Source organism: Caballeronia telluris, from assembly GCF_001544495.1.
Lineage (GTDB): Bacteria > Pseudomonadota > Gammaproteobacteria > Burkholderiales > Burkholderiaceae > Caballeronia > Caballeronia telluris.
Map to the genome: position 1 here is coordinate 565,279 of NZ_FCNZ02000001.1, position 98,813 is coordinate 664,091.

A 98,813-nucleotide genomic window follows, 5' to 3' on the forward strand; every position below is an offset into this window, starting at 1 on the left:
GGGCTTCACGCCCGTGCCGACGATCACGACATCGGCCGCGATGTGCTCGCCATCGTCGAGCACGACCGTCTGCACGGCGCCATCGCCCTCGAATGCGGCGACGTTTCGCTCCATGCGAAACGAAACGCCATTGTGCTCGTGCAGTTGTTTGAACATGACGCCGATCCGCTCGCCGAACTGCTTTGCGAACGGCACCTTTTGCGGCGCCACGACAATCGTCTCGATGTTGCGCTTGCGCAGGCACGAAGCCGCTTCGAGCCCGATGAAACTCGCACCGACGATCACGGCGCGCCTGCAATGCTTTAATGCGTCGACGATGCCGCTCGCATCGTCGCGGTTGCGCAGGAGGTGGATGTTCGCGAGCTTCGCGCCGGGCACGTCGAGCGGTTGTGGCGTGCCGCCGGTGCAGACGAGCGCGGCATCGTAATCGACGGCCGTGCCGTTCGCCAATTGCGCGCGCCGCTTCGATGCATCGAGCGCGACCACGTCGGATTCGACACGCTCGATCCGTTGCGCGGAGAAAAGCGCGGGGTCGAAGAGAGGAGGGACGTCGCCGGGCGGCATATCGCCGGCCAGAACGAATTTCGACAGCGCGGTCCGGTCATACGGCACTGACGCATCGGTTCCCGCGAGCACGATGCGTCCATCAAATCCGGCCTCGCGCAGCGTCACACAGGCAGCGGCGCCCGCGGCTCCCGCGCCCGCCACCAACATCGTGGCGGTTCCGCCTGCCGGCGCGCGCGCGTCCGGTTCGAGCGGCTCTGGCGATACGTACACGTCGCCGTCTTCGATCGTGGACGCATAGCGCGTCAGTCCATGCAGCGCAGGCGGTTCGACGAGCGACCCGTCGCTGATCTCGAACGTCCCCTTGTGCCACGGACAAACAATCCGTCCATGACAAAGCGCGCCCTTTTCGAGCGGCGCGCCCGCATGCGGACAATCGGCCGTGTACGCATGAACGGCATCGCCATCGCGCACCAGCAGGATCGGCGTCTCGCCGATCTTCACGCGCGTGCCGCGTTGCAGCGGCAAGTCGGCGAGGCGCGCGACCTTTTCCATCGACGACTGCATTGGCGTTCTCCCGCGTATCGCGTGTGGATCACATGAGCACGCCGTAGCAATTCGCGGACCGCGACCTCGACGGCGTTACATGGCTTCGGTCACCGCGCGCAGGAACTGCTTCGTGCGCTCGTGCTGCGGCGCGGAGAAGAACTGCTGCGGCGGCGCCTGCTCGACGATCTTCCCTTGCGAGAAGAAGCACACGCGGTCGGCGAATTCCTTCGCGAAGCCCATCTGGTGCGTGACCATCAGCATCGTCAGGTTGTGCTCGTGGCCGAGCTTGCGGATCACGTTGAGCACTTCGCCGCACAGTTCGGGATCGAGCGCGGACGTCACTTCGTCGAACAGCATCACCTTCGGGCGCATCGCGAGCGCACGCGCGATCGCCACGCGCTGCTGCTGTCCGCCCGACAGTTGCGACGGATAGTGATTGCATTTGTCCGCGAGGCCGACCATCGAGAGCAGTTCGCGGCCGCGCTCGGTCGCTTCCTTCTTCGACATGCCGAGCACGCTCAAAGGCGCTTCGATCGTGTTTTGCAGCGCGCTCATGTGCGGAAAGAGATTGAAGCTCTGGAACACCATGCCGATCTTGCTGCGCACCTGACGCACGTGGCGGTCGGATGCCGGCACGAGCGCGCCGTTCTTGATCTGGTGCGTGAGCGGCTCGCCCTCGACTTCGATCACGCCATCGGTCAGCGGATCGAGCGTCATCAATACGCGCAGCAGCGTGGACTTGCCCGAGCCGCTCGGCCCGATGATCGCGACCTTCTCGTTGCGCGCGACGTCGAGGTCGAGTGCGTCGAGCACGGTCAGCGATCCATAGCGCTTCGTCACGCCCCGGAAGCGGACCATCGGGGCGGTGGCGGCTGCGTCGGCGGCTGCGCCGAGCGCAGGGTCGAGATCTCGTTTCATCTGCTTCTCCTGGAGTTCCATCAGCGGGCACCGCCGGGCCGGGTCTGGCTTACGCGATCGATACGGACTTGCTGGTTGAAGATCATGGCAGCCTCACGCGTCGTTCGAGGTGGCGCACGCCCGAGGCGAACGTCACGCTGATCAAAAGAAAGAACAGGCCGGTCATCGTGATCGGTTCGAGATAGCGGAACGTCTCGGAGCCGATGTTCTTCGCCTGCTGCATCAGTTCGACGACCGTGATCGCGGAGAGCACCGGCGTGTCCTTGAACATCGCGACGAGGTAGTTGCCGAGCGCGGGAATGATCGGACGGATTGCTTGCGGCAGGATCACGCCGCCATACGTGCGCCACGGCGAGAGCGACAGCGCGCAGGCCGCTTCCCACTGGCCGCGCGCGACGCCGTTGAGTCCCGCGCGATACACCTCGGACACGTAGCACGCATAGTGCACCGCAATGCCGATGGTGCCCGCCATCAGCGCGGACATCGTGATGCCGTAGAGCGGCGCGACATAGAAGAGCACGTAGACCTGAATCAGAAGCGGCGTGCTGCGGACGAATTCGACGAAGAAGGCGGTCGGCTTCGATACCGCCTGAATCTCGCTGCGGCGCAGGATCGCGAGCACGAGGCCGAGCACGAGCGCGATCGCAAAGCCGACGAGCGTGATGCCGATGGTGTACATCGAGGCGCGCAACAGAGCCGGCAGGATGTGCAGCGCATAGTTCATGTCGAAGAAATGGGTCATGGCGCGGTCCTCGGCGTGCGGCGGGCGATGTGGCTGCTGAAGCGCCGTTCGAAGTGCCGCATCACGAGCGAGATGACCTGTGCGAGCACGAAGTAGATGACGAGCGTGAGCGCGAAGATCTCGGCCGTCTTGAACGTCGATTCGTCGAGCTGGCGCGCGCGGAACGTGAGGTCCGAGAGCGTGATGAGCGAGACGAGCGACGTGCCCTTGAGCAGTTCGATCATCAGGTTGGTCGCGGGCGGCAGTGCATTGATCATCGCCTGAGGCAGCACGATGCGGCGCATGCGGGTCGCCGCCGGCATGTTGAGCGCGATGGCGGCTTCATACTGTCCGCCCGGCACCGAGCGCAGCGCGCCGCGCAGGATTTCGGAGCCATACGCGCCGTAGTGCAGCCCGAGGCCGACGATAGCCACGGTGAACGGCGTCAGTTCCAGATTGAACGGCGGCAGCGGCAGCACGAAGAAAAACCAGAAGAGCTGCACGAGCAGCGATGTGCCGCGAAAGACTTCGACATAGGCATTGCCCAGCCATCGCACGGGTCGCCACGGCGCGGTGCGCAGCACGGCCGCAACGCCTGCCATCACGATCGCGAGCAAGATGCTGTAGAACGCGATTTCGATGGTGACGAGGGTGCCCTTCATCAGCAGGGGCATGAGTTCTTGCATGACGCTACCTCGCTTGAACTGTCGGGCGCGTGACGGGATAGCCGGTGCGCCCTGAATCACCCGAAGCGGCGTAACGGTACGCCGCTTCACTTCACATCAGCCGCCGCACAACTCGGCGGTGGTCTTCTTCGGCAGGTTGCTCTTGTCGAAGCCGAAGGGCGCGACCGTCTTCAGATGGTCTTCGGTGCCGAGCCAGGCATGCAACTGCTTGTTCACTGCGTCGCGCAGGTCCGTGTCGTCGGGACGGAAGGCCAGGGCGCCGTAGCCGGTGTGCTTCGGATCGTCCTTGAAGTCGGCGATGGCTTCCAGTTGCGGGCCGCCCTTCGTGGCGAGACCCTTCATCGTCAGCGCGGTGCCGACGGCAGCATCGGCGCGGCGCGCGCGCACGGCTTGCAGTTGCGCGGTCGTGTCGGGCACCTGGAGGATCTGGTCGTCCTTGATGCCGGCCTCGCGCGAATAGCCCAGTTCGGCCGTGCCGGCCATCACAGCAAGTTTCGTGTCCGGTGCCTTCGCGACGTCGCCGTAGCTCTTCAGACCTTTCGGATTGCCCTTCAGCACGAGCAGCGTGTCGGGAATCTCGTACTGCGGATCGGCGAATGCCACTTGCTTGCAGCGCTCGGGCGTCACATACATGCCGGCCGCGATCACGTCGAAGCGGCCTGCGCGCAGGCCGGGAATCAGCGCACCCCATTCGGTCAGCACGGCATCCACTTTCTTCACGCCGAGCTTCGCGAAGATCTTCTTGGCAATCTCCGGCGACTCGCCCGTCACGGTGCCATCGGGCGTCGTGTAGGCGAACGGGTTTTCATTCGCGTAACCGATGCGCACCTCGCCCGTGCGCTGGATGCGCTGCAAGGTGGTTTCCGCGCTCGCGACCGGCGCATATGCGGCCAGCCCCGCGGCTGCCACGACACACAGCGCCCCCAGCATTCCAGACACTCGCTTGATTTGCATGTTGATCCCGTTCGGTGGTTCGTTGTTCAGCGTGGTGGGTTGCGCCGCACAATCTTCCGGCGCCCTGGACGGATGCTCGCTAACCCTTAGTCGACCTTGACTGACAAGGCCTTGCGGGTGTTGCGTAACACAGCCATGAACGCAGCATACAAAGCCATATATTTGTTCCGATTGCTCTAGGACAATTATTTTCCTACCGTGTTTTAGGCCACTATGGAGGCACGGAAAGAGGGCATCGAAGGAGCAAAAGTGAACGACCGATGGCGCGAGGCGGTGCAAACCGTGCAAGGCGCGCAGTCCAAATACAAGCGCCTGGTGAAGGCGATAGCGAACGACATCGAGAACGCGGCACTCGCTTCCGGCGCGCGCTTGCCGCCGCAGCGCGATGTCGCGGCGGACCTCGGCATCAGCGTGCAGACGGTCACGAACGCCTACAAGGAACTGGAGCGGCAAGGCCTGATCCGCTGTGAGGTGGGACGCGGCAGCTTCGTCGCGGAACGCGTCACCGAGACCATGTCGAACTACATGCTCGATACGGCCGAGCGCTCCGTCGTCGATTTCTCGATTGCGCGCATCGTTCATACCGCCGAGCACGACGCGATGTGGCGCAAGGTCTGCGCGACGCTCGCAACCGTCGACGACCAGCCGTGGATACGCGCCTTCCGGCCCATTGCGGGCTTCGAGCATCATCGCCAGGCGGGTGTCGAATGGCTCGCGTCGCTCAACATGCCGGCGAACGTCGAGACCCTGCTCGTGACGAACGGCGCGGCGCACGGCATCTTTCTCGCGCTCGCTTCCATCGTCGGGCCGGGCGATACCGTGCTGTGCGAAAGCCTCACGGATCACGGCGTGATCGGCTCGGCGAACGTGCTGGGATTTACGCTGAAGGGGCTCGAGATCGACGAGCACGGCATCCGCCCCGAGCACTTCGAGGAGATGTGCGACAGCGAGCGCGTCTCCGCGCTCGTCTGCACGCCGACGCTGAACAACCCGACTGTCGCGATGATGCCCGATTCGCGGCGCCGCGCGATCGCCCGCATTGCCGAGCGCTACGGCGTCTACGTGATCGAGGACGATGTCTACGGCGCGCTGCCCGCGAAAGCGCAGACGCCCATCGCGAGCCTGATCCCGGAGCGCGCGTTCTACTGCACGAGCATGACGAAGTCGGTGTTGAGCGGCTTGCGCACCGGCTACCTGACGATGCCGCCGCGCCTCGCGTTGCGCGCCGAAAGCGTGCTGCGCGTGAGCAGCTGGATGGCGACCTCGCCGATCGCGGAAGTGGCGACGCGCTGGATCTTCGACGGCACCGCGCAACGCCTCGTCGAGATCCAGCGCGAGCGGCTCGCCAAGCGCCAGGCCATCGTGCGCGAAGCGCTTGGCGCCTACGTGCTCGGCAGTCATCCGCACGCGCTTTCCGTCTGGCTGCGCGTGCCCGACTACTGGCAGGCCGAGCGCATCACGCGCGAGCTCCGCAATCGCGACATCGCGGTGACTTCGCCCGATCCGTTCCTCGTGCGCGGCGCCGAGCGTCCTAACGCGGTGCGCCTGTGCGTAGGCGCCGAAGTGACCGACGCGACCTTTCGCAACGCCATCGACACGATCCGCGCCGTGTTCGAGCAATACCCGCATGTGCACGACTTCAACTGAAATGATCTAGGACATTCCAAATCGATTTTTTAGGACATTAGACTCGGTTGCACTAGAACTCAACGCAGCCGCGCTCACATGTCCGCCATCTCGCTTGCCGATGTCTATCGCGCGCGTCAACGCATCGAAGGGCGCGTCTGCCGCACGCCGCTCGTTCAATCGCCGGCGCTCTCGCGAATTGCCGGCGTGCCGGTTCATCTCAAGCTCGAAACCGTGCAGCCGACCGGCAGCTTCAAACTGCGCGGCGCGACCAATGCGCTTGCGCAACTCGTCGAAGAAGGCGCGACGCGCGTCGTGACTGCATCGACGGGCAATCACGGACGCGCCGTCGCTCACGCGGCGCGCGCGCTCGGCATGGAAGCGGCGGTGTGCATGTCGTCGCTCGTGCCGAAGAACAAGGTCGATGCGGTGGCGGCGCTCGGCGCGCGCGTCGTGATCGCCGGCAAGAGCCAGGACGATGCGCAGATCGAGGCGCTTCGTCTCGTGCGCGAGGAAGGCTTCGCGTTCGTGCCGCCCTTCGACGATGCGCGCGTCATCGCCGGGCAGGCCACCATCGGCCTCGAGATCCTCGAAGCGCTGCCCGATGTCGCGACGATCCTCGTGCCGCTGTCGGGCGGCGGACTCTTCAGCGGCGTCGCGTTCGCGGCGAAGCACATCAATCGCGATGTGCAGACGATCGGCGTGACGATGGAGCGCGGCGCCGCAATGCACGCGAGCCTCGCGGCGGGCAAGCCGGTGCTCGTCGACGAACTGGAGACACTGGCCGATTCGCTCGGCGGCGGCATCGGTCTCGACAACCGGCACACGTTCGCAATGACGCGCGAACTGATCGATCGCGTCGTGCTGCTCGACGAAGCGTCGATTGCGCGCGGCATCGTGCATGCCTATCGCGAGGAGCGGCTCGTCGTCGAAGGCGCGGCGGCGGTGGGCATGTCGGCGGTGCTCGACGGCGCGCTGCACGACGCGCGCGGACCGCTCGTGATCGTCGTCAGCGGCTGCAACATCGACATCGAAACGCATCGCCGCATCATTGGAGCCTCGTGACATGGCCGACATATCCCTTCTCGGCGAAGCGCAACTGCGCGCGCTGGTGCCGCTCGATCTCGCCGCCATCGACCAGGTCGAGGCCGCGTTCCGCTCGCTTGCGACCGAAGCCGTCGCGATGCCGCCGATCCTTCGTCTCGACATTCCCGAGCACGCGGGCGAGGTCGATGTGAAGACCGCTTATCTGCCGCGCTTCGACAGTTTCGCGATCAAGGTGAGCCCGGGCTTCTTCAACAATCCGTCGCTCGGGTTGCCGAGCCTGAACGGGCTGATGCTCGTGCTCTCGGCGCGTACCGGACTGACCGAAGCCGTATTGCTCGACAACGGCTATCTCACCGCGGTGCGCACCGCCGCAGCGGGCGCGGTGGCCGCGCGCTGGCTCGCGAAGCAAACGGCGACGCGTGTCGCGATCATCGGCGCGGGCGAGCAGGCGCGACTGCAACTGAACGCGCTGATGCTCGTGCGCAAGATCGAGCACGTGAGCGTCTGGGCGCGCGATCCGCAACGCGCGGCGCGCTTTGCTGAAGAGACACGCGTGCCGTGCGAAGTCGCCGACAGCGTGCATCAGGCGCTCAGGCACGCCGACATCGCCATCACCACGACGCCGAGCCGCGAGCCGCTGATCCACGCGCGCGACCTGCATCCGGGATTGCACATCACCGCGATGGGTTCGGACGCGGAGCACAAGAACGAACTCGCACCCGACGTCTTCGCGGCCGCGCGCTATATCTGCGACCGCGTGCAGCAGACGCGCGTGCTCGGCGAACTGCATCACGCGATCGAAGCTGGCGCCGTCGCGGCGGACCGCGCGTTTGCTGAACTCGGGCAAGTGATCGCAGGACAGATGCCGGGCCGCACGGACGACGCGGACATCACCATTTGCGACCTGACCGGCACGGGCGCGCAGGACACGGCCATCGCCGCGCTCGCGATTGCGCGCGCGAAGGCGGCGGGCGCAGGCACCACTTTCACCAACGACGTGACGCTCTGAAGAGGGGACGATGTCAGACACAACGCAACAGGAACGACCGAACGTGCGCCTCGCGTTCGAGCGCAGCGAGTACGAGGCGCGCATCGCGAAGACGCGGCGTGCGATGCAGAAGGCCGGCGTCGATCTCATGATCATGACCGACCCGACCAACATGGCGTGGCTCACCGGCTACGACGGCTGGTCGTTCTACGTGCATCAGTGCGTGCTGCTCTCGATGGAAGGCGAGCCCGTGTGGTTCGGCCGCGGCCAGGACGCGAACGGCGCGAAGCGCACCGTGTTCATGCAGCACGACAATATCGTCGGCTACCCCGATCATTACGTGCAGTCGTCCGTGCGCCATCCGATGGACTATCTGTCGAAGGAAGTGATCGCGGCGCGCGGCTGGGACACGTGCCGGATCGGCGTGGAGATGGACAACTATTACTTCAGCGCGAAGGCGTATGCGTCGCTGACGCAGCACGTGCCGAAGGCGCAGTTCGTCGATGCGACCGCGCTCGTCAACTGGCAGCGCGCGGTGAAGTCGCCGCGCGAGATCGAGTACATGCGCGTGGCGGCGCGCATCGTCGAGAAGATGCACGCGCGCATTCTCGACAAGGTCGAGCCGGGCATGAAGAAGAGCGATCTCGTCGCGGAAATCTACGCGGCGGGCATCACCGGCGTCGAAGGCTACGGCGGCGACTATCCGGCCATCGTGCCTTTGTTGCCGACCGGCTCGGACGCAGCCGCGCCGCATCTCACGTGGGACGATTCGCCGTTCACCGCGAACGCCGGCACGTTCTTCGAGATCGCCGGATGCTTTAAGCGCTATCACTGCCCGCAGTCGCGCACCGTGTATCTCGGCCGCCCGCCACGGCATTTCATCGAAGCGGAGAAGGCGGTTGTCGAGGGCATCGAAGCGGGGCTCGCCGCAGCGAAGCCGGGCAATCTCTGCGAGGACATCGCCCACGCGTTCTTCGCGGTGTTGCGCAAGTCGGGCATCGAGAAGGACAGCCGCTGCGGCTATCCGATCGGCGCGAGTTATCCGCCGGACTGGGGCGAGCGCACGATGAGCCTGCGTCCCGGGGACAAGACCGTCCTCGAACCCGGCATGACGTTTCACTTCATGCCGGGGCTGTGGCTCGACGATTGGGGCCTCGAAATCACGGAGAGCATCCTGATTACGGATACCGGCGTCGAGACCTTCTGCAACACGCCTCGCAAACTGTTCGTGAAGGAGTAGCGAATGCGCGCGTCCCCGATCCAGCCGACGGTCGATTTTTCCGCCGACGGCGAGCAGCACGGCTTTCTCAAGCTGCCGTATTCACGCGACGACTCCGCGTGGGGCGCGGTGATGATTCCGGTCACCGTCGTGAAGCGCGGCGACGGGCCGACCGTGCTGCTCACGGGCGGCAATCACGGCGACGAGTACGAAGGTCCGATCGCGCTGTCGAAGCTCGCCTCGACGCTCAAGGCCGGCGACATCAACGGCCGCGTGATCATCGTGCCGTTCATGAACTTCCCGGCGTTCAAGGCGGGCACGCGCACGTCGCCGATCGATGCGGGCAACCTGAACCGCAGCTTCCCGGGCAAGCCCGACGGCACCGTGACCGAGAAGATCGCGGACTACTTCCAGCGTCATCTGCTGCCGCTTGCCGACTACGTGCTCGACATCCACGCAGGCGGCAGGACGCTCGACTTCGTGCCGTTCGCGGCGATCCACCTGCTGCCGGATTCGACGCAGCAGGCGCGTTGCGAAGCCGCGATGCGCGCGTTCGGCGCGCCGTATTCGATGCGCATGCTCGAACTCGACAGCGTCGGTCTCTTCGACAGCGCGGTGGAAGAAGCGGGCAAGGTGTTCGTGTCGACGGAACTGGGCGGCGGCGGGTCCGCGACGGCGGCGAGCGTGGCGATCGCCGAGCGGGGCGTGTACGGCTTGCTCGCGCATGCGGGCGTGTTGTCGAAGGAAACCTTCGACAACGGCGAAAAGGCGCGCACCACGATGCTGCTCGACATGCCCGACGGCTCCTGCTACACGACGAGCGAGCATAGCGGCCTGCTCGAAATGTGCCGTGATTTAGGGGACATCGTGCAGCAAGACGACGTGCTCGCGCGCGTCTACGATGCGACGCGCACCGGCACCGCGCCCGTCGAATACCGCGCGAAGCGTGGCGGCCTGCTGGCGGCGCGCCACTTCCCGGGGCTCGTGCAGATCGGCGATACGGTGGCCGTCGTCGCGGATATCGTCGAGCGCAACATTCCGGTGGCGATCTAAGTTGCTCAAACTCGACCGCTATGACCTCGCCATCTTGCGCATCCTCGCGCGGGATGGCCGCATCACGAAGTCGAAGCTCGCCGAAGAGGTGAACCTCTCGATCTCGCCCGCCTGGGAGCGCGTGAAGAAGCTCGAAGAGAGCGGCGTGATTCGCGGCTATCGCGCGGAGATCGACTGGGCGGCGGCGTTCAGGGGCAGCCGCATCGTCGTGGAAGTGACGCTCGCGCGGCATACCGCGCAGGACATGCGGCGCTTCGAAGCGCGCGTGACCGAGGCGCCGGAAGTCGCGCAGTGCTATGCGACGGGCGGCGGCGTGGACTACGTGCTGCACGTCGTATCGCGCGATATCGACCACTATCAGCGCTTCATCGACTCGCTGCTCGTCGACGAACTCGGCATCGAGAAGTACTTCACCTACATCGTGACGAAGGTCGTGAAGAGCATGCCGGACGACGTGCCCGACTGGACCTGAAGAACAGAAAAAACCGCAAGCAAAGCGCTCTACAACCAAAAATTCGCAGCACGCCGACGCCTTACATTGGATGCATACCAGGACAAACAGGAGCCGTTCATGATGCTGGGTCATCCCATCCTCTTCAAGTCGCTTTGCTATGTCGATGGCCGCTGGGTCCATAGCGAGAGCGCCGCGAGCGTCGCCGTGCAGAATCCCGCCGACCAGAGCGTGATCGGTCATGTGCCGATGCTCGATGCATCGCAGATCAAAGCCGCCGTCGATGCCGCGCACCGCGCGTTCGAAACGTGGCGCTGGGTGCCGCAGCAAGAGCGCAGCGCGGTGCTGCTGCGCTGGCACGAACTGATCCTGCGTCATCAGCACGACCTCGCGGGCATTCTTTCGCTCGAACAAGGCAAGCCGCTTGCCGAAGCGCGCGGCGAGATCGCGTATGCGGCGAGCTTCGTCGAGTGGTTCGCGAACGAAGCGAAGCGTCTGACCGGCCGCACGATTCCGAGCCATATCGAAGGCGCGCATCTCGGCACGATGATGGAGCCGGTCGGCGTCGCGGCGTTGATCACGCCGTGGAATTTCCCCGTCGCGATGATCACGCGCAAGGCAGCGGCGGCCATTGCAGCAGGCTGCACGACGGTCATCAAGCCCGCGCACGAGACGCCCTTTTCGGCCCTCGCGCTCGCGCAACTCGCGGAAGAGGCGGGCTTTCCGGCGGGCGTCTTCAACGTCGTCCTGGGCGAGCCGCAGATGGCGATGGACACGCTCGTGCGCGATACCCGCGTGCGCGCCGTGAGCTTCACGGGATCGACGCGCGTAGGCGGGCTCGTGGCGCGCGCGGCGGCGGAATCGGGCATCAAGAAGCTCGCGCTCGAACTCGGCGGCAACGCGCCGTTCATCGTGACCGAAGACGCGGATCTCGACCAGGCGGTGCGGATCGCCGTGGGCGCGAAGTTCCAGACCTCGGGCCAGGACTGCTGCGCGGCCAATCGCATCTTCGTTGCAGCGCCGCTGTACGAGCGCTTCGTCGCGCAATACAGCGAGGCGGTGACGCGCCTGAAAGTAGGGCCGGCGTTCGAGGCCCAGGTCGATGTCGGTCCGCTCATGCATCAGGCGGCGTTCGATGCGACCGTCGCGCGCGTCGAAGACGCCCGGGCGAAGGGCGCGCGCATCACCGCGGGCGGCAAGCCGCATGCATTGGGCGGATGGTTTTTCGAACCTACCGTGGTAGCCGATGCCCAACCGGGCATGCGCATCTACGACGAGGAAAACTTCGCGCCGACCTCGGCCATCTCGTCGTTCCAAACGCTCGATGAAGTCGTGGCGCTCGCGAACGACACCGAATACGGCCTCGCCGCTTACGTGTGCGCACAGCGCATCGACACGATTTTTCAGCTGGTGAGACGGCTCGACTTCGCGATGGTCTCGGTGAACGGCGTGAAGTTCACCGGCGCGCCGATCCCCTTCGGCGGCATGAAGGCGTCGGGCCTCGGCCGCGAGGGCGGCGCGGAAGGCTTCGAGCCGTTCGTCGAAACCAAGTATTTCTGCCTCGGCAATCTCGGCCTGCCGCTTTGCACGGCCGTTGCCTGACTGAACCGGACCAACAAGGAGAAGCACATGACCCAACTCGACCAACTCTTCAACGAAGACCGCGCGCACTTCATGCATCCGTCCACGCACGCCCACGATCACGCGAGTGGCGCGCTGCCGGGCAAGATCGTGACGGGCGCGAAGGGCATCCGCATCGAGGATCATCAGGGCAAGACTTACATCGACGCGTTCGCGGGCCTCTATTGCGTGAACATCGGTTATGGCCGCACCGAAGTCGCGGACGCGATCTACGAGCAGGCGAAGAAGCTCGCGTACTACCACACCTACGTGGGCCACTCGACCGACACGATCATCGAACTGTCGTCGCGGATCATCGGCTGGGCGCCGGAAGGCATGAAGAAGGTCTACTACGGCATGTCGGGGTCGGACGCGAACGAAACGCAGATCAAGATCGTCTGGTACTACAACAACGTGCTCGGGCGTCCGAACAAGAAGAAGATCATCTCGCGCCAGCGCGGCTATCACGGCTCGGGCATCGTGACGGGCAGTCTGACCGGCCTGCCGAGCTTCCACCAGCACTTCGACCTGCCGCTCGATCGCATCAAGCACACGGTGTGTCCGCACTGGTATCGTCAGGCGCCGGCTGGCATGAGCGAGGCGCAATTCACCGCGTATTGCGTCGACGAGCTGGAGAAGATGATCGCGCGCGAAGGGGCGGACACCATCGCCGCGTTCATCGCCGAGCCGGTGATGGGCACGGGCGGCATCATCGCGCCGCCTGATGGCTACTGGCCCGCGATCCAGGACGTGCTCAGGAAGCACGACATCCTGCTGATCTCCGATGAAGTTGTCTGCGGCTTCGGGCGTCTCGGCTCGAAGATGGGCGCGCAGCACTACGGCATCAAGCCGGACCTGATCACCGTCGCCAAGGGCCTGACGAGCGCGTATGCGCCGCTGTCGGGCGTGATCGTCGGCGAGCGCGTGTGGGACGTGATCGACAAGGGTTCGCAGGAATACGGTGCGATGGGTCACGGATGGACCTATTCGGGTCATCCGATCTGCGCCGCGGCGGCGCTCGCGAACCTGGACATCCTGGAGCGCGAGAACCTTACGCAGAATGCGGCCGAGGTCGGCGGTTATCTGCAGGCGCAGTTGCACGCCGCGTTCGACAGCCATCCGCTCGTCGGTGAAGTGCGCGGCGCGGGCATGCTGGCGGCCCTCGAATTCATGGCCGACAAGGAAGGCCGCAAGCCCTTCGATGCCGCGCTGAAGGTGGGGCCGAAGGTGTCGGCGGCGGCGCTCGAACGCGGCGTGATCGCGCGGGCGATGCCGCACGGCGACATCCTCGGCTTCGCGCCGCCGCTCGTCACGACGCGCGCGGAAGTCGACGAGATCGTCGGCGTCGTGAAGCAGGCGGTCGATGAGGTGGCGAATCAGGTGATCGGAACGGCCGCCGCGCATTGAGGCGATAGCGGCAAGTCGTAGCGCAAAAGCCCGCGTGCGAGCGCGGGCTTTTGTGCGTTTCAACGGGTACGCGCGTTGCTCTTCGTTCATGACACTGACGAAGGAGAACGAGATGGCGACCACCGAACGCAACGAAACCAGCCGCGACGACGGCACCGACAAGCCGCTCGGCGATCCGGGCAGCGGCGCGAGCGGAGGCGGCTCGATAGGCAACCTGCCGGGGCCGGGTTCGGCGACGGGAGGCGACCCGAAGCAAGGCGTGCGCAAGCCGAATGCAGGGGAAATGGAACCGGAGTCGAGGCGTCTCGACCAGCATCCGCATCAGACGGCGGAAGTGCCGTATGGCTCGGGTGACAGGCCGGAACCGGCGGGGGCGGGCGGGCTGGATGCGCAGAACGCGGATCTGAAGAACCCGAACGCGGACTAAAAGAAGTTGAAATAAAAACGCGGCCGCGTGAGCGGCCGCATCGGACTTAACGCGTGGCGATGTACATCGTGATTTCAAAGCCAAAGCGCATGTCGGTGAAACTCGGAGTTTCCCACTTCATAAAGCCTCCTTTTGCAATGGCCGGCCATGCCGATGCGTGACCGTTGCGCGACCGTTGACTGCAATTCGTGCCGCAAGCGCCGTGCCAAGCCGCGCGTCCGTTTTATCCGACGCTAGCCCCATCCTAAACCTTCTTCGCAGGTTGCATCACTGGGAAAATCGTTACCGTGGTTTACAAGGACCGCGTAGATTGTTCAGACCGTTGCGTCATTCGACTCGGTTCGCTTCGCGCAGGACCGCCGACGCACTATCGAAATTGCGGTCGCTCATGCGATTGAGCACCGCCATCGCTTCGCCGTCCGCACCATTGCTTTTCGCCAGCGCGAGCAGCTTTTCCTTGCCCATCGGGTAGTCGGCGCCCTTCAGCGCACTCGTGATGTCTTCCGCGCGCGGTTCGTCGGGATGACGATGGTTCTGGGCGTGAGCGGGATGCTGGGACATGTCCTTCTCCTTTGCTCGAGTCATGTGAGTTGGCGGGAACTGCATCGTTCGTTGCAGCAACGCATGTACCCGCTGCATCGCCGTGTCGGGCGCGCTTGATGCTTGCACCAAGCACATCGACTCAACCAACCACGCGAGGAACGCACCATGACGATCAACGCCGACCGCATTTCCGACACCGAAATCAAAGTCGATCAGACGATCTACACGTTCGAATCGAAGGACGTCGCCGATGCGTTCCAGCAATGCCTCGGCCCCGATAGCGTCGATGCATGCAAGGCGCATCATCCGCCGATCGCGACGCGCGCCGCGCACGTCGACAGCGGGCCCGCCGAAGGCGAGCCCGGCAGCATCATCTCCCCGTCGCTCGGCGGGATGCCCTGAAAAACGGCGTCGGCACGCTCGTGTAGCCGCGGGCGAGCCGGCCGGCCGCTGGCGAGCGCATGAGCGCGTCGAGTGGCATCGGCTTGTCGAAGAAGTAACCCTGGGCCTGCGCCGCGCCCATGTCGCGCAGCACGGCGAGCGTCTCCACGTCTTCGACGCCTTCGGCGACGAGCGTCAGGTCGAGCGATTCCGCCATGCGCACGATCGCGCGGACGATCGCCCGGCTGCGCGCGCTCGCGGTGAGTTCGAGAATGAACGACTTGTCGATCTTGAGGCCGCTGAAGCGGTACTGATGCACGTAACTGAGCGACGAGAAGCCCGCGCCGAAGTCGTCGAGCACGACCGACATGCCGTTGTCCGCGAGTTGCTGCATCGTGCGCCGCGCGAGATCGGGCTCGGCGACGAGCGCGCCTTCGGTCAGTTCCAGACACACGCGCGACGGCGCGACGCCATGACGGCGCAATAACGCGAGCACGTCGTCGGCGAAATCGGCGCGCGTCATGCTGTAGCTCGAACAGTTCACATGCACGGGCGGCCAGTTCGCGAATTGCGGGTCCGAGAGAATCACCGCGACGCGCGTCAGCATGTAAAGATCGAGCCGCCCGATCAGCCGCAGGCCTTCGACAGCCGGCAAAAACTCGCACGGCCCGACGACGCGTCCGTCCGCCTGACGCCAGCGGATCAGCGCCTCCAGCGCGACGACTTCGCCGCTCCTCACATCGACGATAGGCTGGAAGTAGGGCAGCAGTTCGTCGTCGCGCTTGAGCGCATTGCGCAGCGCGCCTTCGCGTTCCACCTGGTCCGATACCTCGCGCCGCAATTCCTGGTTGAACACGACAAAGCTGTCGCGTCCCGCGTTCTTCACGCGATACATCGCGGTATCGGCGTCGCGCAGAAGGTCGGCGGGTTCGGTGTGGAACTGGCTGTCCGCGCTCACGACGCCGATGCTGCACGACGAAAACACCACATGGTCGTCGATGTGAAACGGCAGGTCGAACGCGGCGAGAATGCGCTCGGCGATCGCCACCGCATCGCTTTGCGACGTATTCGGCGAGAGCACCGCGAACTCGTCGCCGCCCAGGCGCGCGAGCAAATCGCTCGAACGCAGGCAGTTCCGCAAACGCCCGGTCGCCTGGATCAGCAGCAGGTCGCCGTAATGATGGCCGAGGCTGTCGTTCACGACCTTGAAGCGGTCGAGGTCGATGAACATCACGATCACCTGATCGCCATGCGCGCGATAGTCGCGCCACGCGGCCTGCAACTGCTGCAACAGATGACTGCGGTTGGGCAGGCCCGTCAGCGAGTCGTGCGAGTTTTCGTGCAGGAGCCGCGCGTTGGCGTTGTCGAGTTCGCGCGTGCGGATCTGCACGCGCGCTTCCAGTTCGGCGTTCGCCACGTGAAGCGCCTCGGCGGCGCGCCGGCGCGACAGCGCGGTGTCGATGTGGCGCGACACGAAGGTCAGCAATTCCTGGTCGCGCTGCGAATAACGCACGAGCGGCGCGTAGCTTTGCACGGCGAGCACACCGCGCACGTCGTCGCCGTCGAAGAGCGGGATGCCGAGCCACGAGCGCAGCCGCACGTTCTCGTTGCCGGTGTCGATGGTGCGCTCGGCGATCAGGCGCCGCGCTTCGTCGGCGTCGATCAGGCACGGACGGCGCTGCCGGATCACGTGTTCGGTGAGGCCGCGCTGCCCGCGTCGCGGCGGCGGCGGGTCCTGAACGAGCTCGTCGACGTAATACGGGAACGACACTTCACGCGTGTCGGTATCGAAGAGCGCGATGTAGAAATTGCGCGCATACAGCAGTTCGCCGACGATCCGGTGCAGGCTGCGGAAGAACTCGACCATGTCGCCGGGACGGCTCGATAGCTCGGCGATCTGGAACAGCGCGGCCTGCAAGTGCTCGGCGCGCTCGCGTTCCGCGATGCCTTCGCGCAGCGCGGCGTTCACCCGCGAAAGCTCCGACGTGCGCCGCGCGACCTGTTCTTCGAGGTCCGCGCGATGCAGGATGCGGTCGAGCGCCATCGCCACGTGCCGCGCGACCACGAGAAAGAGCGCGCGATCCTCGGCGCTATAAACGCGCGAGACGTCGTAGACCTGCATCGCGAGCATGCCGAACACTTCGTCGGATGCGTTCTTGAGCGGCGCGCCCATCCAGAACTCGGGCCGGTCGCCGATGCAGTAGTAGCGGCCTTCGGCTTCGGCCGCGCGGATCGTCGCGGCGTCGATCAGGAGCGGCTGGCCGGTCGTGAGGACGTGCGCGGTCATCGAAAGGCGCGCGGGATTCAGGATGTCGTAGTTCTCGGCGGCGACCACTTCCGTGTCGATCACGTCGACGTAGTACGGATAGGTGATCCGGCCGCTCTTGCGGTCGTAGAGCGCGAGATAGAAGTTTTCCGCGTCGATGAGCGTGCCGAGCCGTTCGTGCACGCCCTGCAGGAATGCCGCGCGCTCGGGCACCGAACTCGCCAGATAGGCGATTTCGTACAGCACGCGCTGCGTGTTCTGCGCGCGCACGAGGGCGTCGGTCTGCACGCGTTCGCCCAGGCGCCGCGCGAGGTCGTGCAGACACGGCTCGCCCGCGAGCGCCTCGGGCGCGACGAGCCAGCCGAGCACGCTTTCGCCGCGGCCCGTCGCCCAGCGATGCCAGCCGCGCGCCGCGCACTGCTGCGCGAACCGTTCCTCGGTCATGCTCTGGGGCCAGTCGAACGACGCGTCGCCCTGGCCCGCCAGATGCAACTGCTCGCCCGCGCGATACCACGCCCAGGCGCTCGGCCGCCCGCAGCCGCGCGCGGCGTCGAGCAACGCGTCGATCGAAGGCGCGCCGGCATCCGGGCGCATTGCATCGTTCGTGTCCGGCGGCGCGTCAATCATGGGAAAAAAAACTCATCGGCGGTGGGAGCCAAAAGCCAGTCTCGGAGTGTCCGATCGGCGGCCGGCGTCGGGTTCGGCAAAGGGCTATTGTTCGGCCGTGTCAATGGATCGGTCTACTCGTGCTAACGGCAGTGGCGCAGGAGCCTTGAGCCAAATCGTGGGAAACCCCTACGCGATTGAATGCCGCGCTTCGTATGCGGAACAAGTTGCGTTCGCCCGGTTTTCACGCGTCGCCCGATGCGAACCGCTCGCGGTAAGCCTGCGGCGTCACGCCGATCGCCCGCACGAAGCCGCGCCGCATCGTTTCCTCGGAGCCGAAACCGCAGCGCGCGGCGATCCGCTTGACCGGCAGCCGCGTATCGCCTAGCAGGCGCCGCGCCGCTTCGAGCCGCAATTGCTCGATCGAACGCGCGGGCGTGAGGCCCGTCTGTGCGCGGTAATGGCGCACGAAGCTGCGTTCGCTCATGCCGGCGCGCGTCGCGAGTGCGGCGAGCGAAAGATCCGCCGCGAGGTTTTCCGCGATCCACGCGTGCAGTTCGCCGAAACGGTCGCCCGCCTTTTGCAGCGACAGCGCGGTGCTGAACTGCGCCTGTCCGCCCGGGCGCTTGAGAAACACGACGAGATGGCGCGCCACGTCGAGCGCGAGCGCGGCGCCGAGATCGTCTTCGATCAGGGCGAGCGCCAGGTCGATGCCGGCTGTCACGCCCGCCGAAGTCCAGACGGCGCCGTCGCGGATGAAGATCGGATCGGGCTCCACGCGCACGGCGGGATAGCGCTCGCGCAGTTCGGCGCAGCGCGTCCAGTGCGTGACGGCGCGCTTGTCGTCCAGCAACCCGGCCGCCGCGAGCAGAAACGCGCCGGTACAGACCGACGCCGTGCGCCGCGTCCGTCCCGCCTGCGCGCGCACCCACGCGACGAGCGCCGGGTCGCGCGCTGCTTCGTACACGCCCCAGCCGCCCGAGACGACAAGCGTGTCGGGCGGATCGCCGGTGGGCGGCAGCGGATGCGTCAGGATGCCGAGCCCGGCCGACGTCGTGATCGCGCCGCCGTCGCTTGCCACGACGCGCGGCAGGTACGGCCGCGCGCCGCCCGCCGCGCAGGCCAGTTCGTTCGCGGACGCGAACGCCTGCAATGGCCCGGCGACGTCGAGCAACTGCGCGTTCGGAAAAGCGAGCACGTCGATGCGACGCGCGGAGGATTCGGTCGTCATGTTGGCGTGAAAAGTGGGCTCAGTGTCAATTTCGCCATAGCCTAGCGGCGTAGGATGAACTCGTCCACCTAATCACGAGAACGAGAGGAATCGACATGACGCTTCATATCGGCTTGCTGCTGTTTCCGCGCGTCCAGCAACTCGACCTGACCGGTCCCCACGACGTCTTCGCGCAGATTCCGGGCGCCACCGTGCATCTGGTCTGGAAGACGCGCGCGGCCGTTGAATCGTCGAGCGGGATGCTGCTCACGCCCGACACGACTTTCGACGACTGCCCGCCGCTCGACGTGATTTGCATCCCGGGCGGCTCGGGCGTCGGCGCGCTGATGGAGGACGAGGAAACGCTCGCCTTCATCCGGCGGCAGGCGCCGCGCGCGCGCTACGTGAGTTCGGTGTGCACCGGCTCGCTCGTGCTCGGCGCGGCGGGCCTCTTGCGCGGACGTCGCGCGACGACGCACTGGGCGTTCCATTCGCTGCTGGCCGATCTGGGCGCGGTGCCGGTCAAAGAGCGCGTCGTGCGCGACGGCAACCTGCTGACGGGCGGCGGAATCACGGCCGGCATCGATTTCGCGCTGACGCTCGCGGCCGAACTCGTCGGCGAGGAAGAAGCGCAGGCGATCCAACTCGAAATCGAATACGCGCCGGCGCCGCCGTTCGACGCGGGGTCGCCGGAGCGCGCGCCGCGTGGGGTGGTCGAGACGGTTCGCGAGCGCTCGGCGGCTTCGCTCACGGCGCGCGCGAAGATCGTGGAGCGGGTGGCGGCGCGGCTTGCCGCCACAAGCTGAACTGGCGCGTCAGTCCGGCCCCGCGCCGAATCGTTTCTGCATGAAATAGCGTGTGCGGCCTGCGCTGAAATCGGGCAACTCGCCGAAGACCGCGAAGCCCGCGCGCTCGTACAACTGCTTCGCGGCCGGGTTCAGCGTATCGAGCCACGCCGCGCGACAGCCGCGCCGGATCGCTTCGCGCTCCGCCGCTTGCACGACGCGCGCGCCGAGCCCGGCGCCGCGCGCGTCGTCGCGAATCCAGAGCCATTTGACGAAGAGCCACTCCCACGCGGTGAAGCCCGCCAGTCCGCCGACGAACTCTTCGCCGCGATAGACCGACACCGCCAGATCGCGTTGCGCCGACGGCCCGAGTTCCCGCGCGTTGAACGCCGCGAGGCCGCCGCTCACGTCCGCTTCGAATTCGGCATCGATCCAGTCGGCGACTTCGATTTTCACGTCGTCCATTGCCCGGCCCGGCGCCTATGCGCCCGCTAACGGCGCCACCGACGCGCCTTTCACGCCGTGCCGCGCGAGTGCCTCCGCGACGAAGCCCGAGCGCTTAATCTCCTCGACGAATTCGCGCAGATGCGCCGCCGCCGCATCGCCGCGGCTTTTCGGCACGCCCATCGCCTGCTGGATGACCATGAAGCGCTCGTCGAGCAGCCGCAAGCCGGGCTTGCCGGCCGAATCGGCTTCGAGTTGCTGCTTCACGCCCGCGGCGACTTCGGCGCCGTCGCGCAGAAACTGCTCGACGACCGCCTGCGACGACGCCGCCCGCACGATCTGCGCATGCTTCAGCTCGCGCGTGAGAAAAAGATCGTAGGCGCTGCCCTTGCCGACCACTACGCGGTTCGTCTCGCGATCGACGTCGCCATTGGACTGCACAGGCGAATCGTCGCGCACGAGATAGAAGCCTTCGATCAGCACGTAAGGCGCCGTGAACGCGATGCCCGCGCCGCGCACCGGATCGATCGCGAAGAAGCCGATATCGGCGGCCTCCGTCGTCACGGCCTCGACGGATTTCGACGCCGTATCGAAGACGGCCAGTTCGGCTTCTACGCCGAGCCGCGCCGCGAACGCGCGCGCGAGATCGACGGAGATGCCGCCGGGCTCGCCGGTCGCGGCGTGGCGATTGGCGAGCAGCGGATTGCCGAGATTGATCGACGCGCGCAGTTTGCCCGTGGGCGCGAACGCGTCCAGCAGGGTGGAATCGAGGGTCATGGCGGGTCCGGGTCGGTGGAACATGCCCGCTATTTAACAGGAAAGCGCTCGGCCGCGCGCCCACCGATGCAGAATGGGCGTTTCGTTCCAGACGGACGCATCCATGCCGCCCATCGCTATCGACACAGACGAACTGATTCGCCGCTTCGGCTTGCAACCGCATCCGGAAGGCGGCTATTTCCGCGAGACGTATCGCTCCGCCGCGCGCGTGACGCGCGAGGGCGCGAGCGAGGGTGCGGCCGACACCCGCTCGGCCTCGACGGCGATCTATTTCCTGCTCTGCGACGGCGCGCATTCGGCGTGGCATCGCATCCGCTCCGACGAACTGTGGCATTTCTACGCGGGCGATCCCGTCGACATCCACGTGCTCGACGCGCAAGGCCGGCTCACGACGCACCGGCTCGGCAACGCGCTCGCCCACGCGGACGCCGTGTTCCAGGCCGTCGTGAAAGCGGGCGACTGGTTCGCGGCCGAGTGCGCGTCGCCCGAGGGGGTTGCGCTCGTCGGCTGCACGGTCGCGCCGGGCTTCGAATTCAGCGAGTTCGAGATCGCCGACGTGAACGCGCTCGCCGCCGCTCATCCGGCGCATCGCAACCTGATCGCGCGGCTGGGTCCCGCCGGCGGCGCCGGGCGGTTATCATCGCGCCCTATCTCGTTAAACGACACAAAAGGCCAGGGATGAGCGGAGCGCGGCGCGGTATTCAGTCGATCGAAGTAGGCGGTGCGCTTCTGCGCGCGCTCGTGGACCACGGCGGCCCGATGCTGCTGGGCGACCTCGCGAAGAAGGCGGGGATGTCGTCGGCGAAGGCGCATCCGTATCTCGTGAGCTACGGCAATCTCGGCCTGATCCAGCAGGACGGCGCCACCGGACGCTACGAACTCGGACCGTTCGCGCTGCAAATGGGGCTCATTAGCCTCCAGCGCGTCGACCCGGTGCGGCTCGCGATTCCGGAAATCGGAGAAATCTCCTCGCAAATTCAGCATACCGTCGCGCTCGCGACCGCCGGCAGCTTCGGACCGACCATCGTCCATATCAACGAGGCGAGCGTGCCGATCCACGTCACGATGCGCACCGGCACCGTGATGTCGCTCCTGCAAACCGCCACCGGCCGCGCGTTCGCGGCCTATCTGCCGCCGCTCACGGTCGATGCGCTCGTCGCGATCGAGGCGTCGGGCGGCTTGCAGATCGGCGCGGCGCGGCGCGACTTCACGCGCGCGCAAATCGACGCGCTGCTCGCCGAAGTGCGCGGGCACGGCATCGCGCGGACCATCGACGAACCCGTGGCGGGCATCAGCGCGATGAGCGCGCCCGTCTTCGATCACGCTCGCAACATCGTGCTCGCCATCACGGCGATCGGCCCGAGCGGCTCCTTCGACGGCGCATGGGACGGCGCCGTCGCGCGCGCATTGCGCGCTTGCGCCGCACGCGTTTCCGCCCGACTGGGCTTTTCCGCGGCCTGAAGTTCCTTCCTCGCAACGCCGGGCATCCGCGAGCGCGTCCGACGCGCCGTCGCGCGACGGCGCACGTCCGTTGCTCGCGCTTAGGGTAAACGGCGATTCAACAGTGTGAAATGCTTTGTACAATTCATAATCAACGGGCAAAGATAAACGCATTTGTCGGATATGCCTGAAAGGAAACACGGAGACGCCATGCAGACTGACTTCCAAACGCTTCGGTTCGAGTACACGCGAGCCGCCGAACACGATGCCGCGTCGCCGGCGCCTTACCCGGTGGTCGTCGTCGGGGCGGGGCCGGTGGGACTCGCGACCGCGATCGACCTCGCGCAGCAGGGCGTGCGCACGGTGCTCGTCGACAACGACGACAAGCTCTCGGACGGCTCGCGCGCGATCTGTTTCGCGAAGCGCACGCTGGAGATCTTCGACCGCATCGGCTGCGGCCAGCCGATGGTCGACAAAGGCGTGAGCTGGAACGTCGGCAAGGTCTTCCTGGCGGACGAACTCGTCTACACGTTCGATCTGCTGCCCGAAACCGGTCACGCGCGGCCCGCGTTCATCAATCTGCAGCAGTACTACGTCGAGGGCTATCTCGCCGAGCGCGCGATGCGCGAGGAGAACCTCGAGTTGCGCTGGAAGAGCAATGTCATCGGCGCGACGCAGCATGAGGATTACGTCGAGTTGCAGGTCGAGACGCCCGAGGGCACCTATGCGATGCGCGCGCAGTACGTGGTTGCCGCGGACGGCTCGCGCAGCCCGATGCGCCGCGCGCTCGGCCTCGACAGCCACGGCCGCACGTTCAAGGACCGCTTCCTGATCGCCGATGTGAAGATGAAGGCGCCATTTCCCGCCGAGCGCTGGTTCTGGTTCGATCCGCCGTTTCACCGCAACCAGTCGGTGCTGCTGCATCGTCAGCCGGACGACGTATGGCGCATCGACTTCCAGCTCGGCTGGGACGCCGATCCGGTCGCGGAAAAGGCGCCCGAGCGCGTGATTCCGCGCGTGAAGGCGCTGCTCGGCGAGGACGCCGAATTCGAACTCGAATGGGTGAGCGTCTACACGTTCGTGTGTCAGCGCATGGACAAGTTCCGCCACGGCCGCGTGCTGTTCGCGGGCGATTCGGCGCATGGCGTCTCGCCGTTCGGCGCGCGCGGTGCGAACAGCGGCGTGCAGGACGCGGACAACCTCGCGTGGAAGTTGCGCCTCGTGCTGAACGGCGACGCGCCCCAGACGCTGCTCGACACCTATGCGTCCGAGCGCGAATACGCCGCCGACGAAAACATCCTCAACTCGACGCGCGCGACGGACTTCATCACGCCGAAGAGCCCGGTGTCGCGCCTCTTCCGCGACGCGACGCTCAGGCTCGCGAAGGACTGTCCGTTCGCGCGGCGCATGACGAACAGCGGGCGGCTCTCGGTGCCCGCGGTGCTGCGCGATTCGCCGCTCAATACCGCCGATCGCGAAGGCGACGTCTTTTTCGGTTCGATGGTGCCGGGCGCGGTGTGCACGGATGCGCCGGTGCGCATCGACGGCAAGGCGGCGTGGCTGCTCGCGCAGACGGGCGGCGGCGCGTTCACGGGCATCTGGTTTTGCGCATCCGCCGACGCGGCCGCCGACTGCGCGAACTGGCTCGCGGCGTTCGTAGGCAATTCGATCCCGATGCGCACGCTGATCGTCGTGCCGCGCGGCGCGGCGGGCGCACCGCTCGCCGGCGTGACCGTGCTGGAAGACGTGGACGGCGTGGTCGCGCAACGCTTCGACGCCCGGCCCGGCACGTTCTATCTGCTGCGTCCGGACCAGCATGTGTGCGCGCGCGGCCGCGCCTTCGACGCCGCTTCGGTTGCGGCAGCCATCCAGCGTGCGACGTGCAACGGGTAAACGACCATGAAACTGAACCTCGAAACGAACATCGCAGACTACGACGGCTTCTACGAGCGTCTCATCGATACGCACAACGGACTAACGGAAGAAGAGAGCCAGATGGTGAACGCCAAGCTCGTGCTGCTGCTCGCCAATCATATCGGCGATGCGCAAGTGCTGATCGAGGCGCTCGCGCTGGCGAGAATGAGCGTCGCGGACGCGAAGGCAGGCTGAACGTGGCTACGGCCTTCGACATGTTGAGAAAATTGACAAAAATGCCCGCGATTCGAGCCTGCATCGTCATGTTCTAATACCAGCCGTCACCCAATCGGATGACCAGGGCACGGCGTCTTCGAGCATTCGCGAAGCGCCCGTGCGGGTTCGTGAACGTGAACGGAAGGGCAAGAAATTGAAGAACATCGCAGATCGCAAGTCGCAGAAACTCGCCGCAATCGCATTGGCCGTCCTCGCCCTCGCCGCCTGCGGCAAGAAGGATGAAGCACCGGCCACTCAAGCTACGCAATCGGCGGCGCCGTCGCCGGCGAACGTCGAAACCGTGAAGATCGGCCACGTCGGGCCGTTGACGGGCGGCAGCGGCCACTTGGGCAAGGACAACGAGAACGGCGCGCGCCTCGCCGTCGAGGAAATCAACCAGCAGGGCCTGACGATCGACGGCCGCACCGTGCGGCTGGAACTCGTCGCCGAAGACGACGCCGCCGATCCGAAGACCGGCACGCAGATCGCGCAAAAGTTCGTCGACGAACATGTGGTCGCGGTCATCGGCCATCTGAACTCGGGCGTCTCGATTCCGGCTTCGCGCATCTACAACGATGCGAACGTCGTCGAGATTTCGCCGTCGTCCACCAATCCCGACTACACGAAGCAGGGCTACAAGGCGACGTATCGTGTCGTGGCAACCGATGCGCAGCAGGGTCCCGCGCTCGGCAACTACGCCCTGAAGTCGCTCAATGCGAAGACGGTCGCCGTGGTCGACGACGCGACCGCCTACGGCAAGGGTCTCGCCGATGAATTCGCGAAAGCCGTGGAAGCGGCGGGCGGCAAGGTGGTAGGACGCGAAGCGACGAACGACAAGGCCACCGACTTCCGCGCGATCCTGACCAAGATGAAGAGCGAGCAACCGGACGTCATCATGTTCGGCGGCATGGATTCGACCGTCGGGCCGTTCGTGCGGCAGGCGGCGGCGCTCGGCGTGAAGTCGAAGGTGATGAGCGGCGACGGCGCGTGCACGACCAAGGTCGCGGAACTCGCGGGCGACGCCGTGCAGAACCTCGTCTGCTCCGAAGCGAGCCTCGCGGTTTCGAAGATGCCGAAGGGCGCGGACTTCGAGAAGCGCTTCCAGGAACGCTTCAACGGTCCGATTCTCTTCAACGCGCCGTTCGCGTACGACGCGGTGTACGTGGTCGTCGATGCAATGAAGCGGGCCAGTTCCACCGATCCGGCGAAGGTGCTGGCCGCGATGCCGACGACGAACTATGACGGTGTGATCGGCCACATCGCGTTCGACCCGAAGGGCGACATGAAAGAAGGGGCGATCACGCTCTATACCTATCAGGACAAGAAGAAGTCGATTCTCGATGTCGTGAAGATGTGAGCGCGGGGCGCGGGCAGGCCCTAACGGACCTCACCCGCGTCCTGTTCGAGCGCGTAGATGGCAATTTGCACGCGGCTCGACAGCTTCAGCTTGCGCAGCACGTTGCGTACATGAATCTTCACCGTGCTTTCGGCAACATCGAGTTCGCGTGCAATGTCCTTGTTGCTTGCGCCGCGCGACAGGCTGCGCACGATGTCGCGTTCGCGCGGCGTGAGCGCCGCCCACTCGCCGCGCGACGCGCCCGGCACCGCTTGGTCGGAACTGCGTGCAGACGCGCCCGTGCGTGCCGGCGAGCGCAGTTTCTCCACCAGCCTCGCCGTCATGTCCTCGGCCACTACGGCTTCGCCCGCCGCCGCGCGCCTGATGGCCGAAGAGAGCGTCTCCGCCTCGATATTTTTCAGCAAATAACCGCACGCGCCTTCGCCGAGCGCTTTCTCCAGTTCGTCCACGTCTTCGGACACGGTCAGCATGACGACCGCCGTATCCGGCAGATCCTGTTTCAGAAGCTGCAACGTTTCGATTCCCGACAAGCCCGGCATGTTCAGGTCGAGCAGCACCACGTCCGGCCGATGCTGCTTCGCGCGCTTGACGCCTTCGATGCCGTCGGCGGCGTCGTCGACGACTTCGAAATCCGGCTGGCGCTGTAGCAGCGCGCGCACGCCCGAGCGAAAGAGCGTGTGGTCGTCGATCAGGAGAATGCGAATCGTCGTCATGAGTGGATAGTGTCCGTGAAGCGATGGATCAGGCTGCCTGCCGCGCGCACTCGGACATCGACAGTGAAATGCGCGTGCCGGCGCCCGGCGCGCTGTCGATTCGCAACCGCGCATTCAGCCGCGCCGCGCGCTCGCGCATGATATGAAAGCCGACGTGCGCCTCGCCGCGCGCGGCGATGGCGGCGGGCTCGAAGCCCTGGCCGTCGTCCTCGATCAGCATGTGGAATTCGCGGCCGTTCTCGATGACCACATGCACCTCGGACGCCTCCGCGTGCTTGCGGATGTTCGACAGCGCTTCCTGGAGGATGAACAGCACCTGCAACTGCCGGTCGGGCGGCAGGGGCGGGCCGCCGGTCTCGTCGAAACGCCAGTCGACGCTCGCCTCCGATTGCCGCTCGAACCGCGCCACCGTATCCGCGACCGCGCGCTTCAGGTCGCCGCTTTCGAGCTTCGTGCGGAAATTGACGAGCAACTCGCGCACGTCGTCGTAGCTCTCTTCCAGCCCGCCGCGCAGGAGCGGCACGATCTCGCGCACTTCGTCGATATGGTTTTCCTGCGCGGCGGTGTCGAGCATGTGCACCTGAATTTTCAGGAAGTTGAGGCTCTGCGCGATGCTGTCGTGCAACCCCTGCGCGACGAGATGACGCTCCTGCGCGACCGCGAACTGTCGCGCGGCGCTCGCGAGCCGATGGTTCTGCAGCGCGGTGCCGAGATGCCGGCCGAGCGTTTCGAGCAATTGCACCTGCGAGGCCGGCATCATGTGGTCGTGCGCGAAATGCAGCGAGAAGGAGCCGAGCGTCGTTTCCTGCGACACGATGCGAAACGCCGCGACGCCGGCGAAACCGGCCTTGCGGCATCCGTCGACAAACGGATTCTCGCGCGGCGACCAGGGTTCGCGCGCGTAACGAATGACCGGCGGGCCTTGTGTGGCGGCGTTGCCGCAGAGACAGTCGTCGGCCGCCATGCAGCGTTCGGCGTCGACGAGTTCGGCGGGCATGCCTTGCGATGCGATCAGATGCAGGTTGCCGTCGTCCGGGCCGAGCGCGCGAACTGTGCCGCCTTGCGCGTCGAAACGACGCATGACGCGTTCGAGAAAGCCGCCGCACAACGTCTCGACATCGTGCGATTCGTGCAGGAAGGCGGTCATTTCGTAGAGCGCCGTCAACTCGCGGTTCTGCGCGGCAAGCTGCGCCGTCTTCATGTCGACGCGTCGTTCGAGTTCGCGATGATGGCTCTGCAACTGATACGCCATGCGGTTGAACCCTTCGGCGAGATGACCGAATTCGTCGTGCGACCCGACCGGCAGGCGCGCCGCGAAGTCGCGCTTTTCGATGCGCGCGATGCCGTCTTCGAGTCGCTGCACCGGCACCACGAACCACAGGTACAGCAGATAGACGATCGCGATCGTCCCGATGCACGCCATCGCGGCAAGCGCCATTTGCGAACGACGCAGCCATGCGGTTTTGCGCGCGTTCTCCTCTTCGATCATGCGAACGAGCGTGTTGGCCTCGGCGATGAACGACGGCAGAAGATCGACGTAAAGCAGGCTTTCACGCGCGGGCGTCGCGCTGTTGGAGGAAATGGCCGGTTTGAGCGAGTAGCGCCAGCCAGTTTCGACGAGCCCGAACTGAATCAGTATGTCGAGTGAATCGGGAAGGAAGAGCGGCCGGGACGGCTCGCCATGCTTGAGACCATCGAGCGTGCGTTCGAGCAGCGCGACTTGGGCGGCGACCTCGGCCGCACGCCCCGCACGGGCTTCGTCGAGCGCCACGGCGATCAGCGACGCGCGCATGCGCAGACTGCCGGCGTCGTTGATCGCGGCGCCCGCGCCCTCAAGCTGCCACGAAAGCCACAACGTGCCGACGATCATCGCGAGCACGAGCGTCAGCGCGACGCCCGACAGTGCGACGATGCGCGTGGACAGCCGATGATTGAAACGCGCGAGGCGTTCGAGTAGGGACGGCATTGAGAGCCTGCGGCGAAACGACGCTGCCGGTTGCCTGTGGTTGAAAGCTCAATTATCCCGCGTGCCCGGCATCTCGAAATTGATATGGACGGTCTTGCAGACGAATTCTCCGATTCGGTCTATGTCGCTCAGCGGCAGGACCGGTAGCGTGGTTGCGAGCGCGGCCGGATCGTCGCTTGCGATAGCGAGAATGGCCGCATCGGTCTTGTAGAGCGGCTCGGTGGCGAGCGCCGCGCGCACGACTTCGAGACGCGGAAGCGATTCGCGCGTGTAGCCTTCGACTATCGTGAGGTCGGCTGGCGCGAGGCGGGCCGCCAGTTCATCGAGGGACGGCTCCAGCTCGTCGCGCAGTTCGCGCACGATCGCATAGCGATACGGCGATGCGATCAGAACCTCGCCCGCGCCGGCATGGCGAAAGCGCGCGCTGTCCTTGTGCGCGGGTTCGAGCTCGATCGAGTGATGACTGTGCTTGATCACGTTGACGACGATGCCGCGCGCGCGCAGCCAGGGCAGGAGCGCCTCGATCAACGTGGTCTTGCCCTGGCCGGAGCGGCCGGAGATGCCGAAGAGCGGCGGCTTCGGTGAAATCATGCGTGTGTCCGTTCGGTTCTTTCCGATGATTGAAGCAGTTGATCCACATGGCCGGCAGCGCCGGTTGGCGTCGACAGCGAACAGCAGTGTAGCGGCAAAACGCCGCGGACCATGCGATGGCTCCGGACCGCGAGCCTCAACGCGGGCGAACGAGCTGCCACGCGCGCCCGAGATACGTGACGGACGCGAATCCGCTCCACACGTGCACGAGGCGCGTGAACGGGAAGATCACGAACAGCGTGATGCCCATGAAGAGATGCAGCTTGAAAAGAATCGGCGCATCCGCGATGAGACTGGCTGCGTCTCCCTGCAAGGTGACGATGTGCTGCGCCCAGGTCATGAGCAGCACCATCATGTGGCCGTCCATGTGTTGCGTCGAAACGCCGATGGTCGAGAGGCCGAGCAACAGCGTTGCGAGAATCCAGACCAGGAGCAGCTTGTCGCCGCGTTTGGTGACGGCGGAAATGCGGGCATTTGTCAGCCGCCGGTGCACGAGGATCAGCAGTCCGGCGAGGCACAGCGTACCCATCACGCCGCCGGCGACCATTGCGACGATCTGCTTCGTGCCGTGCGCGACGCCGAGCCAGTCCCAGACGGCAACTGGCGTGAGCAGGCCGAACAGATGGCCGAAGAAGAGTCCCAGTATGCCGACGTGAAAGAGGATATTGCCGAGCCGGAGCGCGCCGCGGTGCAGCATCTGCGAACTGTCGGACTTCCAGGTGTACTGTTCGCGCTCGAAGCGCGCAAGGCTGCCGAACAGGAAGATTGCTGCCGCGATATACGGATAAATTCCGAAGAAGAATTGATGGACCAGGGACACGTCGAATTTCCTTTCAGTGGGTGGCCGCCGCGCCGCGCGGATAAAAATGCACCGGCTGCGCGAGGGGCGTGGTCATTCGCGAGGCTAGCAACGGCTCGACGCCGTCCGAACCCGGGCCGAACATCTCGAGCGCTTCGTCCATGTCGCGCACGGGCGGTTCGGTCCGGGTCTGAGGCACGACATCCGTCATCGAGCGCAACACGTCGAATGCCGATGCATACGGGCTTTTGCCGCGCGCGAGCCGCTCGCCGAGCGCCGCGAGCACGTGGATCGCTTCGCCGAGCAGCGCGCGCGCCTGCGCCGGATCGATCATGCCCAGCACTTCGAGGAAGAGCGGCACATAGTCCGGCAATTCGTTCGACGCCATGTCGAGACCGTGGCGGCGATACTCGTCGAGCAGATCGACCATCGCCTGTCCGCGATCGCGGCCTTCACCGTGCACGTGTTCGAAGAGATGCAACGAATGAGACGGATTGCAATCGAATGTACCGACGTAGTTTTCCTGCAACTCGATGAGCGACTGGTGCTTCAACATCGCGACGAGCGGTTTCAACTGAAGCCCGGCTTCGTGCCACGCGCATAGCGCATCCTCGATGTCGGGGAGCGCGGCGAGCAGCTCCGGTTCGGGATAATCGAGCAGCGCGGCGAGAACGGGATAAATCGACATCGTTGCAACTTCCGTCATGACTGTGCTCCTGCTTTTTTGCGCGACTTGGGCATGTCGGCGAACACGACACTGCCTTGCGGTTTCTTGCCGAAGAGCGAGCCCTCGGACGCCCCGCCCGAGCAACCGTTTCCGAAGGAAAAGCCGCAGCTGCCCTTTTCGTTGAAGCTGTCCTCGACCATTTCCTTGTGCGACGACGGCACGACAAAGCGGTCCTCGTAGTTGGCGATCGCGAGCGTCTGGTACATGTCCTCGACCTGCGCGGCGGTGAGGCCCGTGCCGTCGAGTAGTTCTGGTTCCGCGCGTCCGTGGACCGTCTCGGCCCGCTTGAACGCGCGCATCGCGAGCATGCGTTCGAGCGCGGACAGCACGGGGCGCTCGTCGCCCGCAGTCAGCAGGTTCGCGAGATAGCGCATCGGAATGCGCAGGCTCTTCACGTCGGGAATGACGCCGTCCATGCCGATGTGGCCGGCTTCCGCCGCGGACTGGATCGGCGAGAGCGGGGGGATGTACCAGACCATCGGGAGCGTCCGGTACTCCGGATGCAGCGGGAATGCCACCTTCCACTGCACCGCCATCTTGTAGACAGGAGACTTGCGTGCCGCGTCGATCCAGCTTTGTGAAATGCCCTGGCGCAGCGCCTCGGCCTGCACCTGCGGATCATGCGGGTCGAGGAACACGTCGAGCTGCGACTGATACAGGTCCTGCTCTCGCTCGACCGATGCGGCTTCGCCGATCTTTTCGGCGTCATAGAGCATCACGCCGAGATAGCGGATTCGCCCGACGCACGTTTCCGAGCAGACGGTGGGTTGTCCGGCTTCAATACGCGGATAGCAGAAGATGCACTTCTCCGCTTTGCCGCTTTGCCAGTTGAAGTAGATCTTCTTGTACGGGCAGCCGGAGATGCACATGCGCCAGCCGCGGCACTTGTCCTGATCGACGAGCACGATGCCGTCGTCTTCGCGCTTGTAGACCGAGCCCGACGGGCATGAGGCGACACACGCCGGGTTCAGGCAGTGTTCGCACAGACGCGGCAGATACATCATGAAGGTGTTCTCGAAAGTCGAGTACATCTCCTTTTGCACCTGGTCGAACAGCATGTCGCGGCCGCGCGAGGCGAACTCGCCGCCGAGATCGTCTTCCCAGTTCGGACCCCATTCGATCTTGTCCATCTTCTTGCCGGTGAGCACCGAGACGGGCCGGGCAGTGGGCGGCGTCTGGGACAGCGGAGCCTTCTGCAGATGCTCGTAGTCGTAGGTGAACGGCTCGTAGTACTCGTCGATGGCGGGCAGGTTCGGGTTGGCGAACAGGTTCGCGAGCACCTTGAGCTTACCGCCCTGACGCGGTTCGATTTTCCCGTCGGCGTTGCGCTTCCAGCCGCCTTGCCACTTCTCCTGATTCTCCCATTCCTTCGGGAAACCGATTCCCGGCTTCGTCTCGACGTTGTTGAACCACGCATACTCGACGCCGTCACGCGAGCTCCACACGTTCTTGCACGTGATCGAGCACGTGTGGCACCCGATGCACTTGTCCAGATTCAGGACCATCGCTACCTGCGCGCGGATCTTCATGCGACTGCTCCTTCGTTCAGCGGGCCTTCCAGCCACTCGACCTTCTTCATCTTGCGGACGATCACGTATTCGTCGCGATTCGATCCGACCGTTCCGTAGTAGTTGAAGCCATACGCCTGCTGCGCATAGCCGCCGATCATGTGCGTCGGCTTCAGCACCGTGCGCGTGACGGAGTTGTGGATGCCGCCGCGCATGCCGCTCGTTTCCGCGCCAGGCACGTTCACGATCTTTTCCTGCGCGTGATACATGAGACACATGCCGCGCGGTACGCGCTGGCTCACGACGACGCGCGCGGTGAGCGTGCCGTTCACGTTGAACACCTCGACCCAGTCGTTATCGACGAGTCCGGCTTCGCGGGCCTCCGTTTCCGACACCCACACGTGCGGACCGCCGCGCGAAAGGGTGAGCATGCGCAGGTTGTCCGTGTAAGTGGAGTGGATGCCCCATTTCTGATGCGGCGTGATCCAGTTCAGCACGAGTTCGTGCTCGCCATTGGGCTTGGTGCCGAGCATCGGAGCGATGGTCTTGGTGTCGATGGCCGGGCGATACACGCACGAGCCTTCGCCGAAGTCGAGCATCCAGCGGTGGTCCTGGTAGAACTGCTGGCGTCCGGTGAGCGTGCGCCATGGAATGAGTTCGTGCACGTTGGTGTAGCCGGCGTTGTAGCTGACTTCCTCCGATTCAAGGCCCGACCACGTCGGCGCGGAAATAATCTTGCGCGGCTGTGCCTGCACGTCGCGGAAACGGATCTTGTCGTGCTCGCGGCCGATAGCGAGATGCGTATGATCGCGACCGGTGATCTTCGAGAGCGCCTCCCATGCTTTGACCGCCACATGTCCGTTGGTTTCGGGCGCGAAGGTCAGGATCATTTCGGCGGCGTCGATGGCAGTGTCGAGCCGCGGACGGCCCTGACTCACGCCGGGTTCCGTGACGGTGCGCGTCAGATGCGCCAGTTCACCTACCTCATGCGCCGTGTTCCAGTTGATGCCTTTGCCGCCGTTGCCGAGCTTGTCGAGCAGCGGCCCGACCGACGTGAACTTGCTGTAGATATCGTTGTAATCGCGCTCGACGACCGTCATCGACGGCGCGGTCTTGCCTGGAATCAGTTCGCATTCGCCGGCTCGCCAGTCCTTCGGCTCGAACGGCTGGCCGAGCTCGCCCGGCGTGTCGTGCATGAGCGGCGTGCAAACGATGTCCCGGCGCTTGCCGAGCGCGGGTCCGCCGATGTCGGTAAACTTCTTCGCAATCGCCTTGTAGATTTCCCAATCGGTCTTGCTCTCCCAGAGGGGCTGCACGGCCTCCGAAAGCGGATGAATGAACGGATGCATGTCGGACGTGTTCAGGTCGTCCTTCTCATACCAGGTTGCGGTCGGGAGGACGATGTCGCCGTAGAGACACGTCGTGCTCATGCGGAAATCGAGCACCGTGAGCAGATCGAGCTTGCCTTCGGCCGCTTCGCGCACCTTCACTTCGCCGGGCTTGATCGCATCGGCTTCGTCGGCGAACAAGGCGTTCTGCGTGCCGAGCAGGTACTTCAGGAAATATTCGTGTCCCTTGCCCGAACTGCCGAGGATGTTCGAACGCCACACGAACATGTTGCGCGGGAAGTTCGCGGGATTGTCCGGGTCGTCGCACGCGAAACCGAGTGCGCCCGACTTCAGTCGTTCGACCACGTAGTCAATCGGCTCCTTGCCGGCTTGCGTTGCGGCGTCCACGAGATCGAGCGGATTAGCGCTCAATTGGGGCGCGCTTGGCAGCCAGCCCATACGCTCCGACTTCGCGTTCAGGTCGAGCATCGAAAGCCGCGCGTACTTCGACTTGTCGGCCGTGGGTGCAAGCACTTCGTCGAGCGCGACTTTCTCGTGCCGCCACTGGCTCGTGTGGTTGTAGAAGAACGACGTGCCGTTCATCTGCCTTGGCGGGCGGGTCCAGTCGAGGGCGAACGCGAGCGGCGCCCAGCCGAATTGCGGCCGGAGCTTTTCCTGCCCGACATAGTGCGCCCAGCCGCCGCCGCTTTGCCCGACGCAGCCGCACATCATCAGGAGGTTGATGATGCCGCGATAGATCATGTCGTTGTGATACCAGTGATTCAGCGCCGCGCCGACGATCACCATGCTCTTGCCGTGCGTCTTCTCGGCGTTTTCGGCGAATTCGCGTGCGACCTGGATCACGAGCTTGCGCGGCACCGTCGTGTGCTTTTCCTGCCAGGCAGGCGTGCAGGGGACGTCGTCGTCGAAGGAGCGCGCGACGTTCGGGCCACCGAGGCCCTGGTCGACGCCGTAATTCGCCATCTGCAAGTCGAAGACCGTGGCGACGAGCGCACTCGTGCCGTCCGCGAGCGTGACGCGTCGCGCCGGCACGCGGCGTTCGAGCAGCGCGCCGTGTTCGCCGCCGAAGTAGGGAAAGCCGACATCGACGATCTCGTCGTGCGCGCCCGCCTTCACGAACGACAGGCGCGGATCGATCGCGCCGCCGCTGCCGCCGTCCTTCAGTTCAAGATTCCAGCGGCCGACTTTTTCGCCATCGTTATGCGCCGCTTCATTCCAGCGGAAGCCGACCGTGCCGTTAGGTGCGACGATCGCGCCGGTGGCGTCGTCGACGAGCAGTGTCTTCCATTGCGGGTTATTCGCTTCGCCGAGATTGTTCGCGAGGTGCGAGGCGCGCAGGAAATGATCGGGCACCAGCGTGCCATTGTTCTCGCGCAGCAGCACGAGCATCGGCATGTCGGTGTACTGCTTTACGTAGTCGCGCAGATACGAGGATGTGCGCGGCGCTTGCACCGCATGAAACTCCTTCATGACGACGTGACCCATCGCCATCGCGAGCGCGGCGTCGGTGCCTTGCTTCGGCGCGAGCCAGATGTCGCCGAACTTGACCATTTCGCCGAAGTCCGACGATACCGCCACGGTCTTCGTGCCCTTGTAGCGCACTTCGGTGTAGAAATGCGCGTCGGGCGTGCGGGTCTGCGGGACGTTCGAACCCCACACCATGAGGTACGTGGAGTTGTACCAGTCGGCGGATTCGGGCACGTCCGTCTGTTCGCCCCAGACTTGCGGCGAGGCGGGCGGAAGGTCGCAATACCAGTCGTAGAACGAGAGGCACGCGCCGCCGATCAGGCTCAGATAGCGCGCGCCGGCCGCGTAGGAAACCATTGACATCGCCGGAATCGGCGAGAAGCCGATCACGCGGTCCGGGCCAAATTTCTTGATCGTGAACGCGTTGGCCGCCGCGATGATCTCGGTCGCCGTGTCCCAGTCGGCGCGCACGAAGCCGCCGAGTCCGCGCACCTGCTTGTAGCGCGCGGCCTTCTCGGGGTTCTGGCTGATCGATTCCCATGCGTCGATCGGATCGAGCTTCTTGCGCGCCTCGCGCCACATTTCGATGAGGCGCCCGCGAATCATCGGATACTTCACGCGCTGCGCCGAATACACATACCAGCTATACGACGCACCGCGCGGACACCCGCGCGGCTCGTGATTCGGCAGATCGGCGCGGGTACGGGGATAGTCGGTCTGCTGCGTTTCCCACGTGATCAAACCGTTCTTGACATACACCTTCCATGAACACGAACCGGTGCAATTGACACCGTGCGTGGAGCGCACGACCTTGTCGTGCTGCCAGCGATTGCGATAGCCGTTCTCCCACGTGCGGTCTTCATCGACGACTGCGCCGTGACCATCGGAAAACGTCGACCGGGTGCGTTTCATGAACTTCAGCCGGTCAAGAAAGTGACTCATTTTTTATCTCCAAGCGGCGCTTCTCGCGCCTGGCGGCGAGAAGGAAAGCCAGGCGGAAGCAGACCGGGTCAGCATAGGCGCAGGCGTTGTGCTTGCCTATTCGCCATAGGTTGAAGTCGGGTTACGTCTTTAGGCGTAGTCCGCCGGATCAGCAAGGCATGCCGGCGCCGCGGCGCGCGTAAAAAAACCACGTGATCGCGACGCATGTCGCATAGAACACGACGAACACATAGAGCGCGGGCACGGCCGAACCGGTCAGTTCGAGCGCGGAGCCGAACGTCTTCGGAATGAAGAAGCCGCCATAGGCACCGAGCGCTCCCGCGAAGCCCAACACGGCCGCCGACTCCTTGCCCGCCTCCTGCTGCGCGCGGCGCAGTGTGGCGTCGTCCTGGCCGCGCGCCTCGCGCTGGTGCTGCGTCATGAAGATCACGGGGATCATGCGGAAGGTCGATCCGTTGCCGATGCCCGTCAGCGCGAAGAGCAGGATGAAGGTGACGAGAAAACCGTCGAAGCTGCCTCCTGCGCCGTTGCCCGGCAGGAAATGGACGACGGCGAACACGGCCGCGATCATCGCGATGAAGGTGCCGAGCGTGACGCGCGCGCCGCCGAGCCGGTCGGAGATCCAGCCGCCGACCGGACGCGTCAGCGCACCGGCGAGCGGTCCGAGAAACGCATAGGCGGTTGGATCGACTGTCGGGAACTGCGACTTGGTCAGGAGCGCAAACCCCGCCGAGAAACCGATGAACGAACCAAAAGTGCCGACATAGAGGCAGCACATGAGCCAGGTGTGCTTGCGCCGGAAGATGACCGCCTGTTCCGCGAAGGATGCCTTCGCATCGGCGATGTCGTTCATGCCGAACCACGCCGCGAGCGTTGCCACGACGATGAACGGCACCCAGATGAATCCCGCGTTCTGCAACCAGATGCCGTGCTCGATGCCGTCCTTGACGAACGTCGTGCCGCCGCCCGCCAACGCGCCGAACACGCTCGAAGCGATCACGAGCGGCGCCACGAACTGCACGAGCGACACGCCAAGATTGCCGATGCCCGCGTTGAGGCCCGTCGCGAACCCCTTTTTCGCCTTGGGGAAGAAGAAGCTGATATTCGCCATCGACGAACTGAAGTTCGCGCCGCCGAGCCCGCACAACAGGGCGAGCACCAGCAGTGTCGGGTAGCTCGTGGACGGATCGCGCAGCGCGAAGCCCACGCCCAGCGCGGGAATCAGCAGGGTTGCCGTGGAGAACGCCGTGAAACGGCGACCGCCGAAAACCGGTACGAGGAATGAATAGAAGATGCGCAGCGTCGCGCCCGACAGCGCGGGAAGGGCAGTCAGCCAGAACAGCTGGTTCTTGCTGAAATGGAAGCCGCCTTTTTCGAGGTTCACGACGGTGACGCTCCACAGCGACCACACGGCGAACGCGAGCATCAGCGCGGGAATCGAAATCCACAGATTGCGGTTGGCGACGGACGCGCCGCCGGATTTCCAGAACGCCGGGTCTTCCGGCGTCCAGTTGGTCAGGACTTGGTTGGACATGATGTCGTCTTGGTTGATGCGGGGATGGGTCAGACGGCCGCGTTGCGGGCGGCGGATTTGTCGCGCGCTTCTGCCGCGCCGACTGGACGGAACGAGAAGTGCATCCAGATCAGGCTGACGGCTGTCGCGCCGAAGAGGAGCATGAAACAGGTGCTGTGCACGCCGGTCAGGTCGACGAGCGCGCCGAAGAGGATCGGCAGTGCGAAGCCCGCGAGGCCGCCCGCCAGGCCGACGACGCCGGAGATGGCGCCGATGTTGTCGGTGTAGTCGTTCGAAATGAACTTGAAGACGGAGGCCTTGCCGATCGCCATTGCAATGCCGACGACGAACATCAGCGCGGTGAACAGGGTTGGCGGGATAGCGATGTGAAAGCCGATCGGGCCGTTCGCCGAACGAACCGTGAAATCGCTTTCCGGATAGCTGAGCACGAAGAAGCAGACGAACACGATCCACATGACGATCCATGTCGTCCGGTATGCACCGTAGCGGTCGGAGAGCCAGCCGCCGATCGCGCGCAGCAAGCCGCCCGGCAGCGAGAAGCACGCCGCGAGGAGCGCCGCCTGTTCGATGGCAAAGCCGTAGTGGTTGACGTAGTAGTGCGGCATCCACAGCGACAGGCCGACATAGCCGCCGAACACCACCGAGTAGTACTGTGAATAGCGCCAGGCTCGCACGTCCATCAGCGTGTGGCGACTGCTTGCATTACTTCGTGTCTTCGGCGTGCGATGGGCCGGATCGCTCACGGACGTCAGCCAGAATGCAAGCGCCGTGACGAGCATCACGATCGAGTAGACCTTCGGCACGATGGTCCACGTGCCCGCGGTCAGGATCAGCACGGGCGCGACGAACTTGGTCAACGCCGCCCCCGAGTTGCCGGCGCCGAAGATGCCCATCGCGAAACCCTGGCGCGATTTCGGAAACCAGCGCGCGACGTAGGGCGTGCCAATCGAGAAGCACGCGCCCGCCAGGCCGACCATGAGCCCGAGCACGATGAACTGCCAGAATTCGGTGGCATGCGAGATGAGCCATAGCGGCACGACGGTGGCGAGCATCGTGACAAGGAAGACGATGCGTCCGCCCACCCGGTCGGTACAGATGCCGAGGGGCACGCGGGCGAGCGAGCCCGACAGCACGGGCGTCGCGGCGATCATGCCGAATTGCGTGTCGGTGAGGTTGAGCTGCTCTTTCAGCGGAATGCCGAGAATGGCGAACATCATCCAGATCGCGAAGCAGATGGTGAATGCAAACGTGCTCGACCCGAGCACGCGCCACGCGCGCGGGTCTTGTTCGAACGAGCTGGTCTGGGTCTTGCGTGCGGCAGTCATCGTGCGGGAGCGAAGGGGTTGAAATCGGGTTGGAGGGAGAGACAACGAGCTGGTCCAGAGCTTGCCTCGCGCGTAATGCGCCGACCATTCACCAAAGGGACAGGGCGACACGACACCGCTCGTTCGTTCGAGCTACTCCGGAAGGCGTAATCCGAAAAACATCGCCGCCAAGACTTGGCGCTCGTTGCGCAATCGCGCTATCGTCTTGAATCGTGTTTGCGGATCGGGCCGTGCATCACGTGCACGGTGCCCGCGCGTTTTCGAGGACGGACATGGCTGAAGACAATCTCAACACTCCGGTTGCACCGCAGCAGTTTTCCATCGACGTGATGATCGAGAAGTACGCGAAGGGCGACGAAAGCCGCGTAGAGGACATCTACCGGCGCGTCGCGCGCGGTGTCGCACTGGCGGAACCCGAGGCGCTGCGCACGAAGACAGAAGCGGACTTCGTCGACAACTTCCGGCGCGGCGCGCTCGGCGCGGGCCGCATCATGAGCGCGGCGGGCACGGGCATCGAGGCGACGCTCATCAACTGCTTCGTGCAGCCGGTCGGCGATGCGATCCAGGGTGTCGATGAAAACGGCCTGCCGGGCATCTACGTGGCGCTGTTGCAGGCGGCCGAGACGATGCGGCGCGGCGGCGGCGTCGGCTACAACTTTTCCGCGATCCGGCCCAAGGGCGCGCGCGTTCATTCGACCGGCTCGTCCGCGTCGGGACCATGCAGCTACATGGACGTGTTCGACGCGTCGTGCCGCACGGTCGAGAGCGCGGGTTCGCGGCGCGGCGCGCAGATGGGCATCCTCGACTGCACGCATCCCGACCTGCTCGAATTCATCGCGGCCAAGCACGAGAAAGGGCGCTGGAATAACTTCAACGTGTCGGTGGCGGTGTCGGACGAATTCATGCAGGCCGTCGCCGACGACGCGGGCTGGGAACTCGTGCATCGCGCGGAGCCCGCGCCCTCGCTGCGCGCATCGGGCGACCTGCGGCGGCGCGAGGACGGCATGTGGGTGTATCGCGAAGTGCGGGCGCGCGAAGTGTGGGACGTCATCATGCGTTCGACCTACGACGTGGCCGAGCCGGGCGTCGTCTTCATGTCGCGCATGAACGACGACAACAACCTGCGCGGTGTCGAGACGATCCGCGCGACGAACCCGTGCGGCGAGCAGCCGTTGCCCGCCTATGGCTGTTGCAACCTGGGGCCGCTCAATCTCACGCGCTTCGTGCGCGACGCGTTCGCGCAAGAACGCGGCGGCACGCCGTCATTCGACTGGGACGCGCTCGCGAAGACCACGCGCATCCAGGTGCGCTTTCTCGACGACGTGCTCGACGTCACGCTCTGGCCCTTGCCCGAGCAGGCGCGCGAGGCGGATGCGAAGCGGCGCATCGGCGTGGGCTTCACGGGTCTCGGCGACACGCTCGTGATGCTCGGCATCCGCTACGACGCGCCCGAAGGCCGCGAATTCGCAACGCGTGTCGCGCGCACCATGCGTGATGAAGCGTATCGCGCGTCGGTCGAACTCGCGCGCGAGCGCGGCGCGTTTCCGCTTTTCAACGCGAAGCAGTATCTGGAGGAAGGCACGTTCGCTTCGCGCCTGCCCGAGGACATCAAGGAAGACATCCGCAAGACCGGCATCCGCAACAGCCATCTGCTTTCCATCGCGCCGACCGGCACCGTGAGTCTCGCGTTTGCCGACAACGCATCGAACGGCATCGAGCCCGCGTTCTCGTGGACCTACCAGCGCACGAAGCGCATGGCCGATGGCGGTCGGCAGTCGTTTGCGGTGGAAGATCACGCTTATCGGCTGTATCGCGAGCTGGGCGGCAACGTGAATGCGCTGCCCGATTACTTTGTGAATGCGCTGCAGATGTCCGCGCATGACCATCTGGAAATGATGGCGGCGGTGCAGCCTTTCGTCGACACGTCGATTTCGAAAACCGTCAACGTTCCCGCCGACTATCCCTTCGACAAATTCCAGGACCTGTATTTCGAAGCGTGGCGGCGCGGGCTGAAGGGGCTTGCGACATACCGGCCGAACGAGACGCTGGGCGCGGTGCTGTCAGTCACGCCGGAGACGACCCCCGCCGATTCGCCGGACCCGGATCTGGAGCAGGACCCGCTGCGCATCGCGATCGACCACCGGCCGCGCGGCGAACTGCCCGCGGTCATCGAGAAGGTCGAGTATCTGACGCAGGCGGGGAAGAAGTCGCTCTATGTCGCGGTGTCGTTCATCGAAGTGACGGGGCGGCAGGGCGGCGAGGACGTGACTATCGAGCGTCCGATCGAGTTCTTCATCCCGACCGGCCAGCGCGACGAATCGCAACAGTGGATCACGGCGACCATGCGCTCGCTTTCGCTTGCTGCGCGCGGGGGCTTCGTCGCGCGCAATCTGCAGGACATGCGCAAGGTCTCGTGGGATCGCGGTCAGGTGCGTCTCGGCGATGTCGAACGGCTCGACGGCCATCGCAGCCCGCGCTGGCACGATTCCGAAGTCGCGGCGCTCGCGTATGCGATCCAGCAGATTCTGTATCGGCGTGGCTTTCTCGATGCGGAGGGCAATCAAGTCCCGTCGCGCGCGCTCGCGCAGCGTCACACGAGAGCGCTTGCGGCGCAGCCAGTGCTCGACGAAACAGAGGAGGATGATCCGACGCAACTCGATTCATCGACCGGCGATGCCCATTCGCTCATGCGCATGCACGGACGCAAGTGCCCGACGTGTGGGGCCAATGCGGTCATCCGCAAGGACGGATGCGACTTCTGCACCGCGTGCGGAGAAATCGGCGCGTGCGGATGAGCTGGCCGCGCGAGGCGTTCAGCCTCGCGTATCCGCCACGGGCGACGGCCTGACGGTTTGAGCCGAGGACGGGTGCGAAGCCTGCGTCACCGCTTGCTCCACCTGCGAGCGGGCCGCATCGGAAACGACTTGCGGCCCCGCTATCGTCGCGATGACGAAGACTGCCGCGACGATTACCGCGCCCACGTCGACGCTCCGGGTTCCGCGGCCTGGCATTCCGCCGTGCGCGGCGTGCTGGCCCGCTCCTGAACATAAGGACGCCAGACGGGCGCGGAAGGTGCCCAATCGTCGAGGGCCGAAAACTGCTCGAGGGGTGTGTTGTCGTTCATGATCTTTCTCTCTGTTCCGCTCGCGATATGCCCGCTCAATGAGCCGCGACGCCGCTTTGCGTCACCGATCCGTTCGCGTATTCCACGATCTCGCGGTTGTGCTGCTCGGCGAGGGCGGCGCGGCGTGCGGACTGCGCGGCGACCGCTTCGCCCGCCATGCTCTTGTCCGGATACGCGTTGCGGTTGAGCGCCGGCAGCGTGCCGTCCGAATACGAGGCGGCGAGTTCGGCACGCACTTCGGCGCGCGTCTTGGTGCTTTGCGCGGTCGTCGTCTGTATCTGATACGTGCCCGCGCGGCCGATGCCCTGACCGCCGTCGGCGAAAGCGGTCGTCGAAACGACAGCGGAAACGGCGGCAAGCGCTAAACCTGCGATTAGTCGGCTTTTCATGATGACGCTCCTGTCGATGCCTGAATGTTCGAAGAAATTCGATGAGCAGCGTCGGTTCGATGAACCCGGCTACGCTGCGACAGGACGAAATGTAGTCAAGCCGCGGCCGCGGATAAATGTGCAAAGTGCGAAAAGATTAATCGAGTCCGGCGAACAATCGCGGAGCGCCTTGTGGGGCGGGGGATTCGGAGGCGCGGTACACACCCGAGCGTGCAATAGACTCGGTATCCGAAGGGACAAAAAACAAAAAGGGCGTTCGATCGAACGCCCGTGCCAAACGAAAATCCGATGCGAACCCGTTAGCTATGCAACCACATCGACGGTGCCCGCGACTTCAGGCGTGCCATACCGGACCATCTTCGACGAAAACGACGTGCTCGTCGGCAGGCAGCGGCCTTCGGCGTCCTCCTGGCCCGAGAGCAGCGGGCAACGTTCGAACAGCTCCGCCGCCCAGTCGACGAACACGCGCACCTTTTGCGACAGATGCCGGTTGTGCGGATAAACCGCTGAAATCGGCATCGGCAAAGGCTTCCACTGCGGCAGCACTTCGACCAGCTCGCCCGTTTGCAGGAACGGCAGCGCCATGAAGCGCGGCACCTGAATGAGCCCGACGCCCTTCACGCCGCAACTCAAGTAGGCTTCCGCATCGTTCACGGCGATCTTGCCACGCATCTTCACTTCGATCGTCTTTTCGTCCACGACGAAATCCATGTCGATCACGCGGCCCGTGCGGCTCGAAAAATAATTGACGGCCGTGTGGTGTTCGAGATCCTCGATGGTCTTCGGCATGCCGTGCAGTTCCAGGTACTGCGGGGCTGCGGCGGTCAGGCCCTGAAACACGCCGATGCGCCGCGCGACGAGACTCGAATCTTGCAGCGTGCCCACGCGAATCACGCAATCGACGCCTTCCTGGATCAGATCGACGGGCTTGTCGCCAAAGCCGACCATCAGTTCGATATCCGGATAGCGCGTGTGGAATTCGCACAGCGCGGGCATCACGATATTGCGTCCGATCGCGCCGGGCATGTCCACGCGCAGCTTGCCGCGCGGACCCTTGGCGCTCGTCGCGAACGAGCCCTCGGCTTCCTCGATGTCCGCGAGGATGCGCACGCACCGCTCGTAATACGCGGCGCCGTCGGGCGTGAGATTCAGACGCCGGGTCGTGCGCTGAAGCAGCCGCACGTTGAGGAACGCCTCGAGGTTCTGGATGATCGTCGTCACCGACGCACGCGGGAGGTTGAGCGTATCCGCTGCGCGCGAAAAGCTGTTGGTGTCGACAACGCGTGTGAACACCTGCATAGCTTGTAGCCGATCCATGTTCTCTCACCGTCAAAAGCATTGCAGCGCCGGGAATTAAGCGCGCTGCTAACAAACGATTAAGGATGTCGAATCGCGATTGTTCAGTGCGACCGAATTGTGTTGCCGGATTATAGGCATTTATCTAAAAACCTGCGGGCACCAGAATTCGTTCCATCGCAACTCAGGTGGGATGGCGCAAACGCGCCGCAAAAACCATGGCAACAACGCTGGATCAGGGGCTGAGTCAAACGACATCTTCGAGGCTTTGCATCGAAGATGTTCAACTCGCGGGACACGCTCAGCCGATCGTGCTGCGCAGCTATCGCCCCGCGCCGGACGGCACCGTCCTGCCGATTGTGCTTTATTTCCACGGCGGCGGCTTTACCCACGGCACGCTCGACGACGCCGAGATCGCCGCCGCGACGATCGCACGCGACACGCCCGCGTGGGTCGTGTCGGTCGGCTATTCGCTGGCGCCGGCGTTTCCGTTTCCCGCCGCGCCCGAAGACGGCTATCGCGCTGCACAGTGGGCGGTCGCGAATGCACGCGCACAGCGCGCGGACCCGCACCGGATTGGTGTAGCCGGACACGACGCGGGCGGCAATCTCGCGACCTGTCTCGCGGCTATCGCCCGTGATCGCGGCGATATCGCGATTTCGGCGCAGGCCTTGCTTGCGCCGCTTCTCGACCCGAGCCTCACGCGTCTCGCCGACGAACGCAAGGTGACGGGCACCGATCTTGGAATGAGCGAATGCGCGCGCTGCTATCGCGCGTATCTGCCGAACGCATCGCAACGGCTGCACCCGTATGCGGCGCCGCTCGAATCGCGCCGTCTCGCGGGTCTGCCGCCGGCGTTGATCGCGAGTGCCGAGCACGACCTGCTGCACATCGAAGCGGAAAAATACGCGGGCGAACTGATCGCTGCGGGCATCCCGACCGAGGTCACGCGCCATTGCCGCGCCTCGCACAAGGGTCTCGCTACGCATCCGGCCGCACTGGCCGACGTCGTCGCCTTCTTCAGAAAACGTCTCTCGCTGGCGAAGCCGGTTTGACCGGCGCCGCACGCGGGACAAAAAAAATCTCAACGACTTTATTGGAGCTTTCGACATGTTCTTCACTCGCAAACGCATGTATGCGGCGCTAGGCGCCACGCTCGTGGTCGCGGGCATCGGTAGCTATACGGCGTGGCGCGGTCATGGCGACGCGCCCGTGAACAGCGCGCAGGCCGCGGCGCACAGCGCGACGGCGACCGAAGTGGACGTCGCCACCGTGGTCTCGAAGACCATCACCGACTGGCAGAGTTACTCGGGCCGGCTCGAAGCCGTCGACAAGGTGGACATCCGCCCGCTCGTGCCGGGGACGATCGTCGCGGTGCATTTCAAGGACGGCGCGCTCGTGAAGAAGGGCGATCCGCTCTTCACGATCGACCCGCGTCCGTACGTGGCCGAGGTCGATCGCGCGGCGGCGCAGCTCGCGGCCGCGCAGGCGCGCAACGGCTACACGACGACGGATGCGGCACGCGCCGAGCGCCTGCTGTCCGACAACGCGATCGCCAAGCGCGACTACGACGAGAAGCAGAACGCCGCGCGCGAGGCCGTCGCGGGCGTGAAGTCCGCGCAGGCCGCGCTCGAAGCCGCGAAGATCAACCTGACCTACACGAATATCGTCGCGCCCGTGTCGGGCCGCGTGTCGCGCGCGGAGATGACGGTCGGCAACATCGTCTCGACCGGTGCGAACGCGCCGCTTCTGACGACGCTCGTGTCGGTCTCGCCGATCTACGCCTCGTTCGACGTCGACGAACAAACCTATCTGCGCTATCTGAGCCGCGACTCGAAGGCGACGGTGCCGGTGTCACTCGGCCTCGCGAACGAAGAGGGTTATTCGCGCGAAGGCGCGGTCGCGTCGGTGGATAACCGCATCGATACGAGTTCCGGAACGATCCGCGTGCGCGCCCGTTTCGACAACGCCGACGGCTCGCTCTTGCCCGGCCTCTACGCGCGCATCAAGGTGGGCGGCGGCACGCCGCACCCGGCCGTGCTCGTCGACGATGCCGCGATCGGCACCGACCAGGACAAGAAGTACGTGATGGTCGTCGACAAGGACAACCGCGTGCAGTACCGCGAAGTCACGCTCGGCACGCAGCAGGACGGACTGCGCGTGATCGCGAAGGGACTCGAACCCGGCGAGCGCATCGTCGTGAACGGCCTGCAGCGTGTGCGTCCGAACGATGTCGTGAAGGCGAACGGCGTCGCGATGGCGAACAACGCGCCCGCTCCGAAATCAGCGTCGTAAGCGGCGCTTCAAGCTCAGAAGAACGATCATGAACATATCCAAATTCTTCATCGACCGCCCGATTTTCGCGGGCGTGCTATCGGTGATCGTGCTGCTCGCGGGCGTCATCGCGATGTTCAAGCTGCCGATCTCCGAGTACCCGGAAGTCGTGCCGCCGTCGGTGGTGGTGCACGCGCAGTATCCGGGCGCGAACCCGAAGGTGATCGCCGAAACGGTGGCCTCGCCGCTCGAAGAGCAGATCAACGGCGTCGAGAACATGTTGTACATGCAGTCGCAGGCGAACAGCGACGGCAATCTCAACATCACCGTCACGTTCAAGCTCGGCACCGATCCGGACAAGGCGCAGCAGCTCGTGCAGAACCGCGTGTCGCAGGCCATGCCGCGCCTTCCGCAGGATGTGCAGCTCCTCGGCGTGACGACGATCAAGTCGTCGCCGACGCTCACGATGGTGGTCCACCTGAATTCGCCTAACGGCCGCTACGACATGACGTATCTGCGCAACTACGCGCTGATCAACGTGAAGGACCGGCTCGAACGGATCGGCGGCGTGGGGCAGGTGCAACTCTGGGGCTCGGGCGATTATTCGATGCGCATCTGGCTCGATCCGCAGAAGGTCGCACAGCGCGGCATGACCGCGAGCGATGTCGTCAGCGCGATCCGCGAGCAGAACGTGCAGGTCGCGGCGGGCGTGATCGGTTCGTCGCCGACGCTGCCGAACGTGCCCGTGCAGTTGAACGTGAACGCGCAGGGGCGTTTGCAGAACGAGGCCGAGTTCAAGGACATCGTACTGAAGACGTCGCCTGACGGCGCGGTCACGCGTCTGCACGACGTGGCGCGCGTGGAACTGGCCGCATCGGAATATGGCCTGCGTTCGTTGCTCGACAACAAGTCGGCGGTCGCGATCGCGATCAACCAGCAGCCGGGCGCGAACTCGTTGCAGATCTCCGATCAGGTCCGCGCGACGATGAAGGAACTGAAGGCGGACATGCCCTCGGGCGTCGAATACCAGATCGTCTATGACCCGACGCAGTTCGTGCGCTCCAGTATCGAAGCCGTGATTCACACGCTGCTCGAAGCGATCGCGCTCGTCGTGCTGGTCGTGATCGTGTTCCTGCAAACGTGGCGCGCGTCGATCATTCCGCTGCTCGCGGTGCCGGTGTCGATCATCGGGACGTTCTCGCTGTTGCTCGCGTTCGGCTTCTCGATCAACGCACTCTCACTCTTCGGGATGGTGCTCGCGATCGGTATCGTGGTGGACGATGCGATCGTGGTCGTGGAGAACGTGGAGCGCAACATCGAGTCCGGGCTCTCCGCGCGGGAAGCGACCTATCAGGCGATGCGCGAAGTGAGCGGGCCGATCATCGCGATCGCGCTAACGCTCGTGGCTGTGTTCGTGCCGCTTGCGTTCATGTCGGGTCTTACGGGCCAGTTCTACAAGCAGTTCGCGATGACCATCGCGATCTCGACCGTGATCTCCGCGTTCAACTCGCTGACGCTCTCGCCCGCGCTCGCCGCGATGCTGCTCAAGGGCCACGACGAGCCGAAGGACTGGCTCACGCGCGGCATGGATCGCGTATTCGGCGGCTTCTTCAAGCGCTTTAACAAGGTGTTCCATCGCGGTTCGGAAGCGTATGGCAAGGGTGTGTCGAAGGTGATCAGCCGCAAGGCGATCATGATGGCGATCTACGCGGTGCTGCTCGGCGGTGCGGTGCTGATGGGCAAGGTCGTGCCCGGCGGCTTCGTGCCCGCGCAGGACAAGGAGTATCTGATCAGCTTCGCGCAGTTGCCGAACGGCGCCTCGCTCGATCGCACCGAGCAGGTCGTGCGCCAGATGACGGACATCGCGCGCAAGCAGCCGGGCGTGGAAAGCGCGGTGGAATTTCCGGGGCTGTCGGTGAACGGCTTCACGAACTCGTCGAGCGCGGGCATCGTGTTCGTTACGCTCAAGCCGTTCCATGACCGCAAGACGAAAGAACTCTCGGCCGGCGCGATTGCAGGCGCGCTCAACCAGAAGTTCGCCGCGATCAAGGGCTCGTTCATCGCCGTGTTCCCGCCGCCGCCGGTGCTCGGACTCGGCACGCTCGGCGGCTTCAAGATGCAGTTGGAAGACCGCGGCGCGCTCGGCTACGAAGCGCTCAACGATGCGACGCAGGCGTTCATCAAGCGCGCATCGCAGACGCCCGAACTCGGACCGACGTTCTCCAGCTATCAGATCAACGTGCCGCAACTGAACGTCGATCTGGATCGCGTGAAGGCGAAGCAACTCGGTGTTTCCGTGACCGATGTCTTCAACACGATGCAGGTGTACCTCGGCTCGCTGTATGTGAACGACTTCAACCGCTTCGGTCGCGTGTATCAGGTGCGGGTGCAGGCGGATGCGCCGTTCCGTGCGAGTGCCGACGACATCGGCTTGCTCAAGACGCGCAATGCCAATGGCGAAATGGTCCCGCTCTCGTCGCTCGTGAAAGTCTCGCCGACATATGGCCCTGAGATGGTCGTGCGCTACAACGGCTATACGTCCGCGGACATCAACGGCGGCCCGGCGCCGGGTTACTCGTCGGGTCAGGCGCAGGCGGCCGCCGAACGCATCGCGGCGGAAACGCTGCCGCGCGGGATCAAGTTCGAATGGACCGATCTCACGTATCAGCAGATTCTCGCGGGCAACGCGGCGCTGTGGATCTTCCCGATCAGCGTGCTGCTCGTGTTCCTGGTGCTCGCCGCGATGTACGAGAGTCTCACGCTGCCGTTCGCGATCATCATGATCGTGCCGATGAGCATCCTGTCGGCGCTGCTCGGCGTGTGGCTCACCGATGGCGACAACAACATCTTCACGCAGATCGGCTTGATGGTGCTGGTGGGCTTGTCGGCGAAGAACGCGATCCTGATCGTCGAATTCGCACGCGAGCTGGAAATGCAGGGACGCTCGATCGTGCAGGCCGCGATCGAAGCGAGCCGGCTGCGGCTGCGCCCGATCCTGATGACGTCGATTGCGTTCATCATGGGCGTGGTGCCGCTCGTGCTCTCGACGGGCGCCGGTTCGGAGATGCGTCATGCGATGGGGATCGCGGTGTTCTTCGGCATGCTCGGCGTCACACTTTTCGGGCTGATGCTCACACCGGTGTTCTACGTGCTGCTGCGCAAGCTCGCACGCACCGAACACATCACCGACAAGCACGGCACGCATCCGCAGATGCGTGGAATCAATGCCTCGTACGAGGCGCAGTGAGGGACATGATGAACAAGTCGTTATCCAAACGATGGCTGGGGTTGTCGGGGCTGCTGGCGACGCTGCTCGTGGTCGCGGGCTGCTCGCTCGCGCCGACCTACGAGAAGCCCGATGTGAACGCGCCGTCCGCATTCAAGGAAACGCCGGTCGAGTCGACCGCGTCCGCTGACAAGATTTCGCCCGCCGAGGCCGGCACGTGGAAGACGGCGGAGCCGTCGGAAGAAGTGATGCGCGGCGAATGGTGGACGATCTTCGGCGACGCGACGCTCAACGACCTCGAACACCAGGCCGCCGATGCGAACCAGAACCTGAAGGCCGCGGCCGCGCGCGTGAAGGAAGCGCGGGCGATCAACCAGACGGCGCGCGCCGGGCTCTTCCCGACCATCGACGCGGGTTTCGGCCCGACACGCGAGAAGCTGTCGCCGGCGTCGCAGTTGCAGCCGCAGAGTGTGAACGTGCCCGCGCAGACGTTGTGGCGCGCGCAGGCGAGCGCGTCGTATGAAGTCGATCTGTTCGGACGCGTGGCATCGACCGTCGATGCGGCGAGGGCCGACACGCAACAGAGCGAGGCGCTGTTCCGCTCGGTGCAACTGGCGTTGCAGGCGGACGTCGCGCAGAACTACTTCAACCTGCGCGAACTCGATGCCGAGATGGACGTGTTCACGCGCACGGTGAGCCTGCGTGAAGAAGCGCTGAAGCTGGTCCAGCGGCGCTTCACCGAAGGCGACATCAGCGAACTCGACGTGGCGCGCGCGAAGTCCGAACTCGCGACGGCGCGTTCCGACACGATGACGATCCAGCGGTTGCGCGCGGCGTCCGAGCATGGTCTCGCGGTGCTGCTCGGCAAAGCGCCCGCGCAGTTCTCGATGGCGGCGAATCCTTTGAAGCCTGTCGAGATTCGCGTGCCGCCGGGGCTGCCTTCGTCGTTGCTCGAACGCCGGCCGGATATCGCAGCGGCCGAGCGCGCGATGGCGGCCGCGAATTCGCGCATCGGCGTGGCGAAGGCCGCGTTCTTTCCTTCGCTGACGTTGACGGGCGCGGGCGGCTTCGAATCCGCGACGCTCGGCGACTTGTTCCAGTGGTCGAGCCGCACGTTCCTTCTGGGACCGCTCGTCGGCACGGCGCTGTCGATGCCGATCTTCGATGGCGGGCGTCGTAAGGGGAACCTCGCCAACGCGCGCGCGGTGTATGAGGAGGACGTGGCGAATTACCGGCAGCAGGTGCTGGTCGCGTTCCAGGAAGTCGAGGACAACCTCTCGGACTTGCGCATCCTCGAAGAACAGACAGGCACGCAGGCGGACGCAGTGAAGTCGTCGTCGCGGGCGGCGCAGTTGTCGCGCACGCAGTACAAGGAGGGCGCGGTGAACTATCTCGATGTCATCGACGCGGATCGGACGGTGTTGCAGTCGCAGCGGGTTGCCGTGCAGCTTGCCGGGACGCAGGCCGTCGCGACGGTGAATCTCATTCGCGCGCTTGGCGGTGGTTGGGGCGATGCGATGCCCGTGCCGGTCGTCGAGCCCTCGCTGGCACAGCGATGAATCGATGCTGGCGCCTTGGGCGGCGCGATGTCGAACATGCCGCCCCGGGCGCCAGTGCCTACATTGTTCGCGATTGCGAACATATGTCTTCACCCTGGGAACCTTTATCCGGAAGTGCTCGCTCCGTAGAATTCAAATCATGGAATGGGAGCTTGCAATGAGAGCCTTGATCGAAAGACAACTGTATCAACCGGCCGTCGTCCTGCCGCTGCTCGTGCTCATGCGCCTGATGGTCACGCTCGACTTCAACCTCGCGCAAGTTACGCTGGTCGTCGTGGCAAAGGGGTCGCAGTACGTGTTCAAGGCGGTCTTCAAGCCGCGCGCGGGCCGCGGCGAATCGCGCGCGGTCTGCCACCACTGCCACTGCTAAGGCGGCGCAACGCGTCAATACACTTCCGGCACGATCATGCTCTCGGGCACCGGCTGCCGCAGATAATCGTCGTTGTACACGCGCGCTGGCAGGTCGATCGCGGGATGCTCGATCTCGTGATACGGCACCTGGGCGAGCAGATGGCTGATGCAGTTGAGCCGCGCGCGCTTCTTGTCCACAGCCTGCACGACCCACCACGGCGCTTCCGGAATGTGCGAGCGCTGCAGCATGATCTCCTTCGCCACCGTATAAGCCTCCCAGCGCCGACGGCTCTCCAGATCCATCGGGCTCAGCTTCCACTGCTTCAGTGGATCTTCGATACGCGCCTGAAAGCGCACTTCCTGCTCGTCGTCGGTAATCGAGAACCAGTATTTGATGATCTGGATGCCACTTCGCACCAGCATCTTTTCGAACTCGGGCACCGAGCGGAAGAATTCCTCATACTCTTCGTCGCTGCAAAAATTCATCACGCGCTCGACGCCCGCGCGGTTGTACCAACTGCGGTCGAACAGCACGATCTCGCCGCCCGCGGGAAGTTGCGACACGTATCGCTGGAAGTACCACTGCGTGCGTTCGCGATTGTTCGGCGCGGGCAGTGCGGCCACGCGGCACACGCGCGGATTGAGCCGCTGCGTGATGCGCTTGATCGCGCCGCCCTTGCCGGCGGCATCGCGCCCTTCGAAGATCACGACCAGCCGGTGCCCCGTATTCACCACCCAGTCCTGTAGCTTGACGAGCTCGCCCTGCAGCCGGAACAGCTCGCGGAAATAGAGCTTGCGCAGCGCGCGCGATTCCTCGGTGAACGCGCTTTCGCCGTCGAGCAGGCGATCGTCCAGTTCCATTTCGAGTTCTTCGTCGTAGCTGTCGATCAGATCCGCTTCGAAGCGGCGCTGCCTGTCTTGCGAAATCATGATGGGCTCCGTTGATGTACTGGCGCACGGCGCGATCCGGCTTGCGATCCGGCGGGACGGCCGATTGTCCCGGTCGACGGTGTCAGGCGTGTGACGCGCGCCGTATTGGGGTCGATGCAAGGTTCAGCGCGCTTTGCGCGACTAAGCAGCATCGTACTTCGACGCGGCCGGCATCGCATCCCATCCTTCCCGATGCGCGCCGGTCGGTAGAATGGGCCGTTCCCTGTCCAGCCCGAGGCGCCCTCACGATGACCAGCACGAAAGCCACCGCCATTCCCGTATTCGACGAAACCGAGACCGCCCGGCTCTTGCCCTACGATCGCCTCGTGGCGACGCTCGAAGCCACGATGATGGAGTACGCCGATGGCCGTATCGCGAGCCCCGAGCGCATGGTGGTGCCGCTCGCCGAGGGCGCGGTGATGCTCTCGATGCCCGCGAGCGCGCGCGACCTCGCGATGCACAAGCTCGTGAACGTGTGCCCGCGCAACCGCGCGCTCGGCCTGCCGACGATCCACGGCCAGGTTACTGCCTTCGACGCGTCGACGGGCGTGCCGCAATTCATGCTCGACGGACCCACGGTGACCGGCCGCCGCACGGCCGCGGTGACGATGCTCGGTATCCGCAGCCTCTTCGGCCCCGCGCCCGGCGAGGTGCTGGTGATCGGCACGGGCAAGCAGGCGATCCACCACGTCGAGGCGCTGACGAGCCTCTTTCCAGCGGCGCGCGTCCTGATCGCGGGCTCGCAGCCTGCGCGCGCCGAGGCGTTTTGCGCGGCGCATGGTGCGTTGTCCGCAAATCTGACGCCGCTTGCCGGCGACGTTCCCGATTCCGTCGACGTCGTCATCACCGCGACCACCAGCAAGACGCCGGTCTACACGCTCGCGGCACGACAGGGGCGGCTCGTGATCGGCGTCGGCGCGTTCACGCCCGACGCGGCGGAAATCGCGGCGTCGACGGTGCTCGGAAGCGCCGTCTACGTTGACGACCCTGCCGGCGCGCGCCATGAAGCAGGCGATCTGATCCAGGCGGCCATCGACTGGAACGTCGTGCAGCCGCTCGTCAAAGTCCTTCGCGACGATGGCACCCGCGGCGCGCGGCCGCTGTTGCTCAAGACCGTCGGTTGCGCCGCGTGGGACCTTGCGGCATGCCGCGTCGCGCGCGATGTGTTGTCGGAACACTGAGCGCGCTCGCGGTCGTTGCGTCATTCGTCGCCTGGAATGCTCCTTGCTCACATCCGAACCCAGTTGCTTTGAACTGGATTGGACAATGAACAGTCGACACGACAAATGGGCGCCGTCGCCCGCCGCTTCATGGGACGCTGCGACCGTGAGCCTCGACCGCGCGACACCGCCCGCGGCCTATTTCATCTCCGTGCTGGAACTGGCGACCGGCGAAAAGCTCGGCAACGACGAGCGCCTGCGCGCCGTCGCGATGCTTGAGGCGCAGTTCGGCTCGGGCCGCCCGCGCACGCTGTCGGAGGCGGTGCGCATTTGCGCGGGTGCGATCGATTCGTCGACGCTGCAGCGCATGGCGCGCGGAGCCAAAGCGTAGATTCTTCATCAGCGCGTAACAAACGCACGGTTTGCTTAGCTAACCGCGTTCAGCACGCTCGCACGCGCAGGCGCCAATGCGCCTCGCCGCCGACGATCCTGACCGGCGCGAGCGGCTCCAGGTCCATTGCATAGACCGACGCGATCGGCGCGTCCAGCACGCGCGCGAGCATGATCTTGACCACGATCGCATGCGTGACGATGACATGCGGCTCGCCGCGCGCATAAAGCTCGAGCCCGCTTATCACGCGTGTCGCAAGCTGCTCGATGCTTTCCCCGCCATGCGGCGCGCTCGAAGGATCGGACAGCCACGCCGCGAGCCCTTGCGGGTCTTCGTCGTGCACGTCCCGAATCGAACGGCCGTGCCATCGACCGTAGTCGAGATCGGCGAACGACAGATCGACCGACGCATCCGCTGAGATCGCGGCCGCCGTTTCCCGCGCCGGCCGCGCCGGCCCCGTGACGACGCGCCGTCCGTTCATCCCCAGCCGGTTGGCGAGGTCGCTGCAATCGGCCGGATCGATCGGGTCGTCGCGCGAGGGAAAGATGCCCGCTTTCGTCGCGTGCGTCGCGGCGTGGCAGAGCAGGATCAACTCAGTGTTCATGTCTGAATCCTCCGTAGACGCTTTACTTTGCCGTCGATCCTCCTAGAATGGCAAGCTTGCAGTGCGAGGAAGTCGGTGAAAACCCGGCACGGTCGCGCCACTGTGAGCGTGTGTGCCGATGCGGCGCGCGCGCGAGTCAGACCCTCGCTGCATTCTTTCCTTCCTCTTGATCTGTTGGGACGCGCATTCCCTGGAGAACGACATGAATCCTCTCGCAGCTTCCGCTCATGGCGGCGCCGCCGTTTCGCCCGCAAACGATGCACCAATACCCATTCCGGTGCGTGACGTGCTTCCCTGGGCCATCTTCATCGGCCTCATTCTGCTCATCGCGATCTACTTCGTCGGCGCGGAGCAGGGCGCGACTTCCATCTTCTCGGGCACGTACATCCACGAATTCGTCCACGACGGGCGCCATCTGCTCGGCTTTCCCTGTCACTGAGGACGCGCACGATGATTCGCAATCTGTTGATACGCGGCATGATCGCGGGATTGATCGCGGGCCTCATCGGCTTCGGGTTTGCGAGGACGTTCGGCGAGCCGCCGGTCGCGCGCGCCATCGCGTTCGAAGCGCAGCACGAGCATGCGGAACATTCGCACGATCACGCGGCGGCGGGCTCAGCGCACAACCACGGCGATGAAGAGGAACTCGTGAGCCGCGGCACGCAGGCGGGACTCGGGCTGCTCACCGGCGTCGCGGTGTTCGGCACGGCGCTCGGCGGGCTGTTCTCGCTCGTCTTTGCCTTCGCGTATGGACGCCTCGGCGCGTTGCGCGCACGCGGCACGTCGGCGTTGCTCGCGCTCTTCGGATTCGTGAGCGTCGCGGTGGTGCCGTTCATCAAGTACCCGCCGAATCCGCCGGCAGTCGGCGATCCGGAGACGATCGGCGCACGCACGGCGCTTTTCTTCGGCATGGTCGCGATCTCGATTGCTGCGGCGGTGCTCGCCGTGTGGCTGCAAAAGCGCATGCGCGCGCAGCATGGCGGTTGGAACGCGACGTTGATCGCGGGCGCCGTGTATATCGTGTTGATCGCGATCGCACAGTTCGTGCTGCCTTCCATCGACGAAGTGCCGGCGGACTTCTCCGCCTCGCTGCTGTGGAACTTCCGCGTCGCGGCGCTCGGTATTCAGGCGCTGCTCTGGTCGACCCTCGGGTTCGTCTTCGGCGCGCTCGCCGCGCGCGAGCTGGAACGCGCGCCGTCGCGGCGCGTGGCACACGCTTAACGCTCGATCGGCGGGCCGATCGAATCGACAGGCGGCTCGTCGAGCCGCCTTTTTTCATGCCGCTCGACGAGCGTATCGAAGAGCGCGAGTTTCGCCGCATCGTCCATCGTCTTCCACGCCTTGATCTCCGCGCGATTCCTGAAGCAGCCTTCGCAGAGGCCCGTCGGCTGAGCGAGGCGGCACACGTTCGTGCAGGGCGAGCCGATCGGCTGCTGCGATTTCGCGCGCGCGATCGTGAAGGCGAGTTCGAGCGGCGGTTCTTTTTCGACGATCGTTGCAGGGGTCATTGTCATAGGGGTTCGCCGCGAAAGAGCGCGGCTACGGCAGCCGGATTCGACGGCCAGTAAGCGTGCATGTAGGTCGCGGTGACCGGTCCGTGCCGGTACAGCGCTTCGCCCGCCGCGCCGGTGGTCGCGTGCGTCGCGGTCAACAGCGGCTGCATCGGCGTGGCGACGCTCGAATAGTGGAACGTGTGGCCGGTCAGCGTGCCGCGCGACATTTCGATGCGCTGCATAGCGAGCCGCGAAAGGCGCGGCTGCATCGCGGCTTCGCCGGGGATGAGGCCGAGCATCGCGTGCTGCGTGCCGTCGAGGGTCTTTAGCGCATCGAGCAGATAAAGCATGCCGCCGCATTCCGCTACAACCGTTCGTCCGCGCTGCGTGTGCCTCGTGATCGACGCCGCCGTGCGCGCATTGCGCGCGAGCGTCACCGCGTGCAGTTCGGGATAGCCGCCGGGCAGATAAAGCGCGTCGGCATCGTCGGGCACGGGTTCGTCGGCGAGCGGCGAGAACGTTTGGATGCGCGCGCCCATCGCGTGAAGCAGGTCGAGGTTCGCAGGATAGATGAACGAGAACGCGGCATCGCGCGCAATGGCGATGCGCATGCCGTCGAGAAGACGCGGCGGGTTATCCAGCGCCTGGTCCTCGAATGCGACCGCGGGCGGCAACGCGTGGAGCGCAGTGTTCGCGATGGCGTCGGCTGCGCGATCGAGACGCGCGTCCAGATCGGCGATTTCCGCCGCCTGCGTCAGACCGAGATGGCGGTCGGGCAGCGCGATGCCGGCGGCATTCGACAGGTGCCCGCAATAGCGCAGGCCTTCGGGCAACGCTTCGCCGACCATCTGCGCATGCCGCGCGGACGCCACCTTGTTCGCGAGCACGCCATGAAACGGCAACTCGGGACGATAACGCGCGAGCCCGAATGCGACCGCGCCGAAGGTCTGCGCCATGCCGTGCGCGCCGATCACGGCGAGCACCGGCACGCCGAACGCGATGGCGAGATCCGCGCTGCTCGGCGTGCCGTCGAAGAGACCCATCACGCCTTCGATCAGGATCAGGTCGGCCTCGCGTGCGGCATCGCTAAGCAACGCGCGGCACGCGTCGATTCCCACCATCCAGAGATGCAGCGAGTAGACGGGCGACCCCGACGCGCGTTCGAGAATCATCGGGTCGAGGAAGTCGGGACCGGTCTTGAACACGCGCACGCGCAGCCCTTGCCGCGTGTGATGGCGCGCGAGTGCGGCGGTGACGGTCGTCTTGCCTTGATGCGAGGCGGGCGCGCTGATGAAAAGGGCGGGGCAGGTGTGCATCGGAACGATCGCCTTCAGTACTCGACGCCGCGTTGCGCCTTCACGCCCTGCTCGCGATACGGATGCTTGACGAGCCGCATCTCGGTGACGAGATCGGCGGCTTCGATCAGCGCATCGGGCGCATGACGGCCGGTGACGACCACATGCAGCGTCGCGGGCCGCGCGTTCAGTACGCCGAGCACTTCATCGAGCGGCAGGTATTCGTACTTGAGCACCGTGTTGAGTTCGTCGAGGACGACCATCCGATACTCACCGCTCTTGATCATGTCGCACGCGGCGTCCCAGCCCTTCCTCGCGGTGGCGATGTCGGCCTCGCGGTTCTGCGTGTTCCAGGTGTAGCCGTCGCCCATCGTGACGAAGTCACAGTTCGCGATCGCGCCGAGGAAATCGCGCTCGGACGTATGCAGCGCGCCCTTGATGAACTGCACGACGCCGAGCTTCATCCCGTGGCCGAGCACGCGCACGGCCATGCCGAACGCGGCCGTCGTCTTGCCCTTGCCATTGCCGGTGTTGACGATCAAAAGACCCTTCTCGTGATCGGCGGCGGCCTGCTTCTTCTCGTGGCCTTCCTTGCGACGCTGCGTCATGCGCAGGTGCGATTCGGTATCGGTTTTCATGCGTGGCTCTTCGAATGATGAGATGAGTGATCGGCGGCGATGGCGACGCTCACATCGTCGACGATCGTCTTCGGCACGACGATGCGTCCCTCGTGCGACGCGAGCAGCGCGCACGGTTCGCAGACCCCGCCGACGCCCAGATGCTTGCGGACCTGCGCGGACGCCGACGCGCGCGTGTCGACGCCTTCGATCTGTTGCGCCGTGAAAAGCTGCAGCGTCAGGCGATGGCGTTCGCAGAACGCGAGCAGCGCGGCTTCGTCCGACTTGCCTTCGATGCTTGCTACCGCGCGCACGCTGGCGAGCGAACGCGCGCCGGGCGCATCGAGCGCATTGAGTGCAGTCTGCACGGCGGCTTCGATTTCCTCGACGCTCACGCCGCGCCGGCAGCCGATGCCGAGCACGATGGAAAGTGCCGTCATGACGTGCCCGCCATTGCATCGAGCGCGCTTGCGATGCCGAGGCCCACCACCGATCCGATCACGACGATGGCGGGCGCGCCGAGCGAGGCCGCCTTGACGGCATCGGGCAGACTCGCGAGCGGCGCACGCAGATGACGTTGTTCGGGGCGCGTGGCCGCTTCGATGGCAGCGGCGGGCGTGTGCGGATCAAGGCCGGCCGCGATCAGCGCCGCGACGATGTCGGGGAGCCGCCGCATGCCCATATAGATGACGAGCGTCATTTTTGTCGCGGCGAGCGCGGCCCAGTCGGGTTCACGGCTGCCGTCGCCGCTGCCGGCATCCTTGCTCGCGCCGTGCCCCGTGACGAACACGACGCCCATTGCATGATCGCGATGCGTGAGCGGAATACCGATGGCGGCCGGCGCCGCGATGCCCGCGGTGATGCCGTGGATCACGCCGACCTGCACGCCCTCGGCGGCGAGCGCCTGCATTTCCTCGCCGCCGCGCCCGAACACGAACGGATCGCCGCCCTTCAGGCGCGCGACGCGGCGTCCCGCATGCACGTGCGCGAGCATCAGTTCGAGGATGACGGGCTGCGGTGTCGAAGGCTGGCCGCCGCGCTTGCCCACGTAGGTGATGAGCGCGTCGGAGCGGGCGAACGAAAGCACGTCTGGGTTGACGAGATCGTCGACGAGCACGACGTCGGCTTCCGACAGCGCCCTGACGGCCTTGAGCGTCATCAGTTCGACGTCGCCGGGGCCTGCGCCGATCAGGTCGACGCGGCCTTGCGGCGCGGTCATGCGGCACCTCGCCGGTTCGGGCGATGGCGCCATGCAGGTTCCGCACGTTCGCGCGCGATAGCTGGATTCATGTGATGCGTCTGGGATGCACTGCGCACCGCGGATCCGTCCCTCGCGGACGCGGGCGTTCGGCCGAGGCAACGGTGCGATGCACGCGTTGCCTGCCACTTGCGCTGGCCGGTATCCGGGCTTGCGACCTCACTCCGTTCGCCTTCCCGCTCGTTGCCTCGCAGTGGCCGTGAAAAGAATGCGCGGCAGGTTGAGCCGCTGGTCGCGTACCGTTGCGGGGACAGCACAGATTGGCACTTGGCCCTGGGGCTATTGTGCTCCTGTTTCCCGTTTGACTATGCGGGCCTCGACGAGCCGCGCATGAGCACCAGACGCGGGTGGAAAGATAACACAGGAGGGGCGCGGGAAGGGGCGTCCTTTCTTGACGCTCGTGCGCTTGCAGCCTAGACTTGCTCGCATTCTGGTGCTCGCGCGCGTTGCTCTTTCGCGCGCGGTTAAACGGGAAGCAGGAAGCGTCCGGTCCGCCACGGATCGTCGCCAACCTGCGCTGCCCCCGCAACGGTAAGCGAAAGCCGCACGTCGCGCATCGTATCGATGTCTCGCGCGCGGCCATGCCGGCTTCGGTGCACGTGCGTTCGCCGCATCTGCATTGCTCCACTGCGCGTTTGTCATGCCCATCGCGCGGGAAGGTGAAGCGGCGTTTTCGTCAGCCCGGATACCGGCCAGACAACAGAACGGATCGCCGTCGCGGGGATGCGGCGCGGTTCAATTCCTCACGATGCCTGGCGCTTTACGAACCACACGTATCGCCACGGCGCAAGCAGCAGAACACTCACGGAGCAACGGATGCAGACGCGCAAAATCCCGGTGACGGTTGTAACCGGCTTTCTCGGCAGCGGCAAGACCACGCTCATGCGGCATATCCTCTCGCACGCCAATGGTCTGCGCATTGCAGTGATCGTCAACGAGTTCGGCGAGCTTGGCATCGACGGCGAGATTCTCAAAGGCTGCGGCATCGGCTGCGAAGACGAACCGTCGTCGGGCCAACGCAATCTCTATGAGCTTGCGAACGGGTGCCTCTGCTGCACCGTGCAGGAAGAGTTCTATCCGGTCATGGAGCAGCTCGTCGAGCGACGCGATACCATCGATCACGTGCTGATCGAGACGTCCGGGCTCGCATTGCCGAAGCCGCTGGTGCAGGCGTTCAACTGGCCGTCGATCAAGAACGCGTTCACGGTCGATGCGGTCGTGACGGTCGTCGACGGACCGGCTGCGGCGAGCGGCCAGTTCGCGGCGGACCCGCAAGCCGTCGATGCGCAGCGTCGCGCCGATCCGAATCTCGATCACGAATCGCCGCTGCACGAGTTGTTCGAAGACCAGCTAGCGTCGGCCGATCTCGTGATCCTCAACAAGACCGATCTCATCGACGAAGCCGCGCAGGCCAAAGTGGCAGCGCTGATTCGCGGCGAGATTCCGGCCGAGGTGAAGATCGTGCCCGCGCACATGGGACAGCTCGACCTGCATGCGCTGCTCGGGTTGCAATCCGCGTCGGAAGACACGATCCACTTGCGCCACGATCACCACGGTTCGCCCGATGAAGAAGGCCACGCCGATCATCATCACGACGACTTCGATTCGGTCGTCGTGAGCGCGCAGGTCGAGTCGCGCGAGCAGGTCGTCGCGGCGTTGCAGATGCTTGTCGAAGCCAACACGATTTATCGCGTGAAGGGTTTTGCCGCGCTGCCGGGCGCGCCGATGCGGCTCGTCGTGCAGGGCGTCGGCAAGCGCTTCGACAGTTACTTCGACCGTCGCTGGGAAGCGGGCGAAAAGGCCGAAAAGGGCGAAGCGAGCCGGTTCGTGCTGATCGGCGAGGATCTCGACCAGCCCGCGTTGCAGGAAGCGCTGACGTCCGCGCTGTCCCGCGTCCCGGCGCAGGCGTAAGGCGATGCATCTGCTGCGCACGACGCCGGGCGGATTCGTCGATGACGCGGCGGGCGTCATGCGCATCGAGCAGACACCCGCGCCGATCGTCGTGCTGAGTTCCGCCGACACGACGCTCTCGCTGCTCGCGAGCGCGGTGCCGCGTCTGGAAGCGGGCTTTCCGGCGGTGCGGCTCGCGAACCAGGCGTTCCTGCGCCAGCCCGCGTCGGTGGACTTTTACGTCGACGATGTGTTGCGTCATGCGCGCGTCGTGATCGTGGACCATCTCGGCGGCGAAGCATACTGGCCCTACGGCATCGAACGCATCGTCGCGCTCGCGAAGCGTGAGAAGCAGACGCTCGTGATGTTCTCCGGCGACCTTCAGGAAGACCCGAACCTCGTCGCGAAGAGCACGGCCGATCCCGCGTTCTGCCACCAACTCTGGCGCTATCTGCGCGAAGGCGGCGCGCAGAATGCGGAAGAGTTCCTGCGCGCGATCGGTCATCGCGCGTTCGGCTGGGGCCGCGAAGCACGTGCGCCGAGCGCGTTGCCCACGGTCGCGCTCTATCATCCGGCGCGCGACGTCGCGACCATCGACGACTGGCGCGCGCGCTGGACCGAAGGCGCGCCCGTGGTGGCAATACTCTTCTATCGCGCGCATCTGCAATCGGGCAATACGGCCGTATTCGATGCGCTCGTCGGCGCGCTCGAAGCCGAGGGCATGAATCCGTTGCCGATCGCGATGTCCTCGCTGAAGGACGCGGTGAGCCGCGAGGTCGTGCAACAGTTGTGCGCGGATCATCGCGCATCGCTCGTGCTGAATACGACGGCGTTCGCCGCCGGCGTGATCGACGATCCCGCGCCGTTCGAACTGGCAGGCGATGCGCCGGTGCTTCAGGTGATCCTGAGCGGCGGCAATCGCGACGACTGGCTGAAGGACAACCACGGTCTGAACTCGCGCGATGTCGCGATGCATGTCGCGCTGCCCGAAGTCGACGGCCGCATCATCACGCGCGCGATCAGCTTCAAGGGGCTTGCGTATCACTGCAAGCACACGCAGGTCGATGTCGTGCGCTATCAGCCCGACCACGAACGCGTGCGCTTCGTTGCCGAACTGAGCCGCCGATGGTGTCATCTCCGATCGACCGCGAATGCGCAGAAGCGCGTCGCGTTGATCCTCGCGAACTATCCGCTTTCCGAAGGGCGCATCGGCAACGGTGTCGGGCTCGACACGCCGGCGTCGGTCGTCAACATCATGACGATGCTGCGCGATGCGGGCTATCGCGTCGGCCCGCTTCCCGCCGACGGCGACGCGCTGATGCGCTCGCTGACCGAAGGCGTGACCAACGATCCGGTCGTGCGCGACCTGCGCCCCGCGCTGCAAAGCCTCGCGCTCGACGACTACCTCGATGCATTCCACAAGCTCCCTTCGAATGTGCAGCAGGAGTTGAACGAACGCTGGGGACCGCCCGAAGCAGACCCGGCCGTTCGACGCGGCCGCTTCATGATCGCGGGCTGGCGTTGCGGCGAAGTGTTCGTCGGCATCCAGCCCGCGCGATCGCGCGAACGCGGCGACTACGCGAGCTATCACGATGCGGAGCTCGTTCCGCCGCATTCCTATCTCGCGTTCTATTTCTGGCTGCGCGGGCGTTTTTCCGCCGATGCGATCGTGCATGTCGGCAAGCACGGCAATCTCGAATGGCTGCCGGGCAAGAGCATGGCGCTCTCCGGTTCGTGCTGGCCGGACCTGACGCTCGGACCCATGCCGCATCTGTATCCGTTCATCGTCAACGATCCGGGCGAGGGCAGCCAGGCGAAACGCCGCGCGCAGGCGGTGATCGTCGATCATCTGATGCCGCCGCTCACGCGCGCCGAAAACTACGGCCCGTTGCAGGACCTCGAACGGCAGGTCGACGAATACTACGAGGCGCTGATGGTCGATCCGCGCCGCGCGAAGCTGCTGCGCAAGTCGATCCTCGAAGGCATCGTCGCGCAACGGCTGCACGAAGAACTCGGGCTCGCCGCCGCCGATGACGACGCGCTCCTCACGCGCACCGACGCCTATCTCTGCGAATTAAAGGAAGCGCAGATCCGCGACGGCCTGCATACGTTCGGCGCGTCGCCGCAAGGCGTGCAGCGGCGCGACACGCTGCTCGCGCTCGGCCGCTTTCCTGTCGGCGATGCACAGGGCGCGAACGCGAGTCTCCTCACCGCGCTCGCACGCGATCTGCAACTCGGCGACGCCTTCGATCCGCTCGATGCCGACTGGGCCGCGCCGTGGACCGGACCGCGTCCCGCCGCGCTGCTCGACGTGACGGAGGCGGCGTGGCGTCATCACGGCGACACGCGCGAGCGTCTCGAACTGCTCGCGACGACGCTGCTGGAAGCGCCCGACACGACGGACGCATGGCCCGCGACATCGCTCGTCCTTGAGCGCCTGCAAGGCGACCTGCTCGCGCGCCTGGATGCATGCGGTCCGCAAGAATTGACGCAGCTTCGGCGCGGCCTCGAAGGGCGTTTCGTGCCGCCGGGCCCGAGCGGCTCGCCTTCGCGCGGACGCCCCGACGTGCTGCCGACCGGCCGCAACTTCTACTCCGTCGACACGCGCGCGCTGCCGACGCAAGCGGCCTGGTCGATCGGCCTCAAGTCGGCGAATTTGCTGATCGAGCGGCATCTGCAGGATCACGGCGACTATCCGCGCGCGGTCGGTCTCTCGGTGTGGGGGACGGCCACGATGCGCACCGGCGGCGACGACATCGCACAGGCGCTCGCGATGATGGGCGTACGCCCGAAGTGGGCCGCGGGCAGCCATCGCGTGACCGACTTCGAGATCCTGCCGATCACGATCTTCAACCGTCCGCGCATCGACGTGACCTTGCGCGTGTCGGGCTTCTTCCGCGATGCGTTCGCGAACCTCATGCATCTGTTCGATGCCGCCGTGCAGGCGATCGCCGAACTCGACGACGAGCCCGAGGACCTCAACCCGATCCGTGCGCGTATCCTGCGCGAGCGCGATGAGCTGGTCGCGCGCGGCGTCGACGCGAAGGAAGCGCGTGCGCGTGCCGGCTGGCGCGTGTTCAGCACGAAGCCCGGTGCGTATGGCGCGGGCCTCCAGGAACTGATCGACGCGAAGCAATGGCAGGACGACGGCGACCTGTCGCGCGCGTTTCAGAGCGCGGGCGGCTACGCGTATTCGCAGGCCGGCGACGGCATCGATGCGCGCGAGACGTTCGGCGCGCGGCTCGCGGGCATCGATGTCGTCGTGCAGAACCAGGACAACCGCGAGCACGACCTGCTCGATTCGAACGACTATCACCAGTTCCAGGGCGGCATGGTCGCGGCGGTCCGGCATCTGTCGGGTGCGCAACCGGAGGCGTATAACGCCGATCACAGCAACCCCGCCGCGCCGCGCATCCGCACGCTGAACGAGGAGATCGCGCGCGTGATCCGCTCGCGCGTGGTGAACCCGAAGTGGATCGACGGCGTGAAGCGGCACGGCTACAAGGGCGCGTCGGAGCTGGCGGCCACCGTGGACTATCTGTTTGGTTACGATGCGACCGCGCGCGTGGTGTCGGATCATCAGTACGCGCTCGTCACCGATGCCTACGTGAACGACGCCGACACGCGTTCGTTCATGCAGCGCCACAATCCGCACGCGCTGCATTCGATCTGCGAGCGCCTGACCGAAGCGATGCAGCGCGGTCTGTGGCAACACCCCGGCGACTATCGCGCGCAAGTCGAGCGGCATCTGCTCGACGCCGAACAGCAACTCGAAGGCCAATGACCTTGAACGACTCTTCCGTATTTCCCTTTGCCGCGCTGGTCGGCCAGCAGCCGTTGCAAGAGGCGCTGTTGCTCGCCGCCGTCGATCCGGCGTTGGGCGGCGTGCTCGTCACCGGTCCGCGCGGCACGGCGAAGTCGACGGCGGCGCGCGCGCTCGCCGAACTGCTGCCCGAAGGCCGGTTCGTCACGCTGCCGCTCGGCGCGAGCGAGGAACAACTGATCGGCACGCTCGACATCGAAAGCGCACTGCGCGACGGCGGCGTGAAGTTCTCGCCCGGTTTGCTCGCGAAGGCGCATCGCGGCGTGCTCTATGTCGACGAAGTGAACCTGCTGCCGAACCCGCTCGTCGATCAGTTGCTCGACGTCGCGGCGAGCGGCGTGAATACGATCGAGCGCGACGGCATCTCGCATCGGCATGAAGCGCGCTTCGTGCTGATTGGCACGATGAATCCGGAAGAAGGCGAACTGCGTCCGCAACTGCTCGACCGCTTCGGCCTCGCGGTGGAACTCGGCAATTGCTTCGAGGCGCCGGTGCGGCAGCACATCGTCAAGGCGCGCCTCGCGTTCGATACCGACAGCCAGGCGTTTCGCGATCGTCACGCGCGCGAGCAGGCGGCGCTCGCGCAACGCATCCACGAGGCGCGCGCGCAACTCGCGAGCCTCGATTTCGACGATGCCGTCCACGCGCGCGTGAGCGAGCTTTGCATCGCGGCGCAGGTCGACGGACTGCGCGCCGATCTCGTGATGCTGCGCGCGGCACGTGCGCTCGCGGCGTTCGAGGGTGCGCGTGCGATCGACGTGGAGCATGTGGAGCGTGTCGCGCAAGCCGTGCTGAAGCATCGGCGGCGCGAGGGCGAGAAACCGCAACAACCGCAGTCGCAAGGGCATGCAAACCCGCAAGCGAACCCGCGAGCAAACGACGCGGACTGGGGCTATCTGCCGCCCGAACCCGTCGAAACCGCGACGGTCAAGAACGTCAGGCCGTTGCAGCCAAAAAAAGCCTGAGCCATCGAAGGCCGGAGCCGGAAGCCGAGGCAGGCCGCCTTCGATGGCTCGAATCGCAGTCGGCGGGACGCACGATCACGCGCGAAGGCCGCGCGAGCCGTTCCATCGACTGGATGCAGACCTTGCGCGCGAAGCGGCATGCGCCGCTCGAAGCGCGGCACGTCCGGTTTCGCCGCAAGGGCGGGGAGGGCGCGGCGCTCTATTGCTTCGTGCTGGATTGCTCCGGTTCGATGCTCGCGGGCAAGCGGCTCGCGCTGGCGAAGGGACTGCTCGTCGCGCTCTTCGACCGAGCGTATCGCGAGCGGGCGGAGGTCGCGCTCGTGTGTTTCGGCGGCGGGCGGGCCGAAGTGCGTCGTCAGCCGGGCGCGGCGCACTGGTGGAACGAGCACTGGGTCGCGCCGATCGGCGGCGGCGGCGGCACGCCGCTCACGCTCGGGGTGCGTACCGCTGCGAACGTGCTCGCGCGCGCGTCGCGCAAGCGGCCCGCGCAGGCGCGCTGGCTGTGGCTCCTGACGGACGGCCGCACGTCGGATACGCCGTCGCGTCCCGTCGATGCAGACCGCGTCGTCATCGTCGATTTCGAGCGCGATGCGGTTCGGCTCGGGCGCTGCGCGTCGCTCGCCGACGCATGGGACGCGCAGTACAGCACCGCCGACGACCTTGTCTACGGTTTTTCGCCGTACCAGCGCGGCGTATAGACCCACTCGCTTTTCGCGTCCTTCGGAAACGCGCGCGTCGTCGACGAGCCGACGATCACCATCGTGCGCATGTCCACCTGATCCGAGTGCAAGGCGTCGAGCGTCGTCGTGACGAGCGTCTCGCCGGGCCGGCCGATGTCGCGTCCGAGCACCACCTTCGTTGCGCCCGCGCGATGCTCGCGCACGATGTCGAGCGCGCGATCCAGTTGCCACGGCCGCGCCCGCGACACCGGGTTGTAGAACGCCATCACGAGATCGGCCTCGGCCGCGTGCCTGAGCCGCGTTTCGATGATCGACCAGGGTTTCAGATTGTCCGACAGCGACAGCATGCAGAAGTCGTGGCCGAGCGGCGCGCCCGCGCGCGCGGCCGTTGCGAGCGCGGCCGAGACGCCGGGCACGATGTCGAGTTCGACGCTCGTCCATGCGGGCTCGCGTGCGTGCGCTTCTTCGTGCGCTCGGTCGAGCGCTTCGAGCACAGCCGCCGCCATCGCGAACACGCCGGGGTCTCCCGACGATACGACCACGACCCGGCGCCCTTCGCTCGCGAGTTCGAACGCATGGCGCGCGCGCTGCATCTCTTCGCGGTTGTCGGTGCCGTGGACGCGCTGGCCGTCGCGAAACGGGCCCGCCATGCGCACATAGGTGTCGTAGCCGAGGATGTCGTCGGCTTGCGCGAGCGCTTGCTTCGCCGCCGGGACCATCAGGTCCGCGCTGCCCGGGCCGAGACCGATCACGGTCAGCTTGCCGCGCGCCCGGCCGGTCGTCGACGGATCGACGGGACGTTCCGACACCGCGAGCACGATGTCCTGCGACACGAATCGCTCGCTCGCGTCCGTTGGCGGTTCAGCGTTGAAACGCAGCGGCACGCCGAGCGTTCGCGCGGCTTCGGCGAGCGGTTCCGACGCCGCATCGCGCAAGGGTGCCAGCAGCACCGCGAGCGAAAGCGGCGCGATGCCGTGCTCGCGCAACGCGAGGCGCACCCGTTCGGCGATGTCGCCGCGCGAAGCATCGCCCACCCACGCAACGACGCAGCGCGGATGAATCATCAGATCGTCGCCTTCACCCAGGCGCGCGATGCGCGAAGTCACGCGAATCGCGAGCCGCGCGTCCGGGGCGCGCGGCAGGCCGGCATCGTCGAGCCAGGGTGCGGCGCCTTCGATGCGCGTCGGAGCGCCCGCGAGCAGATCGGACACGAAGCGCTTGCCGTGCTCGATATCGGCGAGGACGTAGCCTTCCGGCGGATTCAACAGGCACGTGCCGAAGCGCAGTTCGCCGCTCGTCGTGATCGCGGGCGCGGTGTCGAGCGCCCTGGCGATCTCGCGTGCCATCGCGTTCACGCCGGACAGGCCGCCGACGAGCGGCACGACCGCGCTGCCATCCTCGGCCACCGCGAGCACCGGCGGCTCGGCGCCCTTGTTCGCGAGACACGGCGCGATCGCGCGGATCACGATGCCCGCCGAGCACAACGCGACGATCGGCGTGCCGGCCGCATACAGCGCGCGCAGATGCTCGCCGAGTTCCGTGAAAGCGACATCGGCGCCAACGACGCGGCGCGCGAGTCCATGCACTTGCGCGCCGGAATAAACCGGCTGAATTCGCCGCGCGGTGTCGAGCGCGCCCGGCCCGAGCACGACGATCGCGACACTCGCCGCGTCCCGGTTCAAGCCTGCCATTTTTCCCCCGGCACGACGAGCAGCGAGAAATACGGCGACGCCATCGGATCGACTTCATCGAGCGGCACGATGCGCTGATTCGCCATCGTCGCGCGTTCCACATACAGCGCGCGTTCCGCGAGCCCGAGTTCGACCAGGACGCGCCGCACTTTCTCGAAGTTGCGGCCGAGCTTCATGACGACCGCGGCGTCGGCGGCTTCGAGGCGGCGCCGCAGTTCGTCTTCGGGCAGCACGCCCGAGAGCACTGACAAACTCTGGTTGCGATACACGAGCGGCGCGCCGAGCACGGCCACGCCGCCTAGCATCGAACACACGCCCGGCACGACGTGCGCGTGAAAGCGCGCCGCGAGCCGGTCGTGCAGGTACATGTACGAGCCGTAGAAGAACGGATCGCCTTCGCAGATCACCGCGACGTCGCGTCCCGCTTCGAGATGATCGGCGATCGCGAGCGCCGATTCGTCGTAGAACGCGCTGATGATCGTCTCGTAGCAAAGCGGCGGTTCGAGCGCTTCGGTCGTCACGGGATAGACGAGCGGCAGGCGCGTCTGCGTGTCGTCGAGATGGGCCTCGATGATGCCGAACGCGTTGCCCTTCTTGCCTTTCGCGACGAAGTACGCGACCACCGGCGCTGCTTTCAAGAGCCGCAGCGCCTTCACCGTGATGAGTTCCGGATCGCCCGGACCGACGCCGAGACCATAGAGACGCCCGCTCATCATTCAGCCTCCGTGGCGAGCGCGTTGACGGCGGCCGCGGCCATCGCGCTGCCGCCGCGCCGTCCCTGCAACGCGACGAACGGCACGCCGCGGCTGTCGGCGGCGAGCATCGCCTTCGACTCCGCCGCGCCGATGAAACCGACCGGAAAGCCGAGAATCAGCGCGGGTTTGGGCGCGCCCGTATCGATCAGGTCGAGCAGGTGAAAGAGCGCGGTCGGCGCGTTGCCGATCGCGACGACGCTGCCCGCCAGGTCCGGCAGCCACAGTTCGACGGCCGCCGCCGAGCGCGTGTTGCCGAGCGCGCGGGCGCGTTCGGGCACGGACGCATCGGCGAGCGTGCAGATCACGCGATTGTTCGCCGGCAGCCGCGCGCGCGTGATGCCTTCGGCGACCATGCGCGCGTCGCAGAGAATCGGCGCGCCGGCCGCGAGCGCTTCGCGGCCCGCCGCGCCCGCGCCCGGCGAAAAACGCAGGTCGCCGATGGCGTCGACCATGCCGCACGCGTGGATCACGCGCACCGCGAGCTTTTCGAGGTCGGCGGGAATGGCGGCGAGATTCGCTTCGGCGCGGATCGTCGCGAACGACTGGCGATAGATTTCCTGTCCATCGCGAATGTAATCAAGCATCGGCAGTGCTCCGGGCGAGCCAGGCGGCCGCCTCTTCGATCGTGATGTTGCGGGCGATGCAGCGCGTGTCCGTCTTCGATTGCGCTGCGTGCTGAAAAAGGTCGTAGCGGCCGGGCGACACGGCGACGAGTGTCGTCGCGATGGGCCGCGCCGCTGCGCACGAACGCGCGCAGCCGCTCAGATGCACTTCGCCTGTGCCCGGCGGCAGGCGTTCGGCGAGGCGCAGCGCGTCGGCTTTGGTGTCGGCGGGACTGCGCGCGCAGCCCGGCGAACCCGCGCATGCGATCACGCGCGCGAGCGGCTCGTCGGGCGAAGTGGCGAAGCCGAGCGTGTGCATCGTGTCGAGGACAAACGGCGCGTTCGCCGCTTCCACGCCGGGCAGCAGCACGCCTTGCCACGGCGTCATGCGCAGGACGGACGAACCGCGGGTCGCGGCGAGTTCCGCGAGCGCGTGCAGCGACGATACGGAAAGCCGTCCGAGCGGCGGTTGCGCGCCCACGTGCATCGCGTCGTGCCCGGCTTGCGCATGTGCGCCCAGGCGCAATGCCGGATCGGCGGGAGCACGGCGCCACGCGCGCGCGTCGCGCATGAAGGGGACGTCGAGCGAAGCCAGAACGCGTTCGACGGACACCGCGTCGAGCAGATCGCGCATGCGCGCTTGCTCGGGCGCGGCGAGGTCGAGGAACGCGTGCAGCAGCGCGAGCACGAGCGGCACCGCTTGCGATCGTTCGACCGAGCCGATGGCGGGCGCATCGTCGGGCGCGACGGGCGGACAGCCGGCCAGCCCAAATGCGAAACGCGCGCCGTCGTCCATCGCCGCGAGCCAGATGTCGTGCGGATGATCGAGCATCGCGAGACGCTCGCCGCCATCGAGCAGCAACGCGAACTTCGGCGAGAGCGCATGGAGCCGCACGTCGCGCTGCATCTCCGCGACGATCTGTTCGGCGAGCGAGCGCGTCTCGTCGCACGCGAGGGGACTCAGCAGCAGGTTGCGGATGTCGTCGGCGCCGGGCGTCGCCGGGCCGAGACCGGCATCGAGCAGCATCGCGACGAGCGCCTCGTGCGCGTCGTCGCGGATGCCGCGCAGTTGCAGGTTCGCGCGATTGGTCGCTTCGATGACGCCGGAACCGTGGCGCGCGGCGGCATCGGCGACGACGTGCGCCGCCGCCGACGTCAGCTCGCCACCCATCAGGCGAATGCGGCACAGGCCGCCGTCGCGCGCGGGCACGATGCGCGCAAGCCCCGGACAAGCCGAGGCTCGCGGTGCCGAAGGTGCGTGTGAATGTGTGCTCAAAGCGTAACCCGTGTGGACTCGCGCGGTCACGGCTGGATCGGTACACCCCGCCCGATCGGCGTCTCGCGAGCACTGTGTCGGCAGGTCTCTTGGCTGGCAGGTCGCCATCCGCGCCGGCCTTCCCGGTATAAACCAGTGGCAGTGGGGCGCGGACTCGCTGCGTACAATTGCGGGGGCAGCCACAGTTTCACTGTGTTCCCTGTTAGGCCCGAACGGGCACCGACTAAGCGGGTATTATGCCCGCTTTCAGCGCCCGCCAAGCTTCTCGCGCCCTTGCGTGCGCGCGTCAAACATGAAAGAACCGGAATCGAGGATCGGCGGATGTCACCCTGGCTGACCGTGGTGGGAATCGGAGAAGACGGCTGGGCCGGACTCGGGCGCGATGCGCGTCGCGCGTTGCTCGCGGCCGTCGCGGTCTACGGCGGCGAGCGGCATCTCGCGCTCCTGCCCGCGCGCCTCTCGGCGCGGCGCGTGGCGTGGCCGAAGCCGTTTTCCGTCGAGCCGCTGCTGCATGAAAAAAGCCGGCCGGTCGTCGTGCTCGCGAGCGGCGATCCGATGCTGTTCGGCGTCGGCGGGACGCTCGCGCGGCATCTCGAAGCGAACGCGTGGCGTGTGCTGCCCGCGCCGTCGTCGTTGTCGCTCGCGGCGGCGCGATTGCAGTGGCCGTTGCAGGACGTGGCGAGCGTGTCGCTCGTCGGGCGGCCGCTCGCGTCGCTCAACGCATCGCTCAATCGCGGCGCGCGCCTCTTCGTCTTAAGCAGCGACGGCGCGTCGCCGGCCGCGATCGCCGCATTGCTCGACGCGCGCGGATTCGGCGCGAGCCGCATGAGCGTCTTCGAGCATCTCGGCGGCGCGAACGAGCGGCGCATCGACGCCCGCGCCGACGACTGGACGCACGCGCGCGTCGCCGCGCTGAATCTGGTGGCCGTCGAATGCCGCGCGAACGCCGACGGCGCGAGTCTGCCGCTCACCGCCGGCCTTCCCGACGACGCCTATCGCCACGACGGCCAGCTCACGAAGCGCGACGTCCGCGCGATCACGCTCGCGCGGCTCGCGCCGCGCGCGGGCGAACTGCTGTGGGACGTCGGCGCGGGCTGCGGCTCGATCGGCATCGAATGGATGCGCGCGCATCCGTCCTGCCGCGCGATCGCGATCGAAGCGGATCACGGACGGCAGCGCCTGATCGAGCACAATCGCGACGCGCTCGGCGTGCCGGGCCTGCAGTTGATCGACGGCGAGGCGCCCGGCGCGCTCGTCGGCCTGCCTGCGCCCGACGCGGTGTTCATCGGCGGCGGCGTGACGGTGCCGGGCGTGCTCGACGCGTGCTGGGCGAAATTGCGCGAAGGCGGGCGGCTGGTCGCCAATGCGGTGACGCTGCAAAGCGAAGCCGCGCTCATCGCCTGGCGCGCGCAGCATGGCGGCGACCTGACGCGTATCGGCGTCGCGCAGGCCGAGCCGCTCGGCGCCTTCGATACCTGGCGTCAGGCGCTGCCAATTACGCTGCTGCATGCGTTCAAGCGCTGACTTCGGATCGAGACCACTCAGCCATGCGTGACGAGACGACCGAACAGCCCGCGCCGCTCCGAAGCGGTTACACCACCGGCAGTTGCGCCACCGCGACGAGTCTCGCGGCCGCGCGGCTGCTGCTGTGCGGCGAAGCGAGCGAGGGCGCGGAAATCACGCTGCCGAAGGGGCAGGTCGTCATCATGCCGCTCGCATACTGCCGTCACAGGGCCGGCGACAGCAACATCGCCGAAGCGGCCACGGTGAAAGACGCCGGCGACGATCCCGACGTCACGCACGGCGCCATCGTGTTCGCGCGCGTGCGGTTGTCGTCGAAACCGGGCGTGCGGTTCTTCGCCGGGCCGGGCGTCGGCACGGTCACGCGCGCGGGCCTCGCGCTCGCGATCGGCGAGCCGGCCATCAATCCGGTGCCGCGCAGGATGATGACCGACCACATCGAAGCGCTTGCGCGCGAACACGGCTTTACCGGCGGCTTCGACGTCACGATCGGCGTCGAGAACGGCGAGGCGCTCGCCCAGAAGACGATGAATCCGCGGCTCGGCATCGTCGGCGGATTGTCGATTCTCGGCACGACCGGCATCGTCCGGCCGTTTTCGTGCTCGGCGTATATCGCGTCGATCCATCAGGGCATCGACGTCGCGCGCGCCAACGGCTACACGCACATCGCCGCGTGCACCGGCAACCAGAGCGAGGACGCGATGCGCGCGCACTACGGACTGCCGGACATCGCGCTCGTCGAAATGGGCGACTTCGCCGGCGCGGTGCTCAAGCATCTGCGACGCGCGCCCGTCGGAAAACTCAGCCTCTGCGGCGGCTTCGGCAAGATGAGCAAGCTCGCCTCCGGACACATGGACCTGCACAGCCGCCATTCGAGCATCGACCTGCCGCAGCTCGCCGTGTGGGCCGCCGACGCGGGCGCGGATCAGGCGTTGCAGGACGCGATCCGCGCGGCGAACACGAGCCAGGAAGCGCTCGCGCTCGCGCGGGCGCAAGGCATCGCACTCGGCGATATCGTGTGCACGCGTGCCCGCGACGTGGCGCTCGGCGTGGTGCCGGAAGGCATCGTCGTGGAGGCGTTCGCGATCGACCGGCAAGGGTGCATCGTCGGAGCGGCGTCGTGACGCGCGTGCTGCTTCTCGGCGGCACCGGCGACGCCCTCGCGATCGCGCGCCGTCTCGGTGCCGACCACGTCTACAGTCTCGCCGGACTCGGGCGCGTGCCCGCCGATCTCGCCTGCGAAGTGCGCGTCGGCGGATATGGCGGCGCGCAGGGACTGGCGGCGTTCGTCGCGGCGCAGGGCATCGGATTGCTGATCGACGCGACGCATCCTTACGCGGCACGCATGAGCCGCAACGTCTGCGAGGCGAGCGCTTTGACCGGCGTGCCGTGCTGGGCGATCCGGCGACCCGCGTGGACGCCGCAACCCGGCGACGACTGGCGCAATGCCGACGGCTGGAGCGAAGTCGTCGCGCGCATTGCGCCGTATCGGCGGGTGCTGTGGACGCTCGGGCGCGAGCCGCTTGCGCATGTCGACGAGATACCGCCGTCGCAGCACTGGACGATCCGCTGCCTGGACGCCCACGCGGGCAACGCGCGCGCGACGGTCATCGGCGCGCGCGGGCCGTTTTCCGTCGAAGGCGAACGCGCGCTGTTCGAAGAACGGCGCATCGAGATCGTGGTCAGCAAGAATAGCGGCGGCGGCGCGACCGAGGCGAAGCTCACGGTGGCGCGCGAGTTGCGCGTGCCCGTCGTGATGCTGAAAAGGCCCGAACTTCCCCCGGCGACCCGCGAGTTCGACGACACGGCAAGCGCCCTCGACGCGCTCGCGCACTGGCTGCCTTCCGATCAACCTTTGTTGCAGGTTTCACGATGACGGTCTATTTCATCGGCGCCGGACCCGGCGATCCCGAACTCATCACGGTCAAGGGGCAGCGGCTGATCCGCTCGTGCCCGGTGATTCTCTTCGCCGGCTCGCTCGTGCCCGAGGCCGTGCTGTCGGGGCACGCCGCGCACACGGTGGTGAACACGGCGGAGCTGGACCTGGATGCAATCGTCGCGCTGTTGCGGGACGCGCATGAAAAAGGGCAGGACGTTGCGCGCGTGCATTCCGGCGATCCGTCGCTCTACGGCGCGATCGGCGAGCAGATCCGGCGGCTGAACGCGCTGGCGATTCCCTACGAGATCGTGCCGGGCGTGACGGCGGCGGCGGCGACGGCGGCGACGCTCGGCTGCGAACTCACGCTGCCCGGCATCTCGCAGACGGTCATTCTCACGCGCTACGCCACGAAGACGTCGATGCCCGAAGGCGAAGCGCTCGCCGATCTCGCGCGGCATCGCGCGACGCTGGCGATCCATCTCGGCGTGCGGCACATCGAGCGCATCGTCGCCGACCTGCTACCGCACTACGGCGCGGATTGCCCGGTCGCGGTCGTGTTTCGCGCGAGCTGGCCGGACGAGGAGAAAGTGCTCGGCACGCTTGCCGATATCGCGCCGAAGGTGCAATCGAAGGGGATCGAGCGGACGGCGCTGATTGTCGTCGGTCGTGTGCTCGCGGCTGAAGGTTTCGCGGATTCGTCGCTTTATCGAAAGGCTTGACGGTGATGCGCGATCTCGATTCGCTGTTCGAGGCGTTGTCGAAGTCCGCGTTTCGCCGGCGTTTCAGGCTCGGCGCGCGCGAGCTGGTTTATCTGCACGACAGAGGGCTCGACGAGGTGATCGCACACGCGCGCGAACTGATCGATAAACGGCTCGCCCCCGCTACGCTTTCGAACGACGGCAAGCAGACGCCGTTTCGCGGCCATCCCGTGTTCATCGCACAGCACGCGACCGCGACGTGCTGCCGCGGCTGTCTCGCGAAATGGCACGGGATCGAAGCGGGAAGGGTGCTGGCTGACGCCGAGCGGCAGCACGTAGTCGATGCGATCGCGCGGTGGCTGCGGGAAGAGGCGAAGCGAGAGGTGAAGCCGAAGAAGGATTCGCGGCAGTCGGAGCTTCCATTCTGACACGGCATCGCGCGGCGTCCGCCGCGCGATGCTGTGAATTCAACGCGGCTGCTACGCGCTTCTGCGCGCCTTCGCCCTCCGCGACAGCATATTCAACCCCTCCACCAGCGCCGAGAACGCCATCGCCGCGTAGATATACCCCTTCGGCATAGTCACACTAATCGCACTCTGCCTTGTCCAGTAACGATTTCGCTTCCTGTCTAGGGCCGATTTCCGAGTCTGAAAATGTACGATTGAGGCGCGATAAATCAATGACTTGTCTGGATGTTTTGTACGACACAGTTCGTGTCTTACGGCTTAAGCGCACAGATGAATGGCTGTGTCTTCTTGGATGTATTCCCTCGGCGGCCTCAAAAGCGAGGTGCAACACCTGTCTCGTATAAGGTGTTGCAATGCCCGACAATACTTCGTATCAACAGCTTCAACCTGAAGAACGCCTCGCCATTGCAAGCCTGCGCCAGCACGATGTGAGTATTCGGACCATGGCCCGAATACTCGGGCGTTCGGCGTCCACGGTGAGCCGTGAACTGACGCGAAACAGTTCTCCCGCTGGCTACGCATCAGTGCGGGCTGGAGCGCTCAGCACCGCCCGCCGTAGCGCGGGCCGCCGCCCCGCGAAGCTTTGCCTACGGAGCGTTTGCTGGCGGGTCGTGTCACCCTGCTCGATTGGAAATGGTCACCCCAGCAGATATCGGGCACACTGAAGCGCATGTATCCGACCGAGCCGACCCAGCACGTTTCGCACGAAACCATCTACACGGCCATCTATGCGCAGCCGCGCGGCGAACTGCGCCGTCAGCTCATTGCCTGCTTGCGCCACGGTCATAGCGCCCGCATGTCCCGCACGCGCGGCACCGACCGGCGCGGGCAGATTTCCGACATGGTCAGTATCCATGTGCGGCCGCCCGAAATCGAAGTCCGCCTTCTCCCTGGTCATTGGGAAGGCGACTTTATCAAGGGCGCCGGAAATCATTCGTCTGTCGGCGTCCTGGTCGAACGGACCAGCCGCCTAGTGCTACTCGCCAAGATGGAAGGCGCCACCGCCGCTTCAGCGCTGGCGGCCTTCTCTGCCAAACTCAACTCGATTGCCGTACCGCTGCGACAAACCTTTACCTACGACCAGAGAAAAGAAATGTCGCGGCATCGAGAACTCACTGCATCCACGGGCGTGCGCGTGTACTTCTGTGATGCCCACAGCCCCTGGCAGCGCGGGACCTGCGAAAACACTAACGGATTGCTTCGTCAATATTTGCCTAAGGGCGCCGACCTATCGGTCTACAGTCAGGACGAGATCGACGCCATCGCCGACAGCCTTAACAGCCGGCCTCGCGCGACTCGCGAGTTCCATTCTCCATTCGAGGTCTTCGCCGCTACGCTTGCTTCAGCGAGCCAGCCTTATGGTTCTAAACACTAGACTCCCCGCTGCACTTCAGTTTGAAACCGCCATCTGATTCCGTTCACGAATCTGCGGCTCTCGCTTGCCGATAACTGGGGAAAGCTCCACAAGCGCGGCACGGCCACCGCGGACGCCGCGTTCACTGCGCTTGCGGGCGCCGGTCCGCTGATCTCGCAGGCGTGGGGCGGCATGCCTCTGAAGCTGAAGGCCGTCATCCCGCAGAACGTGTAGCAGCGGATCGCTTACACGCTCTTCGGCTTGACGTTCATCTCGATCCGCTACACGTCGGTGCACCTCGCGCCGAAGGAAGGCGACGATGACACCCAATACCGAGATGGTGCTTGTCGAAGAGCTGCGCCGCGACGAGGGCGTGCGCTATAGACCCTACCTCGATTCGAAGGGCATTCCAACGGTGGAGGGTCGGGCACAACCTGCGCGCAAAGCCGCTGCCGGCCGGTTGGAACTATCCGCTCACCAACATGCAGGTCGACGAACTTCTGGCTGATAACCTCGATGACGTCTACGCCGACCTCGACCGCAACCTGCCCTCATGGCGTGCGCTTGACGCCGTGCGTCAGCGAGTCATCGCCAAATGTGTTTCAACACGGGCATCGGCCGGCTGCTCGGCTTCGCAAAGATTATTGCCGCGGCTCGCGCGCGCGACTACACGCGGGCCGCTGTCGAGATGCTCGACTCGAAGTGGGCCCGCGAAGACGTCGGCATCGGCACGGCCGTGACACCGGGCCGCGCGCTGCGCCTCGCCAACTTGATGAGGGCCGGCAAATGATTGAGATCGTGATGAAACTCGGGCCGTGGATTCTCGCCGGCTTGTCCGCCGCTGCGGCGCTGCTCTTCCATTGGAATGCAAAGGCGAAGGTTGCCGACGCGCAGCACAGGGCGCGAATCGATGTTGCGGCCGCAAAGGCGACACAACATGTGGCGGAAGAGAAGCTCAACGCACGCAAGACGGCAGACGTCCAAGCAGACGCCGATGCCGCAAAGACTGCGGCCACGGCCGCGCAGGAGCGAATCAATGTGGAAAATTCTCAGTCTGTGCTCGACAACGACCTGCTCGTAACGAGCTTCTCTGGGTGCTTCACGGCTCCGGTTCAGATAATCCCGAATCAGGTCAGGGAGGTGCCAGGCCCGATTCGGGTCGTCGATAACTCGTGCCTGTATTTCAAGCCGATCACGCCGAGCGACGCTGATGTGGGCGTCATGTCGCGCGACCTGATCAATCAGATCTCGACGCACGACAAGGTCGGCATCCAGCATTGCAACTGGAAATTTTCAACAGCGCCCGCGCAAAGTTCGACTAGTTCCGGCAGAACATCAGCATCCTCCATCAGCAACAAGTGATCGTTTGGCTGCGCAGGGCGGTCCGCCGGGTTTGCTTGAGAGTCCGCTCACCATGTGTCACTATTACCGCCCATCGACGGACGGGACCGGCCACAGAATGAGCAATCAAAAATCGATAGGCAAACAGTCAAATCTACTTAGGATCGTGGCGGCGTTTTTAGCTTTCGGCGGGATCATTTTTGCTTTCGCACCAATTTACCCAGGCTTTCCCGCTTTTAGCCTTGATTCGTCCTGGCAGTACGCGATGAACGAGGCGGTGGCGCGGAACTTCGTTATCGGAAAGGACATCCTTTTTACTATGGGACCGCTCACGTCGGTCTATTCCCACATATACCATCCGGCAACGGATGCGGCGATGCTGTGGTTTTCCGTGTTTCTTGCTAGTGCGTTCTTTGTGGGCTGCCTCTCACTTGCACGTGGTTCCTTCCTTATCCTGCTGATCCCTTTTGCAATCCCGCAAACAGGGCTCTACGACCCGTTCTTTTTGTGCCTTCCGCTACTCTTCGTTCTCGTCGCGATTGAATGGACTCAATCCGTTAAGCCGCTGCGGAACTGGCTTGCGGCAGCACTTGCAATTTTGGCGGCTGCGCTTTCGATCCTGCCGCTTGTTAAAGCTAGTTTTCTTTTTCCCGTAGCTGTGAGCGCAGTTATCGCGGTCGCAGTCGTCGGCCGCAAGTCGGGTGGGCTAGCTGCGCTTTACGTAGTTTTCGCGATATTGCTGAACTTCACTACTTGGGCTGCTCTTGGTCAGCCAGTGGGTGGGTTCGTGCGCTATTATTTGTCGCAGTTGCCAATTATTTCCGGCTTCAACGATGGAATGTCAACGCTGGGGCCGGTTTGGCAAACAGCAGCGTTTCTCGTCGCTGCGTTGATAATCTTGGTTCTGCTGCTTCGGTCGAGACGATACGGCTCGTCTACCTGGATAGCGGCGCTCAGCCTTGCGATCATCTTTTACGTAGCCTACAAAGCAGGTTTTGTTCGGCACGACGGCCATGCTCGAACGGCCGGCTCTACACTTCTGTTGACCTCGTGCATTTTAGTTCTTGCGCTTCGATCGAGGCTTTCAATAGCAATCTTTGTAGTCGGCATGTTGGCGTGGGCGACCGTAAATTACGCTCACATGTCGGTGGATCCGATCAGCATGTCGTCGCGCCTCACAGCAGTGTGGACTAGATCTTGGACGGGCCTTCGAGTGCGGGCATCCGGGTCAGATGAATTCGAGAAGCGTTTTCAGTCGGCGCGAGCAAAGATAGTCGCTGAACTGCCTCTGCCCCCTAGCGATAGCACTGTCGATCTCTATCCTTTCGACATATCGGCAGTATTGGCTTCCGGTCAAAGATGGGCGCCCCGTCCCGTCCTCCAGACTTACTCAGCGTACACGCCGGCTCTTGCGGAACTCGACCGCGCTCATCTGGCCAGTAAAAACGCTGCGGACCGGATCTATTTCTCGATTTCGGCGATCGACGAACACTATCCTTCGTTAGAAGACGGCACGAGTTGGCCGGAGCTCATTTCGCGGTATCGTGTCACGGCCCTTTTTGGTCAGTATGCGGTGCTGGAAAAGAGGAGCGTCGCGGAGAAGATTGCGTTCAGCGAGCCCGTTGTCGATCAGCGCGATACGCCTCTGGGTCAACAGGTGGCCCTTCCTCAAACGACTGCCCCGTTATGGGCGAAGATCGTCATTCGCCCGACGCTGATGGGTCGGCTGGTGTCCTTCCTGTACAAGCTTCCAGCGCTAAATCTCGTCGTCCTTTATCCGACTGGTGTCGCTGAACATTATCGCTATGTTCCAGGGTACGGCGTCTCCGGATTCTTGCTTAGTCCAACTGTCCACAGCGCCTTCGACTTTGCTGCATTGCAAAGCACAAGACGTGACGACTTATTAGGTGCACGAAAACCGGTTTCAATCGGTATCCAAGGAGACAGTGGAACAAGCTGGCTCTGGCGGAACACGTATTCTCTTCAAGTGTCGGAATTGCAGTTTCATATGGACGACAAAGTAGGCGGTCAGCTTTTCGCGAAGGCTGTGCCCGTCCCGAATGAGATTGAGCCCGGCGGTGTCTGTAACGTTGATGCAATCAATGGCGTCGAGCGGACTGAGAAGCCGAGTCTGCTCTCGCGAAACACATTCTCTGTGATGGGTTGGGGCGCCGTCTCACCGACTGAGGGGATTGGGAATGATCGGGTGTTCGTGTCGATTCGTGGCAGTGACGGCAATGCTGAGATGATTGAGGCAAAGAAGATTCCCAGAAACGACGTGAACAGCCACTTCAAGCAGCCGTCCATGGGAAACGTCGGTTACGAGGTAGTCGTCGACGCAGCCGATCTACATGGGAGATACAACGTCGGCGTTGTACAGAAGACTGGCGGTCGGTATTTCGAATGCCCTGTTCATGCCATCGTGGAGACCCGAGATTATCGTCCGCCGTCCCTTTTCAGTCCGACAGCTAACCTCCCGCCCGTGCGCGACACGGGAGGCGAATGCAGCGTGGACGAAATCAACGGTTCTCCTTACCAGCCCGGCCGGAACATTAGTCTTAAGAATGGCGCGAACACGATCAAGGGCTGGGCGGTTTATGCGGGCGGAGCCGGCGTGCCTAATGAGCGCGTATTCGTAGAGATAACGAGACGTGATGGCTCGGTACAAGTGATCGAGGCGGAAAAGACAGAGCGACGCGACGTAAATGAGCACTTCCAAAACACGGGATCGGGTCGCTCCGGATTCTCTGCGACTGTTGACGGCGTCACCTTGACCGGTCCCTCAAAGATTCAGATCGTGCAGCTATCGAAAGGCCGATATGCGCGATGCCCTGTTGTAGCAAGCCTCATAGGAGGCTAGTCTGCTGGGCAGGCATCCAGAGGGTCGCGCCTCACCGACAAGCGTCGGGGGGCGGGTGGCTGAGAGAGATCCAAGAGATAAAAAGCGCCGCGCGGGCGCCGGGCAAGGCATTCGGAAAACGAGCGCTATGCGAACGCGCCTCTGACTATCGGTGACGCGCACCGCGTCAAGGCCGACAGTGGAGCGCTGTGTTTCGCTTTTCTGACTTGTAGCGCGCGCCCACAGGGGTTGAATCCCACGGTTCGTATCCGGCCGCTGGTGCTTGCGCTGGCGGCCTAGCTCGAATTGGAAGAGTCCCATAACCGTCCGCAAGAATCCGTATGGACAGACAGCGTCATGGCGCCGCGCGGGAATGGTCATCAGAAAATTCGGCACGAATTCGAGACTCATGCCAGACGAACGACCGCTCGACGCGACAACTCGGTCGCGCCGAACCGGTTGCATACTCTGTCAGTGATCGCCCGAAACCCTTTCTGGACTCGCCCTGCGCGCCTTCGCCCTCCGCGACAGCATATTCAACCCCTCCACCAGCGCCGAGAATGCCATCGCCGCGTAGATATACCCCTTCGGCACGTGCGATCCGAACCCTTCCGCGATCAGCGTCATCCCGATCACGAGCAGGAAGCCGAGCGCCAGCATGACGATGGTCGGATTACGCTCGATGAAGCGCGACAGCGGGCCGGCCGCAAACAGCATCACCGTCACCGCCGCGATCACCGCGATGAACATGATCGGAATGTGCTCGGTCATGCCGACGGCCGTCACGATACTGTCGATCGAGAACACGAGGTCGAGCACCAGAATCTGCCCGATGGCCGACATCGGCGAAATTCCGGACGTCTTGCCGGCGCCGCCGTCGCTGAGATCGTCGTCGTGCGCGACGTGATGATGGATCTCCTTGGTCGCCTTCCACACGAGAAACACGCCGCCCGCAATCAGGATCAGGTCGCGCCACGAGAAGCCGTGGCCGAATGCCTCGAAGATCGGCGTCGTCAGGCGCACGATCAGCGCGATCGTGCCGAGCAGACCGAGCCGCATGATCAGCGCGAGCCCGATGCCGATCTTCTGCGTGCGCGCGCGATGCTCGGGCGGCAGTTTGTTGGTGAGAATGGAGATGAAGATCAGGTTGTCGATGCCGAGCACGACTTCCATGACCACGAGTGTCGCGAGTGCAGCCCAGGCGGCGGGGTCGCTTGCCAGTGCCAGGAAATAGTCCATGTGGTTCGAGTGTGGTGGAGGATTCGGTATGTTCGGCCAAGCGCGGCGCGCTGTCGAGGCCGCCGATCATACCCGACGCCGGCCGTGCGATGAAAGGTAATTGAAAAGATCAGAGCAGGGCTGTTGAAAAAAGTTCGCGGCGGCCTGAATGACGCCTGGGTGGTCGGCGCGATTTTCAAAGATGCTCGCGACCGCCAACCCGATGATAGGAGAGAGCGACAACCGCTACCTGACCGCGCTCGACGACGACCGGCGCGCGCTCGGCTACGTTCGGCGGCGCATGGCGTCGCATCATGGTGGTTGCAGCGGAAGCGTCGAATGGCTGAAATTGGGGGCGTATCTACGCGTAAACAATTGATACGTCTGAGCAAACTCCGAACGCATTGCATCGCAGCAATTAGGGTAAACTCCAACTCCGTTTGAGCCGCCTTTCGGGCGGCTCCGCCTTGGTCACAGCCTGCATCGCGCAGGCGCTACCCGAACGCCGCATGCAGCGAAAATCTCAACGCTTCGTCGAACTCGACTTCTTTCGCGGTCTGGTTCTCCTGATCATCGTCGTCGATCACATCGGCGGAAGCATGCTCTCGCGCTTCACGCTGCACGCGTTCGCGCTCAACGACGCCGCCGAAGTCTTCGTGTTCCTCGGCGGCTTCGCGACGGCCACGGCGTATGTGTCGCTCGCGTCGCGCCAGTCGGAAAGCGTCGCGCGCGGGCGTTTCGTCCGGCGTTCGTTCGAGATCTACCGCGCGTTTCTCGTGACCGCCGCGCTGATGCTGCTCGCGAGCTTCGTGCTGCGGCCGTTCTACGGCAGCGCGCCGAACCTCGCGACCGGCGACCTCGACAGCCTGACGAGCGCGCCGGTCGCGTCCATCGCCGAAATCCTGCTCTTCAAACGCCAGCCGTATCTCGCGGCGGTCTTGCCGATGTACGCGTTCTTCGCGCTGGCCGTGCCGCTCTTGCTGCCGCTCGCGCGCTCGAAACCGTGGCTCCTGCTCGGCGGGAGCGTGGTGCTGTGGATGCTCGCGCCGCAACTGGGCGACTACCTGCCGTCCGTCGACGACAATCTCTGGGACTTCAACCCCGCCGCCTGGCAACTGATGTTCGTGCTGGGCGTGCTCGCGCGCTGCCAGCCGATTTACCAGCGCGTAAGTTCGCACCGATTCGGCTGGGTGATGAGCGTGGCCGCGCTCGCCGTCGTCGCAGGCATGGCGTACTACAAGCTGATTCTGCCGGCCGGCGCCATCGACAGCGACTTCAAGCGCAATCTGGCCGGCGCGCGCGTCGCGAATTTCCTGGCGATCGCGTGGCTCGCGGCGAATCTCGTGCGCTATGGCGTCGTGAAACAGATCGCCGCGCGCCTGCCGTGGATCGGCGCGGTCGGTCGCGACGGCATGGTTTGCTTCGTCGCGGGCACGGTGATCTCGCTCGTCGTCGATTCGGTGCTGTTCACGCTGACGGGCGGCTATATCAACGTGCCGCTCGGTTTTGCCGCCGACGCCGTCGCGATTTCGCTGCTGCTCGCCGTGCCGCAATTGCGGCGGCCGCTGGTGCACGCGATCACGCCCAAGCCCGCGCTCGACACGGGCAGAGCCGCCCGCAGCGCACGTTGAGCCGCTAGCCGGTTTTCCCCCGGAACCGCGCCGCAAGCCGGCGCGTTTTGCTTTCCGATCACGTCTTTCGAACGCCTCCGCATGCTCTTCGCCAACCGCCGCGCGCCGCGCGTTAAAACGCGACTAACGGTCAGTCTCGTCACCGCCGGCGCGATCGCCGCCGCTCACGCGGCGCCGCAAGCTGCGTCGACAACGGCGAGCGAGTCGATGCCCGGCGCGACGGCCGTCCGGCACGCGGCGGCATCGGCGAAACCGATGCCTGCCGTGCTGACGTCGGCGGCGGGCAGCAAGGTCGTCGCGCGCACGATGCATTCCGAAGCGCTCGATCGCGACTGGCCTTACGTCCTCTATCTGCCGCCCGGCTATGCGCCGCGCGACGAGCGCTATCCCGTGCTGTATCTGCTGCACGGAAACAACGGCGACGCCTACGACTGGATCACGCAAGGCCGACTGCAAGCGATCGTCGACCGGCTGATCGCGCAACGCGAGATTCCGCCGCTTCTGATCGTGATGCCGCAGGGCGGCACTGACTGGTACGTCGATCGCAAGGAGTCGATCGAAACCGCGTTTTTCGAAGAACTGATGCCGGAGATCGAAACGAAATACGCCGCGCAGACGGGTCGCGAGGGGCGCGTGATCGGCGGCGTGTCGATGGGCGGTTTCGGCGCGCTGCGTTACGCGATGACGCGCCCGCAGCTTTTCTGCGGCGCGATGCTGCTCGGCCCGGCCATTTATGCGGGCGCGCCGCCGGTCGCCTCGGCGGCGCGCTATGTCGGCGTGTTCGGCGACCGCCAATTCGATCCGCTGGTCTGGCGCACGCTGAATTATCCGGCGCAGTGGCAAACGTATATGAGCCGCGGCCTGCGCGTGCCGATGTTCATCGCAGCCGGCGACGACGACCTGCGCATCCAGGCCGAAGCGTCGCTGCTGTACACGCAACTGCGCGAGGCGAAGCAGCCGGCGGAATTGCGGATCATCGACGGCGGGCACACGTGGGCGGTCTGGAGCGCGCTGCTCGCCGAGGGCCTCAAGTACTCGCTGGCGTGCACTCGCTGAACGGGAACATCCCTTGCTTGACCGGTCCCACTTCGATCAAAAAGAACGGACCAGTCATGCTCAAGCTCGCCATTCTCTTCGCGGTCATCTCGGTGATCGCGGGTTTCTTCGGTTTCGGACGCGTGTCGTCGGGTGCCGCCGGCATCGCGAAGATCTGTTTCTTCATCTTCCTGATTCTGTTCGTGATTTTCCTGATCGTCGCGATCTCGGCCGGGTCGCTCGTGCTGTAGTCGAACGCGCTTCACGCCGATTCGATCGTTCCGCCGGGTTTCGCCGACGCCACGAGCAGCGAATCGCTGTCGTCCTTCAGGCCGACGCCGGTCAGCTTCAGCGATCGCGCCTTGTCGAGCAGGTAATGCAGCCTGAACGCGGCGGGTGCATACGCGAGTCCTTCGGGACGCACGTTCGAAATGCAGTTGCGTTCGGCGTCGCTGCGGCCGATGCGTGGCGCCCAGGTCAGGTAGATGCCGAGACTGTCGGGAGAACTGAGGCCCGGCCGTTCGCCGATCAACACCACGACGCTGCGCGCCCGTAAAAGCTCACCGATACCGTCGCCGAGCGCGACGCGCGCCTGCGTCGCGACGACGGCCGGGCCGATGTTCCAGCCAGCGAGACAAGGGCGCAGCGCTGCGAGGAAGGGCGTGGCGTGCCGCGCGGCCGCGTAGGCGGAAAGACCGTCGGCGACGACGAACACGACGTCCGGCGCTTCCTTCAGCGTTTTCGCGTGGGCGGCGAGCGCTGCCGCGCTTTCGTCGCCGAGCGTCCTGCCCAGGTCCGGCCGGCGCAGATAGTGATCGCGATCGGGCGCCGCGCTCGCGGCGTCGAGCGTATCGAATCCGGCGGCGCGCAGAGCGCCGTGCAGCGCGGCGGTGTCGAGCGGCTGATGCACTGCGTCGCGCGCCTGCGCGTGCGAAAGCTCGAACGCGAGCAGCGCCGCGGTCGGCAGGCTGCTACCCGCGCGTCCCAGCGCGATGCGCGCATTCGTGTAGCGGCGCAGCGCGTCCCACGGGTTCTCGTCGACGGACGAAGCGGGCTGGTCGTCCATCACGCGTCCATCCATTCGATGAGCGGCTGCGCGGCCTGCGCGAGCAAGGCGCCGCGCGCGTCGGTGATGCGCATCTGTTCGAGCCACGCTTCGAATTCCGGCGCGCGTTTCAGGTTCAGCACGCGGCGCACGTAGAGCGCGTCATGGAACGACGTGCTTTGATAGTTGAGCATCACGTCGTCGGCGCCCGGAACGCCCATGATGAAGTTGACGTTCGCGACGCCGAGCAGCGTGAGCAGCGTGTCCATGTCGTCCTGATCGGCTTCGGCGTGGTTCGTGTAGCAGATGTCGCAGCCCATCGGCACGCCCAGCAGCTTGCCGCAGAAGTGGTCTTCGAGGCCGGCGCGAATGATCTGCCGGCCATCGTACAGATACTCCGGCCCGATAAAGCCGACCACGGTATTCGTCAGCAGCGGCTCGAACTTGCGCGCGACCGCGTAGGCGCGCGCTTCGCAGGTCTGCTGATCGACGCCATGATGCGCATTCGCCGAGAGCGCGCTGCCCTGGCCGGTTTCGAAGTACATGAGATTGTCGCCCACCGTGCCGCGCTTGAGCGAGCGGCCCGCCTCGTGCGCTTCCCGAAGCAGCGCGAGCGACACGCCGAAGCTCGCGTTGGCCTTTTCCGTGCCGGCGATCGACTGGAACACGAGGTCGACCGGGGCGCCTTTTTCGATGGCCGCGATCGTATTGGTCACGTGCGTGAGCACGCACGATTGCGTCGGAACGTCGTAGCGCTGGCGGAATTCGTCGATCATCACGAGGAGCGCCGTGATCGCGCTCAACGAATCGGATGCGGGATTGATGCCGATGACGGCGTCGCCGCAGCCGTACATGAGGCCGTCGAACATCGAGGCGGCGATGCCTTTGGCGTCGTCGGTCGGATGATTCGGCTGCAGGCGCACCGACATGCGGCCGGGCAGCCCGATGGTGTTGCGAAAGCGCGTGACGACCGGGCGCTTTTTGGCGACGAGGATGAGGTCCTGGTTGCGCATCAGCTTCGACACCGCCGCGACCATTTCCGGCGTGAGGCCAGCGGTCACGCCGACGAGCATCTCGGTGGTCGTCGTGTCGGCGAGGAGCCAGTTGCGGAAGTCGCCAACCGTCAGATGCGAAACCGGCGCAAAGGCTTCCGGCGAGTGATCGTCGATGATGAGGCGCGTGACTTCGTCGTCCTCGTAGGGGATCACCGCTTCGGTCAGGAAGGTTGGCAGCGGCACGTCCGCCAGCGCCATTTTCGCGGCGACGCGCTCCTCTTCCGTTGCTGCGGTGACGCCGGCGAGTTGATCGCCGGAGCGCAAGGGGCTGGCTTTCGCCAGCAGCGTCTTGAGGTCCGCGAAACGGTAGGTTCGGGTTCCGATGGTCTGTGCGTAGCTCATCGCTCGGTCCTTTTGCTGCTGTTTACCGTGGATATTCTGGATGAAAACGCGTGAAGGCGAGACGGCGTGTGCCGCGTCGCGCCCCGAACTGCCAATGTAGCGAGCCAAAAACCGCGAGCGTTATGGAATTCGGCAGGTAATTCGGCGTGTTTCGCGGGCCTGTCCGTCATGCCGGCGAGCGCGCCGCGGGTCGCAAAAGCGCTTGCGTGCGATAATTCGCGTCCCGGTCAATCGTCGAAATGCGCGTCGTCACCTTGAAAAATCTGCTCGTGAACCTGGACCGGCTCAAGGATTTCGACGAAGTCGTCGACGTCCGCACGCCGCTCGAATTCGCCGAGGATCACATTCCCGGAGCGATCAATGCCCCCGTTCTGAGCAACGAGGAGCGCGCGATCGTCGGCACGATGTACAAGCAGGTTTCGCCGTTCGAGGCGACGCGCGTCGGCGCCGCGATGGTCGCGCGCAACATCGCGCTGCATCTCGAGACCACGTTCGCCGACCGTCCGCGCAACTGGCGGCCGCTCATTTATTGCTGGCGCGGCGGCAAGCGCTCCGGCTCGATGACGACGTGGTTCAACATGATCGGCTGGCAGGCGCGTCAGCTCGAAGGCGGCTACAAGTCGTACCGGCGCGCGACGCTCGATCTGCTCGACGCGCTGCCGAAGCGCTTTCGCTATGTCGCGCTCGTCGGCCATACGGGCAGCGGCAAGACGCGCCTGTTGCAGGCGTTGCGCGCGGCGGGCGCGCAGGTGCTCGATCTCGAAGGGCTCGCCGCGCATCGCGGGTCGCTGCTCGGCGCGCTGCCGGGCGAGCCGCAGCCGTCGCAGAAGGGTTTCGACTCCGCGCTCGTCGGCGTGCTGCGCGGCTTCGACGTGTCGCGGCCGGTGTTCGTCGAGGCGGAGAGCCGGCGCATCGGTTCGATCACATTGCCGGAGTCGCTGCTCGTGACGTTTCATCGCGGCGCGTGCGTCGAGGTGGAAGCGAGCCACGACGACCGCATCGCGTTCCTGCTGCAAGACTACGGCCATCTCTTCGACGAACCCGCGTTCTTCAAGCAGCAGCTCGCCAAGCTGATCGGCCTGCATAGCCGCGAGCGCGTGATGCACTGGCATCGGCTGATCGACGAAGGCGCGAGGAGCGCGTTGTTCGCCGAACTGATCGACCTGCATTACGACCCGGCGTATGCGCGCAGCAGCGGCGCGCATTTCACCGAACTGGAGCACGCAACGCATGTGCTCTTTCGTCCGAACGATGCCGACAGCGTCGAGCAGGCGAGGGCGATTCTCGCCCAACTGAACGAAACGGCCGTGGCGACCGGTTGAAGTCCGGCGCTCGAACCTTCGCATCGAATTCGCAATCAACAACGCCTTATTCTCAAGAAAAATGAACACCGCCCATCGACAACCGCGTATCGCGCTCGGACTCTTGACGTTTGTGCTGATCGCCGTGATCGGCCTCTTCTACGTGAAGTGGTTTCCGTACTACAACCGCGCGTTCGTCGCGGCGAGCCAGCATTCGATCGGCAAGTCGATCCTGATGGGCACCGCCGCGAGCGCGCCCGAGGCGTCGCTCAAGGCCGCGCTCGATTACGCGCTGGCCTACGGCAAGGCGATCTGGCAGGCGATGGTGCTCGGCCTGCTGCTCGGCTCCGCCGTGCAGGCGCTGATTCCGCCGCAGTGGGTGGCGCGCGCGCTGGGCCGCAGCGACTTCGGGAGCGTCGTCAATGGCGGCCTGATGTCGTTGCCGGGGATGATGTGCACGTGCTGCGCGGCGCCCGTCGTCGCGGGATTGCGGGCGCGGCAGGCGGCGCCGGGCGCGGCGATCGCGTTCTGGCTCGGCAACACGGTGTTGAATCCGGCGGCGCTCGTATTCATGGGCTTCGTGCTCGGCTGGCAGTGGATGGGCCTGCGGCTCGGCCTGGGCGTGCTGATGGTGTTCGGGCTCGGCTATGTCGTGAACCGGATGGTGACGCCGAAAGAAGCGGAAGCATCGCGCGACGCGCTCAAGCAGATGATCGACGAGGACGAGCCGGGCACGGCGTTTTCGCGCTGGATGAAGATTCTGGGCCGCATGACGCTGCGTCTCGTGCCCGAGTACATCGTGCTCGTGCTGCTGCTCGGCGCGGCGCGTGCGTGGCTCTTTCCGCACATCGGACCTGACATCGACAACAGTCTGATCTGGATCGTGGCGTTCGCGGTCGCGGGCATGCTGTTCGTCATTCCGACGGCGGGCGAAGTGCCGATCATCCAGGCGATGCTTTCGCTCGGGATGGCGGCGGGCCCCGCCGGTGCGCTGCTGATGACGCTGCCGCCGATCAGCGTGCCGTCGCTCGCGATGCTCGGACGATCGTTTCCGCGGCGCGTGCTCGTGGTGGTGTCGGTCGCGGTGGTGGGGTTCGGCATCGTCGCGGGCGGGATTGCTGTCGCGGCGGGCTTTTGAGTGGATTGGCGCGGGCGCGGCGCCTCGGCTGCACGCCGAGGCTCAGTGTCCGGCCCCCGCCCGAATGAGCAGCTTGAACGGCAGGGCGAGCAACATCGCCCCGCCGACCCCGGCGAACCAGAGCGCGACAAACCAACCCGCCCGCGCCAGCTTGCCGCGCCCGGCGGCCTTAATGGTAGTGATGTTCGCCATGCCGCACCTTTCCTCTGAAGACCCAATATCCAAGCGTGGTGTACGCCACGATCACGGGCAGGATGACCGCCGCCCCGACGATCGTGAACAACTGGCTGGAGCGCGGCGCGGCCGCATCCCACAGCGAGACGCCCGGCAAGACGTCATGCGGTGAAATGCTCACGACGAGCCCCGCGAATCCGAGCAGCACGAACCCGAGCGCCATCGCGAACGGCCGTCGCTCATGCCGGGAGCGAATCGAGCGCCGCATGACCCACGCGCACGCCACCACCAGCACCGGCACCGGCAGCAGCCGGTAAAAGAGCGGCGAATCGAACCAGCGCATCGCGATGCCCTGATCCTGAAACGGCGTCCAGATGCTGACCACGGCGATCGTCGCGAGTTGCAGGACGGTGAGCGGCCACACGATCCGGTAGAACCGCCGCTGCAGGTCGCCCTCGGTCTTCGCGATCAGCCAGCAGCAGCCGAGCAGCGCGTAAGTCACCACGAGCGCCACGCCCGTGAACATGCTGAACGGCGTGAACCAGCCAAACGCTTCGCCGGAAAAACGGCCATCGGCGACCGGGATGCCGTCGAGGAACGCGCCCAGCGCCACGCCCTGAAAGAACGTCGCGCCCGCCGATCCGCCGATGAACGCAAGGTCCCAAAGATGCTTCGTGCGCGACGCCTTCGCGCGAATCTCGAACGAGACGCCGCGAAAGATCAGGCACACGAGCATCAGCACGAGCGGCAGATAGAGCGCGGAAAGGACGGTCGAATAGAGCATCGGGAACGCGGCGAACAGACCCGCGCCGCCGAGCACGAGCCAGGTCTCGTTGCCGTCCCAGACGGGCGCGACGGTGTTCATCATGACGTCGCGGTCGTGCTCGTCGGGGAAGAGCGGAAACAGAATGCCGATGCCGAGATCGAAGCCGTCCAGCACGACGTACATCAGCAGGCCCAGCGCGATGATCGCCGCCCATGCGAGGGTGAGATCCATGACTTATGCTCCTTCGATCGATTGATTGACGGCGCTCAACGGGCGCCTCGCGGTGTGGCCGGCGTCGTCGATGCCGGGCGCGTGTGTCGTCGTGCCGGGCAGCGCCGGGCCGTGCTTCAAGAGCTTCAGCAAGTAGTAGATGCCGGTGCCGAACACGAGCGTGTAGACGATCACGAAGACGAGCAGCGAGACTCCGACTTGCTGCGCCGTGACGGGCGAAACGGCGTCGGCGGTACGCATCACGCCGTACACGACCCACGGCTGGCGGCCCGCTTCGGTCGTCACCCAGCCCGCGAGCAGCGTGATGAAACCGGTCGGCCCCATCGCGAGCACGAAACGCAGGAATCCGCGCGATTCATAGAGCCTGCCGCGACGGCGCAACAGCCACGCCGCCGCCGACATCGCGATCATCAGCACGCCGAGTCCCGCCATGATCCGGAAGCTCCAGAAGACGACGGTCGAATTCGGGCGGTCTTCTTTCGGGAAGGACTTGAGTCCGCGAATCTCGCCGTCCCAGCTGTGCGTGAGGATCAGGCTGCCGAGGTGCGGAATCGACACGGCGTACTTCGTCGTCTCGGCTTCCATGTCCGGGATGCCGAACAGGTTGAGCGCGGTGCCGCCTTGCTCGGTGTCCCAGAGGCCCTCGATCGCCGCGATCTTCGCCGGCTGATGCTCGCGCGTGTTGATGCCGTGCGCATCGCCGACGATCGCCTGCACCGGCGTCAGCACGAGCAGCAGCCAGAGCGCCATCGAAAACATCTTCTTGATCGCCGGATCGCGGCGGCCCTTCAGCAGATGCCACGCGCCGGTCGCGGCCACCACCAGCCCCGCGACGATGAACGCCGCGATCGTCATGTGCGCGAGCCGGTACGGGAACGACGGATTGAAGATGATCGCGAACCAGTCGACGGGCACGACGTGGTCGCCTTCGATACGATAGCCCTGCGGCGTCTGCATCCAGCTGTTCGAGGCGAGAATCCAGAACGTCGAGATGATCGTGCCGATCGCGACCATCAGCGTGGCGCCGAAGTGCGCCTTCCTGCCGACCTTGTTCCAGCCGAACAGCATGATCCCCAGGAAGCCTGCTTCGAGAAAGAACGCGGTCATGACTTCATATGCGAGGAGCGGCCCGGTGACGGGTCCGGCGAAGCTTGAGAAGCCGCCCCAGTTGGTGCCGAACTCGTAGCTCATCACGACGCCCGACACGACGCCCATGCCGAACGCGACGGCGAAAATCTTGGACCAGAAGAGGCACAGCTCCTTGTAGACGGGCTTGCCGGTCTTGAGCCAGGCGCCTTCGAGGACCGCGATGAAGCTCGCGAGCCCGATGCTCAGCGCTGGAAAAATGATGTGAAACGATACGGTAAAGGCGAACTGGATTCGCGCGAGATCCAGCGCTTCCTGAGTCGATTGCATGATGGATTGAGCGGGTTGCGCACGTCGCTCGGCGGCGCGCTTTCGTCGGTTGATCGGTTGGTGACGGACGAAGCTTAACGAGCTTTTGAAGTGCGTGTTGCGTCGCGTCAAAGAATGGCGAATGCGCGCAAATGTCGCAGGATCAAGGCGTTGGCGCGCGTAAACGCCTGAATTGGCGTGCTTTTTCGAAATGATTCGCTTGAGCGCGTGACGCGCACGGCGCGCCATTTTCGCGACAATCGACCGCACTGCGACAATCGGACTGCGGGGCGTCTGCGCGCAATTGCGCCGATGTCACGTCGGGCGTGGTGCGCATAATGCTTGGACCTGTACGCGGGGAACTGTGCCATGTCGTCACGACGTCGGCCGTGCCGGACGGTTCGACGGATAACATAGCGGCTTTTTTTGCCGCGCCGATGCGACCAGAAGAGGAGAAACACCATGCGTCTCGATGACGAAGCAGAAAGCCAGAATGTCGAGGACCGTCGCGGCGGCGGCGGAGGATTTCGGGTCGGCGGCGGCAGTATCGGGATCGGGACGATCGTCGTCGCGCTCGCGGCCTCGTATTTCCTCGGCATCAATCCGATGGTGATCATCAACGGCGCCTCGCAGATGCAGTCGCAGGCGCCGCAGCAGCAGGCCGCGCCCGCGAACCGGCCGCCCGCGAACGACGCGGGCGCCGTCTTCGTGCGCCGCGTGCTCGGCAACACCGAACGCACCTGGCAGGAAATCTTCCGCACGCAGTTCAACCAGGACTATCCGCCGCCGAAGCTCGTCCTGTTCTCGGGCGGCACGCAGACCGCCTGCGGCGTCGGCGAAACGGCGATGGGCCCGTTCTATTGTCCCGCCGACCGCAAGGTCTACATCGACCTGTCGTTCTATCGCGAGTTGCGCGAGCGTTTCGGCGCGAGCGGCGACTTCGCGCAGGCTTACGTGATCGCGCATGAAGTCGGGCATCACGTGCAAAACGTGCTCGGCATTTCCGAGAAAGTCGACGCCGCGCGCTCGCGCATGTCGCGCGAGCGCGCGAACGCGCTGTCCGTGCGCGTCGAGTTGCAGGCCGACTGCTACGCCGGCGTCTGGGCCGCGACCGCCCAGCGCGACAACGCCAAACTCATCGAGCCCGGCGATTTCGCGGAGGGCCTGAACGCGGCGGCGGCCATCGGCGACGACCGGCTTCAGAAGCAAACCCAGGGTCGCGTGGTGCCCGAAGCGTTCACGCACGGCACGAGTGAGCAGCGTCAGCGCTGGCTCAAGCGCGGACTGTCGAGCGGCGACATTCGCCAGTGCGATACCTTCGCGGCGTCGACGCTTTGAAATAAGCAAAGCAGAAATCGTCGGTTCCTTGCCGGCGGACGGATGGTTACGCTTTCTCATTCGTCCGCTCGCGCATCCACCGACATGCCCAAACACATTCTGCTGAACGCCTTCAACATGAACTGCGTCGGCCATATCAATCATGGCCTCTGGACGCATCCGCGCGACCAGTCGACGCGCTACAAGGACATCGCGTACTGGACGGAACTCGCGCAGTTGCTCGAACGCGGTCTGTTCGACGGCCTGTTTCTCGCCGATATCGTCGGTGTCTACGATGTCTACCAACAATCGGTCGATCTGCCGCTGCGCGAATCGATCCAGCTTCCGGTCAACGATCCGCTTCTGACCGTCTCCGCGATGGCGGCCGCGACGCGCCATCTCGGCTTCGGCGTCACGGTGAACCTGACCTACGAGTTGCCGTATCTGCTCGCCCGGCGCTTCTCGACACTCGATCACCTGACGAACGGCCGCATCGGCTGGAACATCGTGACCGGCTATCTGGAAAGCGCCGCGAAGGCGATGGGCCTCGGGCAGCAGATCGAGCACGACGAACGCTACGACCGCGCCGAGGAATTTCTCGACGTCGTGTACGAGTTGTGGGAGCGAAGCTGGCAGGAAGGCGCGGTGCGCGCGGACCGCGAAGCGCGCGTCTACGCCGATCCGGCGCGCGTGCGGCCGATCGCGCATCACGGCAAGTACTACGACGTCGAGGGTTATCACTTGTCGGAGCCGTCGCCGCAACGCACGCCGGTGCTGTTCCAGGCGGGAGCGTCGGGGCGCGGGCAGGCGTTCGCGGCGCGCCACGCGGAGTGCGTGTTCGTCTCGCAGCAGGAGCGCGGCGCGCTGAAAAAACTCGTGAGCGGCGTGCGTGACGAAGTCGAACGGGAAGGCCGTCAGCGCGACGACATCAAGTTCTTCATGGGCATGTCGATCGTCACGGCGGCCACCGAGCGCGAAGCGCGCGAGAAATACGACGACTACGTGCGATACGCGAGCCCCGAAGCCGGCCTCGCTCACTACGCGAGTTCGAGCGGCATCGACTTCTCGCGTTATGCGCGCAACGAGCCGATCCGCTATGTGAAGAACAATGCGATCCAGTCGGTCGTGAAAAACCTGACCGCGGCCGGCCGCGAGCGCACGGTCGGCGACATCCTCAGCCAGGAGTTGCAACTCGGCGGCCGCTACCCGACGCTCGTCGGAAGCGCGTCGCAGGTCGCGGACGAACTCATCGCGTGGATCGAGGACACCGGCATCGACGGCTTCAACCTCGCGCGCACGGTCACGCCCGAGTGCTATCGCGATTTCGTCGATCTCGTCGTGCCCGAGTTGCAGGCGCGCGGCGCGTACAAGACGGAATACGGGTCCGGCACGCTGCGCGAAAAGATTTTCGGCGCCGGGCGCGCGCATCTTCCGGACGCGCATGCGGGGTCGATCGGGCGAGAACTACGCGAGTCGGTCAGAAAAGCGTCATAAATTCACGTTGCACGTAAGTCTTGCCGTATAAGTACTTGACGAAAAATAGTTGCCGTCGGACGATGCTGGGAACTGTCTCAATATTGTCCGAATAAATGACCCTGGAATCCGTCATCGCGCCGCTCTTGCCTGCTCTGATTCGTCTGGGGCCCGAGGACGTGCCGTTGCAAACACCGCTGCAATGGCCGATCGTCGCGGAGGATGGTGCGCTGCTGTTAAATACCGGTACCATCGTTCGCGACGAAAGCACGCGCAATTTTCTGTTCGCGCACTTCGAGCCGCATCGTCGACGGGACGCCGAGGCGCCGCGCGAATCCCGTGACGCGGACGCATCGCGTGAGGCCGGACCGCTCAAGCTCGACGACATCGGCCTCGCGATCGGCGCGCGCGTGGGGCTGCGCGCGACAGTCGGTGCCGGCTCGGCGATGTATGCGTCGCGCGTGATCGGCTTCTCCTCGGGGCGGCGCGACGGCGAGCGCGCGCTGTTCGTCACGCAGCCGGTGATGAGCGGCGTGGACCGGCTGGACCTCATCCACGGCGAGCAGGTGGAGATGGTGGCGCTGTCGGGGCGCGGCGTGTTCCGCTTCGCGTGCACGGTCGATGCGCTGTGCCGCGAGCCGTTCAACTATGTCGTGCTGTCGGAGCCGGGCGGCATCAGGCGTCTGCGGGCGCGCAAGTTCGCGCGCATGCCGACGCGGCTGGCCGCGCGCTTTTCAGCGGAAGGGGCAAGCCAGCCGCTCGGGCAAATGGGGCGGGTATGCGACATCAGCCCGTACGGGATGTCGCTCGCGGTGGTCGAGCCGAGCGCCCAACTCGGCGAGCGGCTGCGCGTGTCGTTTCACTTCAACACCGACGACATCGACGTCCATATCGACACGCACGCCATCGTGCGCCATGTCGGCACGTCCGATGGCGCGCAGCAGAGCGCCGCCTACGGACTGGAATTCGAGGCGCTCGAACCGTCGCAGCGCATTGCGCTGAAGTCGTTCATGGCCGAGCACAGCTAGACGGCGGGCGCGCGTTCAGCCGGGAAAGCCATCGGGAAAGAGACGCTCGACGGCAGCTTCGAAGTGCTGCACGGGCGCGGCGCCGCGCAGCGCGATGGGCGGAGGCGGCTCTTCGCCGGGCGCGCCCTCGCGCGACAGGACCGCGAACGGCACGCCGGTCACGCCGATCTTCTTCGCGAAATCTTCGTCCTCGATCACGAGGTCGGTGAATTCGCCTTCCGCCAGCGATTCTTCCAGCAGCTCCGGATCGATGCCGCAGGTCGCGGCGATGTCGAGCAATGCGTCGGTGTCGCCGATGTCGAGGCCGTCCTCGAAATACGCCTTGAAGAGCGCGCGATGCACGAGTTCATAGCGATTCGACTCGCGCGCGAACATCGCCGTCTCGAACGCCTTGCGGCTGCGCGGGTTGACGGCCGGCATGCGCAACGTCAGGCCGCGCTCGGCCGCGAGCGGGTAGACGGACTTTTCCCACTGTTCGATCAGCGCGTCGTTGTTGGCGCCAGGCAGCGGTGTCGGCTCGGGGCGCAGTTCGAAAGCATGCCAGCGGATCTCGACCGCATCGCCGTAGGCGTTGCGCAACTGGTCGAGCACGGGCGTCTGCAGGTAGCAGAAGGGGCAAACGAAGTCGGACCAGACGTCGACGTACAAAGCAGGCGTGGATGCCATGAAAAGCCTCGGGGATGCGGGCGGCGCGCGTCGTGCGAGCGCAGCCGTCTGAACGAAAACCGCTATGTTAACGCGCCGGTGCGCCCTCGCGCTCAGAACCCGCCGTCGAGTTCGATCTTCGTGCCATCGAAGAAACGCGACAGACGAAACGCGCGCGGATCGACGAGCGGCGTGTCGTTCGCCACGATGTCCGCCATCAGCTTGCCCGCGCCCGGACCGATCCCGAAGCCGTGCCCCGAAAATCCCGTCGCGATGAACGCGCCGCGCAGGCGTTCGACGCCCGATATTACGGGCACGGCATCCGGCGTGACGTCGATATAACCGGCCCAAGACTGCGCGACCGGCGTCTTCGCCAGCGCCGGAAAAATCGCACGGAACTCGGCGAGCGCGGCGTCGTTAAAGGAAGCGACCGGCGCCGGATCGAGCGTGCGCACGGTTTCGAACACGGTCGGCCGGTCGAGCGGCCAGCGGCGCGGCCGCCGCAGTTCCTCGAAAAAGCGCGCGCCGATGCCGAGTTTGATCGAGCCGAACTGGCTCTTGAACGCGGGCAGGAACTTCGCGAAGAGCCGGAAGCTGTCGGGCGTGATGTCGTGGTAGCTGTGGAACGCGTTTGCGAGCGTGTAGCCGCCGTCGAGCCGCTTGCGATAACCCATGTCCTGATTGCACGCGCTGACCTCGGGGCCGCCGGCGACCGGTGCCGTGCGCATGACCGACGAGCGCACCATCAGTTGCGGCACGTCGATGCCGAGACTGCCCGCAAAGAGCCGCGTCCAGGCGCCGCCCGCGACGACGACGCTCGCACACCGGATCAGCCCGTATTCCGTGACGACGCCGCTCACCGCGCCGCCGGCCGTTTCGATGCCGCGCGCCGCGCATGGCGTCAGCACCTTCACGCCGCGGCGCCGCAGCGCATTCGCGATGGCGGGAGCGGCGTGCTGCGGTTCCGCGCGGCCGTCCGAGGGCGTGTAGATGCCGCCCGCGAAGCGGCGCGAGGCGCCGCGCATCAGCGAGGCGGTTTCGTCGGCGGAGACGATGCGCGAATCGATGCCCTCGCGTCCGACGAGCCGCCGCGCCCGCGCGAGCCAGTCTTCGTGATCGGCGAGCGACTTGGCGTCGTCGGCGGCGTAGAGGATGCCGCATTGCCGGAAGCCCGTTTCGATGCCGAGCTTCGCGTCGATCTCGCGCCACAGCTTCAGGCTTTCCAGGCTCAGTTCCAGTTCGCGCAGGTCGCGATGCGTCGCGCGGCACCAGCCCCAGTTGCGGCTCGACTGCTCGCCCGCAATCTGGCCTTTCTCGCACAGCGCGACCGACAGCCCCTTCTCCGCGAGATAGAGCGCGCTCGACACGCCGATGATTCCCCCGCCGATCACGACCACATCGGCACGTTCGGGCAACGCCCGGTCCTCGCTTACCTGTTCGACTTGCGGACCCATCCCGCCTCCATGACTTTCGATGTCTGCGCGCCGCTGCCCGATCCGCTAGGATGAAGAGGGCGCCCCGCGTTTCGCGCGCCGGTCCGGGCGAAAACGTTCGATGATAAGTGCCCGTTTAACATCCGTCGACCGTCCGGGCATCGCGCGTGCTGCACTCATCGGTTCGCGCACGCGGGAGTCAACCGCGCGGCGGCCAGTCGCAGCAAATCCACGTCACATTTTCTGGAGAACACTCGTGCAAAAGACAGCATCGGCAAAATGGAGCGGCGGCATCAAGGACGGCAAGGGTTTCATTTCGACGCAAACCGGCGTGCTGAAGGACGCGCCGTATGGCTTCCAGTCGCGGTTCGAAAGCGGCCCGGGCACCAACCCGGAAGAGCTGATCGGCGCGGCGCACGCGGGCTGCTTCACGATGGCGCTCTCGCTGCAACTCGAACAGGCCGGCATGAAGGCCGAGAGCCTGGAAACGAAGTCGACGGTCACGCTCGACAAGGTCGGCGACGGCTTCTCGATCACCGCCTGCCAGCTCGACCTGAAGGCGAAGATTCCCGGCGCCGACAAGGCCGCCTTCGAAAAGGCGGCGAATGCAGCGAAGGAAGGCTGCCCGGTGTCGAAGCTCTTCGCGAACAACGCCAAGATCACGCTGAACGCGGAACTCGAATCCTGATGCGTCGCGCGACGCGATGAAGCAGAAGGCGTGGCTTTGGCCGTAATGCCGTTCAGTTAAGCGACTGAACGGCATTTTTGTTGGCTGCTCAAAGTAGTTGTAAACGGGGCTCGGCGATGT

90 protein-coding genes, 2 pseudogenes and 4 riboswitches (1 of these 96 running past the window's edge) are annotated in these 98,813 nt (G+C 65.3%); of the genes and pseudogenes, 50 read left to right on the top strand and 42 right to left on the bottom strand.

The window, feature by feature from the left end; all coding sequences use genetic code 11:
• From AWB66_RS02600 to ehuB, 5 genes are all read right to left on the bottom strand, one after another.
• Positions 1-1,071, bottom strand: the 5' portion of a protein-coding gene (locus tag AWB66_RS02600) for an FAD-dependent oxidoreductase (protein ID WP_087628672.1). It extends 465 nt beyond the left edge of the window; 1,071 of the gene's 1,536 nt are visible here — the first part of the coding sequence; the start codon lies at positions 1,069-1,071; its stop codon lies beyond the left edge, outside the window.
• A gap of 75 nt (positions 1,072-1,146) precedes the next feature.
• Positions 1,147-1,971: an ectoine/hydroxyectoine ABC transporter ATP-binding protein EhuA gene (gene ehuA / locus AWB66_RS02605; RefSeq protein ID WP_087628801.1), complete on the bottom strand. Its 825-nt coding sequence runs from the start codon at positions 1,969-1,971 to the stop codon at positions 1,147-1,149.
• Between the two features lie 82 nt (positions 1,972-2,053).
• The gene (gene ehuD / locus AWB66_RS02610) at positions 2,054-2,713 is read right to left on the bottom strand and encodes an ectoine/hydroxyectoine ABC transporter permease subunit EhuD (RefSeq protein WP_087628673.1); all 660 of its coding nucleotides are present in this window, start codon (positions 2,711-2,713) and stop codon (positions 2,054-2,056) included.
• A complete protein-coding gene (ehuC, locus tag AWB66_RS02615; protein WP_200818904.1) occupies positions 2,710-3,378 on the bottom strand; it encodes an ectoine/hydroxyectoine ABC transporter permease subunit EhuC in 669 nt (222 codons plus the stop codon). Before ehuC ends, ehuD begins: the two co-directional genes overlap by 4 nt.
• Positions 3,379-3,474: 96 nt before the next feature.
• Positions 3,475-4,332 (bottom strand): ectoine/hydroxyectoine ABC transporter substrate-binding protein EhuB, encoded by an 858-nt coding sequence (gene ehuB, locus AWB66_RS02620; RefSeq protein WP_087628674.1) that lies wholly within the window; start codon positions 4,330-4,332, stop codon positions 3,475-3,477.
• A 213-nt stretch (positions 4,333-4,545) separates the two neighbouring features.
• Between ehuB and ehuR the strand changes: the two genes are divergently transcribed.
• The 9 genes from ehuR to AWB66_RS02665 all read left to right on the top strand — a co-directional run bounded on the left by ehuR (position 4,546) and on the right by AWB66_RS02665 (position 14,170).
• Positions 4,546-5,979 carry a MocR-like ectoine utilization transcription factor EhuR gene (ehuR, locus tag AWB66_RS02625; RefSeq protein WP_407642253.1) on the top strand — a complete coding sequence of 478 codons (1,434 nt, stop codon included), beginning with the start codon at positions 4,546-4,548 and terminating at the stop codon, positions 5,977-5,979.
• Between the two features lie 78 nt (positions 5,980-6,057).
• Positions 6,058-7,023, top strand: a complete 966-nt coding sequence (eutB, locus tag AWB66_RS02630; RefSeq protein WP_087628676.1) for a hydroxyectoine utilization dehydratase EutB — start codon at positions 6,058-6,060, stop codon at positions 7,021-7,023.
• A 1-nt stretch (position 7,024) separates the two neighbouring features.
• Positions 7,025-8,014, top strand: a complete 990-nt coding sequence (locus AWB66_RS02635) for a cyclodeaminase (protein ID WP_087628677.1) — start codon at positions 7,025-7,027, stop codon at positions 8,012-8,014.
• A gap of 10 nt (positions 8,015-8,024) precedes the next feature.
• Positions 8,025-9,233 (top strand): ectoine hydrolase DoeA, encoded by a 1,209-nt coding sequence (doeA, locus tag AWB66_RS02640; RefSeq protein WP_087628678.1) that lies wholly within the window; start codon positions 8,025-8,027, stop codon positions 9,231-9,233.
• Positions 9,234-9,236: 3 nt separating this feature from the next.
• Positions 9,237-10,265 (top strand): N(2)-acetyl-L-2,4-diaminobutanoate deacetylase DoeB, encoded by a 1,029-nt coding sequence (doeB, locus tag AWB66_RS02645; RefSeq protein WP_087628679.1) that lies wholly within the window; start codon positions 9,237-9,239, stop codon positions 10,263-10,265.
• 1 nt (position 10,266) lies between these two features.
• Entirely contained in the window at positions 10,267-10,737 is a 471-nt protein-coding gene (locus AWB66_RS02650; protein WP_087628680.1) for an Lrp/AsnC family transcriptional regulator, read from the top strand.
• A 99-nt stretch (positions 10,738-10,836) separates the two neighbouring features.
• A complete protein-coding gene (locus AWB66_RS02655; RefSeq protein WP_087628681.1) occupies positions 10,837-12,318 on the top strand; it encodes an NAD-dependent succinate-semialdehyde dehydrogenase in 1,482 nt (493 codons plus the stop codon).
• A gap of 27 nt (positions 12,319-12,345) precedes the next feature.
• Entirely contained in the window at positions 12,346-13,743 is a 1,398-nt protein-coding gene (locus AWB66_RS02660) for an aspartate aminotransferase family protein (protein WP_087628682.1), read from the top strand.
• 112 nt (positions 13,744-13,855) lie between these two features.
• Entirely contained in the window at positions 13,856-14,170 is a 315-nt protein-coding gene (locus AWB66_RS02665; protein ID WP_087628683.1) for a hypothetical protein, read from the top strand.
• Between the two features lie 46 nt (positions 14,171-14,216).
• Here AWB66_RS02665 and pqqA read toward each other — a convergent pair whose 3' ends face one another.
• Entirely contained in the window at positions 14,217-14,291 is a 75-nt protein-coding gene (pqqA, locus tag AWB66_RS34880; protein ID WP_008353049.1) for a pyrroloquinoline quinone precursor peptide PqqA, read from the bottom strand.
• A gap of 206 nt (positions 14,292-14,497) precedes the next feature.
• The gene (locus tag AWB66_RS02675) at positions 14,498-14,731 is read right to left on the bottom strand and encodes a DUF2795 domain-containing protein (protein ID WP_087628684.1); all 234 of its coding nucleotides are present in this window, start codon (positions 14,729-14,731) and stop codon (positions 14,498-14,500) included.
• A gap of 147 nt (positions 14,732-14,878) precedes the next feature.
• On the opposite strand from AWB66_RS02675, the gene AWB66_RS02680 reads away from it, so the two are divergent.
• Complete coding sequence (locus tag AWB66_RS02680; RefSeq protein WP_087628685.1) at positions 14,879-15,115, top strand: hypothetical protein; 237 nt, start codon at positions 14,879-14,881, stop codon at positions 15,113-15,115.
• On the opposite strand, the gene AWB66_RS02685 is transcribed toward AWB66_RS02680, so the two are convergent.
• Both AWB66_RS02685 and AWB66_RS02690 read right to left on the bottom strand, forming a co-directional pair.
• Positions 15,084-17,987, bottom strand: a complete 2,904-nt coding sequence (locus tag AWB66_RS02685; RefSeq protein WP_087628686.1) for a bifunctional diguanylate cyclase/phosphodiesterase — start codon at positions 17,985-17,987, stop codon at positions 15,084-15,086. The two genes, AWB66_RS02680 and AWB66_RS02685, sit on opposite strands and share 32 nt — an antisense overlap.
• 223 nt (positions 17,988-18,210) lie before the next feature.
• Positions 18,211-19,197, bottom strand: a complete 987-nt coding sequence (locus AWB66_RS02690; protein ID WP_200818905.1) for a GlxA family transcriptional regulator — start codon at positions 19,195-19,197, stop codon at positions 18,211-18,213.
• A 95-nt stretch (positions 19,198-19,292) separates the two neighbouring features.
• Here AWB66_RS02690 and AWB66_RS02695 point away from each other — a divergent pair, with 95 nt between their 5' ends.
• The gene (locus tag AWB66_RS02695) at positions 19,293-19,982 is read left to right on the top strand and encodes a DJ-1/PfpI family protein (protein WP_087628687.1); all 690 of its coding nucleotides are present in this window, start codon (positions 19,293-19,295) and stop codon (positions 19,980-19,982) included.
• A gap of 9 nt (positions 19,983-19,991) precedes the next feature.
• Here the strand turns inward: AWB66_RS02695 and AWB66_RS02700 are convergent, their stop codons facing one another.
• Positions 19,992-20,426 carry a GNAT family N-acetyltransferase gene (locus AWB66_RS02700; protein WP_087628688.1) on the bottom strand — a complete coding sequence of 145 codons (435 nt, stop codon included), beginning with the start codon at positions 20,424-20,426 and terminating at the stop codon, positions 19,992-19,994.
• Positions 20,427-20,441: 15 nt separating this feature from the next.
• Positions 20,442-21,182 carry an ABC transporter substrate-binding protein gene (locus tag AWB66_RS02705; protein WP_087628689.1) on the bottom strand — a complete coding sequence of 247 codons (741 nt, stop codon included), beginning with the start codon at positions 21,180-21,182 and terminating at the stop codon, positions 20,442-20,444.
• Positions 21,183-21,285: 103 nt separating this feature from the next.
• Between AWB66_RS02705 and AWB66_RS02710 the strand changes: the two genes are divergently transcribed.
• The 5 genes from AWB66_RS02710 to AWB66_RS02730 all read left to right on the top strand — a co-directional run bounded on the left by AWB66_RS02710 (position 21,286) and on the right by AWB66_RS02730 (position 26,109).
• Entirely contained in the window at positions 21,286-21,864 is a 579-nt protein-coding gene (locus AWB66_RS02710) for a cupin domain-containing protein (protein ID WP_200818906.1), read from the top strand.
• Positions 21,861-22,643, top strand: coding sequence for an IclR family transcriptional regulator (locus tag AWB66_RS02715; protein ID WP_087628690.1), 783 nt, complete (start codon positions 21,861-21,863; stop codon positions 22,641-22,643). Before AWB66_RS02710 ends, AWB66_RS02715 begins: the two co-directional genes overlap by 4 nt.
• A 189-nt stretch (positions 22,644-22,832) precedes the next feature.
• Positions 22,833-24,515, top strand: coding sequence for an FAD-dependent oxidoreductase (locus tag AWB66_RS02720; protein WP_087628691.1), 1,683 nt, complete (start codon positions 22,833-22,835; stop codon positions 24,513-24,515).
• A 6-nt stretch (positions 24,516-24,521) separates the two neighbouring features.
• The gene (locus tag AWB66_RS02725; RefSeq protein ID WP_087628692.1) at positions 24,522-24,731 is read left to right on the top strand and encodes a DUF2783 domain-containing protein; all 210 of its coding nucleotides are present in this window, start codon (positions 24,522-24,524) and stop codon (positions 24,729-24,731) included.
• Between the two features lie 184 nt (positions 24,732-24,915).
• Positions 24,916-26,109, top strand: a complete 1,194-nt coding sequence (locus AWB66_RS02730; RefSeq protein ID WP_087628805.1) for a branched-chain amino acid ABC transporter substrate-binding protein — start codon at positions 24,916-24,918, stop codon at positions 26,107-26,109.
• Between the two features lie 20 nt (positions 26,110-26,129).
• On the opposite strand, the gene AWB66_RS02735 is transcribed toward AWB66_RS02730, so the two are convergent.
• The 9 genes from AWB66_RS02735 to AWB66_RS02775 form a co-directional block, all read right to left on the bottom strand.
• Complete coding sequence (locus AWB66_RS02735; RefSeq protein ID WP_087628693.1) at positions 26,130-26,822, bottom strand: response regulator; 693 nt, start codon at positions 26,820-26,822, stop codon at positions 26,130-26,132.
• Between the two features lie 28 nt (positions 26,823-26,850).
• Positions 26,851-28,788, bottom strand: coding sequence for a type IV pili methyl-accepting chemotaxis transducer N-terminal domain-containing protein (locus AWB66_RS02740; protein WP_087628694.1), 1,938 nt, complete (start codon positions 28,786-28,788; stop codon positions 26,851-26,853).
• A gap of 48 nt (positions 28,789-28,836) precedes the next feature.
• Positions 28,837-29,379 carry a molybdopterin-guanine dinucleotide biosynthesis protein B gene (gene mobB / locus AWB66_RS02745; RefSeq protein WP_087628695.1) on the bottom strand — a complete coding sequence of 181 codons (543 nt, stop codon included), beginning with the start codon at positions 29,377-29,379 and terminating at the stop codon, positions 28,837-28,839.
• A 136-nt stretch (positions 29,380-29,515) separates the two neighbouring features.
• Positions 29,516-30,199, bottom strand: coding sequence for a respiratory nitrate reductase subunit gamma (gene narI / locus AWB66_RS02750; protein ID WP_087628696.1), 684 nt, complete (start codon positions 30,197-30,199; stop codon positions 29,516-29,518).
• A 13-nt stretch (positions 30,200-30,212) separates the two neighbouring features.
• A complete protein-coding gene (gene narJ / locus AWB66_RS02755; protein ID WP_087628806.1) occupies positions 30,213-30,866 on the bottom strand; it encodes a nitrate reductase molybdenum cofactor assembly chaperone in 654 nt (217 codons plus the stop codon).
• 14 nt (positions 30,867-30,880) lie between these two features.
• Positions 30,881-32,434 (bottom strand): nitrate reductase subunit beta, encoded by a 1,554-nt coding sequence (narH, locus tag AWB66_RS02760; RefSeq protein ID WP_087628697.1) that lies wholly within the window; start codon positions 32,432-32,434, stop codon positions 30,881-30,883.
• On the bottom strand, positions 32,431-36,171 hold the full coding sequence (locus AWB66_RS02765; protein WP_087628698.1) for a nitrate reductase subunit alpha: 3,741 nt from the start codon (positions 36,169-36,171) through the stop codon (positions 32,431-32,433). The genes narH and AWB66_RS02765 overlap by 4 nt, the downstream gene beginning before the upstream one ends.
• A gap of 148 nt (positions 36,172-36,319) precedes the next feature.
• The gene (locus AWB66_RS02770) at positions 36,320-37,705 is read right to left on the bottom strand and encodes a NarK family nitrate/nitrite MFS transporter (RefSeq protein WP_087628699.1); all 1,386 of its coding nucleotides are present in this window, start codon (positions 37,703-37,705) and stop codon (positions 36,320-36,322) included.
• A gap of 29 nt (positions 37,706-37,734) precedes the next feature.
• Positions 37,735-39,030 carry an MFS transporter gene (locus tag AWB66_RS02775; protein WP_087628700.1) on the bottom strand — a complete coding sequence of 432 codons (1,296 nt, stop codon included), beginning with the start codon at positions 39,028-39,030 and terminating at the stop codon, positions 37,735-37,737.
• A gap of 272 nt (positions 39,031-39,302) precedes the next feature.
• Between AWB66_RS02775 and AWB66_RS02780 the strand changes: the two genes are divergently transcribed.
• On the top strand, positions 39,303-41,825 hold the full coding sequence (locus tag AWB66_RS02780; protein ID WP_087628701.1) for an adenosylcobalamin-dependent ribonucleoside-diphosphate reductase: 2,523 nt from the start codon (positions 39,303-39,305) through the stop codon (positions 41,823-41,825).
• A gap of 364 nt (positions 41,826-42,189) precedes the next feature.
• Here AWB66_RS02780 and AWB66_RS02790 read toward each other — a convergent pair whose 3' ends face one another.
• Positions 42,190-42,543 (bottom strand): DUF4148 domain-containing protein, encoded by a 354-nt coding sequence (locus AWB66_RS02790; protein ID WP_087628703.1) that lies wholly within the window; start codon positions 42,541-42,543, stop codon positions 42,190-42,192.
• A 303-nt stretch (positions 42,544-42,846) separates the two neighbouring features.
• The gene (locus AWB66_RS02795; protein ID WP_087628704.1) at positions 42,847-43,860 is read right to left on the bottom strand and encodes a LysR family transcriptional regulator; all 1,014 of its coding nucleotides are present in this window, start codon (positions 43,858-43,860) and stop codon (positions 42,847-42,849) included.
• Between the two features lie 197 nt (positions 43,861-44,057).
• Here AWB66_RS02795 and AWB66_RS02800 point away from each other — a divergent pair, with 197 nt between their 5' ends.
• From AWB66_RS02800 to AWB66_RS02820, 5 genes are all read left to right on the top strand, one after another.
• Positions 44,058-44,894 (top strand): alpha/beta hydrolase, encoded by an 837-nt coding sequence (locus tag AWB66_RS02800; protein WP_087628705.1) that lies wholly within the window; start codon positions 44,058-44,060, stop codon positions 44,892-44,894.
• 55 nt (positions 44,895-44,949) lie between these two features.
• A complete protein-coding gene (locus tag AWB66_RS02805; protein ID WP_087628706.1) occupies positions 44,950-46,134 on the top strand; it encodes an efflux RND transporter periplasmic adaptor subunit in 1,185 nt (394 codons plus the stop codon).
• 28 nt (positions 46,135-46,162) lie between these two features.
• Entirely contained in the window at positions 46,163-49,360 is a 3,198-nt protein-coding gene (locus tag AWB66_RS02810; protein WP_087628707.1) for an efflux RND transporter permease subunit, read from the top strand.
• A 5-nt stretch (positions 49,361-49,365) separates the two neighbouring features.
• Positions 49,366-50,898 carry an efflux transporter outer membrane subunit gene (locus tag AWB66_RS02815; RefSeq protein WP_407642254.1) on the top strand — a complete coding sequence of 511 codons (1,533 nt, stop codon included), beginning with the start codon at positions 49,366-49,368 and terminating at the stop codon, positions 50,896-50,898.
• 157 nt (positions 50,899-51,055) lie between these two features.
• Positions 51,056-51,268 (top strand): hypothetical protein, encoded by a 213-nt coding sequence (locus tag AWB66_RS02820; protein WP_087628708.1) that lies wholly within the window; start codon positions 51,056-51,058, stop codon positions 51,266-51,268.
• 14 nt (positions 51,269-51,282) lie between these two features.
• Here the strand turns inward: AWB66_RS02820 and ppk2 are convergent, their stop codons facing one another.
• Positions 51,283-52,179: a polyphosphate kinase 2 gene (gene ppk2 / locus AWB66_RS02825; RefSeq protein WP_087628709.1), complete on the bottom strand. Its 897-nt coding sequence runs from the start codon at positions 52,177-52,179 to the stop codon at positions 51,283-51,285.
• A gap of 248 nt (positions 52,180-52,427) precedes the next feature.
• Between ppk2 and lhpI the strand changes: the two genes are divergently transcribed.
• On the top strand, positions 52,428-53,360 hold the full coding sequence (lhpI, locus tag AWB66_RS02830; RefSeq protein WP_087628710.1) for a bifunctional Delta(1)-pyrroline-2-carboxylate/Delta(1)-piperideine-2-carboxylate reductase: 933 nt from the start codon (positions 52,428-52,430) through the stop codon (positions 53,358-53,360).
• A gap of 85 nt (positions 53,361-53,445) precedes the next feature.
• Entirely contained in the window at positions 53,446-53,730 is a 285-nt protein-coding gene (locus AWB66_RS02835) for a hypothetical protein (protein ID WP_087628711.1), read from the top strand.
• A 49-nt stretch (positions 53,731-53,779) separates the two neighbouring features.
• Here the strand turns inward: AWB66_RS02835 and AWB66_RS02840 are convergent, their stop codons facing one another.
• Complete coding sequence (locus tag AWB66_RS02840; RefSeq protein ID WP_087628712.1) at positions 53,780-54,334, bottom strand: histidine phosphatase family protein; 555 nt, start codon at positions 54,332-54,334, stop codon at positions 53,780-53,782.
• Positions 54,335-54,376: 42 nt separating this feature from the next.
• Positions 54,377-54,500, top strand: a riboswitch (cobalamin riboswitch).
• Positions 54,501-54,536: 36 nt separating this feature from the next.
• On the opposite strand from AWB66_RS02840, the gene AWB66_RS02845 reads away from it, so the two are divergent.
• Positions 54,537-54,773, top strand: a complete 237-nt coding sequence (locus AWB66_RS02845) for a CbtB domain-containing protein (protein ID WP_087628713.1) — start codon at positions 54,537-54,539, stop codon at positions 54,771-54,773.
• An 11-nt stretch (positions 54,774-54,784) separates the two neighbouring features.
• Complete coding sequence (locus AWB66_RS02850) at positions 54,785-55,555, top strand: CbtA family protein (protein WP_087628714.1); 771 nt, start codon at positions 54,785-54,787, stop codon at positions 55,553-55,555.
• Here the strand turns inward: AWB66_RS02850 and AWB66_RS02855 are convergent.
• From AWB66_RS02855 to cobA, 5 genes are read right to left on the bottom strand one after another with little or no spacing between them, the layout of a single operon-like run.
• Entirely contained in the window at positions 55,552-55,848 is a 297-nt protein-coding gene (locus AWB66_RS02855) for a DUF1289 domain-containing protein (protein WP_235020951.1), read from the bottom strand. The genes AWB66_RS02850 and AWB66_RS02855 overlap by 4 nt on opposite strands.
• Complete coding sequence (locus AWB66_RS02860; protein ID WP_087628716.1) at positions 55,845-57,143, bottom strand: cobyrinic acid a,c-diamide synthase CobB; 1,299 nt, start codon at positions 57,141-57,143, stop codon at positions 55,845-55,847. Before AWB66_RS02860 ends, AWB66_RS02855 begins: the two co-directional genes overlap by 4 nt.
• Before the next feature lie 14 nt (positions 57,144-57,157).
• Complete coding sequence (cobO, locus tag AWB66_RS02865; protein WP_087628717.1) at positions 57,158-57,760, bottom strand: cob(I)yrinic acid a,c-diamide adenosyltransferase; 603 nt, start codon at positions 57,758-57,760, stop codon at positions 57,158-57,160.
• Positions 57,757-58,179 (bottom strand): cobalamin biosynthesis protein, encoded by a 423-nt coding sequence (locus AWB66_RS02870; RefSeq protein ID WP_087628718.1) that lies wholly within the window; start codon positions 58,177-58,179, stop codon positions 57,757-57,759. The genes cobO and AWB66_RS02870 overlap by 4 nt, the downstream gene beginning before the upstream one ends.
• Positions 58,176-58,958 (bottom strand): uroporphyrinogen-III C-methyltransferase, encoded by a 783-nt coding sequence (gene cobA / locus AWB66_RS02875; protein WP_087628719.1) that lies wholly within the window; start codon positions 58,956-58,958, stop codon positions 58,176-58,178. Before cobA ends, AWB66_RS02870 begins: the two co-directional genes overlap by 4 nt.
• A 158-nt stretch (positions 58,959-59,116) precedes the next feature.
• Positions 59,117-59,355, bottom strand: a riboswitch (cobalamin riboswitch).
• Between the two features lie 56 nt (positions 59,356-59,411).
• Positions 59,412-59,708: riboswitch (cobalamin riboswitch) on the top strand.
• 105 nt (positions 59,709-59,813) lie between these two features.
• Here cobA and cobW point away from each other — a divergent pair.
• From cobW to AWB66_RS02895, 4 genes are all read left to right on the top strand, one after another.
• On the top strand, positions 59,814-60,908 hold the full coding sequence (gene cobW / locus AWB66_RS02880; RefSeq protein WP_087628720.1) for a cobalamin biosynthesis protein CobW: 1,095 nt from the start codon (positions 59,814-59,816) through the stop codon (positions 60,906-60,908).
• 4 nt (positions 60,909-60,912) lie between these two features.
• On the top strand, positions 60,913-64,671 hold the full coding sequence (gene cobN / locus AWB66_RS02885) for a cobaltochelatase subunit CobN (RefSeq protein ID WP_087628721.1): 3,759 nt from the start codon (positions 60,913-60,915) through the stop codon (positions 64,669-64,671).
• Positions 64,668-65,675 carry a magnesium chelatase ATPase subunit I gene (locus tag AWB66_RS02890; protein WP_087628722.1) on the top strand — a complete coding sequence of 336 codons (1,008 nt, stop codon included), beginning with the start codon at positions 64,668-64,670 and terminating at the stop codon, positions 65,673-65,675. Before cobN ends, AWB66_RS02890 begins: the two co-directional genes overlap by 4 nt.
• A 113-nt stretch (positions 65,676-65,788) precedes the next feature.
• The gene (locus AWB66_RS02895; protein ID WP_087628723.1) at positions 65,789-66,373 is read left to right on the top strand and encodes a vWA domain-containing protein; all 585 of its coding nucleotides are present in this window, start codon (positions 65,789-65,791) and stop codon (positions 66,371-66,373) included.
• Here AWB66_RS02895 and cobJ read toward each other — a convergent pair.
• From cobJ to cobG, 4 genes are read right to left on the bottom strand one after another with little or no spacing between them, the layout of a single operon-like run.
• Positions 66,340-68,046, bottom strand: a complete 1,707-nt coding sequence (cobJ, locus tag AWB66_RS02900) for a precorrin-3B C(17)-methyltransferase (RefSeq protein WP_087628724.1) — start codon at positions 68,044-68,046, stop codon at positions 66,340-66,342. The genes AWB66_RS02895 and cobJ overlap by 34 nt on opposite strands.
• A complete protein-coding gene (locus AWB66_RS02905; RefSeq protein ID WP_087628725.1) occupies positions 68,034-68,762 on the bottom strand; it encodes a precorrin-2 C(20)-methyltransferase in 729 nt (242 codons plus the stop codon). Before AWB66_RS02905 ends, cobJ begins: the two co-directional genes overlap by 13 nt.
• Positions 68,759-69,385 (bottom strand): precorrin-8X methylmutase, encoded by a 627-nt coding sequence (locus AWB66_RS02910; protein WP_087628726.1) that lies wholly within the window; start codon positions 69,383-69,385, stop codon positions 68,759-68,761. Before AWB66_RS02910 ends, AWB66_RS02905 begins: the two co-directional genes overlap by 4 nt.
• The gene (cobG, locus tag AWB66_RS02915) at positions 69,378-70,613 is read right to left on the bottom strand and encodes a precorrin-3B synthase (protein WP_235020952.1); all 1,236 of its coding nucleotides are present in this window, start codon (positions 70,611-70,613) and stop codon (positions 69,378-69,380) included. The genes AWB66_RS02910 and cobG overlap by 8 nt, the downstream gene beginning before the upstream one ends.
• A 128-nt stretch (positions 70,614-70,741) precedes the next feature.
• Positions 70,742-70,918: riboswitch (cobalamin riboswitch) on the bottom strand.
• Positions 70,919-71,000: 82 nt separating this feature from the next.
• Between cobG and cbiE the strand changes: the two genes are divergently transcribed.
• Genes cbiE through AWB66_RS02940 form a run of 5 tightly spaced genes read left to right on the top strand, consistent with a single transcriptional unit; the run spans position 71,001 to position 75,205 of the window.
• A complete protein-coding gene (cbiE, locus tag AWB66_RS02920; RefSeq protein ID WP_087628728.1) occupies positions 71,001-72,203 on the top strand; it encodes a precorrin-6y C5,15-methyltransferase (decarboxylating) subunit CbiE in 1,203 nt (400 codons plus the stop codon).
• A 23-nt stretch (positions 72,204-72,226) separates the two neighbouring features.
• Positions 72,227-73,324: a cobalt-precorrin-5B (C(1))-methyltransferase gene (locus AWB66_RS02925; RefSeq protein WP_087628729.1), complete on the top strand. Its 1,098-nt coding sequence runs from the start codon at positions 72,227-72,229 to the stop codon at positions 73,322-73,324.
• Positions 73,321-74,076 carry a cobalt-precorrin-6A reductase gene (locus tag AWB66_RS02930; RefSeq protein WP_087628808.1) on the top strand — a complete coding sequence of 252 codons (756 nt, stop codon included), beginning with the start codon at positions 73,321-73,323 and terminating at the stop codon, positions 74,074-74,076. The genes AWB66_RS02925 and AWB66_RS02930 overlap by 4 nt, the downstream gene beginning before the upstream one ends.
• Positions 74,073-74,798, top strand: coding sequence for a precorrin-4 C(11)-methyltransferase (gene cobM, locus AWB66_RS02935; protein WP_087628730.1), 726 nt, complete (start codon positions 74,073-74,075; stop codon positions 74,796-74,798). Before AWB66_RS02930 ends, cobM begins: the two co-directional genes overlap by 4 nt.
• Before the next feature lie 5 nt (positions 74,799-74,803).
• Complete coding sequence (locus tag AWB66_RS02940) at positions 74,804-75,205, top strand: DUF4186 domain-containing protein (RefSeq protein ID WP_087628809.1); 402 nt, start codon at positions 74,804-74,806, stop codon at positions 75,203-75,205.
• Between the two features lie 51 nt (positions 75,206-75,256).
• Here the strand turns inward: AWB66_RS02940 and AWB66_RS34205 are convergent.
• A pseudogene (locus AWB66_RS34205) lies at positions 75,257-75,355 on the bottom strand (TerC family protein); the annotation flags it as partial.
• Between the two features lie 242 nt (positions 75,356-75,597).
• Here AWB66_RS34205 and AWB66_RS02945 point away from each other — a divergent pair.
• The 5 genes and pseudogenes from AWB66_RS02945 to AWB66_RS02960 all read left to right on the top strand — a co-directional run bounded on the left by AWB66_RS02945 (position 75,598) and on the right by AWB66_RS02960 (position 80,799).
• Positions 75,598-76,619: pseudogene (locus tag AWB66_RS02945) on the top strand (IS30 family transposase).
• Between the two features lie 298 nt (positions 76,620-76,917).
• The gene (locus AWB66_RS34210; RefSeq protein WP_235020953.1) at positions 76,918-77,106 is read left to right on the top strand and encodes a hypothetical protein; all 189 of its coding nucleotides are present in this window, start codon (positions 76,918-76,920) and stop codon (positions 77,104-77,106) included.
• Positions 77,107-77,193: 87 nt separating this feature from the next.
• Positions 77,194-77,388, top strand: a complete 195-nt coding sequence (locus AWB66_RS34215; protein ID WP_087628731.1) for a lysozyme family protein — start codon at positions 77,194-77,196, stop codon at positions 77,386-77,388.
• Positions 77,385-77,960: a hypothetical protein gene (locus tag AWB66_RS02955; RefSeq protein WP_087628732.1), complete on the top strand. Its 576-nt coding sequence runs from the start codon at positions 77,385-77,387 to the stop codon at positions 77,958-77,960. Before AWB66_RS34215 ends, AWB66_RS02955 begins: the two co-directional genes overlap by 4 nt.
• A 97-nt stretch (positions 77,961-78,057) precedes the next feature.
• Positions 78,058-80,799 (top strand): hypothetical protein, encoded by a 2,742-nt coding sequence (locus AWB66_RS02960; RefSeq protein ID WP_087628733.1) that lies wholly within the window; start codon positions 78,058-78,060, stop codon positions 80,797-80,799.
• 450 nt (positions 80,800-81,249) lie between these two features.
• Here the strand turns inward: AWB66_RS02960 and AWB66_RS02965 are convergent, their stop codons facing one another.
• Complete coding sequence (locus AWB66_RS02965) at positions 81,250-82,017, bottom strand: TerC family protein (RefSeq protein ID WP_087628734.1); 768 nt, start codon at positions 82,015-82,017, stop codon at positions 81,250-81,252.
• Positions 82,018-82,198: 181 nt separating this feature from the next.
• Between AWB66_RS02965 and AWB66_RS33570 the strand changes: the two genes are divergently transcribed.
• The 4 genes from AWB66_RS33570 to AWB66_RS02980 all read left to right on the top strand — a co-directional run bounded on the left by AWB66_RS33570 (position 82,199) and on the right by AWB66_RS02980 (position 84,913).
• Entirely contained in the window at positions 82,199-82,375 is a 177-nt protein-coding gene (locus AWB66_RS33570; protein ID WP_159462871.1) for a CBS domain-containing protein, read from the top strand.
• A gap of 130 nt (positions 82,376-82,505) precedes the next feature.
• Positions 82,506-83,627 carry an OpgC domain-containing protein gene (locus tag AWB66_RS02970; RefSeq protein WP_087628735.1) on the top strand — a complete coding sequence of 374 codons (1,122 nt, stop codon included), beginning with the start codon at positions 82,506-82,508 and terminating at the stop codon, positions 83,625-83,627.
• Positions 83,628-83,882: 255 nt separating this feature from the next.
• On the top strand, positions 83,883-84,683 hold the full coding sequence (locus tag AWB66_RS02975; RefSeq protein ID WP_407642258.1) for an alpha/beta hydrolase: 801 nt from the start codon (positions 83,883-83,885) through the stop codon (positions 84,681-84,683).
• Positions 84,684-84,739: 56 nt separating this feature from the next.
• The gene (locus AWB66_RS02980; protein ID WP_087628737.1) at positions 84,740-84,913 is read left to right on the top strand and encodes a DUF1328 domain-containing protein; all 174 of its coding nucleotides are present in this window, start codon (positions 84,740-84,742) and stop codon (positions 84,911-84,913) included.
• A gap of 11 nt (positions 84,914-84,924) precedes the next feature.
• Here the strand turns inward: AWB66_RS02980 and eutC are convergent, their stop codons facing one another.
• Positions 84,925-85,728: an ethanolamine ammonia-lyase subunit EutC gene (gene eutC / locus AWB66_RS02985; RefSeq protein ID WP_087628738.1), complete on the bottom strand. Its 804-nt coding sequence runs from the start codon at positions 85,726-85,728 to the stop codon at positions 84,925-84,927.
• Positions 85,728-87,104 carry an ethanolamine ammonia-lyase subunit EutB gene (locus AWB66_RS02990; protein ID WP_087628739.1) on the bottom strand — a complete coding sequence of 459 codons (1,377 nt, stop codon included), beginning with the start codon at positions 87,102-87,104 and terminating at the stop codon, positions 85,728-85,730. The genes eutC and AWB66_RS02990 overlap by 1 nt, the downstream gene beginning before the upstream one ends.
• A 254-nt stretch (positions 87,105-87,358) precedes the next feature.
• On the opposite strand from AWB66_RS02990, the gene mnmH reads away from it, so the two are divergent.
• The gene (gene mnmH, locus AWB66_RS02995) at positions 87,359-88,426 is read left to right on the top strand and encodes a tRNA 2-selenouridine(34) synthase MnmH (RefSeq protein ID WP_087628810.1); all 1,068 of its coding nucleotides are present in this window, start codon (positions 87,359-87,361) and stop codon (positions 88,424-88,426) included.
• 61 nt (positions 88,427-88,487) lie between these two features.
• Complete coding sequence (locus AWB66_RS03000) at positions 88,488-89,543, top strand: permease (protein ID WP_087628740.1); 1,056 nt, start codon at positions 88,488-88,490, stop codon at positions 89,541-89,543.
• 42 nt (positions 89,544-89,585) lie between these two features.
• Here the strand turns inward: AWB66_RS03000 and AWB66_RS33955 are convergent, their stop codons facing one another.
• The 3 genes from AWB66_RS33955 to AWB66_RS03010 are packed head-to-tail and all read right to left on the bottom strand — an operon-like array spanning position 89,586 to position 92,130.
• Entirely contained in the window at positions 89,586-89,735 is a 150-nt protein-coding gene (locus tag AWB66_RS33955) for a hypothetical protein (RefSeq protein WP_200818907.1), read from the bottom strand.
• The gene (gene cydB / locus AWB66_RS03005; protein ID WP_087628741.1) at positions 89,713-90,714 is read right to left on the bottom strand and encodes a cytochrome d ubiquinol oxidase subunit II; all 1,002 of its coding nucleotides are present in this window, start codon (positions 90,712-90,714) and stop codon (positions 89,713-89,715) included. Before cydB ends, AWB66_RS33955 begins: the two co-directional genes overlap by 23 nt.
• A gap of 3 nt (positions 90,715-90,717) precedes the next feature.
• Complete coding sequence (locus tag AWB66_RS03010) at positions 90,718-92,130, bottom strand: cytochrome ubiquinol oxidase subunit I (protein WP_087628811.1); 1,413 nt, start codon at positions 92,128-92,130, stop codon at positions 90,718-90,720.
• A gap of 441 nt (positions 92,131-92,571) precedes the next feature.
• Here AWB66_RS03010 and ypfJ point away from each other — a divergent pair, with 441 nt between their 5' ends.
• From ypfJ to AWB66_RS03025, 3 genes are all read left to right on the top strand, one after another.
• Positions 92,572-93,447: a KPN_02809 family neutral zinc metallopeptidase gene (gene ypfJ, locus AWB66_RS03015; RefSeq protein WP_087628742.1), complete on the top strand. Its 876-nt coding sequence runs from the start codon at positions 92,572-92,574 to the stop codon at positions 93,445-93,447.
• Positions 93,448-93,531: 84 nt separating this feature from the next.
• Positions 93,532-94,920 (top strand): LLM class flavin-dependent oxidoreductase, encoded by a 1,389-nt coding sequence (locus AWB66_RS03020; protein ID WP_087628743.1) that lies wholly within the window; start codon positions 93,532-93,534, stop codon positions 94,918-94,920.
• Positions 94,921-95,015: 95 nt separating this feature from the next.
• The gene (locus AWB66_RS03025; RefSeq protein ID WP_087628744.1) at positions 95,016-95,927 is read left to right on the top strand and encodes a flagellar brake protein; all 912 of its coding nucleotides are present in this window, start codon (positions 95,016-95,018) and stop codon (positions 95,925-95,927) included.
• Between the two features lie 15 nt (positions 95,928-95,942).
• Here the strand turns inward: AWB66_RS03025 and AWB66_RS03030 are convergent, their stop codons facing one another.
• Together AWB66_RS03030 and AWB66_RS03035 are read right to left on the bottom strand one after the other, a co-directional pair.
• Positions 95,943-96,593 carry a DsbA family oxidoreductase gene (locus AWB66_RS03030; RefSeq protein ID WP_087628745.1) on the bottom strand — a complete coding sequence of 217 codons (651 nt, stop codon included), beginning with the start codon at positions 96,591-96,593 and terminating at the stop codon, positions 95,943-95,945.
• 92 nt (positions 96,594-96,685) lie between these two features.
• The gene (locus AWB66_RS03035) at positions 96,686-98,026 is read right to left on the bottom strand and encodes an NAD(P)/FAD-dependent oxidoreductase (protein ID WP_087628746.1); all 1,341 of its coding nucleotides are present in this window, start codon (positions 98,024-98,026) and stop codon (positions 96,686-96,688) included.
• Between the two features lie 235 nt (positions 98,027-98,261).
• Between AWB66_RS03035 and AWB66_RS03040 the strand changes: the two genes are divergently transcribed.
• Positions 98,262-98,693 carry an OsmC family protein gene (locus AWB66_RS03040; protein WP_062632447.1) on the top strand — a complete coding sequence of 144 codons (432 nt, stop codon included), beginning with the start codon at positions 98,262-98,264 and terminating at the stop codon, positions 98,691-98,693.
• The last annotated feature ends 120 nt before the right edge of the window (positions 98,694-98,813 follow it).

Excerpts from the sequence above, each read along its gene's own strand:
- AWB66_RS02815 (WP_407642254.1), top strand. The coding sequence starts at position 49,366 with ATGATGAACAAGTCGTTATCCAAACGATGGCTGGGGTTGTCGGGGCTG.
- AWB66_RS02775 (WP_087628700.1), bottom strand. The coding sequence starts at position 39,030 with ATGACTGCCGCACGCAAGACCCAGACCAGCTCGTTCGAACAAGACCCG.
- AWB66_RS02895 (WP_087628723.1), top strand. The coding sequence starts at position 65,789 with ATGCAGACCTTGCGCGCGAAGCGGCATGCGCCGCTCGAAGCGCGGCAC.
- AWB66_RS02855 (WP_235020951.1), bottom strand. The coding sequence starts at position 55,848 with ATGACAATGACCCCTGCAACGATCGTCGAAAAAGAACCGCCGCTCGAA.
- cobO (WP_087628717.1), bottom strand. The coding sequence starts at position 57,760 with ATGAAAACCGATACCGAATCGCACCTGCGCATGACGCAGCGTCGCAAG.
- AWB66_RS02800 (WP_087628705.1), top strand. The coding sequence starts at position 44,058 with ATGGCAACAACGCTGGATCAGGGGCTGAGTCAAACGACATCTTCGAGG.
- AWB66_RS03010 (WP_087628811.1), bottom strand. The coding sequence starts at position 92,130 with ATGCAATCGACTCAGGAAGCGCTGGATCTCGCGCGAATCCAGTTCGCC.
- mobB (WP_087628695.1), bottom strand. The coding sequence starts at position 29,379 with ATGATTTCACCGAAGCCGCCGCTCTTCGGCATCTCCGGCCGCTCCGGC.
- AWB66_RS02715 (WP_087628690.1), top strand. The coding sequence starts at position 21,861 with ATGAGCGGAGCGCGGCGCGGTATTCAGTCGATCGAAGTAGGCGGTGCG.
- ehuB (WP_087628674.1), bottom strand. The coding sequence starts at position 4,332 with ATGCAAATCAAGCGAGTGTCTGGAATGCTGGGGGCGCTGTGTGTCGTG.
- AWB66_RS02690 (WP_200818905.1), bottom strand. The coding sequence starts at position 19,197 with ATGACGACCGAATCCTCCGCGCGTCGCATCGACGTGCTCGCTTTTCCG.
- lhpI (WP_087628710.1), top strand. The coding sequence starts at position 52,428 with ATGACCAGCACGAAAGCCACCGCCATTCCCGTATTCGACGAAACCGAG.
- AWB66_RS02765 (WP_087628698.1), bottom strand. The coding sequence starts at position 36,171 with ATGAGTCACTTTCTTGACCGGCTGAAGTTCATGAAACGCACCCGGTCG.
- AWB66_RS02960 (WP_087628733.1), top strand. The coding sequence starts at position 78,058 with ATGAGCAATCAAAAATCGATAGGCAAACAGTCAAATCTACTTAGGATC.
- narJ (WP_087628806.1), bottom strand. The coding sequence starts at position 30,866 with ATGTCGATTTATCCCGTTCTCGCCGCGCTGCTCGATTATCCCGAACCG.
- cydB (WP_087628741.1), bottom strand. The coding sequence starts at position 90,714 with ATGGATCTCACCCTCGCATGGGCGGCGATCATCGCGCTGGGCCTGCTG.
- AWB66_RS02665 (WP_087628683.1), top strand. The coding sequence starts at position 13,856 with ATGGCGACCACCGAACGCAACGAAACCAGCCGCGACGACGGCACCGAC.
- ehuR (WP_407642253.1), top strand. The coding sequence starts at position 4,546 with ATGGAGGCACGGAAAGAGGGCATCGAAGGAGCAAAAGTGAACGACCGA.
- AWB66_RS02970 (WP_087628735.1), top strand. The coding sequence starts at position 82,506 with ATGCAGCGAAAATCTCAACGCTTCGTCGAACTCGACTTCTTTCGCGGT.
- AWB66_RS02835 (WP_087628711.1), top strand. The coding sequence starts at position 53,446 with ATGAACAGTCGACACGACAAATGGGCGCCGTCGCCCGCCGCTTCATGG.
- AWB66_RS02810 (WP_087628707.1), top strand. The coding sequence starts at position 46,163 with ATGAACATATCCAAATTCTTCATCGACCGCCCGATTTTCGCGGGCGTG.
- AWB66_RS02820 (WP_087628708.1), top strand. The coding sequence starts at position 51,056 with ATGAGAGCCTTGATCGAAAGACAACTGTATCAACCGGCCGTCGTCCTG.
- AWB66_RS02965 (WP_087628734.1), bottom strand. The coding sequence starts at position 82,017 with ATGGACTATTTCCTGGCACTGGCAAGCGACCCCGCCGCCTGGGCTGCA.
- AWB66_RS02735 (WP_087628693.1), bottom strand. The coding sequence starts at position 26,822 with ATGACGACGATTCGCATTCTCCTGATCGACGACCACACGCTCTTTCGC.
- cobA (WP_087628719.1), bottom strand. The coding sequence starts at position 58,958 with ATGACCGCGCCGCAAGGCCGCGTCGACCTGATCGGCGCAGGCCCCGGC.
- AWB66_RS02675 (WP_087628684.1), bottom strand. The coding sequence starts at position 14,731 with ATGTCCCAGCATCCCGCTCACGCCCAGAACCATCGTCATCCCGACGAA.
- AWB66_RS02980 (WP_087628737.1), top strand. The coding sequence starts at position 84,740 with ATGCTCAAGCTCGCCATTCTCTTCGCGGTCATCTCGGTGATCGCGGGT.
- doeB (WP_087628679.1), top strand. The coding sequence starts at position 9,237 with ATGCGCGCGTCCCCGATCCAGCCGACGGTCGATTTTTCCGCCGACGGC.
- AWB66_RS02870 (WP_087628718.1), bottom strand. The coding sequence starts at position 58,179 with ATGACGGCACTTTCCATCGTGCTCGGCATCGGCTGCCGGCGCGGCGTG.
- ehuD (WP_087628673.1), bottom strand. The coding sequence starts at position 2,713 with ATGACCCATTTCTTCGACATGAACTATGCGCTGCACATCCTGCCGGCT.
- ehuC (WP_200818904.1), bottom strand. The coding sequence starts at position 3,378 with ATGCAAGAACTCATGCCCCTGCTGATGAAGGGCACCCTCGTCACCATC.
- AWB66_RS02925 (WP_087628729.1), top strand. The coding sequence starts at position 72,227 with ATGCGTGACGAGACGACCGAACAGCCCGCGCCGCTCCGAAGCGGTTAC.
- AWB66_RS02975 (WP_407642258.1), top strand. The coding sequence starts at position 83,883 with ATGCCTGCCGTGCTGACGTCGGCGGCGGGCAGCAAGGTCGTCGCGCGC.
- ypfJ (WP_087628742.1), top strand. The coding sequence starts at position 92,572 with ATGCGTCTCGATGACGAAGCAGAAAGCCAGAATGTCGAGGACCGTCGC.
- AWB66_RS02860 (WP_087628716.1), bottom strand. The coding sequence starts at position 57,143 with ATGCACACCTGCCCCGCCCTTTTCATCAGCGCGCCCGCCTCGCATCAA.
- AWB66_RS02695 (WP_087628687.1), top strand. The coding sequence starts at position 19,293 with ATGACGCTTCATATCGGCTTGCTGCTGTTTCCGCGCGTCCAGCAACTC.
- cobJ (WP_087628724.1), bottom strand. The coding sequence starts at position 68,046 with ATGGCAGGCTTGAACCGGGACGCGGCGAGTGTCGCGATCGTCGTGCTC.
- AWB66_RS02955 (WP_087628732.1), top strand. The coding sequence starts at position 77,385 with ATGATTGAGATCGTGATGAAACTCGGGCCGTGGATTCTCGCCGGCTTG.
- AWB66_RS03035 (WP_087628746.1), bottom strand. The coding sequence starts at position 98,026 with ATGGGTCCGCAAGTCGAACAGGTAAGCGAGGACCGGGCGTTGCCCGAA.
- AWB66_RS02840 (WP_087628712.1), bottom strand. The coding sequence starts at position 54,334 with ATGAACACTGAGTTGATCCTGCTCTGCCACGCCGCGACGCACGCGACG.
- AWB66_RS02685 (WP_087628686.1), bottom strand. The coding sequence starts at position 17,987 with ATGATTGACGCGCCGCCGGACACGAACGATGCAATGCGCCCGGATGCC.
- AWB66_RS02770 (WP_087628699.1), bottom strand. The coding sequence starts at position 37,705 with ATGTCCAACCAAGTCCTGACCAACTGGACGCCGGAAGACCCGGCGTTC.
- ppk2 (WP_087628709.1), bottom strand. The coding sequence starts at position 52,179 with ATGATTTCGCAAGACAGGCAGCGCCGCTTCGAAGCGGATCTGATCGAC.
- AWB66_RS02850 (WP_087628714.1), top strand. The coding sequence starts at position 54,785 with ATGATTCGCAATCTGTTGATACGCGGCATGATCGCGGGATTGATCGCG.
- AWB66_RS02940 (WP_087628809.1), top strand. The coding sequence starts at position 74,804 with ATGCGCGATCTCGATTCGCTGTTCGAGGCGTTGTCGAAGTCCGCGTTT.
- AWB66_RS02805 (WP_087628706.1), top strand. The coding sequence starts at position 44,950 with ATGTTCTTCACTCGCAAACGCATGTATGCGGCGCTAGGCGCCACGCTC.
- doeA (WP_087628678.1), top strand. The coding sequence starts at position 8,025 with ATGTCAGACACAACGCAACAGGAACGACCGAACGTGCGCCTCGCGTTC.
- eutB (WP_087628676.1), top strand. The coding sequence starts at position 6,058 with ATGTCCGCCATCTCGCTTGCCGATGTCTATCGCGCGCGTCAACGCATC.
- cobN (WP_087628721.1), top strand. The coding sequence starts at position 60,913 with ATGCATCTGCTGCGCACGACGCCGGGCGGATTCGTCGATGACGCGGCG.
- AWB66_RS03020 (WP_087628743.1), top strand. The coding sequence starts at position 93,532 with ATGCCCAAACACATTCTGCTGAACGCCTTCAACATGAACTGCGTCGGC.
- AWB66_RS02990 (WP_087628739.1), bottom strand. The coding sequence starts at position 87,104 with ATGAGCTACGCACAGACCATCGGAACCCGAACCTACCGTTTCGCGGAC.
- AWB66_RS02890 (WP_087628722.1), top strand. The coding sequence starts at position 64,668 with ATGACCTTGAACGACTCTTCCGTATTTCCCTTTGCCGCGCTGGTCGGC.
- AWB66_RS02635 (WP_087628677.1), top strand. The coding sequence starts at position 7,025 with ATGGCCGACATATCCCTTCTCGGCGAAGCGCAACTGCGCGCGCTGGTG.
- AWB66_RS34215 (WP_087628731.1), top strand. The coding sequence starts at position 77,194 with ATGTGTTTCAACACGGGCATCGGCCGGCTGCTCGGCTTCGCAAAGATT.
- AWB66_RS02710 (WP_200818906.1), top strand. The coding sequence starts at position 21,286 with ATGCCGCCCATCGCTATCGACACAGACGAACTGATTCGCCGCTTCGGC.
- AWB66_RS33570 (WP_159462871.1), top strand. The coding sequence starts at position 82,199 with ATGCTCGCGACCGCCAACCCGATGATAGGAGAGAGCGACAACCGCTAC.
- AWB66_RS02780 (WP_087628701.1), top strand. The coding sequence starts at position 39,303 with ATGGCTGAAGACAATCTCAACACTCCGGTTGCACCGCAGCAGTTTTCC.
- cobW (WP_087628720.1), top strand. The coding sequence starts at position 59,814 with ATGCAGACGCGCAAAATCCCGGTGACGGTTGTAACCGGCTTTCTCGGC.
- AWB66_RS02660 (WP_087628682.1), top strand. The coding sequence starts at position 12,346 with ATGACCCAACTCGACCAACTCTTCAACGAAGACCGCGCGCACTTCATG.
- AWB66_RS34210 (WP_235020953.1), top strand. The coding sequence starts at position 76,918 with ATGACACCCAATACCGAGATGGTGCTTGTCGAAGAGCTGCGCCGCGAC.
- AWB66_RS02910 (WP_087628726.1), bottom strand. The coding sequence starts at position 69,385 with ATGCTTGATTACATTCGCGATGGACAGGAAATCTATCGCCAGTCGTTC.
- AWB66_RS02700 (WP_087628688.1), bottom strand. The coding sequence starts at position 20,426 with ATGGACGACGTGAAAATCGAAGTCGCCGACTGGATCGATGCCGAATTC.
- AWB66_RS03030 (WP_087628745.1), bottom strand. The coding sequence starts at position 96,593 with ATGGCATCCACGCCTGCTTTGTACGTCGACGTCTGGTCCGACTTCGTT.
- AWB66_RS02680 (WP_087628685.1), top strand. The coding sequence starts at position 14,879 with ATGACGATCAACGCCGACCGCATTTCCGACACCGAAATCAAAGTCGAT.
- AWB66_RS02845 (WP_087628713.1), top strand. The coding sequence starts at position 54,537 with ATGAATCCTCTCGCAGCTTCCGCTCATGGCGGCGCCGCCGTTTCGCCC.
- cobM (WP_087628730.1), top strand. The coding sequence starts at position 74,073 with ATGACGGTCTATTTCATCGGCGCCGGACCCGGCGATCCCGAACTCATC.
- AWB66_RS03000 (WP_087628740.1), top strand. The coding sequence starts at position 88,488 with ATGAACACCGCCCATCGACAACCGCGTATCGCGCTCGGACTCTTGACG.
- AWB66_RS02655 (WP_087628681.1), top strand. The coding sequence starts at position 10,837 with ATGATGCTGGGTCATCCCATCCTCTTCAAGTCGCTTTGCTATGTCGAT.
- AWB66_RS02790 (WP_087628703.1), bottom strand. The coding sequence starts at position 42,543 with ATGAAAAGCCGACTAATCGCAGGTTTAGCGCTTGCCGCCGTTTCCGCT.
- AWB66_RS02905 (WP_087628725.1), bottom strand. The coding sequence starts at position 68,762 with ATGATGAGCGGGCGTCTCTATGGTCTCGGCGTCGGTCCGGGCGATCCG.
- AWB66_RS02725 (WP_087628692.1), top strand. The coding sequence starts at position 24,522 with ATGAAACTGAACCTCGAAACGAACATCGCAGACTACGACGGCTTCTAC.
- cbiE (WP_087628728.1), top strand. The coding sequence starts at position 71,001 with ATGTCACCCTGGCTGACCGTGGTGGGAATCGGAGAAGACGGCTGGGCC.
- AWB66_RS02740 (WP_087628694.1), bottom strand. The coding sequence starts at position 28,788 with ATGCCGTCCCTACTCGAACGCCTCGCGCGTTTCAATCATCGGCTGTCC.
- eutC (WP_087628738.1), bottom strand. The coding sequence starts at position 85,728 with ATGGACGACCAGCCCGCTTCGTCCGTCGACGAGAACCCGTGGGACGCG.
- AWB66_RS02720 (WP_087628691.1), top strand. The coding sequence starts at position 22,833 with ATGCAGACTGACTTCCAAACGCTTCGGTTCGAGTACACGCGAGCCGCC.
- AWB66_RS02705 (WP_087628689.1), bottom strand. The coding sequence starts at position 21,182 with ATGACCCTCGATTCCACCCTGCTGGACGCGTTCGCGCCCACGGGCAAA.
- ehuA (WP_087628801.1), bottom strand. The coding sequence starts at position 1,971 with ATGAAACGAGATCTCGACCCTGCGCTCGGCGCAGCCGCCGACGCAGCC.
- narH (WP_087628697.1), bottom strand. The coding sequence starts at position 32,434 with ATGAAGATCCGCGCGCAGGTAGCGATGGTCCTGAATCTGGACAAGTGC.
- AWB66_RS33955 (WP_200818907.1), bottom strand. The coding sequence starts at position 89,735 with ATGGCGAACATCACTACCATTAAGGCCGCCGGGCGCGGCAAGCTGGCG.
- AWB66_RS02795 (WP_087628704.1), bottom strand. The coding sequence starts at position 43,860 with ATGGATCGGCTACAAGCTATGCAGGTGTTCACACGCGTTGTCGACACC.
- AWB66_RS03025 (WP_087628744.1), top strand. The coding sequence starts at position 95,016 with ATGACCCTGGAATCCGTCATCGCGCCGCTCTTGCCTGCTCTGATTCGT.